The organism is Mitsuaria sp. MSU3D, assembly GCF_056867975.1.
This window is the reverse complement of sequence record NZ_CP200314.1, coordinates 1527649-1642991: the sequence shown is the minus strand read 5'-3', so window position 1 is coordinate 1642991 and position 115343 is coordinate 1527649. Positions and strand designations below refer to the sequence as shown.

Below are 115343 nucleotides of genomic sequence, written 5' to 3'. Positions count from 1 at the left end.
CGGTGCGGTACATGCGAGCGCCCGGTGCGCCGAACGGATCGGCGACGAAGCGCTCGGCGGTCTGGCCGCCGCGATCGAGGTAGCCGCGCGCCAGACCGGTGCCGCCGAGGTAGAGCTCGCCCGGAACGCCGGGCGGGCAAGGCGACAGGTGGCTGTCGAGCACCCAGGCGGCGCGATCACCGACGGGATGGCCGATCGGCGCGACCGGCCGGTCGCCGAGGCGTGCGATGTCGGCCGAGGGAACGCGCCACGCGCACGGCGTGATGACGGCCTCCGTCGGTCCGTAGGAATTCACCAGCCGCTGCGGCACGAAGGCGTCACGCGCCGCGCGCAGGTCGGCGGCGGACCAGGCCTCGCCGCCAGCGATGCACAGCCGCACCGGCAGACCGCCGCCCGCGTGCTCGGCCGCCAGTTGACGCAGGTAGGCCGGCGGCAGGTGGATGGCGGTCACGCCGTCGCGCCGGATCGTGCGCGCGACCTCGGCGGTCGACCAACCGTCCTGCGGCAGCAGCACGACGGCCGCGCCCCGGATCAGCGGCGCCATCCACTGCGAACCGGCCGCGTCGAAACTGATCGACGCGAACTGCAGCATACGGTCGTCCGCCCGGAGGCCGAAGCGCTCCACCACCGCTTGCAGGTGCATGGCGAGCGGTCCATGCGCCACCGCCACACCCTTGGGTCGGCCGGTCGATCCGGACGTGTAGATCACATAGGCCAGATGGTCGGGCGACAGCGTCACCTGAGGCGGCGAGGTCCACGCCGACGCCGCCGGGTCAACACGCGCGGGATCGACACGCGCGGGATCGACATGCGCCGAGTCGATGCCTGCCGACTCCGCCTCCGGATGGAGCGCCGGATCGCGACTCGAAAGGCGATCGAGCGTGCAGTCGGGCGTCGACTCGAGCGCTTCGATGCACAACGCCGTGAGACCGTCGCGCAACGGCAGGCGCGCCGCCATCGCATCGCTGGTGAGCAACAGCGTGATCCCGCTGTCCGCCATCATGTGCTGCAGTCGCTCGGCCGGATACGCGGGATCCAAGGGCACGTAGGCGCCGCCAGCCTTGAGGATGGCGAGCAGTCCCACCACCATCTCCACCGACCTCGGGACGGCCAGCCCGACCCGCGATTCAGGTCTGACGCCGTGAGCGATGAGCTGATGCGCCAGGCGATTCGCCCGCGCGTCCAGCCGGGCGTAGCTGATCCGCTGTCCGCCGGCGATCAGCGCGATCGCATCTGGCCGTTCGACCGCGCGGCGCTCGAAGAGCCTCGGCATCTGCAGCCGCTCCGGATGCAGGCCGATCCGGCCTTCTGTCGCATCCGAGCCGTCGCCCGCGTCAATGCCCGTGCCCGTGCCCGTGCCCACTCCCACACCCGTGACGGTGTCGATGTCGGTTTCCGTTTCGGTGCCGGTTTCGGTGACCACCGCAATGCCACCGTGCCATGTGGCCCACGCGCGCCATTGTGCGAGTGCTGCCGGCTCGATGCCGCCGAGCTCACACAGCGGCCGTTCCGGCTGCTCCGCGAGCGCACGCGTGATGTCCTCGACCGCCGCCAGCACGGACGCGGCGATGCGGTCCGGATCCAGCGACCGATGCACCTGCGCCACCAGCGCGAAGCCGTCGCCGAAGTCGTCGACGGACAGCGCGAACGGGTAGTTCGTGCGCTCCTCGCCGTCGAGCAGCCGCACGCCTTCGCCCAGCTGTGCGCCGACGGGCAGGCGACGGCTGTGACGGTAGTTCAACAGCGCGGAGAACAACGGCGTCCCGCCCTGCAATCCGCTGCAACGCTGCGCCAGCGACAGCGGCGCGTGCTCGTGCCGGAGCAGGTCCGCCAGCGCGGCGTGCGCGCGGCGCAGGCTCGCGGCGACGCCATGCGCGCCCACGCGCAGGCGCAGCGGCAGCGTGTTGATGAACAGCCCCAGCGCGCGGCTCGCGTCCTGTCCGGCCTGCATGCGGCCCAGCAGCACGGTGCCGAAGACGACGTCGTCGCGACCGGTTGCGCGCGCCAGCACCAGCGACCACGCGAGGTGGAAAACGGCAGAAGCGCCGACGCCATGGCGCTGCGCCTGGCGCCGGACGGCGGCGGCCAGTTCATCGTCCAAGGTCAGCCGAGACTCCCCCACGCCGGACCCGTCGCCTAACACGTCGACCAGCCCGTAGGGCGCCGTCGGTTCGACGACATCGCCCAGCAGGCCGGAGAAGAAGGCCTCGTGCTCGTCGCGGCCAAGGCCGAGCCTCGCGCGGGCGACCAGGTTGCGGAACGGGATCGGCGCCGGCAGCTCGGCATCGGCGCCGCGCTGCATCAGGCCGATCTCCTCGACGATGCGTTCCAGCGTCGTGTGATCGGACACCAGGTGGTGGCGCGACAGCTGCAGCAGCCAGGAGTCCGATGCAGCCCCCTGCACCGCCGTCGCGCGGATCATCGGCGCCGTGCGCACGTCGATGCGCAGGCGGCTGCGATGCACATGGTCCCGCAGCCGCTGCGCAGCGTCCGCCCTCGGCGCGGCGCCCTCCCCGTCCAGCCACCGCAGCGCGAGCGGCGCTGCGCGCTGCACGATCTGCACCGGCTCCCGCAGTCCTTCCCAGGCGACCGATGTCCGCAGGATGTCGTGGCGAGCGATCACCGCGTCCAGATGCGCGACGAAGCGCTCCAGGCGCTCGCGGCTGTCGAAGGCGAGCCCGCGCGAGGTCACGTAGGCATCGCCCTGCGCCTGCATCAGGTGGTGGAACAGGATGCCTTCCTGCAGCGGCGCCAGCGGATAGATGTCCTGGATGTTGGCGGCGCCGCCCGGCACCTCGGCCTCGATGCGCCGGAGCTCCTCCGGCGTGAGCGCCACCAGCGGCAGCATGGCCGGCTCAATGGCGGTGCAGCCGTCAGGAATGCCGTTCGGTGGAACGACGACCTCCGCCTCATCGGCGCTGCTCGCGATGGCGCGCGCGAAGTCGTCCAGGCGGGGATGCTCGAACACCTGACGCACCTGCGCACGGTGCCCGTCGCGCCGCAGCCGTTCGATCAGGCGCAGCGCCAGCAGCGAATGGCCGCCCAGCTCGAAGAAGTGGTCGCGTCGGCCGATGCGCGCCGCGCCAAGTACTTCGGCCCAGGCCGCGGCGACCGCGGTCTCGACCGGACCGTCCGGCGGCTCGTGGTCGCCGGAACCGGCGGTCTCCGCGTCCGGCAGCGCGCGGCGATCGACCTTGCCATTGGGTGTGAGCGGTAGCGCGTCCATCACGACGAAGGCCGCGGGCAACATCGCATCGGTCAGTACGCGGGAGAGGCGCCCGCGCAGCGCGGCGACATCGGGCGCGACGCCCTCGCGCCCGGTGACGTGCGCCACCAGCCGCGTGCCGCCCAGGCCCTCCTGGGCCGTGACGACGGCCTCGCCGATGGCGGGATCCGCACGCAGCTGGGCCTCCACTTCGCCGAGCTCGACGCGGAAGCCGCGCACCTTCACCTGGTGGTCGACCCGCCCAAGGTATTCCAGTTGACCGTCCGCCGTCCACCGCACCAGATCGCCGGTGCGGTACATCCGCCCGCCAAGGGCGTCGAACGGATCGGCGACGAAGCGCTCCGCCGTCTGGCCGGGTCGGTGGTGGTAGCCGCGTGCCAGGCCGTGCCCGGCGACGTACAGCTCGCCGGGCAGGCCGGGCGGCAACGGCTGCAGATCCGCGTCCAGCACGCGCATCGCGCTGCCCGGCAGCGGGCGACCGATCGGCAGCGTCGCCGCCGAGCGGTCCGCCTGCGCCGCATCCTGCGTGAGCGTGCCGACGGTGGTTTCCGTCGGCCCGTAGTGGTTGAACACGCGCAGGTCGGGCCGCAACGACCGGATGCGCTCCAGCAGCGCCCACGGCGTCGCCTCACCGCCCAGCACCAGCCGGCGGCGCGGCAGGACCTCGACCGCGTCCCGCGCGCCCATCAGCGCCTGCAGGTGGCTCGGGGTGATCTTCAGCACGTCGATCGCATGGCGCCGCATCAGGGCCGCGAAGCCGTCCGGATCGAAGGCCCGTGCCGCGGAGACCAGGTGCAGCGTCTTCCCGGCGCAGAGCGCGCCGAAGAGCACGGTGTGCCCCAGGTCCGCCGCGACGGTCGACACCATGGCCATGCTGGTCACGCCGCTGACGGCGCTCTGGGTGCAGGCTCGGGTGCCGGCCGCGGCTTCGGTCTTTCCGCCTGCCGTCAGCGCGCCGTCGTTGTCGACCTGCGCCAGACTCTCGATGCCGAGGCGATGCAGCACACCGTCCACGTAATTCGCCAGCGCGCCGTGGCTGACGACCACACCCTTGGGGCGCCCTGTCGAGCCGGAGGTGTAGATCAGGTACGCGGCCTGGCTCGCATGCACGGGCACGATGCGATCGGATTCACCGCGCTCGACGATGTCGTTGTTCGTATCGATCACATCGATCACATCGATCGCGTCACTCGCGTCATTCGTGTCATTCGTGTCGACCGTGTCGGTCGCTTCGACCTCGTCCGCGGGAAGCGCCATGATCTCGACGCCGTCGGTCCACGCGGGATCGGCGTCGCCGATCACCAGCGTCGCGCCGCTGTCGCGCAGCTGGAACGCACGCCGCTCCTCGGGCAGCGCCGGGTCCAGCGGCACCACCGCCGCGCCGGCGCGCATCACGCCGAGCATCGCGACCAGCATGTCGATCGAGCGCTCGAAGGCCAGACCCACGCGCGCGTCGGTGCCGATGCCGCGCGCGCGCAGCAGTGAGGCCAATCGGTCGGCACGGCGATCCAGCGCGGACCAGGTCAGCGACTCGTCCTCATGGACCAGTGCGGTCGCATGCGGCTGGCGGCGCGCGTGTTGTCGCACCCGCTCGTGCACCGGAACGATGGCAGGCATGGGCGCACGTGCCGTCGCCGTTGTGTCGCGCCGCTCGCCCGTGCCCCAGTCACTGAGCCTCCGCAAGTCGCCCGCGTCGGCCAGGCTGATGGATCCCACCACCCGGTCCGGCTCGCGCAGCACGGCCTCTAGCATCGCCACGCATCCGCGGATCAGGCGACGCGCGGTCGCCGGTCCGAACAGATCCGTGTTGTAGGCCAGCCGGCCGCCGGTGCGCGCGGTGCCGACCTGGAAGTTCATCGACAGGTCGAACTTGGCGTTGACGTCGCCCTGCTCGACGAACTCGACGGCCACGCCGTCGAAGGACAGGGCCGGGAGATCGCCCATCTGGACGCCGAACAGCACCTGGAACAGCGGCGATCGCGTCGGATCACGGCGCTCGCCGCGCTGGGCGAGCAGCAGGTCCAGCGGCAGGTCGGGGTGGGACATCGCGGCCAACGCGTCGCCGCGGATCTGGCGGCACAGCTGGCGCAGCGTCTGTCCGGACGACAGCCGGGCCCGATAGACATGGGTGTTGACGAAGAAGCCGATCAGGCCGAAGACGTCCTCGTCCTGGCGCCCCGCGTGCGGCACGCCGACGGCGAACTCGGACTGGCGCGCGAAACGCGCGAGCAGCAACTGCCAGGCCGCGAACAGGGCGACGAAAGGCGTGCAGCGCTCGGCGCGGCAGAACTGCCGCAGCGCGGCGTCCAGCGCCGGATCGAGATCGAAGGCGATCGACGTGCCCCGGAAGGTCGGCATCGCCGGACGCGGGGCATCGGTCGGCAGCTCCAGGGCCGGGACCTCGGGACCGAGGTGCGCGTTCCAGTGCGCGAGCGCGCGATCGAACGCGCCCCGCGCCATCGCGGCGCGCTGGCGCACCGCGTGGTCCGCGTACTGCAGCGGCAGTTCCGGCAGTCGGACCGGTCCGGCGTGCTTCAGCGCCAGCGCGTAGGCGGTCGACAGGTCGGCGGCGAAGACCGGGTTCGACCAGGCGTCCGACACGATGTGATGCAGGCACAACGCGAGGACGTGCTCCTCCGCCCCGAGCCGGATCAGCCGCGCCACCATCGCCGGCGCCGCGCCCAGATCGAAGACGTGGTTCAGCGTGGCCTCGACCTCGCGCGCGAGCGCGGCCTCGCGGGCTGGTGCCGGCTCGCCCGACAGGTCTACCTGGTCGAGCAGGATCGGCACGCTGGCCTGCGCCACCGCCATCGGCACGCCGTCGCGCTCGAAGAAGCGCGTGCGCAGGATCGAATGGCGGGCGATCACCGCGTCGAAGGCGCGCTGCAGCGCCTCGATGCGCAGCGGTCCTCGCAGCCGCATCACGCGCGGCAGGTTGTAGGCGGTCATCCGCTCGCCGAGCCGCTGCAGGATCCACAGCGGCTCCTGCGTGAACGACAGCCGGACCGCGTCGCCGTCGGCCACCCGGAGGTGCTTGGAATGGGCGGACGCGCTCAGGTCGTCCCCGGCGGGCACGGGCGGAAGGGTCATGTCGTTCATCGGTCAGCCTGATGCGTCAATGGGGAACGGTCGCCGTTTCGGCGCTCTGCCAATCGGTGGCGGCCAGGCGCTCGAAGCCGGAGGTGTCCCAGGGGCCGGCGCGCAGCGCCGCGGCGAGCTCGGCCACGGTGGGGTGGTCGAAGACCAGGCCGGGTTCGATCTCGATGCCCAGCAGCTTGCGCAGCCGCGCCACCAGCCGGATCACCATCAGCGAGTGGCCACCGAGCTCGAAGAAGTCCTCGTCGATGCCGATCGGGCCGCGGCCCAGCAGCAGGCCCATGCCTTGCGACAGCACGCTCTCCAACGCGTCGCGTGGCGCGCGCGGTGCGGCGGCATCGCCATCCCGCGACGATTCGAGGACCGATGCGGCGGCACCGGCCGCCAGCGCGACGATCGCGGCACGATCGAGCTTGCCGTTCGCCAGTCGCGGGAAGGCGTCAAGCGCATGAAGGCGCGTCGGCACCATGTGCGACGGCAGCAGGGCCTTCAGCGACTCGCGCAAGCGATCCGCGTGATCCGTCGCGACCTCGCCGGAGGTCTCCAGCACCACGCACGCCGACAACTCGATATCTCCAGTCAGGTCGGGCTCCGCGAGCACCGCGGCCTGCCGGACCGCGGGCAAGGTCAGCAACGCGACCTCGATCTCCGCCGGATCGACGCGGAAGCCGCGCACCTTCACCTGGTGGTCGGCGCGTCCCACGAGACGCCACCCGCCCTCTGCCAGCACCCGTGCGACGTCGCCCGTGGGATACAGACGTTCACCGGGATGAAAGGGGTCGTCGACGAAGGCGCCCGGCACCTCGCGGCCCAGGTAGCCGCGGCAGACCTGCGGACCTCCGACATGGACCTGACCCTGCCCGCCCGCGGGCACGAGCCGCATCGCCTCGTCCAGCACCAGGACGCGGTTGTTGGGCAGCACCTGCGTCAGCGGGAGCGCGTCGCCGCCCTGCAGATCGGACGCGCGGACGCGATGCACGAGCACGCCGACCGTGGTTTCGGTCGGTCCGTAGTGGTTGTGGATCGCCGTGTCGGGCGCCAGGCGCCGCAGGCGCTCGATGAGCGCGCGGGGCGCGGCCTCGCCGCCCAGCACCAGCGTGCGCGGCACGCGCGGCGCCTCGCCCGCCGCCTCGCCTTCAAGCAGCGCCTCCAGGTGCGACGGCACGATCTTCACCGCGTCGATGCCCGCCGTCTCGACGAAGCGCGCGAAGGCGGCCGGGCTCCGCGTGTCGTCCTCGCTGGCGACGATCAGGCAGGCGCCGTTGAAGAGCGCGCCGAACAGCGCCGTGTTGCCCAGGTCGGCGACGACCGAACTGGTCAGGCCCCAGCGTCGGCTGGCGGCGAGGTCCATCGCCGCGGTGCTCGCGACGACGTAGTTCAGCAGCTGGCCGTGCTCGATGGCCACGCCCTTGGGCCGGCCGGTTGATCCGGACGTGTAGAGCACATACGCCAGGTCGCCCAGCCGCGGCTGGGTGGCCGGAAGAGCACCGTCCAGCTCGCGCAGGTCGATCGCGGCTTGGCCGGCGGACGTCAGGACATCGCCTGTCAGGGTCGCCGCGCGGAACGACGGCTCGCTCGACTGCGGTGTCGCGGACAGGACCAGGGCGGGCGCGGCGTCCGACAGGAGCGCGCGACGACGGGCCTCGGGCCAGCCTGGCTCCAGCGGCAGGTAGGCCGCGCCGGCTCGCCAGGCGGCCAGCATCGCGACGATGAGATCCGCGCCACGCGGCAAGTTCAGCGCGACCAGCGATCCCGGCGTCACGCCCAGTGACGCCATCGCACGAGCGAGGCGGTTGGCGCGCTGGTTCAACGCGCGGTAGTCGAGCACGATCCCGCCGGCCTCGAGCGCAGGGGCCTGCGGCGATAACGCGGCCCATTCGGCCACATGCTGCGACACCGTCAGCGCGCCGACGTGGCGGCGCTCGCCCTGCGCCCCGCGCAGCAGGGCCGCGCGCTCCTCGGCGCCGACGGGATCGAGCTCGCGCACCGCCGCGTGCGGCCGATCGAGCACCTGCCCGACGAGCGTCGTGAACTGGCCCAGCAGGCGTCCGACCGCCTGCTGTGAATGACGCTGGGCATCGGCGTTCAGCACCAGCTCGACGTGCTCGCCCCAGTGCACCTCCAGCGTGAGCGCGGCGCCATCGCCATCGCCATCGCCATCGCCATCGCGATCGCGATCGTCGCCCTGCTCGCCTGCGCCCTCGACCGACGGCACCGACCAGCCCGCGCCAGGCGCAGCGACGCGCTGCCAACGGAAGACCGTTCCCCGGTGGGACGTCGTGGCGGGCGACTCGACCGACCAGTACTCCTGAGCGTCGACGTGCGCGGCCGCCGTGGCCGCGCAGTGCGTCAACCAGTCCTCGACACGTGTGTCCCCGGTCAGCGTCACCGCCATCGGCAGCACTTTCTCGAAGACGCCGACGGCGCCGCGCATCACCTCGTAGTCGTCGCGGCAGTCGTGGCGCCAGCCGGAGAGGAACCGCTCGAAGCCGTTCAGCCGTGCGAGCAGCAGCAGCCAGACGGCGTGCAGCAGCGGCTCGGCGCCCACCGTCGAAGCGACGATGCGGGCCACCACCGCCGAGTCAAGCACGGTCCGCGCTTCGACACGGCCGGCGCGCGGCGCCAGGGGTTGCGGAAGCCGCGGGCTCTGCCAGTCGGTATCGAAGTCGCCCGGGACGACCGTCCCGGCGGCGCCAATGCCGAGATGCGCGCGCCAATAAGCCGCGCCGGTCCTGGCCTCCTCCCCGCTCGCCAGTTCGGCGCGCCATTCGACGTACTGGCCGTACTGGAAGACCTCCTCGGCGTCGAAGCCGATCGCGTCTCCGCGCTCTCCGCGCTCTCCGCGCTCTCCGCGCTTTCCCCGTTCTCCGCGCTCTCCGACGCAGGCCGTCGCGATCGTTGCCAGCAGCGTGCGCAGGCTGCCTTCGTCCGCCACCAGCGCACTCGCGTGGAGCGCCAGCACATGCCGCGAGTCGGACACGCGTGCCAGACCTGCGCGCAAGACCTGTCCCTCGGCGATCGCCAGCGGCGCGGCCAATCGCGCGAGCCAATCCTGCAACGCCGCCTCGTCCATGCCCCGCAGATCGGCGCTCGACCAGTCGAGCGCCGGCCGCACCGGCAGCAGCCATTGGCGCAGCCCGCGATAGCCGTCCACTGGCCCGAAGGCGGTGCGCAGCATCTCGTGCGCGCCCACGGCCTGATCGACCGCGTGACGCAGCGCGTCGCCATTGAAGCCGCCATCTGGACCAGCAAGGTCAGCAAGGCCATCAAGGGCCCCATCGATCGTGACGCGCGCCGTCAGGCCGGGCACGGCCGCGAGGCGCGCCGCATCGATCCCCGCAGCATCCAGGTGCGTCGCATCCAGGTGCTGGACAACCGCGCGCTGCTCGGGGCTCAATCCGCTGCTGACGAATTCCTCGGCGGGCAGGCCGGGGGTATGGATCGCATTCATCGAATCACGCCTCCCCGCCCAGCGCCGCGCGATCGAACATCGCGCCCATCGCCACGACGATCTTGCGCGGTCCCTCGTACGGGTCGCGCGCATGGGCCGCCAGCATGTTGTCCAGCATGATGATGTCGCCCTGCCGCCAATCGAGCCGCACCGCGCAGGCCTCATAGGCCTCGCCGACGATGGCCATCGTGGCGTCCGGGATCGCCGAGCCGTCCCCGAAGGTGACGTGCCGCGGCATGCGGTCCAGCCCGACCAGGCCGAGCAGGTCCTCGCGCACATCCGGCTCCAGGCAGCTAACGTGGTGCAGCTGCACCTGATTGAAGAAGACACGCTCTCCGGTCAGCGGATGTTTGACCACGGCCGGGCAGCGGGTGCGGGTCTGCAGCGTGTCGGCGTCCAGCCATCGGAAAGCGGTGCCGGCCCGCGCGAGCCGGGTTTCGACCTCGGTGCGACCGGTGGTCTTGAAGAAGTCCTGCCACGACACGTCCAGCCGCGGCGTGAAGGTGCGGACGTAGAGCAACCCCTTGCGTTCGAACTCGTCGACAAGGTCGGCGGGCAGCCGGCGCAGCATCTCGCGGCAGTCGACGATCGGCGTCGCGCCGCCGACCGGCGACGGCAGCTCGCAGAAGAACCACTGCTTGCGCGGCCAGCGCTCCAGGTGGGCGCTTTCGTTGTGGAAGAGGATCATCTGCCGCTCGGGATACGGCGTGGAGCGGTAGGTGTTGCGGCCGCCCTCCTTCTTCGGCAGATCGCCGTAGCCGCCGAACAGCTCGGGCTCGATGGACTCGGCGAAAGCCTCGAACTCCTGCGGCGTCCTCAGCCCGAAGTTGCGGAACAGCAGACCCGCGTGCGTGAGCAGCGAGGTCTCGACGACGTCGCGGTTGGCGCGCGCCCAGGCGACGGCATCGAGGTCGGGGCGCGTGGCCTCGACGATCAGGGGGAAGGGGCGATCGTCCGCGAACGTGGTCATGCGGACGGCGGGCGCCGGGGTAGCAGCCGTCGCCGAAGCGCCGACGGCGCCCGGTCCCGCACGCTTGCCCAGCGCGGCCAGTTTGCCCAGCTTGTCGAGCTTGCCCGGCTTGTCGACGACGGGAGGAGGAAGGGAAGACATGGTCGGCTCCTGGTGATGCGGAGGAGAAGAAGGTGGCGGGCCGGAGGACGGCTGGCTCGATGTCGATGGTCCGGAAGGCTCCAAGCCGTCCAGCAGCGTGTCGAGCGCCGTGTCCGGCTCGGCGGCGGCACGGCGCAGCAGCGTCCGCCAGTCCTGGGCGGCGGCTTCGACGGTGGCGCGCTCGTAGAGGGACGTCGCGAACACCCACTCGGCGCGGAGGCCGTCGGTGGTGTCGGTGACGAAGACGGCGAGGTCGAACTTCGAGGTGACCGGAGGCCGCGATTCGAGGCGGACCGCCAACCCGGGCAGATCGAAGCGCGCGGCGGGGGTGTTCTGGACGACGAACAGGGTCTGCACCAGCGGCCCGTGCCGGCGCGAGCGCGGCACGCCCGCCGCGTCGACGATCTGGTCGAACGGCATCGCGGCGTGCTCGAACGCCGTCAGGCCGAGCTCGCGCACCCGTGCCAGCCACTCGGTGAAGGCCTCGCCGCGCTTGTCATCGGGACGGTCCGCACTGTCCGCACCGTCCGCAAGGTCTGCACCGTTAGCACTGTTGGTTCTGTCGGCACTGTGAGTGCCGTTGGTGCCGCTGTTTCGATCGACGCCGATCCGCCGCGAGCGCAGCGGCACGACGTTGACGAAGAATCCGATCAGCGGTTCGAGCGCGGGCAGGTCGCGGCCCGCGACGTCGGTGCCGACGACGAGATCGTCGCTGCCGGTACGCCGGTGCATCAGCGCCAGGAAGGCCGCCATCATCACCAGAAAGGGCGTGCTGCCTTGCGACCGGGCCAGTCGCGTGATTGCATCGGCCTCCGCGCTCGACATCGTCATCGACACGGCGTCGCCGGCCATCGATGCGACCGCCGGCCGCTCGCGATCGGGCGGCAGCGTGGACAGCGCGGGCGCGCCGCGCAAGGCCTTGCGCCAGAACGCGGCCAGCGCCGACTGCGTCGCGGCGAGCTGGCGCGTCTGCCATTGCGCATAGTCCGCGTACTGCACCGCCAGCGGCAACCAGGCCGGCGCCGTATCTCTCCGGATCGCCGCATAGGCGACGGTGAGATCACGGACGAACACGCCCACCGACCAGCCGTCGAAGGCGATGTGATGAACGCAAAGCAACAGCACATGCCGGTCGGATGAGAGTCGCAGCAGCTCCGCACGCAACAAGGCATCGCTGGCGAGATCGAAGGCGCGGCCCTCTTGCGCGGCCAGGGCCGCGTCGACCGCGGCGTGCCGTTGCGGCTCCGGCAGCGCCGTCAGATCGCGCAGCGGCAGATCGACGTGCGCGGCGGGCCGCGACACGGCGATCGGTTCGCCCTCGTCGTTCTCCGGATAGACGGTGCGCAGCACCTCGTGCCGGTCCACCAGCGCGTCGAGCGCGCCTTGCAGCGCCGCCACGTCCAGATCGCCGTCCAGATGCAGCGCGGCGGCCATGTTGTAGGCCGGATGGGCTTCGCGCGCGGCGCGCGGCGTCAGGCGCTCGACGAGCCAGAGACGGCGCTGCGTCGGCGACAGGACCCGCTCTGCGGTCCGATCAACCGGAACCAACGGAACCAACGGAACCAACGGAACCAGCGGAACCAGCGGAACCATCGGCACGTGGTGTGCGTGGTGTGCGTGGGGCGCTCCCGCAAGAGCGCCAGGCGTCGCGGTGCCGGACATCGCGGCGGCGCGCCGCGCATCGATGCGCGCGGCGAGGTCGCCCAGCACCGGGCATTCGAAAAGATCGCGCAAGCCCAGCGTCACGCCCAGCCGCGCGGACACGCGAGAAGCCACTTTCACCGCGGTCAACGAATTGCCGCCCGCGACGAAGAAGTTCGTGCTTCGCGCCGGCATCGCGGCGTCGGAGAGCGCCAGAGATTCGTGCCAGATCCCGGCCAGGACCTGTTCGGTCTCGCTGTAGGGCAGCTGCTCCGCGACGCCTTGTCCCGCGACGGGCGACGACACGGGGTCGTCTTCTCCCCCTGACACGAAGCGACCTTCGGCATGGATCGCGAAGGCATCCAGCGTGCCATCGCGCCAGCCCTGCCGCGCAGCGGAGCGCTGGATCTTCCCGCTGGACGTCTTGGGCAGACCGCCCGGGTTGAGAAGGATCGTGACGCGCGGCGCTTCGCCGCAGTGTTCTCCGACGACGGCACCGATCGCGGCCACCAGCGCCTGCGCCGTCATCGACTTGCGCGTGGCGCGCGACACCTCGGCCGCGACGCCGATGCCATCGCCGTCGGGTCCCGGCACCGCGAAGGCCGCCACGCGCCCCTGACGCACGAGATCGGGCTGGCGCTCGATCGCCGCCTCGATGTCCTGCGGATACACGTTGTGGCCGCGGAGGATGATCAGGTCCTTGATGCGACCGGTCACGTAGAGCTCGCCGTCGCGCAGGAAACCCAGGTCGCCGGTGCGAAGCCAGCGCTCGGGGCCTTGCTCGATGAAGGTCTCGGCGCTGACCTCCGGCCGTCCCCAGTAGCCCTGAGCGACGCTGGGCCCGCGCACGCGGATCTCGCCGACCTGCGCCTCGTCCAAGGCGGCGCCGGTGGCCGGATCGACGATGCGCACCTCATGGTCGCGTGCGACCGCGCCGCAACTGACCAGCCATTGAGCCCCGTCGGCCTTGGCATCGGCATTCGCCTCGGCATTGGCATTGGCATCGGAAAGGACATCAGAAGGGGCATCGACAGGCGCGTCGACCTCGACCTCCACGGCCAGTTCCGCACGCTGCCGCTTCAGCGCCTCGGTGGAGAAGCGGCGAGAGACTGCGCCGTCCGCACGTTGCCCGCCGGTCACGAAGAGCGTCGCCTCGGCCAGTCCGAAGCTCGGGTAGATCGCACCGGCGGAGAAGCCACAAGGCGCGAAGGCCTCCTGGAAGGCGGCCACCGTGTCGGCCCGCACCGGCTCCGCGCCGGACAGCGCGATGCGCCACGCGCTCAGGTCCAACGCCGGGGCGGCGGTGCGCCCTGCCCGCTTCATCCGCTCGGCGCAGAGCCGATAGGCGAAGTCGGGACCGGCGGTGATCGTGCCGCGATGGCGATGCATCGCCTCCAGCCAGCGCATCGGCCGGGCCAGGAAGAACGCCGTCGTCATCAGGATCAGCGTCCCGCCGGCGAACAGCGGCTGCAGCAGGCCGCCGATCAACCCCATGTCGTGGAACAGCGGCAGCCAGGAGACATAGACGTCGCGCGCCGTGGTGCCGAGCGCCGCATGGATCGCGCGCTCGTTGGCGATCAGGTTGCCGTGGCTCACCATCACGCCCTTGGGCGTGGACGTCGAGCCGGACGTGTACTGCAGGAAGGCGATGTCGGACGGTCGCGGAACGTGCGGCGTCCAGGCGTCGGCCAATGCGACGTCGATGTCGTCGACGGCGAGCGCCCTCATGCCATCGGGGTTGCCGATGGCATCAACGGCGCCAATGGCGCCGATGACGTCGCGCGTGCCGAGCACCGCGGCCGCGCCGGCATCGCGCGCGATCGCGGCGAAGCGCTCGAGATGCTGCGGCCGAGCGCTCTCCGGCGGGAACACCGGCACGGCGATCATGCCGGCGTACTGGCAGCCGAGGAAGGCGACGAGGTAGTCATCCGTGCCTTCGAGCGCGATCAGCACGCGCGCCCCCCGCTGCAGACCGGCGGCCTGCAGCGCCGCGGCCAGCGCGCGCGAGCGGCGACCGAGCGCCTCGTAGGTGACGGGCCGTTCGTGGCCGTCGTGTCCGGCATCGCGTCCGCCGTCCATCCCGCCGTCCACCCCGCGGTCTCCGACCATGATCAGGGCGGTGTCCCCCGGCCTCGACGCGATGAGTCGGTCGAGGTGCTCAACGAGGGTCGATGCCGCGCCCTCGGGCGCCGGCAGGGACGAAGGAGTCGTCATCGCGGCAGGCATGTCGCGCTTCTTTCAGTGAAGGTCTCTGGGCAGCGGGGCCCGCGGCGCGTGGCGCCGCGCGGTCACGCGAAGGCGCCGGGTGCGGCGCGCGCGGGTGCGCCGACGGCGCTCAGGTGGCGGGCCAGCGCGGTCAGCACCGCGCCCTCCTGCTGCCGCACGAAGAAATGGCCGCCATCGAACCAGTCCAGCGTCGCGGGCGCCTCGGACTCGAGCGACCAGGCGGCGAGCCGGTCCGGCGCGATCTCGTCCTGGCGCCCGGCGAAGACGTGCACCGGCACGGGCAGCGGCGGCCGCGGGACATGGCGATAGCTGTCGCACACGCGGTAGTCCGCGCCGAGCACATCGAGCGTCAGGCGCAGCAGCTCCGCGTTGTCGAAGACCTCGTCCGGCGTGCCGCCCTGGCGGCGCAGGTCGGCGGCCAGCGCCTGGTCATCGCCGAGCGCCTGCCGCAGGCGTGACGTGTCGCGCCGCGACGGCGCCGCGCTGCCCGAGACGATCAGCGCGCGCGGCAGACGCTCGCCGCGCTCACGCAGCCGTTGCGCCATGCCGTGCGCCAGCAGCGCGCCCATGCTGTGACCGAAGAGCGCGAAGGCCTGCGGCCCGCCCGACGATCCGCGCATGACCGCGGCCTGCTCGTCGCAGAGCCGGTCGGCCAGCGTCCCGAAGTCCTCGACGAAACGCTCGCCCAGGCGGCTGCCGCGACCAGGCAGTTCCACCGGCACGATCTCGATCCAGCGCGGCAGCAGACGGCGCCAGCGCAGGTACATCGTCGCGCTCGCGCCCGCGCATGGCAGGCACAGCAGCTTGAGGGCCATCGCCTCCATGGGCCTCAGCCCGCGGTCGTCGGCTGGCCGGCCTGCTCCTGCCCCGCCATCCAGTCGCGCAGCGACTTCGGGCGCATGTCGGTCCAGGTGCGGTCGACGTAGGCGAGCACCGTCTTCTTGTCGCCGCGGACATCCGGCACCACGGACCAGCCGCCGGGAACGGCCTTCCAGTGCGGCCAGATCGAATACTGGTCTTCGTGGTTGACGAGAACGATGAAGGTGTCGTCTTCGCGGTCGAAGCAACTGGTGGACATGAGAACGCCTCTTGCAGGATGGGAATGTGGGCGTCCCCGCTCCCGGTGAGACCGGAGACGGGGCCCTGTCCTCTCAAGACGTTTCAGCGCGGCGGATGTTCACGCGGACCCTCCCGGGTCGGTCGCTGGCGTGGATCTTCGAACCTGGTGGCACCGCTCAGTCGCAGGGATCGGCGTCCCTCGATCGGCGTGCCGCCGGCCGTGTCGCGGCGTCGTCCGGATCCTGCGCGCGAGCCGGCACCTGGCCCGCGAGCGCCCACAGGCGCGTCGCCTGCTGATGCATCCGCACATGCTCGGGATCTTCGGCGAGCCAGCGCGCCAGCGCGAGCCGGGCGGCCTCGTCGAAGCGCTCGCGATCGAACTCGCGTTGCACCCACGTCCAGGCGGCTTGCCAGACGGGATCGTCCTGCTCTTGTGTCATGGGGGTTGGCGGCGGCGTGACCCGGAGTCGAAATCGCAGAGGCCGGATGACCCCTGTGGCGGCAGCTTACTCCAGGCTCGCGCGGCGCTGCGCGAGGTCCGCGCGCGGGGTCGCAGGGGTGCGCCCGGGGTGCGCGCGATGCGGCGCGTCAGTCGTCGGCCAGCAGGTGGCGGCACCCCGCGATCGCGCGCGCGGCGTCCGCGATCCAGGCGTTCACCAGCCCCAGCGCGCAGCCCATGCGCTGCGCGATCTCGCGCTGGGTCAGGCCTTCCAGCCGGTAGAGCTCGAAGGCCTGCCGCGTCTGCGCGGGCACGCAGGACAGCGCGCGGTCGATCGAGCAGATCACCTGCTTGTCGCGCATCGAGCGCTCAGGCGAAGCGGTGTCGGGGATGTCCAAATCGTCGGCCTCCACATCGAAGGAGCGGTAGTTCGCTTCCACACTGTGCTTGCGGCAGTGGTCGAGCGCCATGTTGCGGACCACGCGGCTGCAGTAGCCCAGCGGCCGGTCCGCCTGCCGGGGCGATTCCCCATGGGCCAGCTTCAGGTAGGCGTCCTGCAGCACGTCGTCCGCCTGCTCCGGCGTCCGCACGATGCCTTGCGCGATGCGCCGCAGACGCGCCCGGTTCTCGATGAAGACGTGGGCGAGCCCCGGTTCGAGGTACTCGATGGTCATGACAGTGGTACTCCCTGTGACTTCGTGGCCACTTGAATGATAATGATTCTCAACAAGGCGCGACTCTACCGTCATCGCGGGACGATTCCCGCTATCCCGCCGACCGATCAGGGGCATGACACCAACGCTTCATATCGCAACAGTTGGCGACAACACGTGCCAGACCGAGAACGCCGTGCCGGTGCGCGATTGGCTGCACCGCCTGGCCCCGGCGCGCCTGCGGGACATCGAGCGCCTGATGGCCCCTGCGCCGCATGTGCTGCCGGCGGAAGTCGTCGGACGCGGGATCGATCTGCAGGAGCTGGACCGGCTGACGCAAGACCTGACCCTGGACGGCCTGCCGCCGGCGATCAGGCGGTCCAGCCGCTCGCGCCGGCTCGGCTACCTCGGTGGCCGGCTGTGCGCGGAGACGGCCCTGCTCGCCCGCTCGGGCCGGTGCGAGGCGATCGGCACCGGCGACGGCGGCGCACCGCGCTGGCCGGACGGCGTCGTCGGCTCGATCGCCCACACGCGCGATGGCGCCTGGGCAGCGGTCGCCGCCAGCGCCGAGTGGCTGCGGGTGGGAATCGACAGCGAATGCATCGTCGACGAGAACGGCAGCCGCGACATCGTCGCGCTCTGCTGCACCCCGCGTGAGCGTGCGAGGTGGTTCCCGGCGGGCGCGGACCGGCTGCGGGCCACGCTGCTCTTCTCGGCCAAGGAGAGCGTCTACAAGGCCATCCATCCACTCGTGAAGCGCTTCGTCGAATTCGACGAGATGGAGTGGATCGACGTCAGCGGGAACCGTGAGGACGGCTCCGCGCCGCTCAGCCTGCGATTCCGCCCGACGCCGGACGGCCCGCTCGACGGGCGGGTCCATGAGCTGCTCGTGCAGGCCCGCGTGACGGGCGACCAGGTGCACACGTCGGTCGCCGAGCCCCGAGCCTGAAGCACCGCCATCCTTACCGCGCAGTCGAGAATTCCTCGCATTTGCGAATTGCTTGCATTTACACTGCGCCGCTTCAACATTCGCACGACCTCGCCCGATGTCTCTGCTCTACCTCGCGCTGGCGGTCGCCGCGGCGATCGCCTTCTATCTGGGAAGCCGGCATCAGAGCCTGCGCGCGGTGGCCCGCCCGGGACGTCTGCGCACGGCGGGCTGGCTGCTGCTGGCCCTGGCCTGGGGCGCGGCTTGGCGCGCGCTGGGCGTCTGGGGCGGCGGTTTCGCGATGCTCACGGCCTTCATGCTGGCCGCCGTGGCCCTGCCGTATGTCAACGCCGGGCTCAACGCCTGGCTGGCGCGGCGCAAGGACGGCGAGGCGCGTCATGTGGGGTAAATCGCTCGCCGCCGCGCTGCTGGGCCTGCCGTTGACGGCCGCCGTGATCGGCCTCGTCACCCTGAGCTGGCCCGGCCGTTCCCAGGTCATCACCCTGCCCTGGCTGCTGATGTCGTTCCCGCTCTGGATCGGCGTGATGTCGGCCGCCTTCGCCGCGCGCAGCGGTCGCCGCGCCTGGGCATGGCTGGGGGACTCACGGTGCTCGGCTACGCGCTGCTGCACGGGCTCAAGCTGCTGGGCTGGATCCAGGTCGTCGCATGATGAAGATGAAGCTCAATCCCGCCACCCTGCGCAGCTTCCTGGCGCTGCACACCTGGGTGGGCCTGGCGGCCGGACTGCTCCTGTTCATCGCGTTCTACGCGGGCGCGATCACGGTGTTCACGCACGAACTCGACGGCTGGCGCCGCCCCTCGGGCGAGGTGAACGAGGCCGACAAGCTCGCCCGCGCGCAGGTGCTGCTCGACAAGGTGCAGCTCGCGCATCCGCATTCGCACAACCTGAAGCTGCAGCTGGAGCCGGCCAACCCCGAGCTGGACTGGTACAACGAGAACTACTCCGAGCACCGCCGTTATGTGCTCGACGAGTCCGGGCAAGTCCTGACCCCGGCGGCCGCGCATGGCGGCTTCATCCAGCTGATCTACCAGTTGCACTACACGGCCGGACTGCCCGCGCCGTGGGGCACCTACCTCTTCGGCGTCGCCTGCGTGCTCTATGGGCTGGCCCTGGTCAGCGGCATCGTCATCCACGCGCCGCTGTTGTTGAAGGACCTCTTCGCCCTGCGTGCCGGACGCAACCTCAAGCGCCTGTGGCAGGACGCGCACAACGTGATCGGCCTGCTGTCGCTGCCCTTCCATGTGATCTTCGCCTGGAGCGGCGCGGTGCTCGCGATCGGTTACCTGATGCTGGCGCCGTTCCAGTTCTTCGTGTTCGAAGGCAAGCTGCTGAAGATCATCAAGCCCGATCTGCAGGTGGCGGCGCACGTGGAGGCGGAAGAGTCCCCGCGTCCCCTGCTCCCGCTGACCGAGCTGCTGCGTCGCGGTCAGGCGCAGGTGCCGGGCTTCCAGCCCGACGAGGTGTCGTTCCACGACCCGGGCGACGCCAACGCGCAGGTCACGCTGGTGGGCCTGGTGGACCAGAAGAGCCTCAGCCGCCGCGTGGCCGTGGCCTTGAACGGCGCCACGGGCGAGGTGCTCGGCGTGGATCAACCGAGCACCTACACCCCGGGCAAGCGCTTCCTGAACGGGCTGACCTCGCTGCACTACGGCAACTTCGGCGACACGCTGCTGAAGTGGCTGTACTTCGTGCTGGGGCTGGCGGGGGCCTTCCTCTTCTACAGCGGCAACCTGCTGTACATCGAGTCGCGTCGCCGCCATCAGCAGACGGAGCAGGCGCGCGGTCCGCGGCTCATGGCGAAGTTGACGCTCGGCGTCTGCCTGGGCTGCATCGCGGGGGTGTCCGCGCTGTTCCTGTCCGGCGCGCTGTTGCGGGACCAGTGGGACCGGCCGGTCTACTTCGGCGTCTTCTTCGCGAGCATGGCCTGGGCCTTCCTTCGCGCGCCGGCGCGGGCGGGGCACGAGCTGCTGTGGCTCTGCGCGGTGCTGACCGCGGCCATTCCGGCCGCGGCGTGGGTGGCGACGGGCGTCTCGCCGTTGGCGGCGCTGCTGGACGGTCATTCGCACCGGCTCTTCGTGGACCTGATGGCCGTGCTGCTGGCCGGGGCGTTCGCGCGGATGGCGGGGGCGACGCTGAGGCGCGGGCTCAACGGGCCGGCGAACAGTGTCTGGGCGCTGGCGCCCCGGCGGGACGTGGTGCCGGTGGCCACCGCCTGAAGGCGGCGGTCCCCGCCGAGCGCGGTCACAATCCGCCCATGATCACCTGCCACCTCCGCTACGTCCTCGATCCCTACAAGCTCAAGGAGTTCGAGCACTACGGCAAGCTGTGGATCCCGCTCGTGCGCAAGTTCGGCGGGGTGCACCACGGTTATCTGCTGCCCTCGGAGGGCGCGAACAACATCGCGCTCGCGTCCTTTTCCTTCCCGTCGCTCGCCGCGTACGAGGAGTACCGGATCAAGTCCTTCGACGATCCGGAATGCCAGGCGGCCTTCCGCTACGCCGAGGAGACGCGCTGCATCCTCAGCTATGAGCGCACGTTCTTCCGGCCTGTGTTCGAGTGAACCTGGGTCGGAGGGAGCGTCCCCTGGGGCCGGGGCCACTTGTTGCCCTTCGCGTCCTCCTGCCCGCCCTGCAGTCCGGGCAGACCGGGGCGGCAAGGCCTCGCGCAACCCTCGTTGCGCATCAGGTTTTCATGCGGACGCAACCTTCAATCTAGGGACTCGTCCCCTCTTGTCGCCGCGTTCCGCACTGCAAGTCCTTCCTCCTCCTTTGTGATGATGACGCTGCCAGTCTGACGGTCCATCGTCCCCGCCAAACGCCCGCGTCGCACCCGTGACCGGGCTGGGGACGGAGGCGAAACGCCGACCGGCCCCACACAGCTGGGAGGCCGTCATGATCCGTTCCATCTCGCGTTCCGCGCGCCGCGTGCCGACCTCGGCGCTGCTGGCCGCCGCCGCCTTCGCGCTGTTCACATCCTGCGGCAAGGGACCCGGCCCCGGCGAGGTCACCGACGAGGCCCGCCAGGCCGGCCGCGACGCCGCGTCCTTCAGCCACGCCGACGAGGACTACTTCAAGGAGATGGACGGCGGCCTCGCGCTCGACGCCAAGGAGATCCAGGGCCGCAACATGTGGCTGGTCTGGAGCGGCGGCAACGACCGCTTCTGGGACAGGATGACCGACTACACCTTCGGCGCCTTCGACCTGCTGAAGATCGTCAGCTCCCATCCCAGCCTCGGCTACAACCGCGAGAACCGCTGGCCTCGACTCGGCCTCGTCAACGAGCCCTGCTTCGACCCCGCGGCCGCCGCCGATCCGAAGCGCTTCGGCCTGTGGCTGGACGTGCGTCGCACCGACTGCGCCGCGGACCCGTTCGAGAACGAGACCAAGTACCCCGGGGTCGCCCTCGGCGGGCGCGGCAAGAACGGCCTGCCGGTCGGCTCCTTCTACGGCTACGCCACCGGCATCATGGGCCTGCGCCTGTTCCCCAACCCGGCTTTCGACGAGAAGGCCGCCAAGGCCTGGGACGCCCAGCGCTACTACACCGACCCGTCCTACTACAACCGCAAGGACCTCGTGCGGCCCTACCGCGTCGGCATGTCCTGCGGCTTCTGCCATGTCGGCCCGAGCCCGGTGAACCCGCCCGCCGACCCGTCCCATCCGCGCTTCCCCAACCTCAGCTCCTCGGTCGGCGCGCAGTACATGTGGGTGGACCGGCTCTTCATCTTCAACGCCGACAAGCCCGAGGGCCGCGCCAACTTCATGTACCAGCTGGCCCACACCTACCGGCCCGGCTCCATGGACACCTCGCTGGTCTCGACCGACAGCATCAACAACCCGCGCACGATGAACGCGGTCTATGACTTCGTCGCCCGCATGGGCACCGCCAAGAAGCTGTGGCACGAGCCGCTGGCCGGCGGAGAACTCGACAACAAGCAGTTCAACGACTACGTCAAGGACGGTCCGCTGGCGGAGTACTTCGACAAGGACACCAAGATCGTCAAGACGCCGCACGTGCTCAAGGACGGCGCCGATTCGGTCGGCCTGCTGGGCGCGCTCAACCGCGTCTACCTCAACATCGGGCTGTTCAGCGAGGAATGGCTGCTGCACTTCAACCCGGTGGTCGGCGGCAAGGACATCACGCCGATCAGGATCGCCGACGCGCAGAAGAATTCGTCCTACTGGAACGCGACCGAACGGGGCAACGTCAACACCGCCCTCTTCTTCCTGAAGGCGGCGCGTCCGGACCACCTGAAGGACGCCCCCGGCGGCGCCGCGCACCTGGCGGCCGACGATGCGACGCTGGCGCGCGGCAAGATCGTCTTCGCCGACACCTGCGCCCGCTGCCACTCGAGCAAGGCGCCCGAGCCGCCGCCGACGCTGGGACTGGACCCCGCCCGATGCGCCGGCGCCGGCTACCTCGACTGCTACAAGCGCTGGTGGACATGGACCCAGGGCGACGACTTCAAGGCGCGCATGCGCGAGCTCGTCCAGGCGAGCGACTTCCTCGACGGCAACTATCTGTCCACCGAGGCCCGCGTGCCCGTCACGCTGCTGCGCACCAACGCCTGCAGCCCGCTGGCGACGAACGCGCTGGCCGGCAACATCTGGGACAACTTCTCGTCCCAGGCCTACAAGAAGCTGCCCTCGGTCGGCACGCTGACACTGTCCGACCCGTTCACCGGCGAGCCCCTGCCCTACGCGATGCCGGCCGGCGGCCGCGGGTACACGCGGGTGCCGTCGCTGATCAGCGCCTGGTCCACCGCGCCCTTCCTGCTCAACAACACCGTCGGGCCGTTCAGCACCGATCCGTCGGTCGAGGGACGCATGAAGGTGTTCAACGCGTCGATCGAGCAGATGCTCTGGCCCGAGCGCCGGCAGCAGGACGAGCTCTTCGGCGCCAAGGTCCACGGCACCATCGACCGCACCGATGCGCGCAGCCAGGTGACCATCCCCGTCGGCTTCGTGCCGGAGAGCCTCTCGCCGCTGCGCGGCTGGGCGCACCGCTGGCTTCCCTGGCTGGTCGGCGACGGCGGCGACATCGTGCTCGGCCCGATCCCGAAGGGCACGCCGATCGGCGCGCTGGCCAACCTCAAGATCCGCTCGGAGAGCGACAACCTCGACGAACGCGCCGCCCATGTGAAGCTGCTCGGGGAGTTCGCGATCAAGCTCAAGGCGGACCTCGCGACCGCCCCCGCCGGCGCGACCGACGAGGAGTTGCGCAAGCGCTTCGCCAACCTGCGCGAGCCCATGCTCAAGCTCAGCAAGTGCCCCGACCTGGTCGTCAATCGCGGGCACTATTTCGGCACCGCGTTCTTCAATCAGCAGGACGGCCTGAGCGCCGACGAGAAGGCCTTCGGCACCGAGCCCGTGCTGAGCGACGAGGAGAAGCGCGCCCTGATCGCCTTCCTGAAGACGTTCTGAGCCACCGCCTCGGAACACCCGGACTTCGCCCGCATCGACACCGCACGCCTGCCCCCAAGCTCCATGGACCTGCCCGACGACAGCGAATGGGACGTGGTGATCGTGGGCTCCGGCGCGGGCGGCGGCACGCTCGCGGCCCGGCTGGTCGAGTCGGGCCTGAGCGTCTGCGTGCTGGAGGCCGGCGGCGATCCGCCGTCGGAACCCGGCGATCGCATGCCCGATGACTACGAGGTTCCCGGCTTCCACGCCTTCGCGTGCGAGCACCCGCAGAGCAGCTGGAACTTTCACGTGCGCCACTACGCCGACGAGTCCCGCCAGGCCCGCGACTGGAAATACCAGCCGGGACAAGGCGTGCTCTACCCGCGCGCCGGCGCGCTGGGGGGCTGCACGACGCACAACGCGATGATCTTCATGCTGCCGCACGACGCCGACTGGGACCACATCGCCGAGCTGACCGGCGACGACACCTGGAATGCCAAGGCGATGCGCCAGCACGCCCGCCGCGTCGAGGCCTGCCGCCACCGGCCGATCTGGCGGGCGCTGAGCAGGGTCGGTCTCGATCCCACCGGCCACGGGTGGGACGGCTGGCTCCACGTCGAGGGCGCGCTGCCGCCGGAGGCGCTGGGCGATCGCGCGCTTCGCCTCCTGGTGGCGCTTACCGGACGCGCGCTGCTGCGCGGGCTGAAGGATCCTGTCGGCGGCCTGTGGCGCTGGCTTCGCGGCGCCGCCGATCCCAACGCCCGGCCGGTCGACGGCGGCAGCTTCACGGGCCTCTGCTACACGCCGCTGTCCACGCGCCGGCATCGCCGCACCGGCGCGCGCGAGCGGCTGCTGGAGGCGGCACGCGCGTTTCCCGGCCGCTTGCACATCGAGCTGGACGCGCTCGCCACACGGGTGCTGATCGACCGCGACGGGCGCGCCGAAGGCGTCGAGTACCTGAAAGGCCGTCACCTGTACCGCGCCCATCCGTCGCCGAACGCGGAGCCTGGCCTGCGCCGACGCGTCCGCGCGCGACGCGAGGTGGTGCTCGCCGGAGGCGCCTTCAACACGCCGCAGCTGCTGATGCTGTCCGGCATCGGTCCCCGCGCGGACCTTGAGGCGCTGGGCATCGAGGTCCGCGTCGACCTGCCCGAGGTCGGCACCAACCTGCAGGACCGCTACGAGATCGCGGTGACGCATCGCCTGCGCCAGCCCTGGGCGATGCGGACCGGCGCGACATTCGATCGCGGCGATCCGCCCTGGCAGCGCTGGGCCGGGGGCGACTGCAGCCTGTACGCGACCAGCGGCGCGGCGGCCGCGGTGGTGCGCCGCTCGGCACCGGAGCGGCCGGAGCCCGACATCTTCTGCATGGCGCTGCCGGCGTCCTTCGAGGGCTACTACCCGGGTTTCTCGCAGCAGATCCGCGAGCGCAACGACAGCCTCACCTGGGCCATCCTGAAGGCCCACACCCGCAACCGGGCCGGCCGGGTGCGCCTGCGCTCGGCCGACCCGCGCGACCCGCCGCTGATCGACTTCCACTACTTCGAGGAAGGCAGCGATGCGGCCGGCGAGGACCTCGACGCCGTCGTCAGCTCGATCGAGTTCATCCGCACGCTGACGGCGCCGCTGGTGGAGCGCGGCCTCGTGACGGAGGAACTGCGCCCGGGCGCGCAGCTCACGGACCGGCAGGCGCTGGCCGACTACGTCCGCGACACCGCCTGGGGCCATCACGCGTCGTGCTCCTGCCCGATCGGGCCCGTCCTCGACAGTCGGCTGCGCGTGCGCGGCGTGCGCGGGCTGCGCGTCGCGGATGCCTCGGTCTTTCCCCGCATCCCCGGCTTCTTCCTGGTGAGCGCCGTCTACATCGTCGGCGAGAAGGCCGCGCAACTCATCCTCGACGACGACGGCTGAACGCCGCCGTCCTTGTTCATCGACCCGACCCTTGACCGAACGGAGGTGACCCCATGGCTTACGACGTCGCGCAACTGCTGGCCATGTCCCAGCAGGAACTGGACAAGCTCTTCATGGACAGTACCGCCGGCGACATGCCCGACGGACCCGCGCAGGGCACCGCGATCATCGCGCCCGGCACGAAGTACACCGAGAACATCGCCAACTTCGTGACCCACTTCGGCTGGCAGGGCAAGGTCTTCGACGCGGAGAAGGGCCTGCTCAAGAACAAGATCCTCGCCTTCGGGCTGCAGGCCATCGTCGCCAAGGTCTACCGCGGGCCGAGCTGGCTGGACCAGAAGGAATGCATCGTGCTGGACTACTCGGACACCTCGCTGCTCGCGCACTGGATCCGCGACGAGATCCGCCAGATCGGCCCCGGCTTCTATCTCGGCAAGGTGTACTGGGGCAAGGACCGCCTGATCGACTTCTGCCTGCAGTTCTGAGCCGGGCGTCGTCGACGCGCAGCCCCGGCCCATGACCCCGCAGTCCCCGATCATGCTGGTCGCGCCGGTCGTGCCCGGACGCGAGGCGGGCCTGCGGGCGCTGCTCGACACGATGACGCTGCGACCGGGCGTCGCGGATCCCGACAACCGCATCCTGCCCTTTGCCGCGATCAAGACGCTGCACTTCGCGCGCCTCGTGCTCGTCGACGACGCGCTGCAGGCCGACCTGCGCTTGCACGACGTCAGCCGGCCGGCGCGCCTGCCGACGACGCTGCTGTTCATGGCGGACTGCGACGGCACCGCGCGCGACTGCCTGGAGGCGATCGCGCAAGTCGCGGACGCGGGGCTGCGCGAGCTGTTCTCGCACTGCGAGGCCCCCCCGTCAGGCTCGGACCTGCTCGCGTGGATGCTCGATCACAACCGGCCGGTCGACGTGTTCTACGTCAACTTCCGGGGTCGCACGGCGCTCCAGATCTGCGAAGAGCAGAAACTGCACCAGGCGCTGTCCGACCGCGTCCCCCGCGAGTCGATGGTCGACGCCGCGCAGGCTCGCGCGGTGCGGCAGACGCTGCTGGACCACGTCCACGCGGAGCAGCAGGCGCAACGCCTGACCCTGACGCCTGAAGCGCCCACGCCGGCCAGCTGGCAACTGAGCGAGGGCCTGCATGCGGCCCTCGGCCTCCTGCTGGTGCTGCTGGCGGTCGTGCTGCTGCCGTTGACGGTGCTCCTCGCGATCCCGGTGCTGGTGCTGCTGCGCTGGCGCGAGACCCACGACCCCGAGTACTGTCCCCGCCCCGACGACGCCGCGGTGGAGGCGCTGCAGCGGGACGAGGACTGGGACGTCACCAACCAGTTCAGCGCGATCGGCGCGGTGAAGCCGGGACGCTTCCGGCGCTGGCTGCTCATCGCGATCCTGGCGGCGATCGACTACGCCGCGCGCCATGTCTTCAACCGCGGCTTCCTGGGCCGGGTGCGGACCATCCATTTCGCGCGCTGGGTCTTCCTCGACGACAAGACCCGCGTCGCCTTCGCGAGCAACTACGACGGCAGCCACGAGGCCTACATGGACGACTTCATCAACAAGGTCGGCTGGGGGCTCAACCTGTCCTTCAGCAACGGCGTGGGCTGGCCGCGCACCGCGTGGCTGCTCTTCCAGGGCTGCCGGCACGAGCAGCGATTCAAGCGCTACCAGCGCCGCCACCAGGTGCGCACGCAGGTCTGGTACAAGGCCTACCCCGGCCTGACGCTGACCGACATGGAACGCAACCACCAGGTCCGGCTGGGCTTCGAAGCCCGGTCGCCGGACGACGCGGAGGTCATGGCATGGCTGCGACTCCTGTGACGGCCGCGGCGACTGCCTCGCGCCAGTCCGGCGCGTCGGGCACTTCAGGAGCGGCGCCCGAGGTCGATCTCGACGACATCCAGGGCCTGCTGATGCGCGGCTATGGCGATCACCCGGAAGCGGTGTTCCTGCTGCTGCGTGTGCGCGACGCCGCCGCGGCGCGGCGCTGGTTGTCGCAGGTCGAGGTGAGCGTCGCGCGGCGCGACCCGGGCAACCGGCACGACGCCCCGGCCTTGCAGCTCGCCTTCACCGCGCAAGGGCTGCAGGCCTTGGGCGTGCGCGAGTCGGTCATCGACGAGTTCGCGCCGGAGTTCCGCGTCGGCATGGACAGGCCGGAGAACCGGTCCGACCGTCTGGGCGATGTGGGCGGCAGCGCGCCGAAGACCTGGTCCTGGGGCCATTGCGCCGGCATGCCGCACGCGCTGCTGATGCTGTACGCGCGGCGTGGCGAACTGGCCGCGTTCCGCGCCCGCGTCGACGCGGCCTGGGCCGAGGGCTTCGAGCTGCTGACGGCGCTTCCCACCATCGACGCGATCGACGCGGATGGGAGAGAACCGTTCGGCTTCAAGGACGGTCTCTCGCAACCCCTGCTGGACTGGCGGCGCGAGCGGCCGGTCGACGACCGGACGACACAGACCTACAGCAAGCTCTCGTCTCTCGGCGAGTTCGTGCTCGGTTATCCCAACGAGTACGGCGCGCTGTCCGACCGGCCGCTGCTGAATCCGGGCCGCGACCCGGGCGGGCTGCTGCCGCGCGATGCGCTGTTCGGCATGGCGGACCTCGGCCGCAACGGCAGCTACCTGGTGATGCGCCAGCTGGCGCAGGACGTGCGTTCGTTCCAGCGCTTGTCCGACGACGCCGAGCGCATGGTGGGACGCACGCACGACGGCGTTCCTCTGACCGCGACACCGGTCGACGCCGAGGCGGACTTCACCTTCGATGACGACCCCGAAGGTCTGCACTGCCCGATCGGCGCGCACATCCGGCGCAGCAATCCGCGCAACGCGGACCTGCCCGGCGGTCCGGCCTGCCCGTTCACGACCTTCACGCGCACGATCGGGCTGGACGCCGAGGCCCGCGCGCTGGACCTCGTCGCTTCGACGCGTTTCCATCGGGTGCTGCGTCGCGGGCGCAAGTACGAGGGCGGTCTGCACTTCATCGCGCTGAACGCCAACATCGGCCGACAGTTCGAGTTCGTCCAGGGCGCGTGGCTCACGAGCTCGCACTTCAACGGCTTGAGCGCCGAGAGCGACCCGCTGCTCGGGCCGCGCGTTCCGCGCGTCGACGGCCAGCCCGTCGACGCGTTCTCGATACCGCGGGTCGACGGTCCCGCGGAGCGGCTGACGGGGCTGCCTCGATTCGTGACCGTGCGCGGCGGCGCCTACTTCTTCCTGCCCGGCGTGCGTGCGCTGCGCTTCCTGGCCACGGAGCCGGAACCACGGGATGACGCCCTGCCGCGGCACGACGTCGGTGCCGACAGCGGTCGCGCCGGCCCTATCGAGCGCGGCGTGCACGACGGATTCGTCTCGCTGATGCGCGTCGAGCGACGGATCGATCCGTTCATCCGTCCCGCGCTGGACGCGCTGCTGCGCGAGCCGCTGACGCGCCTGGTGCAGGCCTTGATCGTGCGGCGCTTGCCGGCGGCGCTCATCGGCGCGCTCGGCGAGGAGCGCCCGCTGCCGTTCGAGGCCGAGGCGGTCGACGAGATCGTCGCCACGATGGGCGACTACCTCGCCTCGCACTACCGCGGCATCCCGTGCCAGCGCGCCGGCAACACCAAGACGCACGGCGTCGTGCGCGCCGAACTGGAGGTCCGCGACGACGTCCCCGAGGCGCTGCGCCACGGCATCCTGGCCGAGCCGTCGCGGCGCTTCCCGGCCTGGGTGCGATTCGGCGGACCGGGGCCGGACAGCCCGCCGGACATCGACGATGTCGGGGTGCTCAGCATCGGCGTCAAGCTGATGGGCGTGCCGGGTCCGAAGCTGCTCGACGACGAGCGCTGGACGCAGGACCTGACGGGGATCAGCACGCCGGTGTTCACGACGCCGGACGTGCTGGAGAACGCGCGGCTGCAGGCGCTGATCCGGCGGGGCACGCCGCTGTATTTCTTCTCGTCGCCGAAGAACGGGCGATGGCTCAACGGGCTGATGCAGGCGCTGTGGTCGCGCACGCAGACCAGCCCCTTCGAGACGTCCTACTGGAGCTGCACCGCCTATCGGCTCGGCGAACGCGGCGCGATGCAGTACGCCTTCGTGCCGCGCGCGCGGCGTGTCAGCCGCGTGCCCGGCCTGCCGGGCCGACCGTCCGACAACTACCTGCGCGAGGCGATGGTGCGGGCGCTGTCGGCGGGCGAGGTCCTGTTCGACGTGATGGTGCAGCCGCAGACCGACCCGCGACGCATGCCCATCGAAAGCGCCGGCGTGCGATGGCCCGCGTCGCTGTCGCCCCCGGTGCACGTGGCGACGCTGCGCCTGCCGCAGCAGGTCTTCGATTCACCGGCGCAGCTTGCCTTCGCGCACCGGCTGTCCATCAATCCCTGGCATGCGCTGCCCGCGCATCGCCCGCTGGGCAGCCTGAACCGCGCGCGGTGGCGCGTCTATCAGTCGCTGTCACGCATGCGGCAGCGCATGAACGGGACGCCGCATGTGGAGCCGACGGGGGATGAGACGTTCGAATGCTGAGCCAATAGCGCCAATGTCCCAAAGAAAAATGGACTGCAGAACGCCGGGACGTCAGTGGGATGGCAACTTGGGAGGCAGCGGACACGGCGCGACCACCCCCATCCGTTCGAGCATCAGCTTGTCCAAGGCCCGCAGGATCTCCGGCTTGAAGACCTTGCCGCCCAGGTGGGCGCCCAGCGAGCGGTAGCTCTCCCACTGCGCCTCGTCGAAGAACTGGTCCGCCGTCGGCTCCTGCGGGAAGGTGCCGTGCTCGACGGCGTATTGGCGGACGTCCTCGTTGGCATCCCAGGGCACGTTGGGCTTGATGACGATGATCTGCGTGCAGGGCATCGTCTCGCCCCGGCGGGTGGCCCACAGCAGCAGCGCGGTGGGCGTCGCGCGACGCGTCACGGCCGGTGTGTCGTCGCAAGGCGCCATGCGCTTGAACGCGGCCGGCCCGGCGAAGACCTGCCCCAGCTCGCCCGTGAAATCGGTCTGCACGTCGACCTCCACCTGGAGATCGATCCGCGCCAGCCGCATCAGGTTGGCGAGGTCCTCGAACCGGTAGAGCGGATCGGCGCCGCTGTCGGTGGCAAAGATCCGCAGCACCTGGCGCTCCGGGCGCAGCAGTTCGTAGAGGCCGGTGTTCTCGAAGTGACCGCCGTCGGACAGGTACTGCAGCACGCGTGCCGTGCCGAAGAATCGGGCGCGGAATTCGTAGGACAGGTAGGTCTGGGTCCGGAACAGCGCGCCCACCGCGCGACGCAGATGGTCGCCGATGCCGTGCACGTTCTGCCGTTCCAGGCCGGAGCCCCACCAGGTGCCGAGCCGCACGTTGGCCGCGCCCATCAGCAACGACATGCCCAGCGAGGTCCCGCGGCCGATGCCGGTGCTGAAGGCGGCGCCCGAGGTGCCGATCCAATGGCCGATCGACATCTGGCCGCTCGCGCCGATGTTCTTCCAGGTCTGCTTCGGGAACGGGGTGATCGGGTGGGTGTCGAGCTGGAAGCCATGCGGCATCACCGCCATCGGCTGGCCCTTGCGGTCGCGCTGCACCAGCTGCTCCGCCGGATCCACCGTCTTGTTGACGGTCACATTGATGAGGTGCAGCGGCGCGAACGTGGTCAGCACCTTCTTCCCGCCATCGGTCCGCCGTCCGTAGTAGTCGGAAGGGGTCAGGTTGTCCCCGGCCAAGGGTTCCGAGGCGCTGCGCGCGGCCTTGTCGGCCGTCCTGAAACGCTGACCGTTCGAGGCGCCCAGGTAGGCGCGCGTGAGACGCGAGCTGTAGAAGGCCTGCAGCGACGAGAGGTTGATGAAGCCGGCGAACTGGCCGGTGGCGATGGACAGGACCCCGCTGAGCAGCAGCAGGTACATCAGCGTCGTCAGTTGCTTGTCATCGAGGAAGAGCGGCCCGATGTCGGGCGCCTTTCCGTCCCACACGATCGCGTTGACCCCCACGCTCCACAGCGCACCGACCAGCACGAAGATCAGGATGCCGGCGAGGCCCGCGAGCGTGTGGAACGGGATCCGGGACAACCATCCCGGCAGGCCGCCGTCCTTGGACGCGGCGCGCTGGGCGAGCCACACCAGCACGGCTGCCAGGCCGGCGGGCGTCAGGATCGGCCCCGCGTGATTCTGCGCCGAGGCCAGCAGGTACACGGTCTGCCCCAGCGTGTCGATCACGGCCAGAGCGACGATCACCACCGTCGCCACCAGGACCGCGGCCAGCATCCGGGTCAGCTGGACGCGCTGCGCGGACGCGGAGCGGTTCCAGCACGCAAGGAGGACGTACACGACGTTGGCTGCCGCGATCTCCGCCGCGATGACCAGCAGCAGCAACTGCCGGTGCCACGGCACCGGGTCGGGCTCCGCCAACCGGAAGTTCTCGATCGGGCTGTTCCTGAAGGACAGGAAGGCGATGCCGACCAGGAACGCGACGATGCCCAGGCTGCCCAGCATGGCGCGGTTGATGGGCCAGCTCTTCCCGTCCAGGCGCTCGCTGACGAGCCAGAACGCGATTCCCAGCGGCACGCCGGCCAGCATGACCGGCGCGACGCTCAGCGGGAACAGGGGGCTCCACCAGATCCGACCGATCAGGGAGCCGCCCGCGCCGAGCGACGCGAGCGCCGCGGTCAACGCGTCGAACTCCCAGTCCATCACCGGGTTCCAGGCCAGGGCCAACGCGATCCTCACCGCGCCGATGGCCGCCATCAACGCCAGCAGCACCACGCCGATCACGTAATGGACGGCCAGCCAGTTGCGGATGCCGAGGGCCGCCGCGTAGAAGGCGTCGCCAGTGCCCGTGGGAATCAGGTAGCGCCCGTTCTCGCGCAGCCAGGCCTTGGGAGCGCGCAGGATCTCGTCGCCCGCTTCGTAGTCGGTGTCGGAACGGATGCGACCCGGCGCCCCCGAGCGCAGCACCTCGACGGCATCGTCGGCCGCCTTCGCGGCCTGTTGCGCGGTGATCCGGCGCTCGGGCCGGCGATTCGTCATCGCCGAGACGAAGCGATGAAACCAGGAGCCGACCTCCGGTGCCGGACCGGGCTCCGGCGACGGTGGCGCAGGCCGCAGTCGGCCGGGCTGGAACAGGCTGCAGAGGAACGCGCCGACGTAACCGCCGCCGCTCACGGTCGACAGGTAGTCGAACCGGGACAGGAACGAGGCCCGGAACGTGCTTCCCGGCGTCGGCGCGGCCGGCGGCGCGGGCATCGTTCCCGGCACCGGAGCCGGCACCTTCATCCTCGCCAGCGCCTCCAGCACGCCGAGCGCGAACGTGGCACTGCGGATGCCACCGCCCGAGATGGCGAGGGCCAGGTGTTGCCCGCCGGTGCCGCCGTTGCCGCCGGGATCGATCTCCTTGCGTCTGTCCGAGAGGAGATCCGCCTCCGGTCGAAGCGTTTCCGACTCCTTCATCTCGTTCATCGTCGTGCCTCCCGGATCGTGCCCGCGCGCACCAGTGCTCGGCGTGGGTGATGCTAGGCAGCCGCGTCGATGCGGGCATCGTCAGAACTGATGAGACCCTCCTCCTGGGATCCTCCGAAGAGGTAGAGCCCCACGCAACCCTCGTTGCATCTCTGCAAGCATTGCAACCGGGGCGTCGCATCGGCGCCCGCACGACGCACCTCGACACAGCGCCCGGTCCCGCGTCCCTACAGTGCCTCCACCTCGACGCCCTGACGGCGCCGCTGCTGGAGAACTCCCGTGACCTTGTCCCGTCGTACCTTCCTGGGCACCGCCGCCGCCGGCGTCGCCGCTTCCACGCTGCCCTTGTCCAGCGCCATCGCCGCCAGCCCGGTCGGCGACGTGGTCGGCAAGATCACCGTGGGCTACCAGGGCTGGTTCGCCTGCGCCGGCGACAGCGCGCCGATCAACGGCTGGTGGCACTGGGCCCAGGACTGGAGCCGCACGCCCTCTCCCACCAACCGCGCCATCATCTCGTGGCCCGACATGCGCGAGTACGCCTCCGGCTACCCCACCGCCTTCGCCGCGCTCGGCAACGGCGCGCCGGCGACGCTGTTCTCGTCCTACGACCAGTCCACCGTCGACACGCACTTCCGCTGGATGCAGCAGAACGGCTGCGACACCGCCGCGCTGCAACGCTTCAACCCCAACGGCGGTGAAGGCGCGACCCGCGACGCCATGGCGCTGAAGGTGCGCAGCGCCGCCGAGTCCTACGGCCGCAAGTTCTACGTCATGTACGACGTGAGCGGCTGGCGCAACATGCAGCCCGAGATCAAGGCGGACTGGCTCAACAAGATGTCGGCGCTGGTGGCCTCGTCGGCCTATGCGCGGCAGAACGGCAAGCCGGTGGTGGGCATCTGGGGCTTCGGCTTCAACGACGACAACCATCCCTGGTCCGCCGCCGCCTGCCTGGACGTCATCAACTGGTTCAAGAGCCAGGGTTGCTACGTGATGGGCGGCGTGCCGACCTACTGGCGCGAAGGCAAGAACGATTCGCGCGCCGGCTACCTGGACGTCTATCACGCGCTGAACATGATCTCGCCGTGGATGGTCGGCCGCATCGGCGACGCCGCAGGGTCCGACTGGTTCTACCAGAACGTCAACCTCCCCGACCAGGCCGACTGCAATGCGCGCGGCATCGACTACCAGCCCTGCGTGCTGCCCGGCGACCTGAGCGTGCGCCAGCGCGCGCATGGCGACTTCATGTGGCGCCAGTTCTACAACATGGTCCGGGTCGGCGCGCAGGGGATCTACATCTCGATGTTCGACGAGTTCAACGAGGGCAACCAGATCGCCAAGACCGCCGAGACCGCGGCCTTCGTGCCGGCCGGCTCCGGCATCCTGGCGCTGGACGAGGACGGCACGGCCTGCTCGTCCGACTACTACCTGCGCCTGACCAACGACGGGGGCCGCATGCTGAAGGGCCAGCTGCCCTTGACGCCGACGCGCCCGACCCAGCCGGTGGTGGGCACCACGACGCCGACGGCGCAAGTCGTGACCCTGCGCGCCCGCGTGAACAACCGCTACGTGACCGCCGAGAACGCCGGCGGCGCGCCGCTGATCGCCAACCGCGACGCCATCGGCGGCTGGGAGCAGTTCGACCTGCTGGACGCCGGCAACGGCAACATCGCGCTGCGCGCGCGGGCCAACGGCCGGCTGGTCTGCGCCGAGAACGGCGGCGGCTCCGCGCTGATCGCCAACCGGACCGCGATCGGGCCGTGGGAGTCGTTCAAGCTGATCCGCAACGCGAATGGCTCGGTGACGCTGCAATCGATCGCCAACAACCGCTATGTGACGGCGGAGAACGCCGGCGCCGCCTCGCTCATCGCGAACCGCACGGCGATCGGGCCGTGGGAGCAGTTCGACCTGATCACGGCGGCGCGTTGAACGTGGCCGGCCCGGCGTTCAGCCCATGCGCAGACGCCGCGAGAACTCCATGTAGAGGATGACGCGATCGGTCGGCGACTCGTTGAGCACGAAGTGGTCCAGCGAGCCGTCGAAGATCAGCGGCTGGCCGCTGACGAACTGGCGGAACTCGCCTGCCACGTTCAGATAGGCGTAGTTGCGGTGGGTCGCGGTCACCAGCGGCAGGTGCAATTGCAGCAGCTGCTCCTCGCCGATCTCCGGATGCGTGTGGACCGGCAGCATCGCGCCGGCATTGAGCTGGGCAAACGCAGCGACCTTGATGAGGCCGCCCAGCGAGCCCAGCATCGCCATCGTCCGCGCAAGTACCGGGTCGACGCGCGGCACCGGCGCCCCGAAGCCCACCAGGGCGTACTGCAGCCAATCGGGGTTGCCGCCGCCCGGGCCCCAGCCTTCCATCCAGCCGAACGCGTACCCGGCCGCCAGATAGCCTTCCAGGTCGCGCAGGACCTCCTCATGGCGCTTTCCGTGCCGGTTCATGGCCATCACCGGGGCGCGCAGCCGGAGGAATTCGTCGCGGATCGTCTCCCATTGCCCGCACAGGGTCCGCAGCTGCGGGAAGTCGTCGATGTCGTGGAATGTCGTCTTCATGGTCCGTGCGTAGTGCGGACGACGAGTCCATGTGTTCTCCCAAGTTGATGCCAGTCGCCCACCGTCGCAGCGACATGCATCGACGACTGCATCCGTCCGGCCGTCGGCTCCGTAAGTCCTTCATCGAGACCGACACCCACCGCCCGGTGGGAGCCAAGGACACGCATGAGCCGCATCGACGACCCCCTCTCCAGCCGCACCGGGGCAGGCCTCCCGATCTCCCCCTCGCGCCGCGTTGCCGTGCGCCACCGGCCCGGGTACCGCCTCCCGCACCTGAGCCTGCTGGCGAAGTTCAACCTCATCTTCCTGGCGGTGTTCCTGGTCGGGTTGGCGGCCACGGGCTTCCTGGCGCGGCGATGGCTGCAGGACGGCGCGCAGGAGCAGGTCGCCGACCGCGCCCGGCTGCTGATGCGCAGCGCTGGCGCCGTCAACCAGTACACCGCGGACCACATCCGTCCGCTGCTGGAAGGCCAGTTGCGCGAGCGCTTCGTGCCCGAGGCCGTCCCCGCGTTCTCCGCGCACGAGGTGCTGGCCACGCTGTCCAAGGCCTATGAGGACTACAGCTACAAGGCGGCCATGCTCAATCCCACCAACCCGCGCAACCGGGCGGTGAGCTGGGAGGAGGACGTGATCTCGCAGTTCGCGCGCCGGCCCGCGCTGACGGAGTTCATCGGGCGCCGCCAGACGCCGACCGGCGAAGCGCTCTACATCGCGCGGCCGATCCGGATCGGCAACGCGGCCTGCCTGGGCTGCCATGCGTCGCCGCAGACCGCGCCGCCGACGCTGGTGGCGCGCTACGGTCCTTCCAACGGCTTCGGCTGGCGGCTCAACGAGACGCTCGGCGCCGAGGTCGTGAGCGTGCCCATGACGCTGCCGTTGAAGCAGGCGTCGCAGACCTTCTGGCTGGTGATGGGCGCGCTGACGGCGGCCTTCCTGGTCATGGGCGCGGCGCTCAACCTGATGCTCTGGTACCTGGTGATCCGGCCGGTGACGAATCTGGCGCGGATCGCGGACCGGGTGTCGCTCGGCGAGGACGCACCGCCCTTCGAGGCCCGCGCGAACGACGAGATCGGCGTGCTGACCGTGTCCTTCGCGCGCATGCGCCGCAGCCTGGATCAGGCGATGGCGATGCTGGAGGGCCGCGCATGACCGACACGAAGACCCCTGGCGATGCCGCCTTCCACGCCGACGCCGTGAGCGACCCCGCAGGCGGCCCGGCCCGCATCGGCAAGTACCTCCTCCGAGGCCGGCTCGGGGAAGGCGCGATGGGCGTCGTCTACCGCGCCTTCGATCCGCACATCCAGCGCGAGGTGGCCATCAAGGTCCTGCGCCGCCAGTTCGAGGACGTCATCGGCGAGACGGCTCCCGAAGACTCGATCACCGCGCGCTTCCGCAACGAGGCGCGCGCGGTCGGGCGCATCGCCCATCCCGGGGTCGTGACCATCTACGACTTCGGCGAGGTCACCGAGTCGGCGGCTTCATCTCCGAACGCCGGCTCGGGTGCTGACACGGGGGCCAATGCCGGCGCGAGCATCGTCTCGGGCGCTGGCGGCTTCGCCTTCCTCGTCATGGAGTTGGTCGACGGCCGCGGGCTCGATCAGATGATCAAGATCGCGAGGCCGCCACTGGGCTGGTCGCTCGAGGTGATGGACCAGTTGCTGGATGCGCTCGGCTGCGCGCACGACCGTGGCGTCTGGCACCGCGACATCAAGCCCGGCAACCTGCTCATCACGCGCGACAACCGGGTGAAGCTGACCGACTTCGGCATCGCGCGCATCGCGGACCGGCACCTCACGCAGGTCGCCTCGCAAATCGGAACGCCGGGCTACATGGCGCCGGAGCAGTACCTCGGCGGTCCGATCGATCACCGCGCCGACCTCTTCGCCTGCGGCGTGCTGCTGTACCGGCTGGCGACGGGACGCTCGCCCTTCAGCGGCGCACCCGAGGCGGTGATGTACCAGACGCTGCATCAGGAACCCGCGGCGCCGAGCGCGCTGCGGCCGGGCGAACTGCCGACGGCGCTCGATGCCGTCGTTCGACGCGCGATGGCCCGGGATCCGCGCCATCGCTTCGCCGACGCGGCGGCCATGCGCGCGGCGCTCGCGGACATCGCAGCGGCCGGCGGCCCGGCGGCGGGGTTGGCCGACAGCTTTGGCGATCGCACGGTGGTCCAGCCTCGCCACGATTCGGCTGCAAATCCGATCGCAACGTCGACGAGAGGGTCCGGCGCAGGATCGAGTGCAAGGCGCGGTCTGGATGCGGCCCTCGTCTCCCAGGTCGAGCGCGCCCTCGCGACGCACATCGGACCGTTGGCCAGGCACCTCGTCTCCCGCGACCTCGCGCAGAGCGCCAACGTCGATGAACTCTCGCGATCCCTCGCGCGCCACATCGCCGATGCGCCAGAGCGGGAGCAGTTCATCGCGACCGCGGCCGCGCTGGCAGCCACGGCCGCCGCCGGCAAGGCGCCATGAGGCGCATGACACGGCATGACGCCTCGTGATTTGAGATACTGTATGCATCAACAGTGATCAAGCCTGACCCCATCCCGTGCCCTACACCGTCGCCGTCCGCGAGCTCTGCGAGTTCACCGCCAAGCAAGGCGACCTGGACCTGCGCTTCACGCCCGCGCCCACGGCTCAGGAAGGCATCGCCGGACACGCGCTCGTGTATGAGCGCCGAGGACCCCGCTACCGACGGGAACTGACGCTCAGCGGCGAGTTCGGCGAACTCCGCGTGCGAGGTCGTGCCGACGGCTTCGATCCCGATCGTCGACGCCTCGAAGAGATCAAGACCTTCCGCGGCAGCCTCGATCGCCAGCGGCCCACGCACCGCCGACTGCACTGGGCCCAGGCCAAGGTCTATGCCTGGCTGCTGTGCCAGGCCGAAGCACTGCCCGACATCGAGGTCGCGCTCGTCTACCTCGACCTCGGCAGCCAGGAGGAGACGCTCCTGACCGAACGCTGCAGCGCGGAGGAACTGCGCGCGCACTTCGAGTCCCTGTGCGAGCGATTCCTCGCGTGGGCGGTTCTCGAGCTCGCGCACCGGCAGCAACGCGACGCGGCGCTCCAGGCGCTGCAGTTCCCGTTCGGGGACTTCCGCGTCGGACAACGGCCGCTGGCCGAGGCGGTCTATCGCGCCGCCGCGACGGGCCGCTGCCTGCTCGCGCAGGCGCCGACCGGCATCGGCAAGACGATGGGCACGATCTTCCCGTTGCTGAAGGCCGCGCCCGGGCAGCGCATCGACAAGATCTTCTTCCTGGCGGCGAAGACCTCGGGACGGCAGACCGCGTTGAACGCTCTTCAGCGTCTCGTCGAAGTCGCCAACGGCAACGGCAACGCCAACGGCAACGGCAACGGCAACGGCAACGGCAACGGCAACGGCAACGGCAACGGCAACGGCAACGATATCGACGACGACGACGTCGGGGGCCACGACGCCGATGCCAACGGCGCCGGTGCGACAAGAACCGCCGTGCCTCTGCGCGTGCTGGAGATGGTCGCGCGAGACAAGGCCTGCGAGCACCCGGACAAGGCCTGCAACGGCGAGTCCTGCCCCCTCGCCAAGGGCTTCTACGACCGCCTGCCCGCCGCCCGTTCGGCCGCGCTGCAGGTCGACCAGGCGACCGCACATGACGCCGGCGTCGCACTGACGCGGACCGCTGTGCGCGAAGCGGCCTTGGCACACGACGTCTGCCCGTACTACCTGAGCCAGGAACTGGCGCGCTGGGCCGACGTGGTGGTCGGCGACTACAACTACTACTTCGACCACGGCGCCCTGCTGTACGGACTGACGCAGGTGAACCAATGGCGCATCGGTCTGCTCGTCGACGAGGCGCACAACCTCGTCGAACGCGGCCGCAAGATGTTCAGCGCGACGCTGTCGCCGGAGCGGCTGTTCCAGGCGCGACGGTCGTCCGGCGCGACGGCGTCGCCGCTCGTGCGCAAGGCGCTCGACAAGGTGCGCCGCGCCTGGCGCGCGATCGACAAGGCGCAGGCCGAGCCTTATGCGGCCTACGAGGCCTTCCCCGAAGCCTTGCTGAGCGCACTCCAGCACAGCATCGGCGTGGTCTCGGAACACCTGGCCGCCCATCCCGACGAGGTCGATCCCGCGCTGCTCGATTTCCATTTCGAGGCGCTGCACGTGACCCGCGCGGTGGAGTCCTTCGGGCCGCACTCGCTGGTGGACGTCCAGAAACCGGCGGGCTTCGGTGCCAAGCCGGGTCCGTCGGTCATCTGCATCCGCAACATCGTCCCCGCGCCGTTCCTGAAGCCGCGACTGGCGGCCGCCCACACGAGCACGCTGTTCTCCGCCACGCTGCAGCCGCAGGCCTTCCACGCGGACCTGCTCGGACTGCCGGAGAACCACGTGAGCATCGACGTGCCCTCGCCCTTCGACGCGAGCCAGCTGCAGGTGCGCGTGGCCTCACACATCTCGACGCGCTACCAGCATCGGCGCGCCTCGCTGCAGCCGATCGCCGACCTGATCGCGGCGCAGTACCGCGTCGCGCCCGGCAACTACCTGGCCTTCCTCAGCAGCTACGACTACCTGGAACAGGTGGCGGAGCTGCTCGGCGACCGCCACCCCGGCGTGCCGCAATGGCGCCAGTCGCGCCGCATGAGCGAAGGCGAACAGCGCCAGTTCCTCGATCGCTTCACCGATGAGGGGCGCGGTGTCGGCTTCGCGGTGCTGGGCGGCGCGTTCGCGGAAGGCGTCGACCTGCCGGGGCGCCGGCTCATCGGCGCCTTCCTGTCGACGCTCGGCCTGCCGCAAGTCAACGCGGTCAACGAGCAGATCCGCGCGCGCATGGAGAAGCTCTTCGGCGCGGGCTACGACTACACCTACCTCTACCCCGGTTTGCAGAAAGTCGTGCAGGCGGCCGGCCGGGTGATCCGCACGACCGAGGACCGCGGCGTGGTCCACCTGATCGACGACCGCTTCGCGCGGGCGGAGGTGCAGCGGCTGTTGCCGGCGTGGTGGGCTCAGCCAGGGACAGCAAGACACGCCAGGGAGTGAGGCAGGCCCCATGCTTGCCAAGGGGAGGCTGACATGACCTCCCCCCGCGTCTATCGCTGCACCTGCGGCCACCGCCTCTACTTCCGCAACAGCGCCTGCCTGATGTGCAAGGCGCCGCTCGGCTTCCTGCCCGACGACCTGGTGCTGCACGCGCTGCTGCCCGGCCCGACCACCGCGACCTGGTGCATCGACGGCGTGGACGGCGTCTTCACCCGCTGCGCCAACTTCCACACCGCCGCCGGCTGCAACTGGCTGCTCCCGCTGGATGACCGGCGCAAGGGCCCGTTGTGCGTCGCCTGCGCGCTGAACCGCACCATTCCGAACCTATCGGATCCCATCAACGCCGAACTCTGGGGACGCATGGAGCGCGCCAAGCGGCGGCTGGTGTCGCAGCTCCTCGGGCTGCGCCTGCCGGTGGTGCCGAAATTCGAGGCACCGGACCGCGGGCTCGCCTTCGACTTCCTGCGCACCCTGCCCGGCCAGCCGCGCGTGATGACGGGACACGCCTGGGGCGTCATCACCATCAACATCGAGGAGGCCGACGACGCCAAGCGCGAAGCCGCCCGGCAGCGCATGGGCGAGTCCTACCGGACGCTGCTCGGGCATTTCCGCCACGAGATCGGTCATTACTACTGGGACCGGCTGGTCTCGGGCACGTCCTGGCATGAGCCCTTCCGCGCGCTGTTCGGCAACGAGCGCCAGCCCTATACCGACGCGCTTCAACGTCATCACCGCACCGGCCCGCCGCCGGACTGGTCGCAGCGCTTCATCACCTCGTACGCCAGCGCGCATCCGTGGGAGGATTGGGCGGAGACCTGGGCGCACTACCTGCACCTGCGCGACACCATCGATACTGCCGGCAGCTTCAAGCTGCTGAGCACCGTCGACGAGATGCGGCCCTGGCCCTACGGACTCGACGACCTCTGGTCGCCGGGCCACGCCACCGGACCCGCCTTCCTGCGCCTGCTGCGCGACTGGCTCGCCATCACCAGCGTGATGAACGAGATGTCCCGCGCGATGGGCCAGCCCGACTTCTACCCCTTCGTGCTGCAACGCCGGGTCGTCCCGAAGCTGCACTTCATCCATTGCGTCGTCGAGAACGGCAGGACCCCATGATTCGCCTCGATCTCCACTTCGAACTGGACTACCGGATCGACTCGCCGCATGGCGACTTCGTGTTCAACATCCAGCCGGCGCACACGGCGGCGCAACACGTCCTGCAGGAGAGCGTCGTCCTGACGCCCGAGGTGCCGTGGCGTTCGGAGACGGTCGCCAGCACGCGCAACCGCCTGCTGCGCCTGCGCGCGCCGCAGGGCGATCTGCACCTGACCTACACCGCCAGCGTCACGATCGAGCACGGCATCAGCGAACCGGCCTTCATCGACGAATGCCCGATCGATCAGTTGCCCGTCGAGCTGCTGTCCTACCTGGCGCCCAGCCGCTATTGCGAATCCGATCGCCTCATCCCCTGGGCCGAGGCCGAGTTCGGTCATCTGCCCTCGGGATACGCGCGCGCCGCCGCGATCGCGGCGTGGGTGCAGCGGCACATCGCGTATTCCTCGTACGGATCGACCACGCAGACCACCGCGCTCGACACGCTGACGGACCGGGTCGGCGTCTGCCGCGACCAGGCGCACGTGATGATCGCGCTCTGCCGGGCGCTCTCGCTGCCGGCGCGTTACGTGACCGGCACCGACTACGGCGCCGACCCGACCAAGGCGCCGGACTTCCACGCCTACGTGGAGGTCTACCTCGGCCGGCGCTGGTACACCTTCGATGCGTCGGGCACCGGCATCCCGATGGGCTTCGTGCGCATCGGTACCGGACGCGATGCGGCGGACGTGCCGTTCGCCACCTTGTACGGCCAGGTCCAGGCGCCGTTCGCACCGCTGGTGCGCGCAAGCGCGTGCGAAGGGCCGGGGCTGCGGCTGCCCGTTCACGTGAGCAGCGCCTTGTCCACCGATGGCGATTCAGCGGGGTGTCATCTCGCGCCCGCCGCCGCGTGATCGCCTGCGGCCGGCCGCCGTTTCCGCGCGGGTGTCACGCCTCGTTCGCCGCGCCCGCGGACGCCAGGAAGCTCGATCGCACCGCATGCGGCGTGCTGCCCGTCCAGCCTTGAAACGCACGGATGAAGGAGTTGGGATCCTCAAAGCCCAGGAGGAAGGCGATCTCCGCGCCGGACAGCGAGGAGTTCTGAAGGTAGTGGTGGGCCAGCGCGCTGCGCAAGCCGTCCAGGGTCTGCTGGAAGCTGCTGCCCTCCTCTTGGAGCCGCCGTTGCAACGTGCGGCTGCTGACCCCCAACTTGCGACAGATCGCCTGCATCGACAACTCCCCGGCGGGCAGCGCCTCGAGCAGCGCACTGCGCACCCGCTCCGCGGTGGTGGCGTGCCGGTCCAGATCGGCGAGGCGTTGCCGCAAGGCGGGCTCGAAGAAGGACCACATGCCGTGATTGGCGGTCAGGAATGGACGTCGCGCGTCCTCTGCCGAGAAGACGACCGTGGGCATCGGTGTTCTTTCGACCGGGACGCCGAAGTAGTCCGCGTAGGCCAGCGCCTCCGGTGCCGACTGCGGCGGCTGGGGCCATCCCACCCTCACCACGTGCATCGGGCTCCGAGTGGCCAGTCGCGCCAGTTGGACGAGGAAAACAATCTTGAAGGCCATCAGCACGGGCGGGGGCGCCAAGGCGCGGTCCAGGAACTCCAGCGCCACCGTCGTGCGACGCTCGGTGCGCTCGACATGCAACGCCATGGGGCCACTCAGACGTTTGTACTTGGCCAGGCGTGCGAGTGCGCCATCCATGTCGTCGCTGCACAGCGCCACGAAGAGTTCAGGCTCGAACCAGTCGGACGACATCCTCTGCGCCAGGCGCAAGGGCACGGGCAGTTGCCCGGCAGTCGCCTCTGCCTCGAGCGCCGCCCATAGCTTGAAGTAGGTCTGGGAGTCGAGGCGCGTGCTCGCGCGCCCGAACAGATCGCCAGGCAACTGGGCCCGGCGCAATACGTTGGCGCCATTGACACCCGCGTCGTGCATCAGCAGCAGCCAGCCCGGCCAGATCGCAAAGGTGCCTGCGTGCGCCAAGCGGCCCCCTGGCAGCTTGGGGGCGACGGCGTTGTCGTCTTTCATGACTTCAGTTTACGAGCGGCCTTCGCCGGGCACACCAGCGGAACGCGCCAAGCTGCGCGGTCTTGCTGGCGGGTTTCGCATGTCGATTGGCGCGATGAGCGAGTGCGCTGGCGCCGATGCCTGGGCACAGTGGCCCTGTTCCTTGAACCCGTCCCCGGGCCCGTCGCCCGGCCACCCCATCGCTGGCAGAAGCCGACGGCTCGGCAGCAAGAAAGCAAAGACCATGAAAAAGACCGTTTTGATCACCGGCGCCTCGTCCGGCTTCGGCCTGATGCTCGCGACACGCCTGCAGCAACAGGGCTTCGAGGTGATCGGCACCAGCCGCGATCCGGAGAAGGCGGCCAAACTGCCGTTCAAACTGCTGCGGCTGGACATCGACGATGACGCGTCCATCGAGGCCTTCACGCGCGAGTTGTTCCGGCAGGCCCCGCGGGTGGACGTGCTCGTGAACAACGCCGGCTACATGGTGACCGGCCTGGCTGAAGAGACGCCCTTGGCGCTCGGACGCCAGCAGTTCGAGACGAACTTCTGGGGCACGGTCAAGGTGACCAACGCCTTGCTCCCGCACTTCAGGGCGCAGAAGGCAGGCCAGATCATCACCGTCAGTTCCATCGTGGGACTGATCGGTCCGCCGAATCTGTCCTACTACACCGCCTCCAAACATGCGGTGCAGGGCTATTTCAAATCCCTTCGCTTTGAACTGGACCAGTTCAACATCAAGGTCAGCATGGTCGAGCCTGTGTGGTTCAAGACCAATCTGAGTCACAACGCCGTCGCGGCCAAGGCCGGCAAGATTGCGGACTACAACGACTATCGCAAGCAGGCGAACGCCGCCACGCAAAAGGGCATCGACGAAGCGCAGTCGCCCGCCCCCGTCGTCGCGACCATCGAAAGGCTGATCAAGACCCGGCACCCGAAGTTCAGCAACCCGGTCGGCAAGATGACGGGAATGATTCTCTTCCTGCAAAGCTACATGCCGAAGATGTTCGAGAGCGAGATTCACAAGAGTGTCCGCACGGCTTGATCGGGACCACGATGAAGTACTACCTCTGCAAATTCATTCCGCCACGCAAGGATTTCCTCGCCACGATGTCGGACGTCGAGAAGGATCTGATGAAGCGTCACGGCGCTTATCTGAACCGCCTGTTGGCGGAGGGATTGATCGTTGCGCACGGCCCGGTCATGGATCCGGCCGGCGGCTATGGCGTCTCGCTCTTCCGGATTGCCGACGAGCAGACCATTGAGGCCCTCACTGCCGAAGATCCCATCGTCAAGAACGGCGTGGGCCACTATGAGCACCATGTGATGCTCAGTCTGGCGGTGGGCGCCTGAGCTTTCATCGCCATCGATCACACGGACCCAAGCGCGACCCAGGCGCCGTCGTGTGCCCCGCTGCCACGTGATCGTCGCGCGCTGTCGCGCCATGGCGCGCGGCGGCGCCGCTGACCGCAGTTCGCACCGTGACAGGCAAGGCCTGGATCCTGGCTTTGTCCATTTCGTCTGATCGTATACGATAGACGAATGCTCCCATGGATCACCGACACCTCCCCCGACCTGCTCGCCGATGTGCGGGACACGTCGCTCGCCAAGCTCGTCCGCGACGAGGTGCTGAACGCCATCCTCCGCGGCGACCTGCCGCCGGGGCAGCGCATCAACGAACCGGATGTCGCGGCGCGCCTGCGCGTCTCCCGCGTCCCCGTGCGCGAGGCGCTGCGCGAGCTCGAAAGCACCGGTCTGGTCGCCGCGCGCAAGCACGCCGGCGTCTTCGTGCGAGTGCTCGATCCCAAGGAAGTCGCCAACCTCTACGAGCTGCGCAGCCTGCTGGACGGCCACGCCGGCCGCCGCGCCGCGGCGCTCGACCGCCCCCGGCGCGACGCGCTCGTGAAGCGGCTCGTGACGCTCGGCCGCGAGATGAAGGCGAATGCGCGCCGCCGCGACGTGCAGGCCTATTACGCCGCCAACCTGGCCTTCCACTGGGCCATCGTCGAGGCCACCGACAACGAGCCCCTGACGCGCACCTACCAGGGCATCGTCCAGCAACTGCACCTGTCGCGGCTGCGGAACCTGTCGCGCGACGTGGGCATGAAGGTCTCGATCCTGGAGCACGACCAGATCGTCGCCGCGCTCGACGACGGCGACGCCGCGCTGTGCCAGCGGCTGCAGGAACACCACGTCAACGCGGCGCACGGTCGCCTGCTGGAGACGGAAGGAAAGAGCGAGGACGCCAGCGGGAGCGACAGCAAGAGCTAGCAAAGGCTGGCCGGAGGCGGCAAGACCTGGCACCAGCATCCATCAAAGCAAGAACGAGGGCCATCACAAGAGCCCCGCCTTACCGCGCTTCACCCCGGAGACAAACCGATGACCAACCGACGATCCGTGCTGATCGCCGCCCCCGCGTTGCTGCTCACCGCAGGACGCTCGTGGGCGGCGGACAGCTTCCCCAGCAAGCCGATCCGCTACATCGTGCCCGTGGCCGCGGGCGGCGGCAGCGACTTCATCGGCCGCGCCGTCTGCGACCGCTGGGGCCATGCGCTGAACCAGACCTTCGTGGTCGACAACATCGGCGGCGGCGGCGGCGTGATCGCCACGCAGGCCACGGCCAAGGCGCCGCCCGACGGCTACACGCTGATGCAGGGCTACGTGGCCACGCACGGCACCAGCCCCGCCACGCGCAAGCTGCCCTACGACGCGGTCAAGGACTTCAGCCCCATCGGCATGATCGGCGGCACGCCCAACGTGCTGGTCGTCAACAGCGCGGTGCCGGTCAACGACCTCAAGGGCTTCATCGAGTACGCCCGCAAGAACCCCGGCAAGCTGAGCTACGGCTCCTCGGGCGTGGGCTCGCTCACGCAGCTCGTGATGGAGCTGTTCAAGCAGCAGTCCGGCGTGTTCATGCTGCACGTGCCCTATCGCGGCATCTCGCCCGCCTTCACCGACCTGATGGGCGGCCAGACCCACGCGATGTTCCCGGGACTGGCCGCGGCGCTGCCGCACATCCGCTCCGGCCGCGTGAAGCCGCTGGCGGTGACCGGCACCGCCCGCAACCCGACGCTCAAGGACGTGCCCACGCTGATCGAGGCCGGCTTCAAGGGCTTCGACGCGATGCAGTGGTACGGCGTCGTCGGGCCGGCCGGCATTCCCGCGCCGCTGGTCAAGCAGCTCAACGCGACGCTGAACACGGTGCTCAAGGCGCCGGACATGCGCGACAAGCTGGCCGCCGAGGCCGTCGATCCGACGGCCATGAGCCCCGAACAGTTCGGGCATCACATCCAGGCCGAGGTGGCCCGTTGGACCGCGCTGGCGCGCGACCGGAAGATCCAGGTCGACGACTGAGACACCCGATGAACAGACGGCTCGAAGCCGACCGGACCACCGACCAGACAGCCGCCCGGACCACCGACTGAAGAGCCCCCCGACACACGACTGAAGGACGATTGAACCCCATGGCACGCAATACCCAGGTCGCCGCCGACCACAACGCCCCGCCCATCACCCAGATCCTCGCCCGCTACGTGGCCACGCATCCGTCGCGCGGCTGGAGCGACGCGGTGGACCACGAGGCCCACCGCACCTTCATGAACTGGGCGGGCTGCGCCGTCGGCGCTGCCGGTCACGAGGCGATGCACGCGGCGCTCGCCGCCGTGCAGATGCTGCAGCCCTCCGCGCAGGCGAGCATCCTCGGCCGCGCCGAGAAGGTCGACATGGCCGGCGCGGCGCTGCTCAACGGCATCAGCTCGCACACCTTCGACTTCGACGACACCCACTTGAAGACCATCATCCATCCGGCGGGCCCGGTGGCCTCGGCGGCGCTGGCGCTGGCCGAGCACCTCGGCCTGTCCGGCCGGCAGCTGATCGACGCGATGGTCCTGGGCATCGACGTGTCCTGCCGCATGGGCAACCTCGTCTACCCCGAGCACTACGACCGCGGCTGGCACATCACCGGCTCCACCGGCACGTTGGGCGCCGCGGCGGCCTGCGCGCGGCTGCTGGCCCTGGACGAGCACCAGACCCAGATGGCGCTGGGCATCGCCGCCTCGCAGCCCGTGGGCCTGCGCGAGCAGTTCGGGACCATGACCAAGCCCTTCCACCCGGGCGGCGCGGCGCGTGCCGGGCTGCTGTCGGCGCTGCTGGCCAAGCACGGCTACACCGCCAGCCCGCGCGCGCTCGAGGCGCCTCGCGGCTTCGCGCAGGTGGTCTCGACGAAGTACGCCTGGAACGAAGCCACCGACGAACTCGGCGAGCGCTTCGAGATCTCCTTCAACACCTACAAGCCCTTCGCCTGCGGCATCGTCATCCATCCGAGCATCGACGCCGCCGTGCAGCTGCGCGAACAGGGCGTGCGGCCCGAGGACGTCGAGCGCATCGAACTCAAGGTGCACTCGCTCGTGCTGGAGCTCACCGGGAAGAAGGAGCCGGCGGACGGCTTGCAGGGCAAGTTCAGCGTCTATCACGGCGTGTCGGCCGGACTGATCTTCGGCCGCGCCGGCGAGCCCGAGTACGACGATACGATCGTCAACCGCGAGGACGTCGTGGCGCTGCGCCGCAAGGTGGTGGCGACGGTGGACGACGGCATCGACGAAGCCTCGGTCGACATGACGGCGGTGCTGCGCGACGGCCGCCGCGTCCACGTGTTCGTCGAGCATGCGATCGGCTCGCTGCACAAGCCGATGAGCGACGCGGCGCTGGACGCGAAGTTCCACTCGCAGTCGGATGTCGTCATCGGTGCTGCGCGCAGCGACGCGCTGATCGCGGCCTGCTGGCGGCTCGGCGAGCTGGCCGACGTGCGCGAACTGACCGCGCTGGCGCGGCCTTGACGCCGCGGCGCCCCAGTCACTACACGAATCACCACACGAATCAAGACACGAGCCACATGACCGGCGACGACACGATGCGCGGCTACTGCCTCCAGCACCGGGACGGCCACGCGGAGCTGCTGCTCTGCGACGACCTGCCCCGCCCTTCCCCCGGTCCCGGTCAACTGCTCGTCCGCGTCCGCGCGGCGGGCTTGAACCGCGGTGAGTTCCTGGCCGGCCATGGCCTTCACGGCGCCGGCGGCGCGCCGAAGCCGGTGGGCGCGGAAGCGGCCGGCGACGTGGTTGCCGTCGGTGACGGCGTCCAAGGCTGGCGGCCCGGCGATCGCGCGATGGGCCGATGTGCCGGCGGCTTCGCCGACTTCGCGCTGATCAGCGAGGCGGAGGCGCTGCATGTGCCCGAGGCCCTCGATTGGACCGAGGCGGGTGCGATCCCGCTGACCTTCCTCGTCGTCTACGACATGCTCGTGGTCCAGGGTCGGCTGAAGGCGGGCGAGACCCTGCTCGTGGCGGGCGGCAGTTCCGGTGTCGGCGTCGCGGCGCTGTCCGCGGCCAAGGCCATCGGCGCGCGCGTGATCGCCACCTCGGGCAGCGCGGCCAAGCTGGCGCGGCTGATGACGCTGGGATTGGATCTCGGCCTCGAGACCCGCGCGCCGGACTTCGCGGCCGCGGTGCGCGAGGCCACCGAGGGTCGTGGCGCGGACCTCGCGATCGACACCGTCGGCGGCAGCGTGTTCGCCGAATGCGTGCGGGCGCTGGGCTTCCAGGGTCGTCTCGCAATGGTCGGCTACGTGGACGGGGTGCTTCAGGCCGAGCTCGATCTCGAAGCGCTGCATGCGCGGCGTCTCCATCTCTTCGGCGTATCGAACAAGCTCCGCACGCCGCAGCAGCGCGCGGAACCGGTGCCCGGCTTCCGGACCGACTGGCTGCCGCTGTTCGCCGATGGCCGCCTGCGGCCGGTGGTGGACCGCGTCTTCCGCTTCGAGGATCTGGCGCAGGCCAAGGCCTCGATGGAGCAGGCCCAGCACCTCGGAAAGATCGTGCTGGCGGGCAGCGAGGACTGATCAACTCCAAGGACATCGACATGAACGTTCAACGTCGTGAACTCTGCGCGGCAGGCGCCGCCACGCTGCTGCTGAGCGCCTGCGCCTCCGCGCCGGCCGGATCGACGGCCGGGTCCACCGATGGATCGAGGGCCACAGCCACGGGCGGATCGGACATCGGCTCGGCCGCCTCGGCCGATGCCCGGGCGGCCGCGGCCGAACTGACCGGCACCGGCAAGCTCCGCGCCGCGATCAACCTCGGCAATCCCATCCTGGCCAGCCGTGGCCCGGACGGCGAGCTGCGCGGCGTGTCGGTCGACCTCGCGCGCGAGGCGGCCCGACGACTGGGCGTGAACATCGAACTCGTCGCCTTCAACGCGGCGGGCAAGGTCGTCGAAGCGATCAAGGGCAGGCAGGTGGATCTCGCCTTCGTCGCGATCGATCCGCTGCGCAGCGCCGACACCGACTACACGGCGCCCTACGTGATCATCGAGGGCGCCTACCTGGTCCGCGACGACTCGCCGCTGCAGCGCAACGAGGACGTCGACCGCGCGGGTCGGCGCATCGTCGTCGGCCGCGGCAGCGCCTACGACCTCTACCTGACCCGCGAGATCAAGTCCGCCACGCTGGTGCGCGCGCCGACCTCGCCCGCGGTGACCGACCTGTTCATCGCCGACCAGCTCGACGTGGCCGCCGGCGTGCGTCAGCAGCTGGAAGCCGACGCGCGCCGCGTGGGCGGCGTGCGTCTGCTGCCGGGCCGCTTCATGGTGATCGAGCAGGCGATGGGCGTGCCCAAGGGACGCATCGCGGCGCAGCGCTGGCTCAGCGCGTTCGTCGAGGCGATGAAGGCCTCCGGCTTCGTGGCGGCGGCGCTGCGTCGCCACGGCATCGAAGGCGCGCTGGTGGCGCCGACTCGCTGATCAAGGCGGCATTTCAGAATTCGATCCTGATCACCTCGCAGAGCTGGCCGCCGATCAGGTCCTGCGTCGAGTGAAGATGGGTGTCGTGGGCAAGCTGATCGACGAGCCTCTTCCTCGGCACCTCGGTCTTCTTGGCTGCGTCGCCGTGCTTGCCGGACATTGTCGACAGCACCGCCGTCATCCGATCCTTCCTCGCGACGCCGCCCCGCTTCTTGAAGCCCTTCCATAGCGTCTGGGGTGTCGCATTCGTGCTGCCGTGGTGACCGACCTTGTAGACGTCGACCTCCTCCAGCAGTCGTCTCACGTCAGGCTGCTTCAGTGCATAGGTCCAGTTCTCGATCTGCGCGTCGCCCGGGAACAGCAGGCGCTTGCCGCCGACCTCGATCAGCAGGATCAAGCTGGTGTTGTTCATGGCCTTGTCCAGCATCGTCACGATGCCCAGCATCTGCGCGCCGCGCGCCTCCTGGATGCGTCTGGCGGCCCAGCGGATCTCCCGCGGCAACTTGCCTTGATTCTTGAACCTGAACTTCTCGGAAAAGGGGGACGCAGCTTGGGTTCCGGCCTTGGTCGCACGCTTGCCCCCGCCCGCTTCTGCGTTGCTCACCTTCGCCGCGGCTTGCCCGCTGTCGAACGCTCGGACACGGAACTTCCAGAACTCGTCATCGTCCGAAGAGCGTTGCTTCTGGACCTCCGGGCTCTGCTTCACCGTAGGCGGCCCCAGCACATGGGTCTTCACGCCGGGCAGCAGCCTCCTGAACGGATCGGGCGTGCCGAAGTGGGCATAGACAGCCCGCCCCGCTTCGCCCATTTGCGCCAGGTTTTCCACCGCAGGCAAGTTCTTCGTGTTGTCCCGGCCCAGGAAATCCAGCCGCTCGACCACGCCGACGGGCAGACCTTTGATGCCTGACGCCCCTTTTTCGCTATTCGCCGCCTGCGCCGTCATGCCGGCCACCCGCTGGGCGAGCTCGTTCATCGACTGCAGCGCGCGGAACGCCCGTTGATTGTCGGCGTCCGCGGACACGCCTTGCCGCGGTGCCGTGGCGTTCTCGTCCAGGGACAGATCTTCGGTCCAGGGTTGCAGGACCATCTTCGGCTTCAGATCCCGGATGACGTCGCCAGGACCGCTTCCGTCAGCTTTCGTCGCGAACCCGCTGATGTGATCCGCGTGGCGGTGCGTCGCCACGACCGCCATCAACGTACCGCCGTCGCACTTCTGCGCGATGTCCCTGGCGATCGCAAGCATGTGCGAGCCAGTGTCCTCCTCCCGCGTCCCGGTCGTTCCGAAGTCGATCAGCACATGACGCCTTCGCGCGCTAATGCTTTTTCCGTAGACGAATTCGAGCAGGAAACAATCGCCGAAACCCACCTGATACACATACAGGTTGAGGTGGGTCGGCGCCTTGTCCTTGTCAACGGTCTTGGCCATCTGTCACCTCCCAGTGCTTGTCTTGCGGCCGCGCGCCTTCCCGGTCCGCCGGTCAGCCTTCGCGACCTTCCCGGTCTCCGCCGCCTGCCGACGGTCGCACGCGGCGCAGTACGCGCGCAGCCGATGCAGTCTGGCGAAGGCGTTGACGCCCTCGTCATCGTCCTGCCCGGCGCCGAACAGATACTCCAGGCGCCTGCGCTGGCGAACGCCGTCCTTCAGGTGCCGCGCGATGTGGTACTTGACCTGGCCGTATTGATCGAAGACCAGCGTACCCGCGCCGTATACGGTCAGTGCGGTCGTCGTGTCGATGCCCTCCGGGCGAGGATCGACGTCGCAGGTGTTCCCCAGTTCCGAGCCGAAGATGTCCGCGCGGCAGATGTACTCGCAGATCGTCTCGCGCAGGACAAACCCCTCCGGACCCGCGCGCACGCTCGGACGGACGGAAACGACCTCGGTGTCCGACCGGTCATCGACGTGCAGTACTTTCCGGTTCTCCCAGATGAAACGGAAGACCTCTTCCGCGTCCCGCAGCATCGATTCGAAGTTGGTGCGCCGGTATTGAATCTGCGCCTGGTCCTCGAACCCTGACCAGCAGCCCTGCGCATCGGTGCGATCCGCCGGCGGCGTGATGCCAAACGACGCGAAGGCGTCGAGTACCGCGTCACGGTAGCGATAGCGGCTGTCATCGGGAGCAACCTCGGCATCCACGGTCAGCAACGCGGCAAGGTAATCGCCGAATTCCAGGTCCAGCGGCGGGCAGTAGTCCAGCGCCCGGATGGCCATCGTCAGCAGGTGGTCGGCCACCTTGGCGCCTTCCGCGGCCACCTCGTCCAGGTTGTAGAAGCCGTCGTCGAAAGTGCCCAACTCCTCGATGCGCGCTCGCCATAGTCGGAGCAGGGCGCGCATCATGGCGGCCACGAGAACCTCTCCGCGCGTGTGGGCTTCGGCATAGTCCGGATCGTCGAGGATCGTCTGCGACGGCTCGATCTTCACCGAGCGTCGCAACGCGTTCGCGCGCAGCTCGCCGATCGCGCGGCCGAACTGCTCGGCCAGACCCGACAGCGCGCCATCGGCGAGCGCTTCGGTCGTCAGCGCCTCGCCATGGATCAGCCGCCTGGCGCCGCGTCGGACCAGCCACTTTCGCCGCTTGCCCGCGGCATGATCGACCTGACACAGCGCGATCTCCACCACCTCGCGCAACGAGAAGACCGAGAGTAGCGCCACCACGTCCGCAAAGCCTTCGTGAAACGCGGCCTGATCCGGACCGGACAACGTGAGAAAACCCTCGCGCAGGCCGTCGAGCACGGCATGGGTAGTCTCGTGAACCACGATGTCGTGCGAGAGCGCCGTGAACACCCAATCGCCGTCGACAGCCCCCTCCGACGGAAAGTAGCCGAACATGAGGGCACGATCCTCGCGGGAATAGAAGGCATTGGCGTCGACGAAGGCATGCGGTGCGACGTGCAGTTGGTGACCCCCGAACCCCCAGCCCACGCGGCGGCCCAAGGCGCGTTCAAACCTCGCCAGCGTGCGCATGACCAGCGCATACACGTTCTGAGCATGAAAGGCGGGATCGTCCAGCAAGGCTTGTTCAGCGTGCTTGCGATCCGCCCCGTCCGGCGCCGGCAGGCTTGCGCCATAGTCATCGATCAGACGTCCTTCGTCGTCCTCCCGGTATTCGTGGGCCCGGTACAGCACGCCGCGTTCGGCGTCGTAGTCGACGACCTTGACCCTGTATCCCGTCGGTCCCCATGTGAGCCGTTCCAACGGCACTTCGACCCTGGCGAATACCCGCTCGCCTGCCGGGCCGGTCACGCCGGGATCCTGGGCCAGTATCAGGAAGGCCTGCTTGCCCGGTTTGATCATCGACATCTTCGCCTCCTCACTGTCTTGTTCGGTTCGACCTGCCGGCTCGTCCAGCATTGCGGACCCGCAGTGCGGCGATTGGAACAAGCGCGCCCCGAGCCCGGCAAGCGGGGTCTGGCGCGTGCGACGCGATTCACCATCAATCTTGATGATCTTCCAAGGTCCGCGTTGCGCGGCGTACCCTTCGCCAAGCCACGGCCCAATGCGCAATGCGCCTCGGTCCTACACCGCCAGGATGGACGCTGCGTTAGGCTAATCGCGGACACCCTATCGAAGGAGCCCCCCATGGAAGCGACCAACCACCAGTTCCACGAGCTGTTCGACCAGCTCGGCCTGCCCTCCTCCGAGGCCGAGATCCGCGAGTTCATCGGCCAGCACCGCCCTCTGCCCGGCGACGTCAAGATCACCGAGGCGCCGTTCTGGTCCGAGCAGCAGTCGCGCCTGTTGAAGGAGCTGCTGCTGCAGGACGCGGATTGGGCGGAGGTCGTCGACCAGCTGAACGTCGCGCTTCACTGAACTTCCGGGGCCACGCGCGTCGCTGGTCTCGACGGGCTCAAGGCGATCGACGCGATCGGCCCCTCGCGCTCCGAGCGCCCGCCTCGGGAGCGCCGACGAATCGCAAGGAGGCATGCCTCATGTTCGACCTGCACGTCCACTGGTGGGAGCTGCTCGCCCGCGCGGCGCTCATCTACCTGGCGCTGTTCCTGATGGTGCGCTTGTCGGGCAAGCGGACCATCGGGCAGTTCACCCCGTTCGACCTGCTGGTGGTGATGCTGCTGAGCGAGGCCGTGAGCAACGGCCTGAGCGGCGGCGAGGACTCGGTCACCGGCGCGTGGATCCTTGCCGCGACACTGATCGTGATGAACGCCTTCATCGGCTTCCTGGGCTCCCGGAGCAAGCGCCTGGAGGCGCTGCTGGAAGGGTCCCCCGTGCTCATCGGACGCGACGGCGAATGGTTCCCGCAGGCGCTCCGCCGCCATCGGCTCGGCACGGCGGATGTCGAGAAGGCGCTGCGCGAGGCGGACTGCGAGCTCGAGGAGCTGCACATGGGCGTGCTCGAAAGCGACGGCAGCATCAGCATCCTCAAGCGCAAGTAGGTTCTCCCCATTCCGCATGCCAGGTGCCGCAAGAATCGACTACTCCAGCTCGCCCGTCGACCTGGCGCGTTCCCTGATCGGCTGGACGCTGCTGGTCGACGGCGTGGGCGGACGCATCGTCGAGACCGAGGCCTACGACATCGATGACGAGGCCTCCCACAGCTTCCGCGGCATGACGGCGCGCAACGGGGCGATGTTCGGCCCGCCGGGTTCCACCTACGTCTACCGCTCCTATGGGTTGCACTGGTGCTTCAACATCGTGTGCCGGGAGGTCGGCCACGGCGCCGCCGTGCTCATCCGCGCCCTGGAGCCCACGCATGGCCTGGATCTGATGCGGCAAAGGCGGCGAGCCGAAGATTCACGCCAACTCTGCTCCGGTCCGGGCAAGCTGGCGGAGGCCCTGGGCATCACAGGCGCGTTGGATCGCCATCGGATCGACCAGCCGCCGTTCGCCGTCCTCCCCCCGGCGTGCGACGCGGAGGTCGCCTGCGGAGCACGCATCGGCATTTCGAAGGCGCAGCACCTGCCGTGGCGCTTCGCACTGGCGAAATCAGCGTTCCTCAGCAGAAAAGTCTGAACTTCCCCGGCGTGGGTCCGGTTGCCGTCAACCGGGAGCTGGCCGCGAAACCCAGTACGCACGGCGCCGCCGGGCGCCGCCGGGCGCCGCCGCTCACCGGTAGGCGTCTTCCGCCAATTCGCACAGCTGTCCGCACCCGATGGGCTTGCTGACGTGCAGATCGAACCCGGCGCTGGCGACCAGGACGCGGTCGCTCTCCTGGGTCCGGGCGGTCAGGGCGACGAGCCGGGCGGGGGCTTGGACCTCGGTGCCCCGGATGCACGCCGCGGTCTCGTAGCCGTCCATGCCGGGCATGTCGATGTCGAGCAGGACCAGGCGGGGCCGCAGCAGCTCCGCCAGCAGCACGGCCTCGGTGCCGCTGTAGACGGCGCAGGCGCAGAAGCCGTAGGCGTCCAGCAGCGCGACGAGGGTATCGGCCGCATCCCTGTTGTCGTCGACCACCAGGATGCGGCACGGGGCGGTCGAATGCTTGGGCTCCATGCCTCCACAGGGCAAGGCGCGGGCCAAGCCCCTCGCTCAAGTAGCATGTCCGCCCATGAGCCTGCCCCACCCGACGCCCTCGCCTTCCCCCACGGAGCGCCTGCGCTGGCTCGACGGCGGCGGCGACATGGGCGCGCGCATGCGGGCCATGGACTGGCGCGACCAGCCGCTGGGGCCGCCGGAAACCTGGCCCCAAAGCCTCCGGTCGGCCGTCAGCATCTGCCTCGGCTCGCGTTTTCCCATGGTGGTGCTCTGGGGCCCGCGGCTCGTCATGCTCTACAACGACGCCTATGCGCCGCTGCTCGGCGACAAGCATCCCGGCGCGCTCGGCTGCAGCATCCACGAGGTGTGGACCGAGATCGCCGACGTCATCGCGCCGCTGATGGCCGGCGTCATGGCCACCGGCGAGGCGACCTGGGTCCCCGACGGATTCCTAGCGCTGGAACGGCACGGCGCGGCGGAGGAGACCTATTTCTCCTATTCGTTCGGCCCGGTGCGCGTGGAAGACGGCAGCGTCGGCGGCATCCTCGCCGTCACGATGGAAACGACGCAGCGCGTCGTCAGCGAGCGACGGCTCGCCTTCCTCAAGGCCCTGGCGGATGCCACCGCCGGCGCCACCGATGCCCTGGACGTGTGCACGCGGGCGATGGTCGCGCTGGGCGCCGGCACGCCGGACATCCGGCACGCCGCCATCTATCTGCGCCAGCCCGGCCGTGGCGACCGGCGGGTCGCGGAGACCGCGTCCGGAGGCGGACCGCGGATCGCCTGGGCCGCCGAGTTCAGCGGTGACGCACCGGATGTCCCCTGTTCGATCGCCGTGCCCATCCAGATCGAGGGCCGCGCCGAGCGGCTGGGCACCCTCGTCGCCGTGCTCAATCCGCAACGGCCGCTGGACGACGACTACCGCGAGTTCATCGCGCTGATCGGCCGGCAGGTCGCGCGCGCCATCTCGGACATCAACGCCCTGGAGCGGGAACGCGCCCGCGTCCATGCCGAACAGGAGCTCCGCCGCATCTTTGAACAGGCCCCCAGCTTCGTGTGCATCATGAAGGGGCCGGACCATGTGTTCGAGTTCGTCAACCGGGCCCACCTGCAGTTGTTCAACAGCGCGGCGTGGCTCGGCAAGCCGGCGCGGGAAGCCTTCCCCGACATCGCCGGCCAAGGCTATTTCGAGCTGCTCGACGGCGTGTACCGCACCGGCAACCGTTTCGTCGCGGCGTCCGCGCCGCTGCGCTACCGCTACGCGCCCGAGAGCGCCGAGGAAGAGCGCCTGCTGGACTTCATCTTCGAGCCCATCCGCGACGAGGGCGGCCGCATCACCGGGGTCTTCTGCGAAGGCTTCGACGTGACCGCGCAGCGGCGCGCCGAAGCCGCCCTCGCGGCAGCGCTGCAGCAGACGCAGGGCCAGCGGCGGCTGTACGAGGCCATCCTGGCCAACACGCCGGACCTGGCCTACGTGTTCGACCTGTCCCACCGCTTCGTCTACGCCAACGAGGTGCTGCTGCGGATGTGGGGCAGGACCTGGGACGAAGCGATCGGCAAGAACTGCCTGGAACTGGGCTACGAGCCCTGGCATGCGGCCATGCATGACGAGGAGATCGACCGCGTCGTCGCCACCGGCCAGCCGGTCCGCGGCGAGGTGCCGTTCGCGGGTGCCTTCGGGCGGCGCATCTACGACTACATCTTCGTGCCCGTGCTGGGGACCGACGGCGAGGTGATCGCCGTGGCCGGCACCACGCGGGACATCACCGAGATCAAGGCGATGGAGGAGACGCTGCGCAGCCAGGCGGACCAGTTGCGCGAGAACGACCAGCGCAAGGACGAGTTCCTCGGCATCCTGGCGCACGAGCTGCGCAATCCGCTGGCGCCGCTGATGAACGGCCTGGAAGTCTTCCGTCGCCTGGCGTCGCGGGACGAGCCCGCCCTTCAGAAGGTGCAGGCCATGATGGACCGCCAGCTGGTGCAGATGGTGCGTCTCATCGACGACCTGCTGGACATCACGCGGATCTCCAGCGGCAAGATCCGCATGAGCAGGTCTCGCCTGGCGCTGGCCGAGGTGCTGCAGGCGGCCGTCGAGACCAGCCAGCCGGCGATCGACCAGTCGGGGCACACCCTGACCCTGTCCGCGCCCGGTCGCCCCGTCTTCGTCGACGCGGATGCGACGCGGCTGGCGCAGGTGTTCCTGAACCTGCTGACCAACGCGGCCAAGTTCACCGCGCCCGGCGGGCACATCCAGATCACGACCGAGCGGCACGGGAGCGAAGTCGTCGTCACGGTCCGCGATGACGGAGAGGGCATCCCGCCCGACATGTTGTCGAGGATCTTCGACATGTTCGTCCAGGTGGACCGCTCGCAGGAGCGCGAGCGCGAACGCAGCGGGCTGGGGATCGGGTTGTCGCTCGCCAGAGGGCTGGTCGAGCTTCACGGCGGCAGCATCGAGGCCCGCAGCGACGGCCCGGGGCGAGGCAGCGCCTTCATCGTGCGTCTGCCGGCGGCCGCCGATGCCGACCGGCCGGCCGGCGAGGACGACCGCCCCGCCGACCCGGACACCTTCGCCGGGCGCCGCGTGCTGATCGCCGACGACAACGTCGACGCCGCGGACAGCCTGGCCCTGCTGGTCGAGCTCATGGGCGCCCAGCCGCGCGTCGTCCACAACGGCCTGGACGCCGTGGCGCAGGCCGGGCAGTTTCAACCGGAGCTGGTGCTCCTCGATCTCGGCATGCCGGGGCTCACCGGCTACGAGGCGTGCGCCAGGATCAAGGCGTCGCCCTGGGGGCGCGACATGATGGTGGTCGCGCTGACCGGCTGGGGGCAGGAGAAGGACCGCCGCAAGTCGCGCGAGGCGGGTTTCGACGCGCACCTCGTGAAGCCGGTCAGCACCGAGGCGATCAAGGCGCTGATGGCGTCGAACGTCCCGGCGCCGTGCGATCCCGCGCGGCAGCACCCCGTCGCGAGCCCAGACGCTGCGCATAGAGCCACGTGAATTCGGCGCCGACCAGGAACACCTGGGCGGAGTAGTAGACCCAGACGAACACGACGGCCACGGAGCCGGCCGCGCCGAAGCCGCTCGCCACGCCGGTCTTGCCGATGTACAGGCTGATCAGGATGCGACCGATGGTGAACAGCGTCGCCGTGACCGCGGCGCCGACCCAGACGTCGGACCAGGCCACCTTCACGCGCGGCATGACCTTGTAGATCAGGGCGAAGACCGCCGCGGTCATGGCGAAGCCGACGACGGCGTTGAGGCTCTGCAGCAGCCATTCCCAGCCGCCGAACCAGCCGCCCCACCACTTGCCGAGCGCCGCGACCACGGCGCCGGTCACCAGCGAGACCAGCAGCAGGAAGGCCACGCCGACGATCATCCCGAAGCTGAGCAGACGGGCGCGCACCAGCGTCCAGACGCCGCTCGTCCGGTGGCGCACCGGCGCGCGCCAGATCCGGTCGAGCGCGTCCTGCAGTTCGCCGAAGACGGTCGTCGCGCCGATCAGCAGCACCCCGACGCCGAGCACGGTGCCCAGGATGCCGGTGCTGGGCTTGCTGACGTTGCTGAGCACCTCCTGGATGCCCTTGGCCGCCTCGGGCCCCATCACGCCCTCGATCTGGCCGAACAGCTCGCCGCGCACGGCGTCCTCGCCGAAGACCAGCCCCGCGATCGAGATGACGATCACCAGCAAGGGCCCCAGCGAGAACACGGTGTAGTACGACAGCGCCGCCCCCATGCTGGGCGCGTAGTCGTCGATCCAGGCCGACAGGGAATCCACCATCAGCGACCACCAGGTCTTGAGCGAGCGGCCCGACCAGGAAGGGACGGCGTCCGCCGCGCCCGCGGCATGGCCGGTGTCCTCGGCGCGCGCGGCGTCCGGGACGTTCGCGACGTTCGCGACGTTCACGGAGAGGGTCGATGGGCCCGGCGATGGCGGTGTCATCCCTTCCCCCGGCAACGGGCGCGCCCAGCCTCGACCTCGATCGGTGCCTTGCCCATTCATCGCCCCCGCAGCAGGATTGGGCAAGACAAAGGCAGCATCGTGCGTTGCCTCGGGAGCGGGCGGCGACGAACAATCCACCCCATCGACACGAATCCTCGTTCACCCCTTGCGGAGCCGACAGCCATGAACAACTTCAGCCTCAACACGCCCACCAAGATCCTGTTCGGGAAGGGCCAGATCGCCGAGCTCGGCCGGGAGATCCCCGCGGACGCCCGCATCCTCGTCACCTACGGCGGCGGCAGCATCAAGAAGAACGGCGTGCTCGACCAGGTGCGCCAGGCGCTGTCCGGCCGCACGGTGGTCGAGTTCGGCGGCATCGAGCCCAACCCCACCTTCGAAACGCTGATGAAGGCCGTCGAGGTCGTCAAGGCCGAGCGGATCGACTTCCTGCTGGCCGTGGGTGGCGGCTCCGTCGCGGACGGCACGAAGTTCATCGCCGCCGCCGCGCTGTACGACGCGGCCCGCGACCCGTGGGAGATCCTGCTGACCCGCGGGGCCAAGGTCACCGGCGCCGTGAAGATGGGCGTCGTGCTGACGCTGCCGGCCACGGGCTCGGAATCCAACAACGGCGCCGTCATCAGCCGTCAGGCGACGGGCGACAAGCTGCCCTTCTTCTCGGCCTTCACCTACCCGGTGTTCGCGGTCCTCGACCCGGTGACGACCTACAGCCTGCCCGCGCGCCAGGTGGCCAACGGCGTCGTGGACGCCTTCGTCCACACGGTCGAGCAGTACCTGACCTACCCGGCGGAAGGCCGGATCCAGGATCGCTTCTCCGAAGGCATCCTGCTCACGCTGATCGAGGAAGGTCCGCGGGCGCTGACCGAGCCGGAGAACTACGACGTCCGCGCCAACGTGATGTGGAGCGCGACGCAGGCGCTGAACGGCCTGATCGGTGCCGGTGTTCCGCAGGATTGGGCAACGCACATGATCGGGCACGAGCTGACCGCGATGCATGGCCTCGACCACGCGCAGACGCTGGCGATCGTGCTGCCGTCGGTGCTCGAGTACAAGAAGGAACAGAAACGCGCGAAGCTGCTGCAGTACGCGGACCGCGTCTGGGGCCTGCGCGACGGCAGCGAAGCGGCGCGCATCGACGGCGCGATCGCGGCCACGCGGGCCTTCTTCGAGCAGCTGGGCGTCGGCACGCGCCTGTCCGCCTACGGGCTGGACGGCAGTTCCATCCCGGCGATGATCGCCAAGTTGAAGGAACACGGCGGCACCGCGCTGGGCGAGCACCAGGACATCCGGATCGAGGACAGCCAGCGCATCCTCGAAGCCGCCCGTTGATCGACGGCTGATTCCTCACCGATCCTTCGCTGACTCCCGCTTTCGTGGCGCACGCGGCCTGCAGACCGCGTGCGCCCGAAGCCCTTTGAAGCACCCATGGCGACCATCCTCAACGACAGCATCCGCCAGCGGATCATCGACGCCGCGACCCGCTACCGGTCCGCGTCCTTCTCCACGCCGTCGCCGGTGGCCGGCGTCCGGATCCTCTATTCCGAGACCTCGCACCCGCGCACGCCGGTGCTCTACGAGCCGTCCATCGTCATCGTGGCGCAGGGCGCGAAGGTGGGTTTCGTCGGCGAGAAGACCTTCCGCTACGACGCGGACAACTACCTGCTGCTGACGGTCCCCCTGCCCTTCGAATGCCAGACGATCGCGAGCAAGGCCAAGCCCTTCGTCGGCGTATCGATCGACATCGACACGGCGGTGCTGCAGGAGTTGCTGATCGACCTGGAGGACGAGGGCCTCGACCGCCGCGCGAGCCTGGAGTGCACCGGCGTCAACAGCGCGGCGTTCACCGAGGAAGTGCTCTGCGCCATCGAACGCCTGTTCGACGCGATGCACCAGCCGCGCGACGCGAAGGTGCTGGGCAAGCTCATCCTCAAGGAAATCATCTATCACGTGCTGTGCGGCGACAGCGGCGCGGCCCTCCAGGCGCTGGCCAACCGGCACACGCATTTCGCGCAGGTGACGAAGGCGCTGCAGCACATCGAGTCCCACTACGCCAAGCCGCTCAGCGTCGAGCAACTGGCGGGCCTGGTGAACATGAGCGTGTCCGCCTTCCATCACAACTTCAAGGCGGTGACCAACACCTCGCCGCTGCAGTACGTGAAGAGCTACAAGCTGCACAAGGCGCGCCTGATCATGCTCAACGAAGGCGTGAAGGCCGGCGTCGCGGCCACGCGCGTGGGCTACGAGAGCCCGTCCCAGTTCAGCCGCGAATTCAAGCGCTACTTCGGCGCCACGCCGGTGGATGAGGTGGCGCGGCTGAGGGCGTTCAGTCCGTCGGTCAGTTGATCCCGCGATGACGCCGCTCACAGCGCAGTTCACGCATGGCGATCTTCAGATCGATGAGCGTGCGCTCATCACGTTCCACACCGCTGCTTGAACGGCTCCATGGCTTTGAGGATCTCTGCCTTCCTCCCCTCCTGGGGCCAGCCATCTATCCGGACCGCCCTCTGTCCTTGGGCAATGACGTGGAAGGCAGGGGTCGACCGGGGGTAATCGAGCCCTAAGCGTTCCCAATCGCGGACCAGATAGCCTCGCAGCGACGGATGCTCCTCGTTCCATCGCGCGTACAGGTTGAGGTCGAAGGTCTGATCGACCGTCGACACCCAGAGGGAGCACCTCGCAAAGAGACCAAGGAGCTCCGGGTCTGCTTCAATCGCCCGCACGGCCCGACGGCAGGGGTTGCATGTGGGGCTGAACACGACGATCAACGGAGGAATGCTGGAACGATCCAGTTCGAGTTCGGCCAGCTCGCCGACATCCGCTCGCACGGTAAACAGGGACGCAGCAATGGAGGAGGCATCCAGGCGCTTCAACCTGTCGGGGAGTCGCTGGTCACCGATCCAATGCTTGCCCTCTGCAGACTTTGAATAGGTTCCGAGGGCGACGAAGTCCCAATTGACGAAGAGCACGCGCAGGAATGATCTTCTGTCAGAAGCCAGGACCGCGCCCCTGCGTTCCAGCTCGTTGAAGATTCTTTTCGCGCGGGACGACGCAGACGCGTGGCCCTGGACATCGCCATAAGCCATTGCGCTCAGCACTGCGCGAAGCTGATCGACCGTCCCACCACTGGCGCAGCCTTCGAAGGTCCGGACTTCCGCCGTTGCCCAGTTCTCGCCCTTGTCCAATCCTCGACAAGGCGCCGCCGCGACCGCCTGCGCGGACCAACTCAAGGCAGCCAGAAGAACGCCGAGTGTCCAAGACCTGCTCTTGTTCTTGCTCATGTGATTTCAAGGTAAAGGAGGGCCATGCGGCTCTCCCCACTCTCTAAACGGACGATCGAGTAGACCAGTGCGAACTACCCAGTTGCACTGTAAGGCCTTCCAGGTTGGACGCTTGAGGGTCAGGTCTGAACACCGGCGTGCCTGAAGACTGTCAACGCACCGAACTGAGCCGGATCGCACGGACGTCTTGTCGATCATTACAATTTTTGTTGTAATGTTGGTCATGGACAAGACAACTGCCCTGGCCGGACTCGGCGCACTCGCTCATCCCATTCGACTCGACGCGTTCCGCGCCTTGGTGGTGGCCGGCGAGCACGGCCTGACCCCGGGTGCCCTCGTCGAGATGCTCGGCATCGCCTACGCCAAGCTGGGCTTCCATCTGAAGGACCTCGCCGAGGCGGGGCTGGTGACCTCCGAGCAGGTCGGGCGCAACGTGCTCTATCGGGCCGAGTACCCGCAGATGAACGCGCTCCTGGCCTACCTCACCGAGAACTGCTGCCAGGGCGCCGCGTGCGCCGTGGCGCCGACCTCGGCCCGTTGCGGCTGCTGACAGGGGACCCGACATGGCATCGACGCTCTGCAACGTGCTCATCCTCTGCACGCACAACTCCGCGCGCAGCGTGCTCGCCGAGGGCATGCTGAATCATTGGGCGAGGCGGCTCGGCAAGGAGGTCCGTGCCTTCAGCGCGGGCAGCGCGCCCAGCGGCCGCCTCAACTCGTTTGCGCTGGAAGCCTTGCAAGCCGCCGGCGTCGACACCGCGGGCTATCGCAGCAAGAGCTGGGACGAGTTCAGCGCGCCGGACGCGCCGCCGCTGTCCATCGTCATCACCGTGTGCGACAGCGCCGCCGCCGAGCAATGTCCCGTCTTCTTCGGCGGGACAGGACAACCGGTCAAGGTGCACTGGGGCTATCCGGATCCGTCCGATGCCGAAGGCGGCGATGAAGGCAAGCGCCGCGCGTTCGAGCTCACGCGGCAGGCCATCGGGTATCGCATGCTGCAGCTGGTGCAGTTGCCCTTGTCGACGATGAGCCAGGCGGACCTCCAGCAGGCGCTGGGCGAGATCGCCCGGAGCTGACGCGATGACACTGTCCCGCAAGCTGCTGGCAGAGGCCTTGGGATCGGCGCTGCTGCTCGCCGTCGTGATCGGCTCCGGCGTGATGGCGGAACGCCTCTCCGGCGGCAACGCGGGCATCGCGTTGCTGGCGAACGCCCTGGCCACGGTGGGCGGTCTGTACGTCCTGATCGAGGTGCTCGGCCCCGTCAGCGGCGCCCACTTCAACCCCGCCGTCAGCGCCGTGATGGCCTGGCGCGGCGAGCTCGCCAGGAGCGCGCTGCTGCCCTACGTCGCCGCTCAACTGCTGGGCGCCGTGCTCGGCGCCTGGCTCGCCCACGCCATGTTCGACCTGACCCTGCTGCAGTTCTCCACCAAGCTGCGCAGCGGCACGGGCCAGTGGATCGCCGAGGGCGTCGCCACCTTCGGGCTGTTGCTGGTCATCCTGCGCGCGCCTCCCGCGCGCGTGGCGGCGATGGTCGCGGCCTACATCGGCGCGGCCTACTGGTTCACGGCATCGACGTCCTTCGCCAATCCGGCGGCCGTCTTCGGTCGCATGTTCAGCGACAGCTTTGCCGGCATCGCGCCGGCCAGCGCACCGGGCTTCATCGTCGCCGAGCTGGTCGGCGCCGTCCTCGCGGCAGGCGTGCATCACCTGTTGTCGCCCCCTCGGATCGTCGATCGCGACGCCTCCTCCACCCCATCGACGCCTGCACCCCATGTCTGAACGCCTCTTTCCCGACGCCACGTTCCCGGCGCTGACCGAAGATCTGCTGGACCTCCCCACGCCGGATCGCCTGACGGTGCCGTCACCCTCCGCGCATCCACCGCGCATCCTGATGCTGTACGGCTCGCTCCGCGAGCGCTCCTACAGCCGGTTGCTGACCTTCGAAGCGGCGCGTCTGCTCGAAGCCATGGGCGCGGAAGTCAGGATCTTCGATCCCTCCGGCCTGCCTCTGCCGGACGACGCGCCCGATGCGCATCCGAAGGTGCGGGAACTGCGTGAGCTCGCCGCCTGGTCCGAGGGCATGGTCTGGTGCTCCCCCGAGCGGCATGGCGCCATGACCGGGATCATGAAGACGCAGATCGACTGGATCCCGTTGTCATCGGGCTCGGTGCGCCCCACGCAGGGCAAGACGCTGGCGGTGATGCAGGTGTCCGGCGGGTCGCAGTCGTTCAACGCCGTGAACCAGCTGCGGGTGCTGGGGCGCTGGATGCGCATGCTGACCATCCCGAACCAGTCGTCCGTCGCCAAGGCCTTCGCCGAGTTCACGGACGAGGGTCGGATGAAGCCCTCCCCCTACTACGACCGCGTGGTCGACGTGATGGAGGAACTGTTCAAGTTCACCTTGCTGACGCGCGATCTCGGTCCCTACCTGACGAGCCGCTACAGCGAGCGCAAGGAGAGCGCTGAGGAACTGGCCAAGCGTGTCAACCTGGGTGCGGCGACGGGATGCGCGCCTGCGGCAGGAGCACCCGCCTGCGGCTGCGCGCCCACTCGCGGCGCGGCCACAACGTCGCCTCCAGGGTCGGCACAGGCCTCACGCTGCTGCGGCTGACCGGATCAAGGGCCCCCGCCGCAAGCCCTCCAACGCCGGCTCGACGACCGACATGTCCGCACCTTCCGCGAAGACCGCGTGGCTCGACAGGCTGTTGACCGACCTCGTCAGCGGACCGCGGGACAACGCCTGCATCCACTGACGCCTCACAGCCGTGCCGGCTGCGCATCGATCGTGATCAGGTCCCGCCCGCCGTGGGCGGTGTTGATCTTCCCGCCCAGCGTGACCTTGCCGCCGCCGAGGAAGCGTTCGGCGAAGCCTTGCGGACCGGCCTCCTTGTCTTCTGCCGCCTTCGGCGTCGCGCGGAACTCGCCGCTCGCCACCGACGAGTCCCGCGCGCGCTGATTCAACTCGTTGACGAACAGCCGGAACGGCTGCCAGCTGGCCTCCGCCTCGACATGCGCCGCGATCTGCTTCTGCAGATCCTTGATCTGCGTCGCCGCGCCCTCATCCACCGGCGCCCCCGGCCGCTGCAGCACGTTGATCCGCTCCAGGCAGGCGTTGATCGTGTCCGCCGCCTCCGGCGTGAGGCACTTGCGTTCGATGAACAGGCGGTTGTTGCCCGGCGGCAGATTGACCATCTGCTGGAGGAAGCCCTTCAGCGCCTCGTCGCCGCCGCGCAGCACGCCGTCCGGGCCGCGCTGGCCCAGCCGCGCCTGCCACGCGCCGCTCTCCTTGTTCACCAGCTTGATGAAGTCGTCCTGCACGGCGTACTCGCGGTGCTTGTACGAGATGTTCGGCTTGACCTTGCCGTCCTCCGTGGTGATGCGCACGAAGCCGTTCTTCGCCTGGATCACCAGCTCCGTCTCCACGCCGACCTTGTGCCGCGCGAAGACGCCGACATCAGGCTGGTCGGCGCGCTTGATCGTCGGATGCGAGACGCCCACGCTCGCCGCCGCGCCCAGCGAGGTGCGCGACCCGCTGCCGGCCTGCACCGTCCGCGTCGCGCCGGCTTCGTCCTTGGCCTTGCTGCGGTTCATGAAGGTGTGCTTGAGCGCGACACCCGCGGTGCCCGACGCGCTGGCCACGCCCAGGATCTTGCCGCTGCCGCTGCCGTCGACGCTGAGCGAGCCGTTCACCTGGTGCGACTTGCCCTCGTTCCAGCCGAAGGAGATGTCGCGGTAGTCGCCGACCTTGCCCACCATCTGCGCCCACATCTCGCCGCCATTGGCGGGGCGCGCCGGAGCGCCGTTCTGCCCGTTCTGCGCGGCGAGCGCGAAGATCGAGTTCACCGTCAGTTCGCTCATGCGCTTCCAGCTGCCCTCCGGCGCCCGCATGGCCGTCGACTGCGCGGGCGTCAGCGAGGCCGTCAGTTGCCGGTGCTCCGTGCCTGTCTTGTTGGTGCGGATCATCAGCCCCTTGCTGAACAGGTGCGCGCCGCCCAGCCGCGCCATCGCCTGCACGCTGCCGCCCAGCTTGCCGACCTGCGCGCCCACGCGCACGCCGCCGCCCAGCATCTCGGTGACCTTGGTCTCGTTGCCGAGGAAGATCACGCCGGTGTTGGAGGCCACGCCCGCCTTGAGCACCGCCGTGCGGCTGCGGTCGACGTTGAATTCGCCCACCGGCGTGATGCCCGTCGTCAGGCCGCCGATCCCGTCCACGCTGGCCACGCCGTAACCGAACATGCCGCCGACGCCGAACTTGCGGCCGTCGCTGTAGTCCGTCATGTCGCCGCCGGCGACGACGGTGACCAGCACCTGGCGCAGGATGTCCTGACGAGCCTGCGGCGTGGCGGCGTCGAAGTCGCGCTGCAACTGCGCGAGATCGCTGTCCATCGCCGCCTTGCCGCGCAGAACCTTCAGGTCTCCCCGGAGCTGCGTGACCGCGGCCGCGCCGCCCTGCGGCACCGATCCGGGCGCGCCGGACGCGCTGAGCCGCCCTGCCTTCACCCAGTCGTTCAGCGTTCCGGGCAGCAGCGCCTTGTCCGCGTGCGCGGCGGCATCGGCATCCACGAGGGTCTGGTTCAGCGCCGGGGGCGCCACGTGCGCCGGCGGCGGTGCTCCCGCGGGCGTTCCGGCCGGCGGCGGCGGATTGGAGATCTCGTCGTTGACGCGGGCCGCGGCCGCGCCGATCTCGGCCTGCGTGAGCCGCAGCCCCTGCGTCAGGTCGATCAGCGGATCGGCAGCCGCGGGCACCTTCGCGTTCCATGCGTCCATCACCGCCAGGCGCATGACCGCGCGGGTGCGCTCGTCGCCGGTCATGGTCGCGGCATTGGCCCGCACGTCGTCCAACAGCAGCGTCCTGCTCCGGTCCAGCGCCCCCTTGAGCCGCTTGGCATGCTCGCCCGGCACGGTGCCGATCTCCGACCCGAGCGGTCCCGCCTGCATCAGCGTCTTCAGCGGCGTCTTGTCCTTGCCGACCTTGCGCCGCATCGAATCGATCGGATGACGGAGCGAGTCCCGCACGCCGGGTCCCGAAACCTGCGTCTTGCAGGCGAGGTCGATGTACTTGCAGAACTTGTGCAGCCGCTTGGCCATCAGGTGGAAGTCGGAGCCCGACCCGCTCTCCGTGAAGCCGTTGCGCAGCGCGACGTAGGCGGGCTTCATGTCCGGATTCGGATCGGCCGCGCCTCGCGCGCGGGTGAGGTTGTCCGCCGCGTAGAGAAAGGCCTGCGTGGGCAGCGTGGCCGGATGTTCCGGATCCCGGCGCTGCGCCGTGCCGCGGCGCATGTTGCCCGTGCCCAGGCGCCTGTGGTCGATCAGCTTGACGTGCTCGGGATGCGCCGCGATGGCGGCGCGGAAGTCCGCCGGTGTCTGGTTGCCGCCGACGTTGAATCCCTGCGCCAGCAAGGCGCTCTCGGCGCGCAGGCCGAGCTTGTAGTGCTCGACCGCATGCTCGGCATGCTGGCGCGTCTGGAAGGCCGCCAACGCCGCGTTGTGGGTGGTCTGGGCGGCGGGGGTCGGATTCGGCCCGAGCGCCGCCGGCATCGGCGCCGCCGGCGGCAGCGACAGTCCCTGCAGGTCCAGCAGCGCCTGCATGCCGCCGGACGTCGCGGCGAGCGCGCGCTTGGCGGCATTGGCCAGCCGCTCCACCTCCGGCCCGGGCGGCGCCGTCGTCACGCCGGCCAGCGGCGACGGCGCCGGGCCACGCGGCACCATGCCCGGCAGCGCCGGGCCGCCGCTGTTCCAGAGCGCGTTGTAGACATGCGCGGCGACGGTCGGATCGTCGGTGACCGTGCGCAGCGTCGTCGCGATCAGCAGCGCCTGCTCATGACGCAGCGGATGACCGTCGGGCCGGCCGGCCGGGTCGGGATTGGGATGGGTGAGCAGCGCCTGCGCCAGCATCGTCCCGACCGGCGTGGACTCGGTCGCGTGCGTCTCGGTCGCGAACATGCGACCGACCTCGGACGCGAAGGCCGCCGCATTGCCGAAGGCCGGTGGTGTCTGCGCCGCGCGCTGGGTGCGGATGGACGCGTCCGTCAGCAGATTCGCGGCGCCGCCGGCGGCGACCTTCACATGCGCATCGACGCGCTTCAGGGCGCCGTCGCTCAGGACCTTGTCCGTCGGTGTCCGGGCCGGCGGAACGCCGTTGTTGAACTTGGTCGGCGCGCTGCCGCTGGTGGAGCCGGTGATGGACCCGACGGCGAAGTCGACCTTGACCGGTGCCATGCGCCGCTCCACCGCGGCCAGCGGCCGGCTCAGCAGGGTGTCCTTGGCCTTGTGCCCGATGGAGCGCTCGTCCGGGTGCGGCGGCGCGGCCTTGGGACGGATCTCCTCGCACAACGCGTCGATCGCGTGCCCGACCCGCTGCTGTGCCTGATCGGCGGCGAGCTCGCGCGCGTCGCGCGCCCGGGTGCTGGCACTGGCGGTGGCATCCGCATTGTCAGCCGCGACCCGGTGCTGGTCCCGCTGCTGATTGGCGGTGGTCTCGAGGGGTCCACTCGTCTGCACATGGTTCTGGCACGCGGCCAGGTTGCCACGCTCGACATTGGCTGCGGTGAGGAGTTGCGCCACCACCGTCTGCTGCACGTTGATGGCGTCCTGCGCCAGTGTCAGATCGGCATTGGCCCGCTGCAGGGCCCGGCTGGGCGCCGGCGGAGGAGCGCCCGGCGCTGGCGCGGGCATCGCGGCCTGGGCGGCATTCACGGCCTGCTGGCAGGCCTGGTGGTGGGCGTGCAGATCCCCGCCGGGCTGCAGCCGGTCGCGCGCCTGCGCATGGCGGTCGATGGCCGCGTCGGTGATCCCCTGCTGCTTCGCTTCCGCATCGCGATGCGTGGCGGCCGTGCGGGTGCTCTCCGCCGCGTCGGCCGTGGATTGCGCCAGCGTGCGATGCGCCTGCGTCGCGGCGACCGCATGGGGCACGGCGGTCTGCGCGGCTGCGGCATGGTCCTGCATGGCCCGCTGCTCGGGCGAGTTCGCGGCGGTCAGCGTGGCCAGCGTCTGGCTCGCATGGGTGAGTCGCGCGATCGCATCGTTGGCCGCCGTCACCCGCTGCTGGGCGGCGGCGTGCGCCGCGATGCCCGTGCGCTGGTCCGCCTGTGCGGTCGCGAAGTCGGTGGCGTGCGTGTCGATGGCGGTGTTGTTGAGCGTCCGGTGGTTCTCCGCCGTGGTGATCGCCTGCCTCAGCTGCTGAAGGGCCGTGTTGGCGTTGTCCCGGTCCGCCGTCGCCTGCGCGATCCGTTGCGCGCGGGTGGGTGCCGCAGGCCCGGCTCCCGCAGGGGCGGGCTGTGCCGGCGCCGGCGGATCTGGCGGAGCGCTTTGCGCGAGCCGCAGCGCGCGCTCGGCGTTGTTCAGGTTCGTCCTCTCCCTTCCCAAGGCGGGATCGTTGCGGGCGGCGTGCACTGCGGCGTCGAGCACGGGGACCTGCGCCCGCGCCGCGTTCAGCAAGCCCTGATGCCGGTTCACTTCCGTCTGGAGATGGGGCAAGGCCGCCGCGGTCTGCTGGGCCTGCGCCTGCGCCGAGGTCAGCTCGGCCTGACGGCGCGGCGCTTCGGCCACCGCCGCGGCGGCCGCGGCGGTGCCGCGCTGCTGGAGGTCCTGGATCGATTGCTGGCGCTTGTTGAGCGCGGCGTTGGCCGAGGCCTCGCCATCGACGCGCGCCGCCACCTGGCCATGCGCGCCGTGGGCCTGCCCCATCGCCGTCGCGATGTCGGGCAGCACGGCCGGCGTCTGCGCTTGCGCCTGCGCATTGCCGGTCCGGCCGAGCAGGTTCATCCGCGGCCGCTGGCTCTGCCGGGTGGCGACGGTGCCGCCGGTCGGGGTCAGGCCTTGCAGGGCGCCAGGCACGGTCGCGTTCTGCGTTCCTGCGGTGCCCGTGCCGCCGGTCGTGGGCGGCAGCGGCGTGGTCAGGGGCGGCGGCGGCATGCCGGCGCGGTTGCGTGCGAAAAACTGGACCATCGACCGTCCCCTGATGTCTTTCGCGACACTGTCGGGCGTAGTCCGTTCGGGCAGTCGCTGCGAGCCGAAGCGCCTGTCGACGACCCGAAGTCCCGCGGCGGGGCCGGCGCATTTCTTACTCCCTCTCCCGCTTGCGGGAGAGGGTTGGGGTGAGGGCCAGCGGCCGTGGCAGTACTGAAGGCCGCCGGCGATCGCCGACTGCCGCGATCAGGTCCGGAGCGGCGCGCCCGTCAAGACCTCGCGCAGCCGCGCGATCGCCCGCTCGATCGTGGCGGCGGCGGCGTCGGCCGCCTCGCGTTGATCGTCGAAAGTCCGCGCGCTGGCCTCGGCGCGTTGGTCCGCCTTGGCCGCCGCGCCCCGGCGCGCGGATCGGTTCTGGACGGCCGCCGCCTCGGCGCCCTGGTGGCGCATCAGGTCGTTGCGCCGCATCACCACGACGATGTGCTCCGCGTCGACCTCGCCGGCGAGGCGGCGGATCCCCGCCCGCTGCATCGCGATCGCCGCCCCGCAGTCCTGCGCCTGCCACTGCAGCCGCGCACCGGGTGCGATGGCCGCCACCGCGTCGGCATGCGCCCGGACGCAATGCGCGTGTTGCGCCAGTTGCGCCGTCAACGCATCGCTGGCCGCGTCGGTGTGGCCGATGTCCTCGACCACCCGCGCCGCGGCGCTGACCGCGCGCCGGTGCTCGGACAGCGCCTTCCTGGCATCGTCGAGCGCGATCTCGGCCGCGCCGCCCAGCGCGGCCAGGGCCAGCGAATGCGGGCGGACGGTCCGGTTCATCGCGCCGATCGCGTCGCGCAGCCGCATCTCCGCCGCTCGCGCCGCGTCCCGGCGCGACAGCGCGGCCGCCTGCGCTTCCCGGTAGGCGCCAGTCGCCCTCGCCAGCGCGGCGGCATGTTCGGACAGCGCGGGCGAGCGCCGGCGCATCCGTTCCTCGCTGCGCCGCAGGCTCCCGGCGGCGTCATCCAGGGCCTCCTGGGCCTTGTTGCTCACGGCCTGCCGCGCGGCCAGTTCAGCCCCGGCGGCGGCAAGCGCGGCCGTCACCTGGTGCTGGATCGCCAGGATCGCGGCCTCGCATTCGGCCTGGGCGGCTTCGGCCGCCAGCACCCGATCCATGCGCAGTGGCAGCGCCTGACGAGCGTCGCGCATCGCCTCGATGGCGGCGGCCAGCTCCTTCACGCGCGCCGCCTTCCGGGCCTGCAACGCCTGCGCGGCCTGCCGCGCGCGCAGCCGGGCGCTGACAGCGGGCTGCGGCGTATTGGAAATGACGAAGAGTTCCGCGGCGTCGGTTCCCGCCGCGCCGCCCGGCATCGGTAGTGCCTGCGCACGCCCCTGGTGGACATCGAACATCAACGTTCCTCCTGATACGTTTTCACACCACTGTGGAGGGATTCGCATCGGGAGGTAACCGCGGAACGAAGGGCCCTTCGACGATGCGAAGGGGGTCTCCCGCTTGCGGAAGAGGAAGCAAGAAGAGCGTCGGTCGAACTCCCTCTCCCGCTTGCGGGAGAGGGCGGGGGTGAGGGCCAGCGGACTCGGCAGTCAACGGGCCTCGCCATGCTGAGGACTGATACGCCCGCTCTCCCCGGCCGCATCGCCAGACGGTCCATGAGGCGCGATGTCCAGCCAGCCCGCCGCGATCATCACGACCAGCGCCGCGACCGCCGCCAGCACCGCGCCCCAGCTTGCGATGCGCATGCGCGGCGATCGGCCGACGCGCTCCGTGGCCTCGGGCCGCACGCCCTCGATGCGCGCCGTGCTGCGCCCCGGCTGGATGCGCGATTCGGGACCGACGACGCGACCGGCGCCCTCCGCCGCATCGACGCTCTGCGCCCACACGTCGTCCTCCGGCGGCGGCGGACGGCGCGCCGACGCCGCGCCGCGACGCACGACCGGCCCCGGCGTTCCACGCGGCGGTGCCTTGCCCTTGCCGCCGCTGGCCGACGCGCGCGCGCTCGCCTTCGCGACACCATCCGACCCCGAGTTCGGCGCCGCCGGTGCCAGGTCTGAACCCCGGTCGTGCGAGGCGTCCCCGGTGACGCGTTCCTCCTCGTCATCGAGCAGATGCCGCGTCACCACGCCCATCAACCGGCTGGCCGAGGCCTGACGACGACCGCTGGCCTCATCCCGCCGGCGTGCCGACGGATCTCCGGGCAGCGGGCGGACCTCCTCGGCCGAGGCCGCCGAGGAACTGGCCGACGCCGACGACGGCCGCGCCGGGAGCCGTGGCGGATCGCCGCGCATGGCGCGTGCTCAGACGCCGTCGACGGAGAACACGCGTCGACCGGCGTCGGCGCTCATCCCCACGCCCGTTCCGGAGCCGCTCCCGGCGACCGCCGCCGCCACGGTGGCCGCGATGGACGGCAGCTCCGCGAAGCTCGGCAGGCTCGCCGTGGCGCTCGGGGTCTCGCCGAACTGCTGGCGGTAGTTGTGGGCCAGCGTCGAGCGATTGGCCATGCCCCAGCGCGCCGCGACCGCCAGCACGCTGTCGCGCCCGGCCATCTGCTGCAGTTCGGTCCGGATGCAGGCCATGCGCAGCTTGCGGATCACTTCCGCCGGCGTCAGGCCGAGGTTGGCGCGGAAGGCCATCTGCAGCGCGCGCTCGGTGACGTCGATCTCCGCGGCGATGCGACGGACCGACAACGCCCGGTCGTGCAGGTGGTCCAGGATGTATTGATAGGCACGGCGATAACGCGGGGGCAGGCGCAGTTGATCCGCATCGGCCTGCTCGGCGCGCTCCTGCTGCTCGAGGAAGCGCGAGTACGGCACCCGCGTCAGCTCGAAACGCAGCCGCGCCAGCGACAGCTGCGCATGCTGGCGATAGCAGCGCAGCGCGTCGGAGTGGCGGCCGTTCATCGCATGCAACTTCGACGCGCAGTAGCGCAGCTCGATCGCATGGCGGTGGTGGAGCTGGCGCGCATCGTCGATGGCCAGCGGGCCGAGGATGTCATAGGCCGTGCGCGCCTGGCCGCGGTCCAGCAGCGCCAGCGCGGCTTCGACGCGGGCGCGTTCTTCCATCGGTGCGAGACGGCGGTCGCGATACCAGCGCACGCCGTCGAAGAGACCGTCCACGCTCTCTCCGCCCTGCCCGCCCTGGCCGCCGATCAACGCGGGCTCGGGCGCCACGAGCGCGATCAGGAACTCGAGTCGCGCCACCACACCCGGCAGTGCCGCCAGCGCGCGCGCCGACGATCGCAGCGCCGCGCGCACGTCGCGGTCCCGCGGCAGCTCCGCGCCGGCGAGGTCGTCGTAGTGCCGCAGCGCGCGGCAGACCTGGACCTCCAGCTCGATCGCCGTCAGCAGCGGCATCATCAGCGCGGGCGCGTCCATCGCGTCGGCCAGCGCCATCGCGAAGGCCAGCGTGCGCGCCGCCCGGCGGTGCTCGCCCATGGACTGCATCGCCTGCGCCATGCCGGCCAGCGCCTCGACCCGCAGCGCCGGCGGCGCATCGTCCGCATCGGCCACCACGTTGAAGGTCTCCGCCGCGCGACCCGGCTTGTTCAGGTGCAGGAACAGGAAGCCCCGGTCCATCGACGACAGCCAGCGCACCTGCGCGCGCGGCAGTCCCTCGTACATCTTGAGCTGCTTCTGGAAGAGCTCCTCCGCCTGCTCGTCGCGCCCGGCGGCCAGCAACGCCTGCCCCAGCACCTGACCCAGCGCCGCGAGCCGCTCGGGATCGCCGCCTGCCCCACGATCAAGCCGGCCCAGCCCGAGCCGCAAGGCCTCCTGCACATCGCCGCGCGCCACCGCGGCGGCGACGTCTCCATCCTGCTCGGCAAGCCTCAGGCTGCCCAAGGTCAGCAACAACATGTGAACTCCCCTTCCATGCGTATCGAGTGCGTTGTCGGATACATCCGGATGCGCCTGAACGTGCATTGATCACGCATTCATCGCGGCCGTATCGCCCGCCGTGTGCGTTTCGGCGTGGGCTCATGCTAGGCAGCCGTCCACTTCGGCGGCCTCATGTCTTCACGATGAAATCCTCAACAATCCTCAACACGAAGTGAGCGCCGCGCCGGCTCATCGGGCACGGATTCGCGTCCGCGCAAATCGCTTCGCCCCCTCCTCGCCTCGCGCCGGTGCCGGCAGGGACAGTGCGCCTCAACCCCGAGGAGCCCCCCGTGTCCCTAGCCCTTCCTCTCGCCGAGAAGAACGCCAACGCGATCTCCGACCTCATCGCGTTGCGGCCCGCCACGACGCAGGACGCCACCTCGGTCGCGGCGATCTACAACGCCTCGCTGCGCACGCAGCCCTATCAGCCCGCCGGCGTGAGCGAAGCCGACGGCGCGCGCTGGGTGGCGGAGGAGCTCGCCAAGGTCAAGGACAAGGACGCGGTGAAGGACGCCAACTACATCGGCCCGATGAGCGTGCCGATGGCCAAGCTGCAGATCGAGCTCCACCAGTTCTACCGACGCCCGATGGTGATCGCGACGCAGCGCGGCGAGACCATCGGGTGGATGGGATCGCTGGGCCTGCATGACCGGCCCGGCCTGTCGTCGTTGTTCGAGCTGGCCTACTACGTCGCGCCGCGCTGGCGCGGACGCGGCGTCGGCACGCGGCTGATCAAGCACTTGATCACGCAGGCGCCGGTATGGCGCGTGGACCGGCTGCTGGCCATGGTCTGGAGCGACAACGCCGCCAGCCTGTCGGTGCTGCGGCGGGCCGGCTTCAGCGCCTGGGGCGAGCTGCCCGGCGCGGTCACCGCCTTCGGCAAGCGGCGCGACATGGTGCTGCTCGGGATGACGCTGGCCGACATCGTGCGGGACTTCGACGAGACGCAGCCCGCCGAGGCCCTGGACCTTCCGGACGTCACTGACGTCGCGGACGCCGCGGCCCCTTGAGCCATGGGGGAAAAGACCGAACAACCCAGCCAGAAGAAGCTGGACGATGCGAAGAAGAAGGGCCAGTCGCCCAAGAGCCAGGACATCAACGCCGCGGCCGGCCTGCTGGTGATCACCGTCTGCCTGAGCGCCGCCAGCGCCACCGCGCTCAGCCATCTGGAGCGGCTGTTCGCGCTGGCCAGCGGCGTCGGGCTGCAGGCCAAGACGGACAGCGACGTGTTCGCCGTGGCCTACGACATCGCCATCGAGGGCTTGTGGATCGTGCTGCCCTTCGTCGTCGCGGCGATCTTCGTCGGCCTGATCGCGTCCTTCGCGCAGGTCGGCTTCAACATCACCTTCGAGCCGCTCACGCCCAACTTCGACAAGGTCAACCCGGGCTCCGGGCTGAAAAAGCTGATCTCGCTGCGCTCGATCATCGAGTTCGTGAAGACCGTGTTCAAGGCCATCCTGGTCGGCTGCGTGATCGCGATCATCACCATGGGCCTGATCCCGCTGATGGTCGGCGCCGCGACGCAGACGCCGACAGGCGTGGCCACGGTCGCATGGACCGCGATGCTCAAGCTCTTCGTCGCCGCGGTGATCGCGCTGGTCGTGCTGGGTCCCGTGGACTTCGCGCTGCAGCGCTGGCTGTTCATCCGCGACCAGCGCATGGACAAGGACGAGCTCAAGCGCGAATACAAGGAAATGGAAGGCGATCCGATGGTCAAGGGCCAGCGCAAGCGCCTGGCCTTCGAGATGGCCAACAGCGATCCGAAGAAGACGGTGCCCAACGCGACCGTGGTCGTCACCAATCCGACGCACTACGCCGTCGCGCTGCGCTACCAGCCCGGCGTGACGCCCCTGCCGCTGATCGTCGCCAAGGGCGCGGACGCGCAGGCGATGGAGATCCGCCGCATCGCGGAAGCCTCGGGCGTGCCCATCGTCGGCGATCCGCCGCTGGCGCGCGCGCTGTTCAAGGTGCCCGTGGACGAGACGGTGCCCGAGGCGCTGTTCGAAGCCGTGGCCACGGTGCTGCGCTGGGTGGCGATGCTCGACGGCGTGGGGGCGAAGAGCAGTGGCGGTGGCAGTGGCGGTGGTGGCAGTAGCGGCAAACCAAGCGGGAGCAAGGCATGAGCAAGGCACTGGGTGACAAGAGCACCCTCGGCAACGACCTCGCGATGAGCTTCCTGGTGGTGGCGATCGTCGGCCTGATGATCCTGCCGCTGCCCACGGTGGCCATCGACACGCTGCTGGCGGTCAACCTGGCGGTGAGCGTGCTGCTGCTGATGACCTCGCTGTTCATCCCGAACGCGGTGGCGCTGTCCTCGTTCCCGTCACTGCTGCTGTTCACGACGCTGTTCCGGCTGTCGCTGAACATCGCGTCGACCAAGTCCATCCTGCTGCACGCCGACGCCGGTCACCTGATCGAGAGCTTCGGCGAGCTGGTCGTCGGCGGCAACCTGGTCGTGGGCATCGTGGTGTTCATCATCATCACGGTGGTGCAGTTCATCGTGATCTCCAAGGGCTCGGAGCGCGTGGCCGAGGTCGGCGCGCGTTTCACGCTGGACGCGATGCCGGGCAAGCAGATGAGCATCGACGCCGACCTGCGCGCGGGCCTGCTCACCGGCGACGAGGCGCGCCGCAAGCGCGCGCTGCTCGGCATGGAGAGCCAGATGCACGGCGGCATGGACGGCGCGATGAAGTTCGTCAAGGGCGACGCGATCGCGGGCCTGATCATCACGCTGGTCAACATCCTGGCGGGGATCGTCGTCGGGATCATGTACCACGGCATGACGGCGGGCGAGGCGGCCAACCGCTTCGCGGTGCTGTCGATCGGCGACGCGATGGTGTCGCAGATCCCGTCGCTGTTCATCTGCGTGGCCGCCGGCGTGCTGATCACCCGCGTGGCCGACGAGCATCAGAAGAAGCCGCGCTCGCTGGGGCAGGAGATCGTCGCGCAGATGACCGCCAACGTGCGGGCGATGTACCTCGCGGCGGGACTGACGGTGGCCTTCGCGGCGGTGCCGGGCTTCCCGGCGCTGCAGTTCATGGCCCTGGGCATCGGCCTGGCGGCGGCGGGCCGCTACCTCGCGCGCCAGCGCAAGAGCGGCGAGGCGCAGAGCGTCTCCGCGCCCATCGCCGCGCTGCAGCGCGAGGGTGCCAAGGGCGACGCGCCGTCGATCATGCAGGAGGCGCCGCATTTCTCGCGGCCGCTGGCCGTGCGCATGTCGCCGGCGCTGGCCGCGCTGCTGCTGCCGCACATGCTCGACCAGGCGATGGAGCGCGAGCGGCTGCAGCTGCAGGCCATGCTGGGTGTGCCCTTCCCCGGCGTGTGCATGTGGGTCGAACCGACCTTGGAGGACCTGCGCTTCGAGGTGCTGATCAACGACGTGCCGGTGCGGCACATCGAGCTGCCGGGCCGCCTGCTGCTGGTGCCCGCGGCGCTGGCGGGCGAGCCGTGGGCCGCCTCCGCGGCGACGCACGGCGCCCTGCTCGACCAAGCGCAATCGCAGTGGCTGCCGCCCGCGCAGGTGCCCGACGCGGAGCGCGCGAAGTGCCTGGACATCGAGCAGGTGATGGCGCGCCAGGTGATGCTGCTGCTGCGCCGCAACGCCCACCAGTTCATGGGTGTGCAGGAGATCCAGTGGATCGTCGACAAGGCCACGGCGGACTACCCGGGCCTGGTCGCCGAGGTGCAGAAGATCCTGCCGGTGCAGCGCATCGCCGAGGTGATGCGTCGGCTGCTCGAGGAGCAGGTGCCGATCCGCAACGTGCGCACGATCTTCGAGAGCCTGATCACCTGGGGCCCGAAGGAGAAGGACATGCTGCTGCTGACCGAGTACGTGCGCGGCGATCTCGGGCGCTACCTCGCGTTCGAGGCCAGCGGCGGACGCAACTACGTGTCGGCGATCCTGCTGGACGCGGGCGTGGAGCAGGCGATCCGCCAGTGCATCAAGCCGACGCCCACCGGCAACTACCTGGCGATGCCGCCGGAGAGCGCCGCGGCGATCACGGAGAAGGTGCTGCGCATCGCGGGCGAGACGCCCGAGGCGGGCGTGGCGGTGATCACGTCGATGGACATCCGGCGCTACGTCAAGAAGATCATCGAGTCGCGCCTGGAGGGACTGCGCGTCTACTCGTACCAGGAGCTGGGCAACCAGGTCGAGCTGCGGCCGCTCGGCCGCGTCGCGGCTTGAGCGTGACCGGACGAGCATGAACGACGAAGAGATCCGCCGCATCCGGCGCCTCGTCGTCGCGGATCCGCAGATCCCGCCGCTGCCGCTGCCGGTGGACCCCCGACAGGCGGAGCGCTTCCATCGCGCGCTTGGCGCCGTGCGGCGCGCGACGTCGGCGACCGATGCCTCGCCGGAGACGCCGGCAGCGGCGCCCCCGCCCGCTCCGGAGCAGACGCCGCCGTCGCGGCATGAGGCGATGCACGCGCCGGTCGTCGCAGTCGCCCTGCCGTCGCGCGAGCGCTCGGACCGCACCGAACCCAACGACCGCAACGACCGGAAAGAGTCCGGCTCGCCTTCCCGCAGGAAGGACGCGTCGCGCAACGACGCTGCCCTCCTCGTCGACGGTCATCGTCCGCGACCGCCCGTGATCGCCGCGGCGGAGGCCGGCGCACGGGAGGCCAGCGAAGCGCAGGAAGCGGAGGCCGAGCAGGACGCCGCGCTCGATCAAGCCGTCACCGCGCCGCCGATGCCCATCCCCCACGTGGCGTGGACGCCCCTGCCCGAGGGCTGGGAGCGCGAGCTGACCGACACGGTCGCCACGCTGTGCCGGAGCAGCGAGCCCAACTTCCACAGCTGGACCATCCAGGTGCCGGTCGACGCCGAGACCTTGCCCCACACCGAGCTTCGTCTCACGTTTTCGCCTCACCAACTGACGCTTCGCTTCAGCACGCAGTCGACGCGCTCGCTCGCCCTAATTTCGGCCCACCAGTCGCAGCTGCGCGCGTTGCTGGTCCGCGCGCTGCCCGGCGACCGGCACATCGAGATCGACATCACATGAACCGGCCGACCTCCTCCGCATCGATGCTTCCTGCGAGCGCCGCCACGGCTGGCGTCGCTGGCGGCGCCGCCTTGGCGGACTCGACGACGCTTGCCGGCCGCCTGCCCGCGATGACCGCCGCCGACGCCTCGCTGTCCCGCGTGGCGCACGATGCGCGCTTCGCCGACTGGCTGCGGGCGACGCTCCAGCATGCGGGCATCGGCATCACGCGACAGCGCGACGCGATGCCATGGCGGCTCACCGTCGAGTCGGCGCAGGGCCGTTTCCAGCTCGGGCTCGACGCGGTGGATTCGCCGGCGTTGCAGCTCGCCTGCGCCCATCAGCCGCGCGACACGGCCTGCGCGGTCGTGACGCTGCTGCTGGCCGGCTGGGCCGAGGCCTTCGCGCCGATGCTCGGGACGCTGCGCGTCGTGGACATCCAGCCGCTGGCCGACGCGGACACGCCGGAGCGCCTCGTCCCCCTCGTCCTTGGCGGCGCAATGCCCGTTGCCCTGCTGGACGCCGATCCCGGCGTGCTGGAGCGCGTCATCGCGACCGTCGCTGCTTCCGGCACCGGCCTGACCCCGCTCGCGCAACTGCCGTTGCGCCCGGTGATCCGCCTCTTCGCGCGGACCTTCCCGCTGCGGGTGCTGCGCGGACTGCGTCCGGGCGACACCGTCCTCGCCGGCGGCCAACCCGCGCTGCTGCGCTGCGGCGTGGGCCGCGCGCTGCGCGCTTCCCTTCACATCGATCCCCAGGAGTTCACCGTGCACCTTGCCGAGCCGCCCGCCCTTACCGACGACCCGGCCGCCCACGAGGCCGGGCACATGGCCGCACAGCTGTCCGGAGAAAGCACGGAAGCGCCGCAATCCGCCGGCTCGCTGGACGAGCTGCAATTGCCGGTGGCCTTCGAGCTGGACACCGCGCGTGTCAGCCTCGCCGAGCTGGCCAGCATGCAACCGGGCTATGCCGTCGAGCTCGACGTGCCGCTGCGCGAGGCCACGGTGCGCCTGGTCTGCCACGGCCGCACGCTGGGCCAGGGACAGCTGATCGCCATCGGCGACCACCTCGGCGTGCGCATCACCCGGCTGGAGTTCGCGCATGACGCCGCTGCAGCACGCTGATCCGGTCGCGCTCTTCCTGGTGCTGCTGGCGCTGGCGGCGCTGCCGTTCGCGGCGATGGTGGTCACCTCGTACACCAAGATCTCGATCGTGCTGGGCCTGCTGCGCAACGCGATCGGCGTGCAGCAGGTGCCGCCGAACATGGTGCTCAACGGCGTGGCGATCATCATCTCCTGCTACATCATGGCGCCGGTCTTCATCGAGGCGACCAAGGGCATGAGCGCCGCGTCCGCCGGCAATCCGGCCGGCGGCTCCAGCACGCAGACGCTGATGGAGGCGGCCGATTCGGCGCGCGAGCCCTTCCGCAAGTTCCTCGACAAGCACGCCGAGGAGCGCGAGAAGCAGTTCTTCCTCAAGTCCGCCGCCATCATCTGGCCGGCCGACAAGGCGGCGGCGCTGAAGAAGGACGACCTGATCGTGCTGGCGCCGGCCTTCCTGCTGAGCGAGCTGACGGCGGCCTTCCGCATCGGTTTCCTGCTCTACCTGGCCTTCATCGTGATCGACATCGTCATCGCCAACGTGCTGCTGGCGATGGGGCTGTCGCAGGTGACGCCGAGCAACGTCGCCATCCCCTTCAAGCTGCTGCTGTTCGTCACGCTGGACGGCTGGTCGCGGCTGGTGCACGGGCTGGTGCTGACTTATCGATGAGCGACCGATGAGCACGCTGAACACGATGAAGACGCCGCGGACGCCGCAGACGCGCGCGACATGCGTCCGTGAGGAGGACCACCCATGAACTACGACGTGGTGGTGCAGCTGACGTCCGAGGCGCTGATGATGTGCGTGCTGCTGTCGCTGCCGGCGGTGGTGGTGTCGGCGCTGATCGGGCTGATCGTGTCGTTCTTCCAGGCGATCACGTCGCTGCAGGATTCGAGCATCTCGCAGGGCATCAAGCTGCTGGCGGTGACGGGCGTGGTCGTGGTGACGGCGCCATGGGCCGGGTCGACGCTGATGAAGTTCAGCGAGAACCTCTTCACGGCGGTGTTCCAGAAATGAAGCTCGACCGCGCGCGCCAGGGCGCCGAGGCCCAGCAGGCGCGGGAAGCGCAGGAGGCCGCGGGCAAGGGGCACACGCGCGGGAGCGGCTCGTCCGGGTATGCGGGCGGGATGCACAAGGGGAACGCGTACCGGCACGCGCCGCGGGCACAGGTGCCGGCGCGACGCAACACCGGGCCGGCGCCCAAGCCGCGGCCCCGGCCGCCATCCACCGGCGCGCAAGGGGCGCACCCAGAGGACGAGCACCCGCAGATGCCGATGGACGATCCGCGGCAGATGGCTGCGGGCGGCGCGGGCGCGAACACGATGCGACCGGTGCAGGGTGCCGGCGGCAAGCAGCAGAAGCCGGATGCGGGGGAGCGTCAGGAGCAGGGATCGCTGAGCTCCCCGCCGCGCACGCGCATGCCGCCTCCACCGCCCGAAGTCCGCGAAGGCGCGGCCCTGCGCCGCAGCGCGCTGCCGGCGGCGGTGATGCTGCGATCGATGCCGACACCGGAGGGCAAGCCCCCGACGGTGCTGCTCGATGCGTTGGCGTCGCTGTACTTCAAGGGTGGCGGCGCCGGCATCGCGGTCGGCGCGATGCGGCTTGCGGCGATGACCGCAGTGGCCCGGCATCTGCCAGCGGACGCGACGCCGTCGCTGTCGGTCGTCAAGGCGGCGGCGGTGGCCTGGTGCGCGGCCAACGGACCGCCGCCGTCGGCGACCGAGGCCCAGCAGAACGCCAACCTCCTGTTCCCGCTGAACGGTCTGCGCGCCCTCTTCCGTCCGCTCGACGCGCTGCGCGACGGCGTCGAGGCGCGCAGCAGTCAACTGCAACGGGCGCTGGCGCCGCTCCCCGCCGCCGAAGCAGCCCGCACGAAGGACTCTCAGTCATGAACGTCGAGCACTACCAGCAGCTCATCGTCGGCCTGTGCGAAGCCGTCGGACTGCCCGACGCCGAGGCCGCGCTCGCGCGCAGCGCGATCGAGGTCGAAGGCTTCGAGGTGCTGCTCGGCTACTACGACAACGACCCCGAGGCGATGTACCTGAACTTCACCTTCGGCAGCGTGACGTCGGGGCGCAGCCTGCGTGTCTATCGGTTGATGCTGGAGGCCAACCTGAGCCTTTATGCGCAGGACCAGGCGCAGCTCGGCTTGGACGCCGATTCAGGCGTGGTGCTGCTGGTGGTACGGGTGCCGATGCTCGACGGTGTCGATGGGCCCTACCTCGCGGACACCATCAACCACTACATCGAGCACGGCCGCTATTGGCGCGAGAACATCCTGCTGGCGGAGGATGAGATGTTCGAGAGCCTGTCTTTGGGGGAGTACACGTGGATGAGGGCGTGAAGCCGAAGCAGCGATGTTCAGGCTACCGCCGAGAGAGTCCCCGTGGCGGCACGCTCCTCGTGTCCAGAGACTTCGATGATCCGACCGCCCCCCACACGCAGTACCCGGTCCGCAATCGCGATGGTCTGAGGCCGATGTGCGATCAGGATGCGCGTCACCTTGAGTGCCGCGATGGCCTCGTTGATTTGCCGCTCGTTGTCCAGATCGAGATGACTCGTGGCTTCGTCCAGGAAGAGGATCCGCGGCCGCTTGTACAGCGCCCGGGCGAGCAGCAGGCGCTGCTTCTGACCGCCTGACAGGGCGGTTCCCATGTCGCCCACCAGCGTGTGGTAGCCCATCGGCATCCGCTCGATCTCGTCGTGGATTCGCGCCTGGCTCGCGCATTCCATCGCGAAGTGGACGTCGGAGCGGCTGTCATGAAAACAGATGTTGTCCAGGATGGTGCCGGCGAACAGCTGGTCGTCTTGCAAGACAGCGGCGAAGACATCGCGGTACGCCCGATGGCCGAGATGGTCGAGGCGGAGGCCGCCAACTTCCACCTGGCCGGACGTCGGCTGGAGGATGCCGAGCATCAGCTTCATGCAGGTGGATTTGCCCGCGCCCGAGGCGCCGGTGAGCGCCAGGCATTCACCGTCCCTGACCTGGAGCGTCACGTTGGCCAGGATGGCGTCCTCCTCAGGACCGTAACGGAAGCTGACTTTCCGCAATGCCAGTGACGCGTCGCGGATCTGGGTCAGCGTGCCGCGACCGTCGCTCTCGGGCTTGGCCAGCACGATGTCGGCAAGGCGCTCGGATTGAACGCCCAGCAGGCTCAGGTCGGCGGCGCGCTCCACGGCGGCATTGGTCTTGCTGCTGAACTGGTCGGCATAGGCGAGGAAGGCGAACAGCATTCCCAGCGACAGACGATGATCAATGACCAGCGTTCCTCCCAGCCAGAGCAATCCGACGCGTTCGATCGTCGACAGGACGGACCAGCCCGTGCCGAGCAGGAGGTTGAGCCGCAACATCTTGAGATGCGCATTCGTCGAATCGGCCCACAGGCGGGTCCACGCGACACGGCGCTCCGTCTCACGGTTGAGCAGCTTGATGGCCCGCACCCCTCGTACGGTCTCAAGGAAGAAGCTCTGTTCCTTGGCCTGCTTGGCGTAGTAGCCGCTGGACATGACACGCATGGCATTGATGCGGCCCCATCGCATCGCGACATAGAGCGTTGCCGAACCCATCGGGATCAGCGCCAGCAACGGCGAGTAGATCAGCATCATCACGAGCCCGCCGCAGGCGATGACGATATCCAGCACCAGCTCGACGGCACTCGTGGTGAGGGTCTGCGTGATGCCGCCCACCGAAGAGAAGCGCGATACGACGTCGCCGAGATGCCGGCGTTCGAAGAAGTCGACCGGCAGCCGGAGCATCCGTGCCATCACGTTGGTCATCCATTGCAGCGTGAAGTGGGTCGTGACATAGAGACTGACCCACGACCGCATGGCGCCGACGGCGATGGAGATCAATCCGACCGCGAGGCTTCCCAGTGCCAGGATCGTGAGCAGGCTCCGATCCGCGCCCAGAACGGCCTCGTCCGTGATCCACTGCGTCAGGATGGGCAACAGGAGCGAGAGCGCCTCGATCGCCATGGCCAGCAGGAACATCTGTACCAACGCCGGCGTCAGCCCCTGGGCCTTGCCCATGATCTGTGCCAGGGACATCGGCGAGCGCGCCGTCTTGCGCTTGAAGTCGAAACCCGGCGTGAGCTCCAGCGCCACGCCGGTGAAGTGGCTCGAGCACTGCTCGGCGGAGAGCGTCATTTCTCCGACGGCCGGATCGTGAATCTCGATGCCCCTGCTCTCTGCCTTGCGGAGCACGACGAAGTGATTCATGTCCCAGTGCAGGATCGCTGGCGTCTGGAGCTGCGCCAGCTCGTCGATGTCGAGCTTGAGTCCACGCGGGACCAGCCCCAACGCTTCGGACTGATCGGCAATTGCCGCCAAGGTGCTGCCCTTGAGCGATCCCGGGAACCGGTTGCGCAATTCCGCGAGGCTGACCGAATGGCCATGGAATCCCGCCACCATGGCCAGGCAAGCCAGACCGCATTCGGACGCCTCGGTCTGGAGGATCAGCGGAAGCCGCGTTGAGAAGCCGAACTGAAGGAGACTCATGGACTCATCGCACCTTGAAATGGCCCGACTCGAACAGCGGCTCGAGCACCCACTCATACAGGCGGCGTTCATCCAGTTCCACGATCGCCGAGACCTGCATGCCAGGCCGCAGCGGCGCATCACGGCCATAGGCGCTGATGGACTGCGATGCGAGCAGAGCGGTCAGACTGAAGGTCGGCTCGGGCTGCTGCTCGGTCGGCGTCACGGCGAGGCGGCTGAGAGCGCTGAGTTCCGATGCCGCCTGCGGCGCAAGCGCGACGGCGTCAAGCACGGCATCCACCATGCCGAACTTCTGATAGGGGAAGGCGTCCACTTTGAGCCGCACGACGCGTCCGGCGTCGAGGAAGCCGATGGACTTGCTGGGCGCGTAGAGCCGGGCCACCAGCGGCACCGACGACGGCGTCACCGTCGCGACCGGAGCGGTCGGCGCGGCAGGCTGGCCAGGAAATGCGTCGATGCTGGCGATGACACCGTCGACCGGCGCCACCACGGACCATTCATGGCCATCGCGGAGTTGCATGGACTCGGCCTGCGCCTGTTCGAGCGCGCGCTCGGTCTGCCTCAAGGCCACGCGATGACGTTGCGGCAATGCGGACAGCTCGCGCGTCAGCCGCCCGACTTCCGCGCCGATGGTCAGCAGATCGTGCCTGGCGGTGTCGAGCCGCACGCGCTGATCGAGCAGATCCGCCTGCTTGCTGTCCACCATCTGCTGTGAGGCGAAGCCTGCCTGCTGCAGGCCCTGGTAGCGTTCCACCTCGCCCTGGGCCGCGGCCAACCGCTGCTGGAGCACGGCGATCTGCTGCCGTTGCACGGGATCCAGCTGACGTTGCTCCTGCAGGGACCGAAGCACGTTGTCGACCTCGTCGCGATGCACCTGATGCAGCGCGTCCAGTTCCTCGCGGAGCGTCTGCAGTCGCGCCTCGGCGGACCGATCGAGCTTGCGTTCCATCGAATTGCCGTCGGTGGCCATGTGCTCGGTCGCGAACACCATGAGGATCTCGCCCTTTCCCACATGCTGCCCCTGGCGCACGCGGATCTCGCGCAACACGCCGGTCTGCGGCGCGTAGATCTTGGCGACGCCGCCCGCAGGCTCCAGCACCCCTTGAAGCTCGACGTGCCTCGTGTACTTGACGAAGGCCAGCGCCGACAGCAGCCCCATCAGGCAGAGCACAGCGAACGCGGCGTAGAGCCGATGCGACGGCGGCTGAATGAGGACGATGCCACCGGCTTGCAGCCCGCTGATCGAATCGTTGACTTCATGTCGAAACAGAGATTTCATGGCGGGCTGCAGCGACCGTCAGGGCTCGCACCCTGACGGTCTGTCGATGTCACTCTTCTTCGTTGGGGGCGTGATCGTCACCTCCGCCGCCGCCACCGCCACCGCCGCCGCCGCCGGAATCTCCGCCGCCGGAATCCCCGCCGCCGTCACCATCACCGCCGCTTTCACCGGTGCTGCCGCCGTCGCCACCGGTATCCCCGGAGCCGCCATCGCTCGCATCGGAAATGTCACCGCTAGCAGCGATCTGAACGTCCTCCTTGTCCACATCGGCCTCGCTGACCTTCTTGCTTTCGATGATGTGTCCGTCCTTGCCCACGGTGGTGAGCGTGCAGGAGGACCACGCGCCGGCGACGCCTGCGTTCAGGTCGATAAGCTTCTTCCCCGAGATGCCAAAGCTGATCTGACCGCTGGCACTGGTGCAGGTCACGATCGCCGTGACACCGTCGCCAAGATCGAACTTCTGGATCTGCGCGCCACTGGCGTCGACTGTTGAAGAGAACGGTTTCTGAACCGGCGCGGCGCCGCCAGCGCCCGCCACATGCTTCAACAAGGCGCGATCAAGTACTTCCATGACTTTCCTCTCACTGTTTTGAAAGTACCCGGTTTTCGAACCGGGGGCATTCCGCGGCTATCCGCGGTCATCAGCTACGCGCCTGATCGGAGTTACCCGATAGCCGGCGCGCTGCAGATCCGAAAGGAGGCCTTCACATTGCTTTGAAGCGCCTCGGTAGGGAAAGAGGTGTGCTGCACCCACAGCCAAGAAATGGACCTTTCCATCGTTCATCGCCGGAATCCTCTCCAGCCATAACTCGTTGCGAGGGCAGACGAATGCGTCGTTGACCGGTCCGGGGGTGGAGCGATGCTCGACAAAAAGGTCGTGTGCCTGTTCGTCAATTTGTCGAACAGCCTCCGCCGCAGAGGCCTGCGGCAGCGGGAAGTCGGGGTTGTAACTCTCGATGTGGGCCTTCAATATCTGCAGACGTACAGCGCTTGAGCAATAGGCTCGAGCGAGATCGTCTGCCTCGTCCAGCGATTGAATGGGCAATCTTGGACGTATTTTTCGCAGTCGTTGAACCACTGGGCCATTGCCCGCTGCGGAAACATCGAGACGTGCCTGGGGCTTAAGAAATTCATACTGAATCTTGAGCGTACTGACCACACTAAATTCAGACAAACCTTCCGCAAAAATTCGAGCGTTATCTTTCAGAACCACTTCGGCAGGCGGCCCACCCGGCAAATCCTTCGAGATCGCGCGAAAATATTCAACGGCACCCTTTTGAATGATTTCCCTCGCCCGCTGCAGTGTTTGTACCCCTGTGGGGTCGGAAATCGGAGTCTGACATTCGACCTGCTGATTTCCGGCAGCACTCCCCCCATCCTCAAAATGCATAACATCGGCCAGCCGGAAGGCGGAAATCACCACATTATTAAAATAGGCGTCGTTCTCCAGCCGGCTTCCATGATGGGTAATTCCCAGCACAAACATTCGTTCTCCGGCTGGACCATCGACTTTCCACATTCGAGGGGTCGACGCGCTCGCCGTGCAAACCAATGTCGAAAGAACGAAGAAAGCAGCCAGCAATCTAGGAAACGACAGGTTCATCTGAAATTTCTCTTCTGCGATCATTCTTGATACGACGGAGAAATTCTGTCTCACGCCGTCACGTCGGTCCAATCCCTCTTTTTGGGGGAAAAGCATAAGAATTCCGTAAAGCGGCCGCAAACCAAAAATCAAGAAAACGTCAGAAACACGTGAAAACCAGAAAGTGACACCAATAAACTAGCAAAAGCCAGTCATTCCAGACCGTCGTTATTAAGCGCGAACATTCCCAACTCGCGCTGCCCTTATCGATTACCTGGAAAATTTGATGCTGTTCTGCTGTACCTTCAAAAATCTCTATTCCTTCGCCGATCAGGCCGAGCTTTCTTTCCTATTGCCACAACACAACGAAATCGCAGGCTGGGTTCGCGCCTCCCGGGCCCATCGACCTGTCACGGCCGTCCTGGCCGTCATGGGCGCGAACGGATCGGGCAAGTCCGGCTTGATTCGTATCGGCGCGGCCCTCGCGTGGTTCATTCGCGATTCGTTCAATCTGGCACCGGAGGACGCTCTGCCGTTCGGGCCACATCTGGCTCGACGGGATGCGCCTTCAGAGCTCAAGGTGGTCTATGAAGGCGCAGATGGTGCCGAGTGGTCCTACGAGCTCCGGATCCGAGCCGACCGGATTGAGTTCGAGGAGCTCTCTCGCACGGGCGGTGAATCAGGCTCGCGTCCCTCGCGAGTCTTCACCCGTGAGGCGCGCGGTGACAGTTATTCAGTGTTGCAAGGCCTCGGAATCGCGGACTCCGAGGCAGTGACGGTGCGACCCAACGTATCGCTCATTTCGTGGGCCAGACAGCACGGGACCGCGATGGCGCAGCGGATCGCAAAGACTTCGCTGGTCACCAATCTGGGGATGTGGGGGTGTGAGCAATCCGCTGCGAGTGCGCAACGTGCGGCGGCTGCCCACTTCGCGAAGCATCCGGACCATCGGGATTCGATGCGGGCTCTGATGAAGCTTTGGGACTTCGGACTCTCAGACGTGCGACTGCAAGCCCTGCCCGCTCATCCAACGGCAAGTGGCAACTTGGGAGAAGCCGAATGGATGGCGCTAGGCATCCACCATGACGCCGATGGCAGTACGTTTGAACTCCCCTTCCTGCGCGAGTCCAGCGGCGCCCGGCGCGCCTTTGTGCTGCTATGGAAGCTCCTTCCGGTCCTTGAGCAGGGCGGCCTTGCTCTCATCGACGACCTTGACGCCGATCTGCACCCGCACATGATCGAGCCGGTTCTGCGTCTGTTCCACGGCGAAGACACCAACCCTCATGGCGCGCAACTCCTGTTTACCTGCCGCTCGCCTGAAGTGCTCCGATCCCTGCATCGGGCGCAGGTGACCTTCGTGGAAAAGGTCGAGTGCAAGAGCGAGGTCTACCGCGGCGATGCCATCGAAGGGCTCACCGGCCAGCACAACCTCCACAACAAGTACCTGTCGGGCGCGCTCGGCGCGGTGCCGCAGATCTGACGTGCTTGACCATCCGAATCGTGCAGCGGACGGTGCGGGTCGTCGCTGACAGGACCAGGACCTCGACCAGTTTTCAGACCTGCGTGCGTCCCTCGCGCCACTCGACGATCCATGGATGCGCGAGCAGTTCTGGCGCCATCTGAGCCATGGCCCCGAGGAACGTCTCCAGCGTCGTCGACATCAGGTCGATGACGTCGCGCGTTGAGACCGTCTGCACCGAAGTATCCGGTTGCCAGGTCGACCAGCTTCGGCAGGTCGCCACGCAGACCGGTCCGGCCGGCACCCAGTCGACGGTGCGCTCGACGCCTTGCTCGTAGAGGTCGATCTGCGCGGTCTGACCCGCTTGCAGTCGACGCAACGCATAGGGCAACTGCTCCAGGAAGATCCCGAGGTCGCACGACACGTCGACCGGCCAGCGTTGCTGACCAAAGCCGGACACACGGCACTCGCTCCGTGTGTCGAACGCGCGGCAGATGTCCATCAGGATCGAGCGGACGTCATCTTCTTCGACACGATAGTCGCGCGCCTTGAAGCGCGGCGGCGCAATCAGATGGAGCTCGATGCGCATGTCGTCATGGCTCACCAAGCACGGCCTTCCTGATCTTCAAGACCAGTTCCTCCGGTCCCTCAATGGAAAGCCCGATGTAGGTCTCCGACTCCACGGTCAACACCTCACCATCGACGATGAAGCTCATGGACTCGAGCTCCTGAGAGCCAGCGATTCCGCGAGTCTCTGTCGCTTCCTTGCGAGCTCCGAATTGGCGCAGCACATCGCCGAGCTTCAGGCGAAGTGCGTCATCGAACTCGTCGCCAAGGATGTGGGTGGCCAAAGGAAAGCGGGGGCGTCAGGGCGAGTCGATTCTCTGTGCGCTCGCGCACATGCCCACCACGGGAGTTCCCTTGGTGGGCATCCGAAGACAAGCAGGAGGCGGATGAGCGCTATCGCCGCGGCGCAGACCGCCGCCGCGCCACCAGCGCCAGCAGCCCCACGCCGGCCAGCATCAACCCGTACGTGGCCGGCTCCGGCACGACCGCCAGCGTCCAGACGCCGCGCGATACGCTCAGTTGACCGGTGGAGTTGGTGAAGGTCTCGTAGAAGCCGTAGAGCTGCTCCTGCGAATCGGTGCTCCCAAGCCCCAGATAGTCATGCCGTCCGGTGGGCAGGATGTAGCGCCGTGACATGGACAGGTCCCAGTCGGTCGGCAACGCGAACATGCCGATGGCCCCGATCGTCAGCGATGCCTCCATCTCCCGCTGCACCGGGCACTGGTCGCAGTACGGCACGAAGGGATAGACCAGTGTCTCGCTGTAGCGCGAGCCGTTGTCGTTCACGTTCAGCGTCATGGTGAAGCGCGACACGTCCTCCAGCGTGTCCCCCGCCGCCAGCAGGCGCGTGACAGGCATGTAGATGTCGGCATTCAGCACCACGTCCATGAACCGGTACTGGTCAGGATCCCCGGGATTGGCGCGCACGTTCTCGACGCGCATCTGGAAGACATTGCTGACGTAGTGATAGCGCAGCTCTTCCGCGGCAGCGGGCGACGCGCCCATCGACAGCGCCACTGCGAGCGCCAGCGCACACAGCAAGCGACAACGGGAAAGGAACGATGACAGTGCGTTCATGACGACTCCCTGTGAGACTGATCGTCGGCCGCATCGCGGTCGCGGCAAGAAGCCTAAGCGGGCTGTCGACGCCTTTCCATCCGTGAAGCCGGGATCAGGGGCGCGTGATCAAGGCGGGAACGCCAACGTGCGATCCGCTTCCGACGCCGTCGAGGCCGCAGGCATCGTCGCCCCCGAGGCCCCCGACGCGGCCGTGGACGCCGCGGCCGCCGAAGTCCCGACGGCAGGCGCGGAAGCCGCCTCCGGCCCGGCCTTCGCCGCCTCGGCCGCCCTCGCCCACTTCGCCATCTCCGCCGACAGGTTCTGCATCGACAGCGCCGGCCGGACCTGCTCGAAGAACACCGCCACCAGCAGCGACAGCAGCGCGATCGCGACCGCGCCCTTCACCGGCTGCGCCAGGTTGTTGGGCTCGAGCTTCTCCGCCGTCTTCGACAGGATGCCGAAGCCCAGGTCGATCAGCATCAGCACCAGCAGCGCCGGCGCGGCGATCTTGATCATCAGCTCCAGGTAGTGCCCCGTCTGCACGCGGACGAAGTCCTCCAGGATCGTCGACCAGGCCGGCGACAGGCTGCCGATCGGCCACCAGTGGAAGGAGTCGAACAGGATGCCCGTCAGCATCAGCATCCCGCCCAGCAGGTAGAAACCGCTGATCGCCAGCTGCGACAGCAGGTTGCCGATCGGCGTGCTCTGCTCGCCGCTGAGCGGGTTGGTCTGCTGCACGTTGTTGTAGCCGGCCTGGTTGTCGATCAGCACGCCGACACCCTCCGCCACCCAGAACACCGTCGACGCGGCGAAGCCGAGCACCACGCCGATCAGCGCCTCCTTCGCGATCGTGGCCACCAGCTGGACCATGTCCATGCCGTGCACCAGCCCCGCCGGCTGGCCCCACGCGATGAACAGCGCCAGGCAGATGCACACGCCGTTGCGGATCGGCCCCTGCAGCACCTGGTCCGTCGTCGCCGGCAGCACCAGGAAGACCGCGTAGACGCGCAGCAGGCACACCGCCAGCAGCATCACGCCGTCCTGCAGCGTCGTGCCGAAGCCGATCACGCCGGCGAAGGTGTTGAACATCTCGTTCATGCGCCGGCCTCCGCCGCCACCGCCCTGGCCGCCGCTTCGGTCGCGCGCCGCTGTGCAACGCGGCGCGCGACCGCGGCCTCCTCGCTCTCTTCGTCCTGTGTGTCCTCGGCCTCCTGATCGATCTCGACGAGCCGCTTGCGCCGGCGCTCCTCGAGCTGCTCGATCTGCTGCTCGGCGCGCTGCAGGGCCTGCTTCGCGGCCAGCACGCGGGCCTCGGCCTGCGCCACCTGCGCGACAGCCGTCCGCACGCCCTCCTCGGCCTGGCGGACCAGATCCTGCAGGCCCTCGCGGACATAGGTCAGCGTGACCGCGTCCTGCGGGCTGAACGATGCCGAGGTGGCCAGCGCCTCGATCTGCGCCGCGCAGGCCTCCTCGTCGGCGACGCAGCCTTCGTGGCGCGCCTGCGCCGCCTGCTGTGCCGCCACCGCGGCGTCGCGCTGCGCGGACTCGGCCTTGACCTGCTGTTCCATCGGTTCGAGCCGGCGGCGCTTGGCCCACAACAGCAGCTTGAGCGAACGCAGGTCTTTCATCAACCGTTCACCAGCGCCTGCAGCTCGGCCACGGTCTGCTCGATCGGCCGCAGGTCCGAGGTCGCCTGGTTGAGGAACTCGCGGATCGCGCCGTGCTTGCGCACCGCCTCGTCGGCGAACGGGTCGTTGCCGGGCTTGTACTCGCCCATCTGGATCAGCAGCTCCATCTCGTCGTACTTGGCCATGAGCTTGCGCAGCCCGCCGTTGGCGGCCTGGTGGTCCTTGGGCACGATCTGCGACATCACCCGGCTCAGGCTGCCCAGCACGTCGATCGCCGGGTACTGGTTGCGCGCCGCGATCTTGCGCGACAGGATCAGGTGGCCGTCCAGGATGCCGCGCACCTCTTCGGCGATCGGGTCGCTGCCGCTGTCGTCCTCGGCCAGCACCGTGTAGAGCGCGGTGATCGAGCCCTTCGCGCCCATGCCCGTGCGCTCCAGCAGGCGCGGGATCTCCGCGAAGACCGACGGCGGATAACCGCGCCGCGCCGGCGACTCGCCCGCCGCCAGGCCGATCTCGCGCTGCGCGCGGGCGAAGCGGGTCAGCGAGTCCATCATCAGCAGCACCCGCAGCCCGCGGTCGCGGAAGTACTCGGCGATCGCCGTGGCGACGTGCGCCGCCTTCGCGCGCTCGATCGAGGAGCGGTCCGAGGTCGCGCACACCACCACCGAGCGCGCCATGCCCTCCTTGCCCATGATGATCTCGATGAACTCGCGCACCTCGCGGCCGCGCTCGCCGATTAGCGCGATGACGCTGATGTCGCACTGCGTGCCGCGCGCGAGCATGCCCATCAAGGTGCTCTTGCCGACACCCGCCGGCGCGAAGATGCCCATCCGCTGGCCCTCGCCCAGCGTGATCATCCCGTCGATGATCTTCACGCCGGTCGGCAGCGGATGCTCGATCATTTCCCGGTCCATCGGACTGGGCGGCATCGCGAAGACCGGCCGGCGCTCCTCGCAGACGATCGCCGGTCCGCCGTCCACCGGTTGGCCAAGGCTGTCGACCACGCGTCCCAGCAGCGCGTCGCCGACGGCGATGCTCTGGATCTCGCCGAGCCCGACGACCTGCGTCTGCCCTGCCGCCACCCCGAGGATCGAGCCGAACGGCGACAGGATCGTCTGGCCGTTGGAGAAGCCGATCACCTCCGCCACCTGCAGCAGCCCGCCATTGGCGTCGAGCAGGTGGCACATCTCGCCGAGCTTGGCCGACAGGCCGCTCGCGCGCACCAGCGTGCCGATCACCTCGACGACCTTGCCGGTGCGGTTCAGCGTCTCGGCGCCGGCGAGCTCGAGCTCCATCCAGCGACCAAGCTCATCCAGGTTCATCGAGGCGAGGCGGTCAGGAGCGTTCATCGCAAGGGACAGTCTCTAGGGGGAGGCACTGGGAATGAACTCGGGGCGAGTCGGCATTGAACGGGGGTTGAGCGAGGGCTGCCCAGTTCAACTCTCGGCGACCGCGCGCTTGACGGCGCGCGACATCGCCGCGCGCAGCGCGTCGAGCTGCGTGCTCAGGCTCGCATCGACCACGCCCATGTCCGATTCGAAGAGGCAGCTGCCCGCGGGCAGCGCCGGATCGACGACGACCTCGACGGACAGCCCGGCCGACTGCAGTTCCGGCACGGCGGCGATGCCGTTGCGCGCGGCGTCGAAGTCGGCATGGCTGACCTTGAGCGTCAGCGCCGTCGCCGAGCGCGACAGCGCCTGCACGCTGCGCAGCGCGCGCTGATACAGCGCGGCGCGGCCCTCGGTCTGCACGATGCGCTCGACGGCGCTGGTGACCACCTCGGCCATGCGTTCATGCAGGCCCCGCACGGCGTCGGCCTGGTCGACCGCGCGACCGGCCTGTCGTTCGTGCCAGGCGAGCGCGGCCTGCCGTTCGCCCTCGGCGCGTCCGGCCTCGCAGGCGGCGTCGATCTGCGCCTGCGCGTCGCGCAGCAGCGCCTCGGCCCGCGCCTGCGCATCGGACACGATGCGTTCCGCCTCCGCCTGCGCCTGCGCGACCAGCGCCTCGGCACGCGCGGTCGCCGCGCGGCGGATCTCGTCGTCGTGCCGCAGCAGCGTGACCTCGCTCGCGCGCAGGATGCCGTGAGGCGCTCCCGCGGCGGCGCCGTCGTCCGTGTGCGTCGATGTCTTCACCCAGATCAGCATGGCCACTCCACATCGGCTTCCGCGAGCGCCGCCAGCGACGCGGCCACGTTCCGTTCCGCCGCGACGGGCGAGGCGAGCACCTCGTCCACCGCCGTCCGCGGCAGCGACCAGCGCACCATCTGCCGCACCGGACCGTCGTCCGCTGACAAGGCCGCGGACCAGTCCGAGAAGCCGACGCACGCCCATTGCACCGGCGTCCAGGCGGCCTGTCCGGCCTCGACCGGCCGGCCGCGCGCACTCATGGCCGCCAGCGGCGCGAAGTGCTCACCGAGCGCGCGTTGCAGCGGCGCGCGCACCGTGCGGTCGATGCAGCAGCGCAGCACGCCCGGACGACGGGCCAGCGCCAGCGTGCACAGACGCTGCAGCAGTTCACCGCGCGGCAGCAGGCCGAGCCGCGGCAGCGGATCCGCGAATCGACCCAGCGCGGGCAGTCCGCCGCCCGGCGCCATGCGGTCGCGCCACAGGCGCGGCCACAACGCGGCGGCGCTCTCCGGCGGCAGCGCCTCCAGGAAGGCCCAGGGGCCGAGCAGTTCGTCCTGCCAGCTCGCATCCAGGTCGTCGACCAGGCCGCGCAGCTTGCCGTCGAAACTGACGGCCCAGGCCGCGAGCTGCTCGGGCGCGGCCATGGTCATGCGCCGCCGGCTTCGGCCGCGGGCACCGCGGCTCCGGCGGCGGCGCCCGGCGCCAGTCGACGGCCCAGTCCCCGCGGCAGCAGGCCCGGCTTCTTCCAGGCGATCACGCCGATCACCGCGCCCGCCAGCAGCAGCACCGCCAGCACGCCGCCGGCGACCCACGCCCAGGTGACGTCCGCCACCGCGTGACGCGGCGATGTCGGCAGCATCGCGCCCGGCACCAGGGTCACCGTGACGTTCTCATAGGTCAGGCCTTCGACGCTGCGCGCGACCATGCTCTTGATCGACGGCGCCAGCTGCGGCACGTCAATCTCCGGCCGGTACTTGACGAACACCGATGCGCTCGACGGCTTCACCGTCGTCGCCATCGGGTCGTTGTTGGGCAGCACGATGTGCACCTTGGCCACGATCACGCCGTCGATCTTGGACAGCGTGCTGGAGAGCTCCTGCGACACGCCGTGGATGAAGCGCACCCGCTCCTCCGTCGGCGTGGAGATCAGCCCTTCCTTCTTGAACATGTCGCCCAGCGACACGTACTTGTCCGACGGCAGGCCGTTGGCGCGCAGGATGTCCAGTGCGTTCACCACCTCCTGCTCGTCGACGGCGACGTTCCAGGTCTTGCCCCCGTCGCCGCTTTTCTTCTCCGCCTCCACGCCCCGCTGCAGCAGCGCGGCGACCATGTCGTTGGCCTCCGCCTCGGTGCGCTTGGTGTAGAGATCGGTCTTGCATCCGGCCAGCAGCGTGATGAGCAGGACCAGCGCCAGCAGGTAGACCACGTGCCAGGAGGCCCTGGAGCGATCGGGCGCGGCGGCGTCCGAGCCCTCCACCGCCCTCGCCGCGCTGGCTCCGCGGGTCCCGCCCGTCGCATGCACCGCGCCCCCGAAGGGGTCCGCCTGAGGATGGGCGCTCATGTCACTGGTTCTTCATCAACGTCTGCAGGCCGTTCTTGCTGCTCTGCGCGACGGAGGTGCAGGCCGAGAACTGCAGGCCCTGCGTGGCGACCTGCAGGTTCAGCTCCATCGAGCGCGCGGTCAGCTCCTGCAGGTTCATGTTGGGGGCATCGGCGACGTAGCGCTGCATGTCCGCGGTGACCTGGCGCGACGCGTCGTCCAGCGTGTGCAGCGTCTTCGTCATGGTCGAGTCCTTGGGGCCGACGGCGTGCGTCGCCGACGGATCGGGCTGCGGCTCGCGCGCCATCAGCTGCTCGAACTTCTGCGTCTGCGCCTGCAGGTCCGGCGTCGGCGTCGCGGCCTGCCGGATCATCTCGTGCGCGGAGATCGCTTGGATGGGATCGGTCATGGCTGCTCCTCAGGCCCGCATGTAGGCCATCTGCGAGAGGTCGATCGTCAGCGCGGGCGGCGTGGTGGACTCGGCCTCCGCGTCATCGCCGCCCGACTCCGCGTTCGCTTCGTCGGGATTCAGCAGCGAGCGGACCATGTCCAGTGCCTCGGCATTGGTGGAGGTGTGCAGCACGTCTTCGGCGGTCGCGCGCCATCCCGCGTCGCCGGTGGCGAACTGGCAATAGGCGAGGAAGGCCTTCGCCGTCGACCATTCGGGCGCGGTGGCATCGAGGTTGCGCAGCGTGCGCATCGCGTCGGCCCAATGACCGCGTTTCATCGCGATCCAGGCTTCGAAGAAGTCGAGCTGGGACACCTTGGGGCGCAGCAGGCGCACGGCGCCCAACAGGGTTTCGGCGTCGTCCAGCAGCTCGCGGTCCACCGCCAGGCTCACCAGGCCGACCAGGCCGGAGACGAAGTCTTTGCGTTGCAACGAGGAATCGATCATGTCTGCTCCATGGCTCGTGCCGTGCACGGCCGGTCTCAGAAAAGCGTTGGGGGCTCGGAGTCAAAAGATGCTCAGTGACCCATGGCTGCCGAGGCCCTGATTGGGGATGCAGCGCTAGGCGCAGACCGGAGACATAGCGGCGCTATGTCGAGGATCTGCAACGACGCGCTGCGCCCCAAGCGGGGCCTCGGCGGCCGTGGGTCAGCCGCGGGCGAGGGTTTTCTCGAGATCGCTCTTGCTGTACTTGTTGTCGCCCTGCTGGTCGAACTTGCCGTCGGCGGTCTGCCGCGCGACGTCCGTGCCCTTGTTGAGCGCGGTGTCGTTCACGAACTTCTGGGCGGCGGCCTGCAGCTCGAACGACGGCAGGAGGCCGTTGGGCATCTGCTTGCCCTGGGCGACGTCCTTCATCGTGTCCAGGTCGAAGGTCTTGCCGTTCTTGGACAGCGCGTCGAAGTTGTCCTTCAACGTCGAGATCGTCGAGTGCTGGTCGGCGTTCAGACCCTGCTTCTGGATGGAAGCGGTCAGGTCGCCGATGCCGATCTTGTCGTCGCCGCCCTTGTTCTTCAGGGCGAGGCCCATCTTGCCGAGCGCGTTGTCGCGGTCCGCCGTGTCCAGCTGACCCATCTTCTTCTCGCCGGCTTCGCTGCGCAGGAACTTCGCGGCCTGCTGGAACTCAGGCGTGAAGTCCTGGGGACGCATGCCCTTCGGGCAGATGCCGTTGGCGGCGTCGTCCAGTTCCTTGCCGCTGATCATCTTCATGCCGGAGTCGGTCATGGCCTTGAACAGGGCGCGTTCCGCGCGATTGCCGTCCATCGGACCGGTCTCGCCCTGCGGGCTGATCGATCCGCCCAGCGGAGCCGCACCGGCGCCGACCAGCGAGCCCGCGGCGCCCAGCGCGCTGCTCAGGCCGCCGATGGCCTGGCTCAGACCGCCAAGCAGCTGATTGGCGCCGCCCAGACCGCCGCCCAGCCCACCAGCGGCTTGTCCCAGGCCGCCCGCCGCCTGACCCAGTCCGCCCAGGGCCTGGTTCAGTCCGTTGAGGCCCTGCGACAGGCCGCCCAGCGCGCCGAGCGCGCCGGCGAGCGGGCCGCCCTGGCCGCCCTGCAGCGCGTTCAGGCCTTGCGTCAGGCCGCCCAGCGCCTGACCGATGCCGCCGAGGCTCTGGCCGATGCCGCCCAGCGCCTGGCCCAGTCCGCCCAGCGGCGAATTCGCCAGCTGGCCCATCTGGCCGATGGCCTGACCGATGCTTTGACCGGCGCCGCTCATCGCGGCCGCGATCGGGTTCTGCAGCAGCTGTTCCAGCGGCCGCAGCAGCTGGGTCAGGCCCTGCAATCCTTGTTGAAGTCCCTGAAGCGCCTGCTGGATGCCGGCCAGGGGGCTCTGCAGCCCCTGCAGCATGTTCAGCGGCGATTGTTGGAGAAGTTGAATGCTCATCTAATTCGCTCCGACAGAGGTTGGATGCGGTGACGCGTCGTGCGCGCAGCGCGGGTCACACCAGTCCCTTGACGCTGTCGCCGCCGGCCTTGAACTTCTTGCCCAGCGCCTCCGACATGGACGCCATCTGGCTCATGCGGCCCATCTCCAGGTTGTTGGCGATGGTCTGCTTGCTCTGGGCCTTCAGCTCGGCCATGAACATCTGCGACGACGCGGAGGCTTCGGCCGACTGGGCCTGAGCCATCGGCGCCCCCGGGAGGGTTGCGGACATGGGGTTCTCCTTGCGGGGCACGGAGCGACCGCGCCGGGCCCGGACGGGACCGGCGCGGCCGCCGCGGCGTCAGACCAGGCCTTTGACGCTGTCGCCGGAAGCCTTGAACTTCTTGCCCAGCGCTTCCGACATGGAAGCCTGCTGGCTCATGCGGCCCATTTCCAGGTTGTTGCGCATCTGCTCGGCGTTCTGGGCGCGCATTTCGCCCATCATCTGTTGCATGTCGGCGGAAGCGCCAGCGCCTTGGGAATTGACTTGACCTGCCATGTTTCTCTCCTGGTGATACGGAAGACAACTTCCGGAATGAAAGTGCACGAGGCACTGCTTGCCCGTGGGACGAACCCTTCGCCCCATCGGATCCTGGGATCGACCGCCCCGCCGCGCGGGCCGGTCGACATGAATCGATCGACGTCCCGTGGGGGACGTCACTGCAAGGTGGCGGCGTACTCCAGCACGCCGTTGGCGGCCTGCCGAACGTTGGGGTCGGCGCTGGTGGCCAGCACCTCGTCGAGCACGCCCTTCCAGCGGGCGTCGCGCGCCAGCAGGAAGGCCGTGGCCAGCGCGACCTTGGCGCCCTCGTCCTGCGGGTGGTCCTCGACGTGCTGCACCAGCGTGGCCGACGCGTACTCGGCGTCGCCGCCGATGCTGTGCGCGATGGCGCGGCAGATGCGGAACGGCGACGGATCGGCCATCGTCAGTTCCACCGCCGCGCTCACCAGGGCGGCGTCGTCGCGGGCGCGGTACACGGCGCCCAGCAGCCCCACCGCCATGAGGTTGCGGTAGACCAGCGGGTAGCTGGCGGACGCGCCGGCGGCACCGGAGGCGTCCAGGGTCGAGGCATCAATGGGCAACGCGGACATGGGGCGCTCCTTGTGCACTCAGGCGGGCAGCGAGGCGGTGTGGATGGTTTCCCACACGTGCCGCACGATGCGCTGCGAGGCGCGGAAGCCTTCGATCAGCTGCGAGCTCAGCTGGCGCTCGGCATCGGCCAGCGGCGTCTGCAGGTGGGCCTCGGTGCTCTGCGCGACCTGGTCGAAGTAGCTCAGCATCGCGCGGGTGCGCTCACCGCTGAGGTCGTCGGTCAGGGTCTTCTCGATGTGCGCGAGATCCGCGAACACGGTCTGTTCCAAGGGGTTGTCCATCACGGTTCTCCGGTGGGGGATGAGGAAGACGGATCCCCGGCGACGGCGGCGCCGTCGTCCACGGGGGTCCGGAGCGAAAGGTGCTTCGTGCCGTCGGCCGTCTGCACGTACTGCAGGCCGTCGTCGCCGGCCAGCATGGAACCGACGCGCACGCGCGCCGTGGGCAGCGTCTGCTCGACGGCGATGTCGATGCGACGCACCAGCGGGCCGATGTCCCCGGCGATGCGGCGGACCTCGTCCTGCAGCTCCGCGGGATCGGCCGCCTGGCCTTCGACGGCGAAGACGCCCTGGCCGCGGTGGACGATGCGCACGCCGGGCCGGTTCAGCGCGTCGCCGATCTGGCGGACGATGTCGCTGGCGGAGGCATAGCGGTGCAGGAGCTGACCCTCGCCGAAGGGCTGCAGCGCGGCGCGGGCGCGGGCCATCTCGGCGCTGCCGGGCAGCAGGCCCTCGACGACCAGCCGGCGATCGACGCGGCGCACGGTGAGTCCTTCGACGCCGGCCTGACGGAGCGCCTGCGTCGCCTGTTCCATCGGACTGATGGGCGGCGCGGTCGAGGCGGCGGTCTGCGTGCTGAGCACCGACGCGAGCGCCGCGATCAGCGCCGCGGCGGCGACCAGCGCGCTCAGCTTCAGGCCGAGCGCCGACTTCGCACGGGGCGCCGCTTCGGCGGCCACGGCGGCGGCGGTCGCCTTGATCTTCGCGACGGGCCGCATCAGCGCGTCCATCAGCGCCATGTCGCTGGGCCACGCCGCGGCATCGGGGGCCGCGTCGGGACCGACGCACAGCACGATGTCGCCGAAGCGCCGCGGCAGGAAGTCCTCCAGCAGGCCCTGCGGATTCGCGGGCGTTCCGTCGTCGGCGATGAGGTGGAGCGCGGGAGACACGTCGGAGCCTTCTTCCTCGAACGTCAGGATCAGCGGGGCATGGGCCCAGTCGCTGATCTGGAGGTCGGCGTCCTCATCGCTGGCGATGCGGTACTGCCGACGGGTCAACCGTAGCTGGACCCCGGCATGCAAGCCTGTGAGGATGCGAAGCTGCTTCATGGTTTGCGAATCCCGAACTTCTTTGTCGCTTCGTGGTGGCCTGTCGACGGCGTCGCGGGCTCAGCCGCCGCCGCCCTGCAGGAAGGATTCAGGCGTCGAGGACGGCGCACGAGTCGTCTGGTTCTGCGCCGGATTCGACGCTGGCAAGTTCGATGACGGGCTCGCCGTGGGCTGCGACAGACCCGATGACGACGGGGGTTGCGGCACACGACCGTCCGCCGTCATCGCCACCGCGCCGGCGGTCGCGGCGCCGTAGGGGCCCGACGGGAAGGTCGGCTCGCGGATGATCCGCGGCGAGATCAGGAACAGGCGCTCGGTCTGTCCCGCGCTCTCGCTGGTGTGGCGGAACAGGCCGCCGAGCAGCGGCACGCGGCCGAGCACCGGCACCTCGTCGCGCTGCGAGGCCTGGCTGGTCGTGGTGATGCCGCCGATGAGCAGGCTCTCGCCCTCGCCCACATGGGCCTCGGTCATGATCTCGGTGCGCTTGACGATGGGGACGCTGTCCACGCGCTGGTCCTCGAAGCTGCCGTCCTCGATGTAGAGCGACAGCTTGATGCGGCGCGACACGCCGCCGTTGTCGGGCACGGAGGTGATCTGTGGCGTGACCTGCAGCAGCGTGCCGGCCTCGACCTGGAAGAGGTTGGCCTCGAGGTTGCCGGCGACCTTGACGGTGACGACGCGCTTCTCGCGCATGACGGCGGGCCGGTTGGCCACGCCGAGCACCTTGGGCTTGGCGATGACGCGGGCCTTGCCGCGGGCGCTGAGGGCGTCGATGCGCGCCATCAGCTCGCGGCCGGCGTTGGACCACAGCGTGCTCAGCGTGAAGGTACCAGCGCTGTTGCTGCCCGGCGGCTGGGTGACGCCGAAGCTGCCCTTGCTGCCGCGCACGCTCCAGTCGATGCCCAGCGAGTCGATGCTGTCGCTGCTGACGTCGATGATGGTGGCCTCGAGCTCGACCAGCACCGGCTGCACGTCCAGGCGGCGGATCAGCTCGACATACTCGTCCATGCGCTGCGGCCGGCCGTGGATGATGACGGTGTTGGTGCCTTCGTCGGCCTGGAAGATCGGCGGCGTGTCGTCGTCGACGGGACTCTGCAATCCTCGGGTGCTGCCTTGCGAGGCCGCGCCGGCGCCGGACTTGGCCGACTGTCCCGCGGTGACCTGGTTGGGCTTGCGGGCCATGATGTCGGCCAGCCGCGTGTCGCGTCCCATCACGCCCTGCAGCGCGGTCAGCTTGCCCGGGTGGATCTCGCCCGCCGACGTCGGCGTGTCCTCGTCGCCCTGCGCGCCGCTGGTGGTGCCGCTGTAGAGCGAGGTGAGCACGGAGGCCACGCCGCGGATGCGCGTCTGGCCGAAGGTGCGATCACCGGCGGAGGCGAAGCGCAGCGGCACCACGCGCACCGCCTTGCGGTTGCGCTCCATCGCACCGACGTCGAGCGACTCGATCGCCGCGGCGATCAGCTCGACGTGACGCGGCGGGCCGTAGACCAGCAGCGTGCTTTCGGCCGCGTTGAAGCGCAGCGGGAAACGCGCGTCGCCGAGCTGCAGCGAATCCAGCAGGTCGCTGACCTGCTCGCGGCGGAAGCCCTTGAGCCGGAAGAGCCGGCTCTGCACGGCGCCCGCCGGGTAGAAGTACAGCGCGGTGCCGTCGTGGTACCAGATGACGCCGTAGGCCCGGTTCATCGAATCAAGGAACTTGTCCGGCGTGGTGTCGAAGTTGGCCTGCACCATGCCGTCGATGCCGTCGGCGAGCACGGCCGGCAGGCCCTGGCTCGCGGCGAAGTCGAGCAGCACCTCGTTCACGCGCTTGCCTTCGGCCTTGTAGATGAACCGCGGGCTGCGCCATTGGCGCGAGACGTTCTTCGTGGCCACGCGATCCGACCGGACGGACTTCGCGGTCGGCGCGCCGGTCGGTGCCGTCGTCGTTGTCGTTGTCGACGTTGCGGGCGCGGTCGTCTGCGCCTGCGTCAAGGTCTTCGCGGGCGGCGCGGCCAGCGGCACCGCGATCGGACTGGCGCCCGATCCGGCAGCGGCGCCGGCGCCCGACGTTGGCGTCGATGTCGATGACGATGTCGGCTGCGCCGACTCGCCGACACGCGCAGACCAACTGAGCGGCGCCGCGGCGCAGAGCATCAGCGCCACCGGCAGGCGGCCGATCCGCATCGAGCGGCTGGAGGAACGAAGACGTCGGGGCATGAGGTTCACAGTGCGGGACGCTGACTCGTCGGCTTACTCGTCGTCCTGCATGGACGCCTTGATCTGGTCCGACACCTTGGTCATGGACTTGCTCATCGCCTGCTGACCCTGCTGCATGCCCATCATCATTCGCTGCGCCATCAGCGATTCGAGCTGCGCCGTCTCCGTCGGCGCCGCGGCAGCAGCCGGCGTGGTCGGAACGTTGGCGGCGATCGGTGTGGTCATGGCGGACTCCGTTGATGCGATGGGACGGAACATAGGGACCAGGCGGCCGGCAGTAACGGGACCATGCGAAGGCGATGAGCGTCATGCGAAGGTGCGTCGGCTCATGCCGACTGCAAAGGCAGTGGCGTTGGCCGCCAGGTCGCGGGGCCTTGGCGGCAAGCGCCAAAACCCCGCGACCTGCCGTCCCCACCCGACGTCTTACTGCAACGGATTTGCGACCGAGGATTGCGAGGGGCTGAACGAGGACTTCGGTGGATCGGACGAGGGCTTCGGACAAGACCTGGCACTACCTCGGAAGAGGGGGTTCGTCCCGCCGTCGCACGCTTCGCATCGCACGGCGGCGTCCACCGATGCAACACTTAGCGTCGCGGCCTTCGCAGGTCATCGCTGGAGCGCCGCATGAACGACCGTTCGTTCGTCTTCTTCTTCCGCCACGTCGTCGTGATGACCGTCGTCATGCACGCGGCGGACACGATGGCGCAAGGCATCGGCGCGACCAGCGTGGCCAGCGCCGCCAGCTTCAGCGCCGCGAACGATCGACCCGTCGAGCAGGTGACCCGCTTCCGCTGCACGCTCATCGACGGCAGCACGCGCCTGTTCATCGAGGATCCGCGCGAACGCCATCCCGGCCTCGCCGACGACTGCACGCTCGTGCGCGTCGCCGTGGCACCGCTGCGCCCTGGCGCCTCGGACGACAGTCCGCCATGGGTCGGCTTTTCCGCCCGGCTGATTCAAGGGCCCCAAGGACTCCCGGGGTCTGGCGGCGCGTCGACGGACATGGCGTCCTTCCTGCGCGACGCCGCACGGCCGATGCCCGCGGAGATGGCATCGCTGGTCCGCGCCGCCAGCGATCGTCATCGCCTCAACCCCGCGCTGGTGTCGGCGTTGATCTTCGTCGAGTCGCGTTATCGCGCCGATGCCCGCTCACCCAAGGGCGCGATGGGGCTGATGCAGCTGATGCCGGCGACCGCCGCGAGGTATGGCGTGTACTCCCGCGCCGACCTGCTCGATCCGCGCGTGAACGTGGACATCGGCGTGCGTCATCTGCGCGCGCTGCACGACCGCTACGACGGTCGCGTCGACCTGATCCTGGCGGCCTACAACGCCGGAGAAGGCGCGGTCGAACGCTTCGGCCAGCGCGTGCCGCCCTTCCCCGAGACCGAGGATTACGTGCGCCGGATCACCACGTTGGTTGGCGTGCCTGAAACCGCTTTCACCCCCTGAACGAGGGGGCATAAATGAAAATGAATGTTCCGTAAAGGACATGAAGCGCTGGCGTTGGCGACAGTGCGGTGGTCATCCGGTTTTCAAGGTCCACGTGAAAGTCGCCACCCTCTGCCCTTCCCGCTCGCTGGAACACTTCGCCGCCGCTGCGCTGCGCGAGGCCGGCTACGACCCCACCCCCCACACGCACCTGAGCCCGTTGATCTCGGCGCTGCGAACGCCCGGCGCCGACGCGGTGCTGCTGGAAGACCACGACGCCCACATCGACAGCTGGCTGGCCGCGTTGCGCCTGCACGCCGGACGCAGCGTGCCCATCGTCGTGCTCGGGCTGGGCGATTCGGTGGGCATCTCGCGCGCGCTGCAGCGCGGCGCGGATGACTACGCCGTCATTTCCGACGGCGCGGGTCCGCTGATCCATCGGCTGCGCGCCCGCATCCAGACGCGCACGGACGGCGTGCGCGCGAGCTCGCTGCGCGCCGGGCCGTATGCACTGCATGCGTCGACGCAGAGCCTGTCCACCGGCGCGCGCGAGGTGAGCCTGACGGCACGCGAGTTCGCGCTGGCCTGGACGCTGTTCGAGAACCTCGGCCGCGTGGTCAGCACGCACACGCTGTCGACCGAGATCTGGGGCCGCTCCAGCGACATCGGCAAGCGCACGCTGGAGCAGCACGTCTACAAGCTGCGGCTCAAGCTGAATCCCGGCGGCCCGCGGTCGCGGTCGCGCACGCTGGACGGCACGCCGGTGCCGCGCATCCAGACGGTGTACGGCGTCGGGTACCGACTCGACGTGTGAGAGGAAGACCGACCGCGGTCCTGCCGCGGCCGCTGGCCCTCACCCCTGCCCGCTCCCGCAAGCGGGAGAGGGAGTAAGAAGGATCCAGCGGGCAAGCGATCAGGGTTGCGCGCGCTGCGCTGCGGCCCGCTGCGCGGCATTGCGGCTGCGTACCGTGTCGTTGAGCTGATACGACGCGACGGTCAGCGCGAGCAGCGTGCCGCCCACCAGCCCCGCGACCGCCGCATGCACCCCGGCCTGCGCGGCCTGACGCTCGTTGGCGCTGACGCCGGGCTGGCTCAGCGTCGACTGCAAGGCCTGCACCACGCCCAGCGCGATCAGTCCCGGCACCATCGTGTTGAAGATGCGCGTGTCGGCGCGTTCGGCTTGCCGACCGAGTTCGTTGCGAGTGAACGGATTGCGTAGATCGATGTGGATGTGACGCACGTGCGTCTCGCTACCCCGGCCGTGCCGGGTCGTCTCACGCATGCGAAGCGCGGACGCGGTATCGACCAGATGGTCCTCGACCGACGAGGTCAGCATGTTGCCCACGCCCGCGATGGCGCCCGCGCCGACGGCCAGGCCGCGCGCGGCCTGCCACGCGGGCTGGCCGCCGAGCGTGCGCTGCATCAGCAGCTGCGTGCCCATGTCGATGACCGCCGCGGCGGCGCCGAAGGTGCCGCGCATCGTCCAGGTGACATCGGCGGGACGCAGGTTCCGCCCCTCGGGCGGCTGCGTGACGTTGGGGTCGCCGTTGCCGACATGCACCGTGTTGATCGCGGGACGCAGCGCCTCGCGGCATTGCGCCTGCAGATGCGCGATGACCTGGATGGCGGCCGCCGCCTGCGCCGCGCCCGCCAGCGCGGGATTGCTGCGCGAGGCGATCGTCAGCGCCAGCGCGGCGAAGTCGCCGCCGGCGATCCCGGCGGACTGGATCCCCTGCCAGATGCGACGCGGCACGCTGCCGTTGCGCTGCGTCGAGTCCCCGGCGAAGGCCTGGTCGGCGACCTGCGCGCTGCTTTCGCTGTGGATCTGCGACACGATGCGGCGACCCAGCGAGTAGGCCGTCAGGGCGGTCTGCGCCGCCACCGCGGCAGTCGGATGGGACACCACCGCCCGCGCGAGTTCGGGTGCGATGACGCCCTGCACCACCGTGCGCACGCCCGCCACCGGCAGCGCGTGACGCACGTTCTGCATCAGGAAGAACGACAGCGCGCCGGCCTCTCGCGGCGCGTGGCCATCAGGTGCCGCATGCGCAGGCGCGTGGGGGGGCTCCGGCACTTCGTGCACAGGCGCTTCATGCACAGGCGCTTCGTGCACAGGCGCTTCATGCACAGGCGCTTCGTGCACGGGCGCTTCGTGCACAGGCGCTTCGTGCACGGGCGCCTCATGCACAGGCACTTCGTGCTCGGGATGCTGGGCGTCAAGACCGACACCGCCCGTCCGCAAGGTGCCCGATGCGGAGGATGTCGTGGACGTTGCGGACGACGCGCGCGTCAGCGCCACCGGCGACGGTGGTGTGGGGTCGCCGAGCGGTCGGACTGGACGGCGCACTTGCTCCAGCGACAGGCGCGGCGCGAGCGAAGCGTCCCCACTGCGGGACGGGCCGGCGTCGGAGTTGCGCCGTGCGTTCAGACCGCCGAGCTCGGACGACATCCGACGGGGCGGTTGGGCCCCGCCTCTGGGCGACGCCGGCGATCCGGGCGATGCCGGCGTCGTGGGGGTCGGCGCGCGATCGAGGCGGTCGAGCGGGATGTCGCCGGTATGGATCGTCGATGCGGGCAAGCCGGCGGGCGGCGTGGTGATCGTCATGGGAGCGGTCCTGCAATGAGCAGCTGCCACTCTCGACAGCCCGCATGACCCAACCGTGACGCCCGGGCCGGTGCGGGCATGGTCCCCGCGCGACCACTTCGCGCGGACGCGAGCCGCTTCGCCCTCAGTGCCTGAGCGCCCGCGCTTCAGTCGCCTGAGCTTCGTTCTTCGTCTCTTCGGTCGCTGAAGTCGCTTGAGTCGCTTCGGTCGCTCTAGTTGCCTCGATCGCTTCGATCGCCTCGGGCGCCTCAGTCACCGCAGGAAGTCGCGACGCCCGCCGTCCGCGCCAGCGCGGCGAGCATCGCGCGCGGTTCGTCCCAGCGATTGCCCTCCTCCTGCAGCCGCGCCATCGAGAAGCCGTCCAGCCGCGTCCGCATCCGTTGAATCAGGCGGCCCCACGGCGGCAAGGGATCCGCGCGGATCGGCGAATAGGCCTGGCCCGCATACCCCGTCAGTCGCGCCGCGTCCTGATCGCGCCCTTCCTCGAACGCCAGCCAGGCGAAGACCGGCAGCAGACGGTCGAACGCCTCGCTCTGGCTGTCGCCATGAAGCTCGCTGGCATGCTCCGCCTGGCCCGGATCGTGGCCAGGACCGAGGTTCGCGCCCTCGATCCGACCATCGCGATAGGCCTCGCGGACCGCTCCGCGCGGCGTCTTCGGCGAGACGATGCCGGTCAGCACGTGGCGCGCCTCCTCGACGCGCCCTTCGGCCAGCAGCACGGCCGCCAGGCAGCCCAGCACACGCTGCAGGAACGCGCCGTTGGCCGTGTTGATGCCGCTCGCGCGGCTGGCGCCGTCTTCCCACTGGCGCACCAGCGCCGCGGAACGCAACGGCTCGCCATGCCCGACCTGCAGGCTCATGAGCCGCTGCAAGTCGTCCAGCACCCATCGCGACGCGCCGATCTCCTGCGCCAGTTGCAGCGACGCGCAGATCGCCTCGTCAGCCTCGGCCGCCTGACCTTCGACGCGCCACACATGCGCCCGCGCCGCCAGTCCCCACAGCTTCAGGCGCGCCGCATGCGCGCCCTCGCAGCGACCGGCCAGCGCGACGAGTTCGCCCATCGCGTAACGCATCGCGGCCTGGCTCAGTTCCTGGTCCTCCACGACCTGCCGGCACAAGGCCAGATAGCGCAGCGCGGGATCGTCCGCCGTGCGCGACACCGTCACGCCGCGCCGGTACCAGATCGCCGCGCGCTTCGGATCGTGCGGCGCGAGCAGGCCCGCGTGGTCGATGCAATAACGCGCCAACACCGCCGGCGGCAGTTCGTTCGGCAACTCGGCCTCATAGGCGGCATGCCGCCACGCCGTCTCCGACGCCAGCGACAGCAACTCGAACAGCGAGCGCGAATGCGCCAGCAGACCGAGCCCCCGCACCGGCTCATGTTCCAGACACCAGTCGAGCGCGGCGCGCACATTGCCGAGCTCGGGCGAGAACTCCGCGATCCAGCGCGCGTCCGGCATCATCTGCAGCGCCCGCTCCGCGCGGTCGAACAGCTGGCTCATCGCGCGCGCATGCTGGCGGCGCGCGATGTCGACCTCGCCGGTCTCCTCCAGCAGCAGCAGCCCGTAGGCGCGGATGCCGTCGAAGAGCCGGTACCGCGGCCGATCCTCCGCGTCGACCTGGACCAGCGAATGGTCCACGAGTCCCTCGAGCGCCTCCGCCACCGTCCACGCATCGAGCTGCCGGTCCGACAACGCGGCCGTCGCCATCTCCAGCGTGAAGCCGCCCTCGAACGGCTCCAGCCGCCGCAGCACGAGCTGCTCGACGTCATCCAGCAGCGCGAGGCTGGCGTCCATGCAGGCGCGCAGCGACTGATGGCGGCGCGGCCCCGCCTGCGTGCCGCGCGTCAGCAGCCGGTACCGGTCGCTGAGCCGCTCGCAGAGTTGATCGATGCCGAACATCGCGAGCCGGCCGGCCGCCAGCTGCAACGCCAGCGGAATGCCGTCCAGCCGACGGCACAGCGCCGTCACCTGGGCCACGTTGTGCGCACCGAGCGCGAACGGCTGCCCCTGCGCCCGCACCTGATCGACGAACAAGGCGACGCTGCCGTGCATCAGCGATTCGTCCACGCCCGCGCCGGGCGGCGGCACCGACAGCGGCGGCGTGCGCAGCACACGCTCGCCCGGCACGCGCAGCACCTTGCGGCTGGTCACCATCAACGCCACGTCCTCGGTGTTCTCGAGCACCGCGTGGCAGAAGGTCGCCGCGCGCGCGCCGGCGATCTCGGCGTTGTCGAGCACCAGCAGCAGCGACATCGGCCGCAACAGCGCCAGCAGCGTCTGCAGATCGGTGCCCGGGTCCAGCCCGAGCGCCGCCGCCACGATCGGCAATGGGTCGGAAGGATCGTCGCCGTGCAGCAGATCCACCCACACGGCGCCGTCGCGGGCCGCCTGGCGGCGTTCATGCGCGCAGGCCAGCGCGAGCGTCGACTTGCCGACACCGGGCGCCCCGACCACGGTCACCAGGCGATGCCGCACCAGCCGGCTCAACAGCGCCTGCAGATCGGCGCCACGGCCATGCATCGCCACCGGCGCCGATGGCAAGGCCCGCGGACGGACGATGGGTGATGGGGGATCGACCGGCCGGTCGGTCGACTCGTGGGACGTGTCCTCGTCCTGCCGCAACGGCCACGCGAATCGATAGCCCTGCCCGGCCACCGTGGCGATGGCTTCGCGGCCCAGCGCGCGGCGCAACGCCGACACGTGGACGGCCGCGTTGTTCTCTTCCACGGCCTGTCCGGGCCAGACCCGATTCAACAGTTCGTTCTTGGAGACCACCTCGCCGCGATGCGCGACCAGCACGCCGAGCAGATCCAGCTGCCGGCCGCTGAGCGGCACGGGCACGCCCTCCGACAGGAGGACGCGCGAGGCCATGTCAAGCACGAACCCTTCGAAGCGAAAACGACTCGTCACTTCAGCTTGCCCTTCATGGCTGTCACCGGCGGCAGGACCCTGCACGCCGTACGCCATCGCATCCCCGATGTCCTCGCATCGGGCGAGGAAGGGATCACGAAAGTGGGCGCGAGTTTAAGGGTGCGTCATGACAACGTCCAGGGAACTCGGGACGTTCCCGAAGGGGGTCAGGCCTTGACAGCGTTGACTGTCGTGCGCACCTCGGCGGCATGACGATCGAGGCCCCGAAAGACGTGCGGAATCCCGCACAGCTGTCAGCAGGATGTCAGAGCGCTACCCCGCAGAACGGCCGCGATGCGCGTGTTCATGGGGCATCTGCGGGACCGCGTGCGCGCGCGTGGTGCAACTTTGGTCATGTCAGCGACTACCTCCAAGGTCGTAGTTCCAGCGCAACTCACGGCCCGCGGGAATGTCTTCCGACGCGCGGAACGCGTGGATGCGCGCGGTCCAGCCATGGCGCAGGCGCACGGGGAAGGACTCGCCGCGCACGTTGTAGCCGGCGGGCGGATGACCGTCGGGCCGACCCTCGGCGTCGAAGAGGAACAGCGTGTTCATCAGCGAGAGCAGGTTCTCGCCGTTCACGGCCACACGGCCGACGGGGTCGGAGGCCGACATCAGATAGCGGTCGTCGTCGAGCAGGAACAGATCGACCTCGTCGAGCAGCTGGCCGCCATAGACGCCGAGGCAGGTGCCGGCCGCGATGTCGTGACGCGCGAAAAGCCCGCGCTGGCCGATGAGCGCGGCCTCCTGCGGCGACCGCAGGTCCTCGGCCTCGATGCGACGCGGCGCCAGCAAGCGCAGCGCATGCGCGGCACGAGCGCGCCGACCGATGCGTGCATCGATGTAGGGCTCGACGTCGGCGAACGCGTCCGCGCGATCGAGCACCTCGGCGACATGCACGACACCGTGGTCGGCATCGCGGAACGGTGGATCGCCGGCGTGCTCGGCCGCGTACTCGCGACGCGCGACGCGGTCGCGATGACGCAGCCGCACCTGCGCGAGCAGCGCCAGCCAGCGCTCGGTGCCGTAGGACATCAACGCGAGTTGACGGGCGCGCTCTTCGGTCGGCGTGGCCGCGTCGTCCTTGGGCATCAAGGCGAGCACGCGATGCTGGCAGTCCAGCACGTGGGTCATGTGCGCGCGACGGCGTTGCGGCGAATCGGGCATCGTGTCGATGCGCCGATAGCCGTCCCACAGCCAGCGGTCCACGTCCGCGCGGTCGTGCGGCCGAACCGTATCGATGAGCACCTCGTCCATGGAGCCTCCGCAGGATGGAGGACCAAGTCTCGACCACCATCCCCAGGAGGCCGCCTCGAAAGCGAAGCGAACGCCTCGCCCCCGAAGCCCTCACGCAAGAACCCCGCACTCCCCAGGCCCGAAGTCAGCGAACGCCGGTGGGGCCGGAATGGGGCTTGGGGTCCCTGGAGGGGTGCCCCATGCCCCGTGGAGTGCCCGCGCTCGCCCCTCCGGAGTCGCGGGCTCTCCCTCCCCCCGCCTCACCGCGTCTTCGCCGCCGACACCAACCGATCCATCGCCTGCGCCGTCGTGACGGACTCGCTGTTCCAGAACTGGCTGACCACGTCCTTGATGGCGCCTTCCGCCGCTGGCCGGACTGCCATGCCATGGGCGATGGAGGGCAGCAGCGTATTGGCCTTGCCCGCTTCGGCGAAGTCCGCGGCGGACGCCTTGGCGCAATCGTCGTACTTGGCGAGGCTCACGCCCTTGCGCACCGGGATCGAGCCCTTCTCGAGGTTGAAGGATTCCTGCACCGCCGGCGACAGGATGGCCGAGGCCATGTCGCGCTGTGCCTGCTGGTTGGCGTCGCCCTTGACCTTGAACATCGCGAACGAGTCGACGTTGAAGGTATAGGACTTGGCCGTGCCGGGCGCGGGCACGCACAGGAAGTCCTTGCCCGCGGTCTTGCCGGCCGCCAGGAATTCGCCCTTGGCCCAGTCGCCCATGATCTGCATGGCGGCCTCGCCCTTCATGACCATCGCGGTGGCGAGGTTCCAGTCGCGGCCCGGTGCGTTGCGGTCGGTATAGGCTTTCAGCCGGCGGAAGGTCGTCAGCGATTTCTCCATCGTCGGGCTCTTCAGGCTCGCGGGGTCGAGCTGGATCAGCGCCTTGCGGTAGAACTCCGGTCCGCCGGTGCCCAGCACCACGGTCTCGAAGGTGGTGAAGTCCTGCCACGACTGGCCGCCGTGCGCCAGCGGCGTGACGCCGGCCTTCTTCAGCGCGTCGGCGGCGACAAAGAACTCGTCCCAGGTCGTCGGCGGCTTGACGCCGGCCTTGCGCATCACCTCGGGGTTGATCCAGAGCCAGTTGACCCGGTGCACGTTGACCGGCACCGCGATGTAGTGGCCCTTGTACTTGACGATGTTGCTGATCACCGGCAGCAGCAGGTCGTCCCAGTGTTCGGCCTTGGCGACGTCGTCGATGTTGGCGAGCATGCCCTCCGCGGCCCAGTCCTGCAGCAGCGGTCCCTTGATCTGCGCGGCCGTGGGGGCGTTGCCCGAGATGGCGCGGGACTTCAGCACCGTCATCGCCGCGTCGCCGGCGCCGCCGGCCACGGCGAAGTCCTTCCACTTGTGGCCCTTGGCCTGCAGCTGGTCCTTCAGGCCGGAGATGGCCTTGGCCTCGCCGCCGCTGGTCCACCAGTGCAGGACTTCGAGATCGCCGGCGCGCGCCGGTCCGGCCGCGACCGCCATCGTCGCCATCGCGGCCGTGGCCAGCAGGGCGCGGCGCGTCCACGGCGCGCTCGTCGTCGTGGTCGTGGTGGTCGTCGCTGTCTTCTTCATCGACGTCTTCATCGTTGTCTCCTCTTGTCTCCGGGAACGGAGTGGTTGTCGTTGATCGATGGGGCCGATCGATGGGTCGATCGGCGGAGTTGATCGGAGGGAACGGAAGGTCAGGTCACCCCTTCCGCTTGCAGTTGCTCGAACAGGCGCTGGACGGTGCCCGCTTGCGGCGGCGTGGCGCCGCGCTGCAGGCAGGCGGCGGACCCCGCCGCGAGCGCCGCATGCAGATGCGCGCGCAGGGCGCGCTCGGGATGTCGGTGCAGGCTGTGCAGGAGCCCCGCGACCGCGGCGTCGCCCGCGCCGACGGTGTCGGCCACGGTGACCGCGGGCGCTCGTGCCATGCAGGCCGCATCGCCGCGCGACAGGTAAGCCACGCCGCCGCCGCGCGTCAGCAGGTAGAGCGCGTCCGGATTGAAGGCGCGCAGTCGCGTCATTGCCTCGTCAAGCTCAAGGCCCGGGAACAGGCCGCGCAGGTCGTCGTCGGACACCTTGATCACATCGGCCAGCGCGCACATGCGGCGCAGCGTCGGCTCGTAGCCGTGCGCCATCAGATTGCGGAAGTTGGGGTCGTAGCTGATGGACACGCCCTGCCCCTTCAGGCGCTCGGCCAGCGCGACGAGCCGCGAGGCCAGCGGCTCCCGCGCCAGGCTGATGCCGCCGAAGTGCGCACGGCGCGCCGCGCCGTCCCAGCCCGCCGGCAGCGCGTCGAGATCGAAATGCAGGTCGGCACTGTCGCCGCCGACGAAGAAGTAGCGCGGCGGCTCGCCCTGCTCGACGATCGCCAGCAGCGGCGCGCGGTCGACCTGCTGCATCAGCCGTGTGTCCAGGCCGACGGCCGCGCTGGCCCGCACCAGTTCATCGCCGAACAGGTCGCGGCTCACCGCGCCGGCGAAGGCCGTGCGCGCGCCCAGCGACGCCAGCGCGCGCGCCACGTTCCAGGTCGAGCCGCCGACGCGGCTGATCCATTGATCGGGCGCCTGCTGCAGCATGTCGGTCAACGCCTCGCCGAGGCACAGGAGCTCGGGAGCGTCGGACATCGCGCCGGGCATTGGGTCGGACATCGGGCCCGGGCCTGATCGGGACGCCGCGTCATGCATGGCGCGCTCCCTGATCCACACCCCGCGTACCGACGCCGTCCAACACGTCGACGATGTCGTAGCACGCGCCCATCGTGTGGTAATCGACCTTGCCCGCCGGGCTCTTCTCGTCGCTGTACTTCCGGTTCTCGCCGTCGAGGAGGCGGTACCACGCGCCGTGCGCATGGTCGACGAAGTGCGTCCAGCTGTAGGCCCACAGGCGCCGGTACCAGTCCCAGTAGACGTTGTCGCCGGTGCGCGCGGCCAGGCGGGCCGCGGCGGCGGCGCTCTCGGCCTGCACCCAGAAGTACTTGTCCGGGTCGCAGATGCTCAGGTCCGGCGCCAGCGAGTAGCACAGCCCGCCGTGCTCGGCGTCCCAGCCGCGCCGCACCGCCACCAGGAACAGCTTCGTCGCCGTCGGCAGCACCCAGCCCAGGTCCTGGTCGATGAACTCGCCGCGCGCCTCGAGCTGCAGCAGCAGCTTGGTCCACTCGGTGAAGTGGCCCGGCTGGTAGCCCCACGGGCGGAAGAGATTGGCCGGGTCGTCGCGGTTGTAGAGCCAGTCCGGCTGCCAGTGCGCGTCGTAGTGTTCCCAGACCAGACCGCCGCAGCGCTCGGCCTGGCGGCGCGTGATGTGCTGCGCCAGCAGCGCGGCGCGCGCGAGGTAGCGTCGTTCGCCCGTCGCGTCGAAGGCGGCCAGCAGCGCCTCGCAGGCATGCATGTTGGCGTTCTGGCCGCGGTACGGCGACAGCACGTGCCACTGCGGACTCGCCTCGTCGGCGTAGAGGCCGGCGGCCTCGTCCCAGAAGCGATCCTCCATCAGCGCGAAGGTCTCGGCGATCCACGGCCGGGCCTCGTCCACCCCGGCCATGGCCGCATGCGCGTAGGCCAGCAGCACGAAGGCCAGTCCGTAGGCGTGGCGCGTCGCATCCAGCACCCGGGCCTGGCCGTCGCGCCAGTCGAGCCGCCAGGCGTAGCCGCGCAGCGCGTCGTCGAAATGCGCCTCGCGCAGGAAACGCACGCCATGGCGCACGCCGTCCAGGTAAGCCGCATCGCCGAAGCGCCGGTAGGCCATCGCGTACGTGAACACGAAGCGCGTGCTGCTCACCAGGTGCCGCTGATGCGCGTCGTAGACGGTGCCGTCGTCCTTGAAGAAGTGGAAGAAGCCGCCGCTCGGGTCGATGCCGCGCGGGTGGTAGAAGTCCATCGTGTGCCGCGCGTGGGACAGCAGCACGTCGCG

General features: G+C 69.5%; 92 protein-coding genes (2 of these 92 only partly in view). 45 read left to right on the top strand and 47 right to left on the bottom strand.

All coding sequences use genetic code 11. From position 1 onward, the window contains the following. The 7 genes from AC1VNM_RS07370 to AC1VNM_RS07340 form a co-directional block, all read right to left on the bottom strand. Positions 1-6316: the start of a non-ribosomal peptide synthetase gene (locus AC1VNM_RS07370; RefSeq protein WP_483106404.1), read on the bottom strand. 7361 nt of this gene lie to the left of the window's left edge; the window shows 6316 of its 13677 coding nt (coding positions 1-6316); the start codon lies at positions 6314-6316; its stop codon lies beyond the left edge, outside the window. A 25-nt stretch (positions 6317-6341) separates the two neighbouring features. Continuing rightward, entirely contained in the window at positions 6342-9773 is a 3432-nt protein-coding gene (locus tag AC1VNM_RS07365; RefSeq protein WP_483106403.1) for a non-ribosomal peptide synthetase, read from the bottom strand. A 4-nt stretch (positions 9774-9777) separates the two neighbouring features. Further along, a complete protein-coding gene (locus AC1VNM_RS07360; protein ID WP_483106402.1) occupies positions 9778-14751 on the bottom strand; it encodes a condensation domain-containing protein in 4974 nt (1657 codons plus the stop codon). Between the two features lie 62 nt (positions 14752-14813). Continuing rightward, complete coding sequence (locus AC1VNM_RS07355; RefSeq protein WP_483106401.1) at positions 14814-15566, bottom strand: thioesterase II family protein; 753 nt, start codon at positions 15564-15566, stop codon at positions 14814-14816. 14 nt (positions 15567-15580) lie between these two features. Then, complete coding sequence (locus tag AC1VNM_RS07350) at positions 15581-15829, bottom strand: MbtH family protein (protein ID WP_377155079.1); 249 nt, start codon at positions 15827-15829, stop codon at positions 15581-15583. Positions 15830-15986: 157 nt separating this feature from the next. Next, on the bottom strand, positions 15987-16250 hold the full coding sequence (locus AC1VNM_RS07345) for a DUF4880 domain-containing protein (protein WP_377155080.1): 264 nt from the start codon (positions 16248-16250) through the stop codon (positions 15987-15989). A 148-nt stretch (positions 16251-16398) separates the two neighbouring features. Continuing rightward, a complete protein-coding gene (locus tag AC1VNM_RS07340; RefSeq protein WP_377155081.1) occupies positions 16399-16923 on the bottom strand; it encodes a sigma-70 family RNA polymerase sigma factor in 525 nt (174 codons plus the stop codon). A 115-nt stretch (positions 16924-17038) separates the two neighbouring features. Here AC1VNM_RS07340 and AC1VNM_RS07335 point away from each other — a divergent pair, with 115 nt between their 5' ends. The 9 genes from AC1VNM_RS07335 (at position 17039) to AC1VNM_RS07295 (ending at position 29670) form a co-directional block, all read left to right on the top strand. After that, positions 17039-17851: a 4'-phosphopantetheinyl transferase family protein gene (locus tag AC1VNM_RS07335; RefSeq protein WP_483106400.1), complete on the top strand. Its 813-nt coding sequence runs from the start codon at positions 17039-17041 to the stop codon at positions 17849-17851. Between the two features lie 97 nt (positions 17852-17948). Further along, on the top strand, positions 17949-18239 hold the full coding sequence (locus tag AC1VNM_RS07330) for a hypothetical protein (RefSeq protein ID WP_483106399.1): 291 nt from the start codon (positions 17949-17951) through the stop codon (positions 18237-18239). A gap of 266 nt (positions 18240-18505) precedes the next feature. Then, on the top strand, positions 18506-20068 hold the full coding sequence (locus AC1VNM_RS07325) for a PepSY-associated TM helix domain-containing protein (protein ID WP_483106398.1): 1563 nt from the start codon (positions 18506-18508) through the stop codon (positions 20066-20068). A 38-nt stretch (positions 20069-20106) separates the two neighbouring features. Then, a complete protein-coding gene (locus tag AC1VNM_RS07320) occupies positions 20107-20412 on the top strand; it encodes an NIPSNAP family protein (RefSeq protein WP_483106397.1) in 306 nt (101 codons plus the stop codon). Between the two features lie 331 nt (positions 20413-20743). After that, complete coding sequence (locus AC1VNM_RS07315; protein ID WP_483106396.1) at positions 20744-23272, top strand: hypothetical protein; 2529 nt, start codon at positions 20744-20746, stop codon at positions 23270-23272. A gap of 63 nt (positions 23273-23335) precedes the next feature. Then, positions 23336-25162 carry a GMC family oxidoreductase gene (locus AC1VNM_RS07310; protein ID WP_483106395.1) on the top strand — a complete coding sequence of 609 codons (1827 nt, stop codon included), beginning with the start codon at positions 23336-23338 and terminating at the stop codon, positions 25160-25162. A 53-nt stretch (positions 25163-25215) separates the two neighbouring features. After that, complete coding sequence (locus tag AC1VNM_RS07305; protein ID WP_377155088.1) at positions 25216-25647, top strand: hypothetical protein; 432 nt, start codon at positions 25216-25218, stop codon at positions 25645-25647. Between the two features lie 31 nt (positions 25648-25678). Beyond that, positions 25679-26989, top strand: a complete 1311-nt coding sequence (locus AC1VNM_RS07300) for a hypothetical protein (RefSeq protein WP_483106394.1) — start codon at positions 25679-25681, stop codon at positions 26987-26989. After that, on the top strand, positions 26971-29670 hold the full coding sequence (locus AC1VNM_RS07295; protein WP_483106393.1) for a hypothetical protein: 2700 nt from the start codon (positions 26971-26973) through the stop codon (positions 29668-29670). Before AC1VNM_RS07300 ends, AC1VNM_RS07295 begins: the two co-directional genes overlap by 19 nt. Positions 29671-29721: 51 nt before the next feature. Here AC1VNM_RS07295 and AC1VNM_RS07290 read toward each other — a convergent pair whose 3' ends face one another. Further along, positions 29722-32571 (bottom strand): hypothetical protein, encoded by a 2850-nt coding sequence (locus tag AC1VNM_RS07290; RefSeq protein WP_483106392.1) that lies wholly within the window; start codon positions 32569-32571, stop codon positions 29722-29724. Positions 32572-32850: 279 nt separating this feature from the next. On the opposite strand from AC1VNM_RS07290, the gene AC1VNM_RS07285 reads away from it, so the two are divergent. Then, the gene (locus AC1VNM_RS07285) at positions 32851-34497 is read left to right on the top strand and encodes a lectin (RefSeq protein WP_483106391.1); all 1647 of its coding nucleotides are present in this window, start codon (positions 32851-32853) and stop codon (positions 34495-34497) included. 18 nt (positions 34498-34515) lie between these two features. On the opposite strand, the gene AC1VNM_RS07280 is transcribed toward AC1VNM_RS07285, so the two are convergent. Beyond that, positions 34516-35124: an aspartyl/asparaginyl beta-hydroxylase domain-containing protein gene (locus tag AC1VNM_RS07280; protein WP_483106390.1), complete on the bottom strand. Its 609-nt coding sequence runs from the start codon at positions 35122-35124 to the stop codon at positions 34516-34518. A gap of 165 nt (positions 35125-35289) precedes the next feature. Between AC1VNM_RS07280 and AC1VNM_RS07275 the strand changes: the two genes are divergently transcribed. The 5 genes from AC1VNM_RS07275 (at position 35290) to AC1VNM_RS07255 (ending at position 42143) form a co-directional block, all read left to right on the top strand. Beyond that, a complete protein-coding gene (locus AC1VNM_RS07275) occupies positions 35290-36273 on the top strand; it encodes a Tll0287-like domain-containing protein (RefSeq protein ID WP_483106389.1) in 984 nt (327 codons plus the stop codon). Continuing rightward, on the top strand, positions 36270-37595 hold the full coding sequence (locus AC1VNM_RS07270) for a serine/threonine-protein kinase (RefSeq protein ID WP_483106388.1): 1326 nt from the start codon (positions 36270-36272) through the stop codon (positions 37593-37595). Before AC1VNM_RS07275 ends, AC1VNM_RS07270 begins: the two co-directional genes overlap by 4 nt. Before the next feature lie 76 nt (positions 37596-37671). After that, a complete protein-coding gene (locus AC1VNM_RS07265; RefSeq protein ID WP_483106387.1) occupies positions 37672-40137 on the top strand; it encodes a helicase C-terminal domain-containing protein in 2466 nt (821 codons plus the stop codon). 33 nt (positions 40138-40170) lie between these two features. Beyond that, entirely contained in the window at positions 40171-41253 is a 1083-nt protein-coding gene (locus AC1VNM_RS07260; RefSeq protein ID WP_431103554.1) for a zinc-binding metallopeptidase family protein, read from the top strand. After that, positions 41250-42143, top strand: a complete 894-nt coding sequence (locus AC1VNM_RS07255; RefSeq protein ID WP_431103553.1) for a transglutaminase-like domain-containing protein — start codon at positions 41250-41252, stop codon at positions 42141-42143. The genes AC1VNM_RS07260 and AC1VNM_RS07255 overlap by 4 nt, the downstream gene beginning before the upstream one ends. 34 nt (positions 42144-42177) lie before the next feature. On the opposite strand, the gene AC1VNM_RS07250 is transcribed toward AC1VNM_RS07255, so the two are convergent. Continuing rightward, positions 42178-43260 carry a helix-turn-helix domain-containing protein gene (locus tag AC1VNM_RS07250; protein ID WP_483106386.1) on the bottom strand — a complete coding sequence of 361 codons (1083 nt, stop codon included), beginning with the start codon at positions 43258-43260 and terminating at the stop codon, positions 42178-42180. Between AC1VNM_RS07250 and AC1VNM_RS07245 the strand changes: the two genes are divergently transcribed. From AC1VNM_RS07245 to AC1VNM_RS07215, 7 genes are all read left to right on the top strand, one after another. Next, a complete protein-coding gene (locus AC1VNM_RS07245; protein WP_483106385.1) occupies positions 43259-44284 on the top strand; it encodes an SDR family NAD(P)-dependent oxidoreductase in 1026 nt (341 codons plus the stop codon). The genes AC1VNM_RS07250 and AC1VNM_RS07245 overlap by 2 nt on opposite strands. An 11-nt stretch (positions 44285-44295) precedes the next feature. Continuing rightward, positions 44296-44592: a YciI family protein gene (locus AC1VNM_RS07240; protein WP_483106384.1), complete on the top strand. Its 297-nt coding sequence runs from the start codon at positions 44296-44298 to the stop codon at positions 44590-44592. Positions 44593-44781: 189 nt separating this feature from the next. After that, the gene (locus AC1VNM_RS07235; protein ID WP_483106383.1) at positions 44782-45510 is read left to right on the top strand and encodes a GntR family transcriptional regulator; all 729 of its coding nucleotides are present in this window, start codon (positions 44782-44784) and stop codon (positions 45508-45510) included. 108 nt (positions 45511-45618) lie between these two features. Further along, on the top strand, positions 45619-46593 hold the full coding sequence (locus AC1VNM_RS07230) for a Bug family tripartite tricarboxylate transporter substrate binding protein (RefSeq protein ID WP_483106382.1): 975 nt from the start codon (positions 45619-45621) through the stop codon (positions 46591-46593). Positions 46594-46703: 110 nt separating this feature from the next. Then, positions 46704-48074 (top strand): MmgE/PrpD family protein, encoded by a 1371-nt coding sequence (locus AC1VNM_RS07225; protein ID WP_483106381.1) that lies wholly within the window; start codon positions 46704-46706, stop codon positions 48072-48074. Positions 48075-48130: 56 nt separating this feature from the next. Next, on the top strand, positions 48131-49135 hold the full coding sequence (locus AC1VNM_RS07220; protein WP_483106380.1) for a zinc-binding dehydrogenase: 1005 nt from the start codon (positions 48131-48133) through the stop codon (positions 49133-49135). A gap of 20 nt (positions 49136-49155) precedes the next feature. Then, complete coding sequence (locus AC1VNM_RS07215; protein WP_483106379.1) at positions 49156-50034, top strand: ABC transporter substrate-binding protein; 879 nt, start codon at positions 49156-49158, stop codon at positions 50032-50034. A 13-nt stretch (positions 50035-50047) separates the two neighbouring features. Here the strand turns inward: AC1VNM_RS07215 and AC1VNM_RS07210 are convergent, their stop codons facing one another. After that, positions 50048-51460, bottom strand: a complete 1413-nt coding sequence (locus tag AC1VNM_RS07210) for an MBL fold metallo-hydrolase (protein ID WP_483106378.1) — start codon at positions 51458-51460, stop codon at positions 50048-50050. Positions 51461-51463: 3 nt separating this feature from the next. After that, the gene (locus AC1VNM_RS07205; RefSeq protein ID WP_483106377.1) at positions 51464-53332 is read right to left on the bottom strand and encodes a hypothetical protein; all 1869 of its coding nucleotides are present in this window, start codon (positions 53330-53332) and stop codon (positions 51464-51466) included. A gap of 279 nt (positions 53333-53611) precedes the next feature. On the opposite strand from AC1VNM_RS07205, the gene AC1VNM_RS07200 reads away from it, so the two are divergent. The 3 genes from AC1VNM_RS07200 to AC1VNM_RS07190 all read left to right on the top strand — a co-directional run bounded on the left by AC1VNM_RS07200 (position 53612) and on the right by AC1VNM_RS07190 (position 55000). After that, positions 53612-53842 carry a DUF2789 domain-containing protein gene (locus AC1VNM_RS07200; RefSeq protein ID WP_377155107.1) on the top strand — a complete coding sequence of 77 codons (231 nt, stop codon included), beginning with the start codon at positions 53612-53614 and terminating at the stop codon, positions 53840-53842. Between the two features lie 119 nt (positions 53843-53961). Then, the gene (locus AC1VNM_RS07195; RefSeq protein ID WP_377155108.1) at positions 53962-54423 is read left to right on the top strand and encodes a DUF421 domain-containing protein; all 462 of its coding nucleotides are present in this window, start codon (positions 53962-53964) and stop codon (positions 54421-54423) included. 16 nt (positions 54424-54439) lie between these two features. Continuing rightward, the gene (locus tag AC1VNM_RS07190) at positions 54440-55000 is read left to right on the top strand and encodes a DNA-3-methyladenine glycosylase (RefSeq protein ID WP_483106376.1); all 561 of its coding nucleotides are present in this window, start codon (positions 54440-54442) and stop codon (positions 54998-55000) included. 93 nt (positions 55001-55093) lie between these two features. Here AC1VNM_RS07190 and AC1VNM_RS07185 read toward each other — a convergent pair whose 3' ends face one another. Next, positions 55094-55480 carry a response regulator gene (locus tag AC1VNM_RS07185; protein ID WP_483106375.1) on the bottom strand — a complete coding sequence of 129 codons (387 nt, stop codon included), beginning with the start codon at positions 55478-55480 and terminating at the stop codon, positions 55094-55096. Between the two features lie 55 nt (positions 55481-55535). Here AC1VNM_RS07185 and AC1VNM_RS07180 point away from each other — a divergent pair, with 55 nt between their 5' ends. Then, on the top strand, positions 55536-58463 hold the full coding sequence (locus AC1VNM_RS07180; RefSeq protein WP_483106374.1) for a hybrid sensor histidine kinase/response regulator: 2928 nt from the start codon (positions 55536-55538) through the stop codon (positions 58461-58463). Here AC1VNM_RS07180 and AC1VNM_RS07175 read toward each other — a convergent pair. Further along, a complete protein-coding gene (locus AC1VNM_RS07175) occupies positions 58369-59370 on the bottom strand; it encodes a YihY/virulence factor BrkB family protein (RefSeq protein ID WP_377155112.1) in 1002 nt (333 codons plus the stop codon). The genes AC1VNM_RS07180 and AC1VNM_RS07175 overlap by 95 nt on opposite strands. A 219-nt stretch (positions 59371-59589) precedes the next feature. Between AC1VNM_RS07175 and yqhD the strand changes: the two genes are divergently transcribed. After that, entirely contained in the window at positions 59590-60753 is a 1164-nt protein-coding gene (gene yqhD, locus AC1VNM_RS07170) for an alcohol dehydrogenase (protein WP_483106373.1), read from the top strand. Between the two features lie 96 nt (positions 60754-60849). Further along, on the top strand, positions 60850-61767 hold the full coding sequence (locus tag AC1VNM_RS07165) for an AraC family transcriptional regulator (RefSeq protein ID WP_483106372.1): 918 nt from the start codon (positions 60850-60852) through the stop codon (positions 61765-61767). A gap of 68 nt (positions 61768-61835) precedes the next feature. Here the strand turns inward: AC1VNM_RS07165 and AC1VNM_RS07160 are convergent, their stop codons facing one another. Further along, positions 61836-62702, bottom strand: coding sequence for a hypothetical protein (locus AC1VNM_RS07160; RefSeq protein ID WP_483106371.1), 867 nt, complete (start codon positions 62700-62702; stop codon positions 61836-61838). Positions 62703-62925: 223 nt separating this feature from the next. Between AC1VNM_RS07160 and AC1VNM_RS07155 the strand changes: the two genes are divergently transcribed. Genes AC1VNM_RS07155 through arsH form a run of 4 tightly spaced genes read left to right on the top strand, consistent with a single transcriptional unit; the run spans position 62926 to position 65313 of the window. Continuing rightward, a complete protein-coding gene (locus tag AC1VNM_RS07155) occupies positions 62926-63252 on the top strand; it encodes an ArsR/SmtB family transcription factor (protein WP_483106370.1) in 327 nt (108 codons plus the stop codon). A 13-nt stretch (positions 63253-63265) separates the two neighbouring features. Further along, on the top strand, positions 63266-63778 hold the full coding sequence (locus AC1VNM_RS07150; protein ID WP_483106369.1) for an arsenate reductase ArsC: 513 nt from the start codon (positions 63266-63268) through the stop codon (positions 63776-63778). A gap of 4 nt (positions 63779-63782) precedes the next feature. After that, positions 63783-64481, top strand: a complete 699-nt coding sequence (locus AC1VNM_RS07145; RefSeq protein ID WP_377155117.1) for an aquaporin — start codon at positions 63783-63785, stop codon at positions 64479-64481. Further along, positions 64474-65313, top strand: a complete 840-nt coding sequence (gene arsH, locus AC1VNM_RS07140) for an arsenical resistance protein ArsH (protein ID WP_483106368.1) — start codon at positions 64474-64476, stop codon at positions 65311-65313. The genes AC1VNM_RS07145 and arsH overlap by 8 nt, the downstream gene beginning before the upstream one ends. Before the next feature lie 146 nt (positions 65314-65459). Here the strand turns inward: arsH and AC1VNM_RS07135 are convergent, their stop codons facing one another. The 4 genes from AC1VNM_RS07135 to AC1VNM_RS07120 form a co-directional block, all read right to left on the bottom strand. Next, entirely contained in the window at positions 65460-70649 is a 5190-nt protein-coding gene (locus tag AC1VNM_RS07135; protein ID WP_483106367.1) for a coiled-coil domain-containing protein, read from the bottom strand. Positions 70650-70856: 207 nt separating this feature from the next. After that, positions 70857-71999 carry a hypothetical protein gene (locus AC1VNM_RS07130; protein ID WP_483106366.1) on the bottom strand — a complete coding sequence of 381 codons (1143 nt, stop codon included), beginning with the start codon at positions 71997-71999 and terminating at the stop codon, positions 70857-70859. Positions 72000-72191: 192 nt separating this feature from the next. Continuing rightward, on the bottom strand, positions 72192-72893 hold the full coding sequence (locus AC1VNM_RS07125) for a hypothetical protein (protein ID WP_483106365.1): 702 nt from the start codon (positions 72891-72893) through the stop codon (positions 72192-72194). Positions 72894-72902: 9 nt separating this feature from the next. After that, a complete protein-coding gene (locus AC1VNM_RS07120; RefSeq protein ID WP_483106364.1) occupies positions 72903-74459 on the bottom strand; it encodes a helix-turn-helix domain-containing protein in 1557 nt (518 codons plus the stop codon). 311 nt (positions 74460-74770) lie between these two features. On the opposite strand from AC1VNM_RS07120, the gene AC1VNM_RS07115 reads away from it, so the two are divergent. The 9 genes from AC1VNM_RS07115 (at position 74771) to AC1VNM_RS07075 (ending at position 82907) form a co-directional block, all read left to right on the top strand. Beyond that, the gene (locus AC1VNM_RS07115) at positions 74771-75490 is read left to right on the top strand and encodes a GNAT family N-acetyltransferase (protein WP_483106363.1); all 720 of its coding nucleotides are present in this window, start codon (positions 74771-74773) and stop codon (positions 75488-75490) included. A 3-nt stretch (positions 75491-75493) separates the two neighbouring features. Next, positions 75494-76603 carry a type III secretion system export apparatus subunit SctU gene (gene sctU, locus AC1VNM_RS07110; RefSeq protein WP_483106362.1) on the top strand — a complete coding sequence of 370 codons (1110 nt, stop codon included), beginning with the start codon at positions 75494-75496 and terminating at the stop codon, positions 76601-76603. After that, on the top strand, positions 76600-78666 hold the full coding sequence (gene sctV, locus AC1VNM_RS07105; protein WP_483106361.1) for a type III secretion system export apparatus subunit SctV: 2067 nt from the start codon (positions 76600-76602) through the stop codon (positions 78664-78666). Before sctU ends, sctV begins: the two co-directional genes overlap by 4 nt. A 16-nt stretch (positions 78667-78682) precedes the next feature. Further along, positions 78683-79483 carry a type III secretion HpaP family protein gene (locus AC1VNM_RS07100; protein ID WP_483106360.1) on the top strand — a complete coding sequence of 267 codons (801 nt, stop codon included), beginning with the start codon at positions 78683-78685 and terminating at the stop codon, positions 79481-79483. Beyond that, complete coding sequence (locus AC1VNM_RS07095) at positions 79480-80586, top strand: FliM/FliN family flagellar motor switch protein (RefSeq protein WP_483106359.1); 1107 nt, start codon at positions 79480-79482, stop codon at positions 80584-80586. The genes AC1VNM_RS07100 and AC1VNM_RS07095 overlap by 4 nt, the downstream gene beginning before the upstream one ends. Beyond that, the gene (sctR, locus tag AC1VNM_RS07090) at positions 80564-81232 is read left to right on the top strand and encodes a type III secretion system export apparatus subunit SctR (RefSeq protein WP_483106358.1); all 669 of its coding nucleotides are present in this window, start codon (positions 80564-80566) and stop codon (positions 81230-81232) included. The genes AC1VNM_RS07095 and sctR overlap by 23 nt, the downstream gene beginning before the upstream one ends. A gap of 84 nt (positions 81233-81316) precedes the next feature. Continuing rightward, entirely contained in the window at positions 81317-81580 is a 264-nt protein-coding gene (gene sctS, locus AC1VNM_RS07085; protein ID WP_088404105.1) for a type III secretion system export apparatus subunit SctS, read from the top strand. Beyond that, positions 81577-82455, top strand: coding sequence for a hypothetical protein (locus tag AC1VNM_RS07080; RefSeq protein ID WP_483106357.1), 879 nt, complete (start codon positions 81577-81579; stop codon positions 82453-82455). The genes sctS and AC1VNM_RS07080 overlap by 4 nt, the downstream gene beginning before the upstream one ends. Then, on the top strand, positions 82452-82907 hold the full coding sequence (locus tag AC1VNM_RS07075) for a CesT family type III secretion system chaperone (RefSeq protein WP_377155129.1): 456 nt from the start codon (positions 82452-82454) through the stop codon (positions 82905-82907). Before AC1VNM_RS07080 ends, AC1VNM_RS07075 begins: the two co-directional genes overlap by 4 nt. 17 nt (positions 82908-82924) lie before the next feature. Here AC1VNM_RS07075 and AC1VNM_RS07070 read toward each other — a convergent pair whose 3' ends face one another. The 4 genes from AC1VNM_RS07070 to AC1VNM_RS07055 are packed head-to-tail and all read right to left on the bottom strand — an operon-like array spanning position 82925 to position 88038. Then, the gene (locus AC1VNM_RS07070) at positions 82925-85060 is read right to left on the bottom strand and encodes a peptidase domain-containing ABC transporter (protein ID WP_483106356.1); all 2136 of its coding nucleotides are present in this window, start codon (positions 85058-85060) and stop codon (positions 82925-82927) included. A gap of 4 nt (positions 85061-85064) precedes the next feature. Continuing rightward, positions 85065-86339 (bottom strand): HlyD family secretion protein, encoded by a 1275-nt coding sequence (locus AC1VNM_RS07065; protein ID WP_377155130.1) that lies wholly within the window; start codon positions 86337-86339, stop codon positions 85065-85067. A 49-nt stretch (positions 86340-86388) separates the two neighbouring features. Further along, the gene (locus AC1VNM_RS07060; protein WP_377155131.1) at positions 86389-86910 is read right to left on the bottom strand and encodes a hypothetical protein; all 522 of its coding nucleotides are present in this window, start codon (positions 86908-86910) and stop codon (positions 86389-86391) included. 57 nt (positions 86911-86967) lie between these two features. Beyond that, positions 86968-88038 (bottom strand): hypothetical protein, encoded by a 1071-nt coding sequence (locus tag AC1VNM_RS07055; protein WP_483106355.1) that lies wholly within the window; start codon positions 88036-88038, stop codon positions 86968-86970. A gap of 169 nt (positions 88039-88207) precedes the next feature. Here AC1VNM_RS07055 and AC1VNM_RS07050 point away from each other — a divergent pair, with 169 nt between their 5' ends. Then, positions 88208-89401: an AAA family ATPase gene (locus AC1VNM_RS07050; protein WP_483106354.1), complete on the top strand. Its 1194-nt coding sequence runs from the start codon at positions 88208-88210 to the stop codon at positions 89399-89401. Positions 89402-89474: 73 nt separating this feature from the next. Here AC1VNM_RS07050 and AC1VNM_RS07045 read toward each other — a convergent pair whose 3' ends face one another. The 19 genes from AC1VNM_RS07045 to AC1VNM_RS06955 all read right to left on the bottom strand — a co-directional run bounded on the left by AC1VNM_RS07045 (position 89475) and on the right by AC1VNM_RS06955 (position 103509). Next, positions 89475-89969, bottom strand: a complete 495-nt coding sequence (locus AC1VNM_RS07045; protein WP_483106353.1) for a hypothetical protein — start codon at positions 89967-89969, stop codon at positions 89475-89477. A gap of 4 nt (positions 89970-89973) precedes the next feature. After that, entirely contained in the window at positions 89974-90096 is a 123-nt protein-coding gene (locus AC1VNM_RS07040) for a hypothetical protein (RefSeq protein WP_483106352.1), read from the bottom strand. A 244-nt stretch (positions 90097-90340) separates the two neighbouring features. Beyond that, entirely contained in the window at positions 90341-91024 is a 684-nt protein-coding gene (locus AC1VNM_RS07035; RefSeq protein WP_483106351.1) for a PEP-CTERM sorting domain-containing protein, read from the bottom strand. 108 nt (positions 91025-91132) lie between these two features. Beyond that, a complete protein-coding gene (gene sctT, locus AC1VNM_RS07030) occupies positions 91133-92104 on the bottom strand; it encodes a type III secretion system export apparatus subunit SctT (protein ID WP_483106350.1) in 972 nt (323 codons plus the stop codon). Continuing rightward, a complete protein-coding gene (locus AC1VNM_RS07025; protein WP_377155137.1) occupies positions 92101-92634 on the bottom strand; it encodes a hypothetical protein in 534 nt (177 codons plus the stop codon). Before AC1VNM_RS07025 ends, sctT begins: the two co-directional genes overlap by 4 nt. Next, a complete protein-coding gene (sctN, locus tag AC1VNM_RS07020; protein ID WP_377155138.1) occupies positions 92634-93983 on the bottom strand; it encodes a type III secretion system ATPase SctN in 1350 nt (449 codons plus the stop codon). The genes AC1VNM_RS07025 and sctN overlap by 1 nt, the downstream gene beginning before the upstream one ends. A gap of 87 nt (positions 93984-94070) precedes the next feature. Further along, entirely contained in the window at positions 94071-94778 is a 708-nt protein-coding gene (sctL, locus tag AC1VNM_RS07015) for a type III secretion system stator protein SctL (protein WP_483106349.1), read from the bottom strand. Next, on the bottom strand, positions 94772-95410 hold the full coding sequence (locus AC1VNM_RS07010; RefSeq protein WP_483106348.1) for a type III secretion protein HrpB4: 639 nt from the start codon (positions 95408-95410) through the stop codon (positions 94772-94774). Before AC1VNM_RS07010 ends, sctL begins: the two co-directional genes overlap by 7 nt. Next, positions 95407-96321 (bottom strand): type III secretion system inner membrane ring lipoprotein SctJ, encoded by a 915-nt coding sequence (sctJ, locus tag AC1VNM_RS07005; RefSeq protein WP_483106347.1) that lies wholly within the window; start codon positions 96319-96321, stop codon positions 95407-95409. Before sctJ ends, AC1VNM_RS07010 begins: the two co-directional genes overlap by 4 nt. A gap of 1 nt (position 96322) precedes the next feature. Then, positions 96323-96709: a hypothetical protein gene (locus AC1VNM_RS07000; protein WP_377155142.1), complete on the bottom strand. Its 387-nt coding sequence runs from the start codon at positions 96707-96709 to the stop codon at positions 96323-96325. A gap of 9 nt (positions 96710-96718) precedes the next feature. Continuing rightward, positions 96719-97195, bottom strand: coding sequence for an HrpB1 family type III secretion system apparatus protein (locus AC1VNM_RS06995; protein WP_483106346.1), 477 nt, complete (start codon positions 97193-97195; stop codon positions 96719-96721). Positions 97196-97396: 201 nt separating this feature from the next. Continuing rightward, positions 97397-98629, bottom strand: coding sequence for a hypothetical protein (locus AC1VNM_RS06990; RefSeq protein WP_483106345.1), 1233 nt, complete (start codon positions 98627-98629; stop codon positions 97397-97399). A gap of 55 nt (positions 98630-98684) precedes the next feature. After that, positions 98685-98900: a hypothetical protein gene (locus AC1VNM_RS06985; protein ID WP_431103511.1), complete on the bottom strand. Its 216-nt coding sequence runs from the start codon at positions 98898-98900 to the stop codon at positions 98685-98687. A 69-nt stretch (positions 98901-98969) separates the two neighbouring features. After that, positions 98970-99167, bottom strand: a complete 198-nt coding sequence (locus tag AC1VNM_RS06980; RefSeq protein ID WP_377155147.1) for a hypothetical protein — start codon at positions 99165-99167, stop codon at positions 98970-98972. A 158-nt stretch (positions 99168-99325) separates the two neighbouring features. Next, a complete protein-coding gene (locus tag AC1VNM_RS06975; protein ID WP_377155148.1) occupies positions 99326-99760 on the bottom strand; it encodes a hypothetical protein in 435 nt (144 codons plus the stop codon). A gap of 18 nt (positions 99761-99778) precedes the next feature. Continuing rightward, positions 99779-100042, bottom strand: coding sequence for a hypothetical protein (locus AC1VNM_RS06970; RefSeq protein ID WP_297524110.1), 264 nt, complete (start codon positions 100040-100042; stop codon positions 99779-99781). Next, on the bottom strand, positions 100042-101088 hold the full coding sequence (locus AC1VNM_RS06965) for a hypothetical protein (RefSeq protein ID WP_483106344.1): 1047 nt from the start codon (positions 101086-101088) through the stop codon (positions 100042-100044). The genes AC1VNM_RS06970 and AC1VNM_RS06965 overlap by 1 nt, the downstream gene beginning before the upstream one ends. Before the next feature lie 60 nt (positions 101089-101148). After that, positions 101149-103284, bottom strand: coding sequence for a type III secretion system outer membrane ring subunit SctC (gene sctC / locus AC1VNM_RS06960; RefSeq protein WP_483106343.1), 2136 nt, complete (start codon positions 103282-103284; stop codon positions 101149-101151). A 33-nt stretch (positions 103285-103317) separates the two neighbouring features. Further along, positions 103318-103509 (bottom strand): hypothetical protein, encoded by a 192-nt coding sequence (locus tag AC1VNM_RS06955; RefSeq protein ID WP_483106342.1) that lies wholly within the window; start codon positions 103507-103509, stop codon positions 103318-103320. Positions 103510-103908: 399 nt separating this feature from the next. Between AC1VNM_RS06955 and AC1VNM_RS06950 the strand changes: the two genes are divergently transcribed. The 3 genes from AC1VNM_RS06950 (at position 103909) to AC1VNM_RS06940 (ending at position 107336) form a co-directional block, all read left to right on the top strand. Continuing rightward, complete coding sequence (locus AC1VNM_RS06950) at positions 103909-104733, top strand: lytic transglycosylase domain-containing protein (RefSeq protein ID WP_483106341.1); 825 nt, start codon at positions 103909-103911, stop codon at positions 104731-104733. A gap of 94 nt (positions 104734-104827) precedes the next feature. Beyond that, positions 104828-105526 carry a winged helix-turn-helix domain-containing protein gene (locus tag AC1VNM_RS06945; protein WP_377155155.1) on the top strand — a complete coding sequence of 233 codons (699 nt, stop codon included), beginning with the start codon at positions 104828-104830 and terminating at the stop codon, positions 105524-105526. 1174 nt (positions 105527-106700) lie between these two features. After that, on the top strand, positions 106701-107336 hold the full coding sequence (locus tag AC1VNM_RS06940) for a pentapeptide repeat-containing protein (RefSeq protein ID WP_483109253.1): 636 nt from the start codon (positions 106701-106703) through the stop codon (positions 107334-107336). A gap of 229 nt (positions 107337-107565) precedes the next feature. Here AC1VNM_RS06940 and AC1VNM_RS06935 read toward each other — a convergent pair whose 3' ends face one another. The 5 genes from AC1VNM_RS06935 to AC1VNM_RS06915 form a co-directional block, all read right to left on the bottom strand. Continuing rightward, positions 107566-110190, bottom strand: a complete 2625-nt coding sequence (locus tag AC1VNM_RS06935) for an ATP-binding protein (RefSeq protein WP_483106340.1) — start codon at positions 110188-110190, stop codon at positions 107566-107568. A gap of 396 nt (positions 110191-110586) precedes the next feature. Beyond that, on the bottom strand, positions 110587-111486 hold the full coding sequence (locus tag AC1VNM_RS06930) for an SET domain-containing protein (protein ID WP_483106339.1): 900 nt from the start codon (positions 111484-111486) through the stop codon (positions 110587-110589). 239 nt (positions 111487-111725) lie between these two features. Beyond that, the gene (locus AC1VNM_RS06925) at positions 111726-112946 is read right to left on the bottom strand and encodes an ABC transporter substrate-binding protein (RefSeq protein ID WP_483109252.1); all 1221 of its coding nucleotides are present in this window, start codon (positions 112944-112946) and stop codon (positions 111726-111728) included. A 191-nt stretch (positions 112947-113137) separates the two neighbouring features. Then, complete coding sequence (locus tag AC1VNM_RS06920) at positions 113138-114088, bottom strand: carbohydrate kinase family protein (RefSeq protein ID WP_483106338.1); 951 nt, start codon at positions 114086-114088, stop codon at positions 113138-113140. Between the two features lie 28 nt (positions 114089-114116). Further along, positions 114117-115343 carry the 3' portion of an AGE family epimerase/isomerase gene (locus tag AC1VNM_RS06915; RefSeq protein ID WP_483106337.1) on the bottom strand. 51 nt of this gene lie beyond the right edge of the window, so only the last 1227 of its 1278 coding nucleotides appear in the window; the start codon falls outside the window, past its right edge — the gene reads right to left on this strand; it ends in the stop codon at positions 114117-114119.

What these genes read in the sequence shown, in the direction of transcription:
- AC1VNM_RS07300 (WP_483106394.1), top strand. Translation starts at nt 25,679, where the DNA reads ATGACCCCGCAGTCCCCGATCATGCTGGTCGCGCCGGTCGTGCCCGGA.
- AC1VNM_RS07205 (WP_483106377.1), bottom strand. Translation starts at nt 53,332, where the DNA reads ATGTCGATGATCAAACCGGGCAAGCAGGCCTTCCTGATACTGGCCCAG.
- AC1VNM_RS07100 (WP_483106360.1), top strand. Translation starts at nt 78,683, where the DNA reads ATGAACGACGAAGAGATCCGCCGCATCCGGCGCCTCGTCGTCGCGGAT.
- AC1VNM_RS07060 (WP_377155131.1), bottom strand. Translation starts at nt 86,910, where the DNA reads ATGGAAGTACTTGATCGCGCCTTGTTGAAGCATGTGGCGGGCGCTGGC.
- AC1VNM_RS07360 (WP_483106402.1), bottom strand. Translation starts at nt 14,751, where the DNA reads ATGCCTGCCGCGATGACGACTCCTTCGTCCCTGCCGGCGCCCGAGGGC.
- AC1VNM_RS07080 (WP_483106357.1), top strand. Translation starts at nt 81,577, where the DNA reads ATGAAGCTCGACCGCGCGCGCCAGGGCGCCGAGGCCCAGCAGGCGCGG.
- AC1VNM_RS07320 (WP_483106397.1), top strand. Translation starts at nt 20,107, where the DNA reads ATGATCACCTGCCACCTCCGCTACGTCCTCGATCCCTACAAGCTCAAG.
- AC1VNM_RS07035 (WP_483106351.1), bottom strand. Translation starts at nt 91,024, where the DNA reads ATGAACGCACTGTCATCGTTCCTTTCCCGTTGTCGCTTGCTGTGTGCG.
- AC1VNM_RS07295 (WP_483106393.1), top strand. Translation starts at nt 26,971, where the DNA reads ATGGCTGCGACTCCTGTGACGGCCGCGGCGACTGCCTCGCGCCAGTCC.
- AC1VNM_RS06935 (WP_483106340.1), bottom strand. Translation starts at nt 110,190, where the DNA reads ATGGCCTCGCGCGTCCTCCTGTCGGAGGGCGTGCCCGTGCCGCTCAGC.
- AC1VNM_RS07155 (WP_483106370.1), top strand. Translation starts at nt 62,926, where the DNA reads ATGGACAAGACAACTGCCCTGGCCGGACTCGGCGCACTCGCTCATCCC.
- AC1VNM_RS07250 (WP_483106386.1), bottom strand. Translation starts at nt 43,260, where the DNA reads ATGAAAGACGACAACGCCGTCGCCCCCAAGCTGCCAGGGGGCCGCTTG.
- AC1VNM_RS07330 (WP_483106399.1), top strand. Translation starts at nt 17,949, where the DNA reads ATGTCTCTGCTCTACCTCGCGCTGGCGGTCGCCGCGGCGATCGCCTTC.
- AC1VNM_RS07315 (WP_483106396.1), top strand. Translation starts at nt 20,744, where the DNA reads ATGATCCGTTCCATCTCGCGTTCCGCGCGCCGCGTGCCGACCTCGGCG.
- AC1VNM_RS07255 (WP_431103553.1), top strand. Translation starts at nt 41,250, where the DNA reads ATGATTCGCCTCGATCTCCACTTCGAACTGGACTACCGGATCGACTCG.
- AC1VNM_RS07010 (WP_483106348.1), bottom strand. Translation starts at nt 95,410, where the DNA reads ATGACCATGGCCGCGCCCGAGCAGCTCGCGGCCTGGGCCGTCAGTTTC.
- AC1VNM_RS07245 (WP_483106385.1), top strand. Translation starts at nt 43,259, where the DNA reads ATGACTTCAGTTTACGAGCGGCCTTCGCCGGGCACACCAGCGGAACGC.
- AC1VNM_RS07280 (WP_483106390.1), bottom strand. Translation starts at nt 35,124, where the DNA reads ATGAAGACGACATTCCACGACATCGACGACTTCCCGCAGCTGCGGACC.
- AC1VNM_RS07165 (WP_483106372.1), top strand. Translation starts at nt 60,850, where the DNA reads ATGGCGACCATCCTCAACGACAGCATCCGCCAGCGGATCATCGACGCC.
- AC1VNM_RS07225 (WP_483106381.1), top strand. Translation starts at nt 46,704, where the DNA reads ATGGCACGCAATACCCAGGTCGCCGCCGACCACAACGCCCCGCCCATC.
- AC1VNM_RS07200 (WP_377155107.1), top strand. Translation starts at nt 53,612, where the DNA reads ATGGAAGCGACCAACCACCAGTTCCACGAGCTGTTCGACCAGCTCGGC.
- AC1VNM_RS07195 (WP_377155108.1), top strand. Translation starts at nt 53,962, where the DNA reads ATGTTCGACCTGCACGTCCACTGGTGGGAGCTGCTCGCCCGCGCGGCG.
- sctJ (WP_483106347.1), bottom strand. Translation starts at nt 96,321, where the DNA reads ATGAGCGCCCATCCTCAGGCGGACCCCTTCGGGGGCGCGGTGCATGCG.
- AC1VNM_RS07260 (WP_431103554.1), top strand. Translation starts at nt 40,171, where the DNA reads ATGACCTCCCCCCGCGTCTATCGCTGCACCTGCGGCCACCGCCTCTAC.
- AC1VNM_RS06970 (WP_297524110.1), bottom strand. Translation starts at nt 100,042, where the DNA reads ATGGACAACCCCTTGGAACAGACCGTGTTCGCGGATCTCGCGCACATC.
- AC1VNM_RS07310 (WP_483106395.1), top strand. Translation starts at nt 23,336, where the DNA reads ATGGACCTGCCCGACGACAGCGAATGGGACGTGGTGATCGTGGGCTCC.
- sctL (WP_483106349.1), bottom strand. Translation starts at nt 94,778, where the DNA reads ATGCTGATCTGGGTGAAGACATCGACGCACACGGACGACGGCGCCGCC.
- sctU (WP_483106362.1), top strand. Translation starts at nt 75,494, where the DNA reads ATGGGGGAAAAGACCGAACAACCCAGCCAGAAGAAGCTGGACGATGCG.
- AC1VNM_RS07095 (WP_483106359.1), top strand. Translation starts at nt 79,480, where the DNA reads ATGAACCGGCCGACCTCCTCCGCATCGATGCTTCCTGCGAGCGCCGCC.
- AC1VNM_RS07055 (WP_483106355.1), bottom strand. Translation starts at nt 88,038, where the DNA reads ATGCTTTTCCCCCAAAAAGAGGGATTGGACCGACGTGACGGCGTGAGA.
- AC1VNM_RS07025 (WP_377155137.1), bottom strand. Translation starts at nt 92,634, where the DNA reads ATGAAAGACCTGCGTTCGCTCAAGCTGCTGTTGTGGGCCAAGCGCCGC.
- AC1VNM_RS07365 (WP_483106403.1), bottom strand. Translation starts at nt 9,773, where the DNA reads ATGAATGCGATCCATACCCCCGGCCTGCCCGCCGAGGAATTCGTCAGC.
- AC1VNM_RS06950 (WP_483106341.1), top strand. Translation starts at nt 103,909, where the DNA reads ATGAACGACCGTTCGTTCGTCTTCTTCTTCCGCCACGTCGTCGTGATG.
- AC1VNM_RS06985 (WP_431103511.1), bottom strand. Translation starts at nt 98,900, where the DNA reads ATGTCCGCAACCCTCCCGGGGGCGCCGATGGCTCAGGCCCAGTCGGCC.
- AC1VNM_RS07340 (WP_377155081.1), bottom strand. Translation starts at nt 16,923, where the DNA reads ATGACCATCGAGTACCTCGAACCGGGGCTCGCCCACGTCTTCATCGAG.
- sctC (WP_483106343.1), bottom strand. Translation starts at nt 103,284, where the DNA reads ATGCCCCGACGTCTTCGTTCCTCCAGCCGCTCGATGCGGATCGGCCGC.
- AC1VNM_RS07125 (WP_483106365.1), bottom strand. Translation starts at nt 72,893, where the DNA reads ATGCGCGGCGATCCGCCACGGCTCCCGGCGCGGCCGTCGTCGGCGTCG.
- AC1VNM_RS07290 (WP_483106392.1), bottom strand. Translation starts at nt 32,571, where the DNA reads ATGAACGAGATGAAGGAGTCGGAAACGCTTCGACCGGAGGCGGATCTC.
- AC1VNM_RS07270 (WP_483106388.1), top strand. Translation starts at nt 36,270, where the DNA reads ATGACCGACACGAAGACCCCTGGCGATGCCGCCTTCCACGCCGACGCC.
- AC1VNM_RS07355 (WP_483106401.1), bottom strand. Translation starts at nt 15,566, where the DNA reads ATGGCCCTCAAGCTGCTGTGCCTGCCATGCGCGGGCGCGAGCGCGACG.
- AC1VNM_RS07065 (WP_377155130.1), bottom strand. Translation starts at nt 86,339, where the DNA reads ATGAAATCTCTGTTTCGACATGAAGTCAACGATTCGATCAGCGGGCTG.
- AC1VNM_RS07190 (WP_483106376.1), top strand. Translation starts at nt 54,440, where the DNA reads ATGCCAGGTGCCGCAAGAATCGACTACTCCAGCTCGCCCGTCGACCTG.
- sctV (WP_483106361.1), top strand. Translation starts at nt 76,600, where the DNA reads ATGAGCAAGGCACTGGGTGACAAGAGCACCCTCGGCAACGACCTCGCG.
- AC1VNM_RS07145 (WP_377155117.1), top strand. Translation starts at nt 63,783, where the DNA reads ATGACACTGTCCCGCAAGCTGCTGGCAGAGGCCTTGGGATCGGCGCTG.
- AC1VNM_RS06955 (WP_483106342.1), bottom strand. Translation starts at nt 103,509, where the DNA reads ATGACCACACCGATCGCCGCCAACGTTCCGACCACGCCGGCTGCTGCC.
- AC1VNM_RS07215 (WP_483106379.1), top strand. Translation starts at nt 49,156, where the DNA reads ATGAACGTTCAACGTCGTGAACTCTGCGCGGCAGGCGCCGCCACGCTG.
- AC1VNM_RS07160 (WP_483106371.1), bottom strand. Translation starts at nt 62,702, where the DNA reads ATGAGCAAGAACAAGAGCAGGTCTTGGACACTCGGCGTTCTTCTGGCT.
- AC1VNM_RS06990 (WP_483106345.1), bottom strand. Translation starts at nt 98,629, where the DNA reads ATGAGCATTCAACTTCTCCAACAATCGCCGCTGAACATGCTGCAGGGG.
- AC1VNM_RS07335 (WP_483106400.1), top strand. Translation starts at nt 17,039, where the DNA reads ATGACACCAACGCTTCATATCGCAACAGTTGGCGACAACACGTGCCAG.
- AC1VNM_RS06920 (WP_483106338.1), bottom strand. Translation starts at nt 114,088, where the DNA reads ATGTCCGACCCAATGCCCGGCGCGATGTCCGACGCTCCCGAGCTCCTG.
- AC1VNM_RS07235 (WP_483106383.1), top strand. Translation starts at nt 44,782, where the DNA reads ATGCTCCCATGGATCACCGACACCTCCCCCGACCTGCTCGCCGATGTG.
- AC1VNM_RS07220 (WP_483106380.1), top strand. Translation starts at nt 48,131, where the DNA reads ATGACCGGCGACGACACGATGCGCGGCTACTGCCTCCAGCACCGGGAC.
- AC1VNM_RS07040 (WP_483106352.1), bottom strand. Translation starts at nt 90,096, where the DNA reads ATGAGCTTCATCGTCGATGGTGAGGTGTTGACCGTGGAGTCGGAGACC.
- AC1VNM_RS06980 (WP_377155147.1), bottom strand. Translation starts at nt 99,167, where the DNA reads ATGGCAGGTCAAGTCAATTCCCAAGGCGCTGGCGCTTCCGCCGACATG.
- AC1VNM_RS07120 (WP_483106364.1), bottom strand. Translation starts at nt 74,459, where the DNA reads ATGTTGTTGCTGACCTTGGGCAGCCTGAGGCTTGCCGAGCAGGATGGA.
- AC1VNM_RS06925 (WP_483109252.1), bottom strand. Translation starts at nt 112,946, where the DNA reads ATGGCGACGATGGCGGTCGCGGCCGGACCGGCGCGCGCCGGCGATCTC.
- AC1VNM_RS07345 (WP_377155080.1), bottom strand. Translation starts at nt 16,250, where the DNA reads ATGACACAAGAGCAGGACGATCCCGTCTGGCAAGCCGCCTGGACGTGG.
- AC1VNM_RS07135 (WP_483106367.1), bottom strand. Translation starts at nt 70,649, where the DNA reads ATGGTCCAGTTTTTCGCACGCAACCGCGCCGGCATGCCGCCGCCGCCC.
- AC1VNM_RS07070 (WP_483106356.1), bottom strand. Translation starts at nt 85,060, where the DNA reads ATGAGTCTCCTTCAGTTCGGCTTCTCAACGCGGCTTCCGCTGATCCTC.
- AC1VNM_RS07150 (WP_483106369.1), top strand. Translation starts at nt 63,266, where the DNA reads ATGGCATCGACGCTCTGCAACGTGCTCATCCTCTGCACGCACAACTCC.
- AC1VNM_RS06995 (WP_483106346.1), bottom strand. Translation starts at nt 97,195, where the DNA reads ATGATCGATTCCTCGTTGCAACGCAAAGACTTCGTCTCCGGCCTGGTC.
- sctT (WP_483106350.1), bottom strand. Translation starts at nt 92,104, where the DNA reads ATGAACGAGATGTTCAACACCTTCGCCGGCGTGATCGGCTTCGGCACG.
- AC1VNM_RS07325 (WP_483106398.1), top strand. Translation starts at nt 18,506, where the DNA reads ATGAAGCTCAATCCCGCCACCCTGCGCAGCTTCCTGGCGCTGCACACC.
- AC1VNM_RS07305 (WP_377155088.1), top strand. Translation starts at nt 25,216, where the DNA reads ATGGCTTACGACGTCGCGCAACTGCTGGCCATGTCCCAGCAGGAACTG.
- AC1VNM_RS07130 (WP_483106366.1), bottom strand. Translation starts at nt 71,999, where the DNA reads ATGTTCGATGTCCACCAGGGGCGTGCGCAGGCACTACCGATGCCGGGC.
- sctN (WP_377155138.1), bottom strand. Translation starts at nt 93,983, where the DNA reads ATGAACGCTCCTGACCGCCTCGCCTCGATGAACCTGGATGAGCTTGGT.
- sctS (WP_088404105.1), top strand. Translation starts at nt 81,317, where the DNA reads ATGAACTACGACGTGGTGGTGCAGCTGACGTCCGAGGCGCTGATGATG.
- AC1VNM_RS07180 (WP_483106374.1), top strand. Translation starts at nt 55,536, where the DNA reads ATGAGCCTGCCCCACCCGACGCCCTCGCCTTCCCCCACGGAGCGCCTG.
- AC1VNM_RS07075 (WP_377155129.1), top strand. Translation starts at nt 82,452, where the DNA reads ATGAACGTCGAGCACTACCAGCAGCTCATCGTCGGCCTGTGCGAAGCC.
- yqhD (WP_483106373.1), top strand. Translation starts at nt 59,590, where the DNA reads ATGAACAACTTCAGCCTCAACACGCCCACCAAGATCCTGTTCGGGAAG.
- AC1VNM_RS07230 (WP_483106382.1), top strand. Translation starts at nt 45,619, where the DNA reads ATGACCAACCGACGATCCGTGCTGATCGCCGCCCCCGCGTTGCTGCTC.
- arsH (WP_483106368.1), top strand. Translation starts at nt 64,474, where the DNA reads ATGTCTGAACGCCTCTTTCCCGACGCCACGTTCCCGGCGCTGACCGAA.
- AC1VNM_RS07350 (WP_377155079.1), bottom strand. Translation starts at nt 15,829, where the DNA reads ATGTCCACCAGTTGCTTCGACCGCGAAGACGACACCTTCATCGTTCTC.
- sctR (WP_483106358.1), top strand. Translation starts at nt 80,564, where the DNA reads ATGACGCCGCTGCAGCACGCTGATCCGGTCGCGCTCTTCCTGGTGCTG.
- AC1VNM_RS07185 (WP_483106375.1), bottom strand. Translation starts at nt 55,480, where the DNA reads ATGGAGCCCAAGCATTCGACCGCCCCGTGCCGCATCCTGGTGGTCGAC.
- AC1VNM_RS07050 (WP_483106354.1), top strand. Translation starts at nt 88,208, where the DNA reads ATGCTGTTCTGCTGTACCTTCAAAAATCTCTATTCCTTCGCCGATCAG.
- AC1VNM_RS07045 (WP_483106353.1), bottom strand. Translation starts at nt 89,969, where the DNA reads ATGCGCATCGAGCTCCATCTGATTGCGCCGCCGCGCTTCAAGGCGCGC.
- AC1VNM_RS07240 (WP_483106384.1), top strand. Translation starts at nt 44,296, where the DNA reads ATGAAGTACTACCTCTGCAAATTCATTCCGCCACGCAAGGATTTCCTC.
- AC1VNM_RS07000 (WP_377155142.1), bottom strand. Translation starts at nt 96,709, where the DNA reads ATGACCGATCCCATCCAAGCGATCTCCGCGCACGAGATGATCCGGCAG.
- AC1VNM_RS07210 (WP_483106378.1), bottom strand. Translation starts at nt 51,460, where the DNA reads ATGGCCAAGACCGTTGACAAGGACAAGGCGCCGACCCACCTCAACCTG.
- AC1VNM_RS07275 (WP_483106389.1), top strand. Translation starts at nt 35,290, where the DNA reads ATGAGCCGCATCGACGACCCCCTCTCCAGCCGCACCGGGGCAGGCCTC.
- AC1VNM_RS06975 (WP_377155148.1), bottom strand. Translation starts at nt 99,760, where the DNA reads ATGTCCGCGTTGCCCATTGATGCCTCGACCCTGGACGCCTCCGGTGCC.
- AC1VNM_RS06965 (WP_483106344.1), bottom strand. Translation starts at nt 101,088, where the DNA reads ATGAAGCAGCTTCGCATCCTCACAGGCTTGCATGCCGGGGTCCAGCTA.
- AC1VNM_RS06930 (WP_483106339.1), bottom strand. Translation starts at nt 111,486, where the DNA reads ATGGACGAGGTGCTCATCGATACGGTTCGGCCGCACGACCGCGCGGAC.